This is a genomic window from Nitrospirota bacterium (assembly GCA_016180645.1).
Taxonomy (GTDB): Bacteria; JACPQY01; JACPQY01; order JACPQY01; family JACPQY01; genus JACPAV01.
In genome coordinates this window covers 57381-158397 of sequence record JACPAV010000011.1, presented here as the reverse complement: position 1 = coordinate 158397, position 101017 = coordinate 57381, and the positions used below count along the sequence as shown (strand labels likewise).

The window sequence follows — 101017 nt, the reverse complement described above, 5'->3', positions numbered from 1 at the left end:
GGACCGGATGGAGTGGGAACTTCCGGCGGAGGCGATGTATTTGGAGTTTGAGAAGTTGCCCTACGGGCGGGAGGTGTTCAAAGTGGGGGAGGCGGATGCTGAGCGGTTGACCTCGCAGGTGAAGGCGATCCTGGAGGTGTTGGAGGAAGCACCGAGTCCCTCTCCCGCCCCGGACCGGGCCGGCGATCTCGCCCCAAGGCGGGCGCTCTCGTGCGAAGCCGACGACCCGTGCGAGGCCGATCAATCCCAATGCGAAAACCGCGTGGCGTGCCTCCAGAAGACGTGGAAGACGACTCCGCCGCCGTGTTTGGGGCCGAGGATGAAGGAATGTTTCAAGAATACCGATGCGAGCCGATTCGCCTGCGTGAAAAATGATGGGGACGACAATTGCCGACGAGGAAACGGCGGATACACGGACGCCCAGACCAAGCAGAGCGTGGTCTGTGCAGACAACGCGGGTACCCCGGCTGGCCGCAGCCTAGAAATCACGACTCTGCACGAGCGTGTTCACCAATGTGATCCGACTCCACCAAATTTCACACCACTTGACGGACTTTCGGCAGATCAACGAGCAGACAGTTGCGAAAGCATCTGTTTTCAGGAATGTGGCGGAGACAACCCTGACCCTGAAGTGTGTGGACAGCCGAAGCCCCCCGATGTGCCAATCACACCAAGCCAATGCGAATTCTAGTTCTTCTCGGGTTGTTGTGGTTCTGTGGATCTGCCCACGCGATTGATGGGCCAGTGATCGCCGCGCTGGGTACGCCGTCCCCGGTCCGGCCGGAAGGCAAACCCTGGGAAGTTGATTTCGTGACGAGCAACCACGATACAATAGATCTGCTTGTCCCAAGGCCCAATATTGGCGATCTATTTCGTATGGCGGTAGGACCGTTCCAGATTACCGACTCGCAAGGCAAGCGAATTGAGCCGTATTTCTTCGGACAAGTTCGGTATAGAAAAACCTCAGACTTCACGCTCCTGAAGCCGGGAGATTCGCGAGTGCAGACTGAGGTCATCAGGGAAGGCGATTTCTACGTGGGGCCTCAAACGCATAACGTTCCGTGCCGCAACACCGAACATTGCATGGAGGTAGGGCTACTTAGAGTGCCTCCGGACACCTATCGACTTCGCTGGCCGCATGGGAACAAAGAGAATCCTTTTAAGACTGTCGACGATCGCGCGAAGGTCTGGATCGGAGAGGTGTGGTCGAACACGCTGATCATCCAGACCACCGAGAAAGAGCCGGTGAAGGTGGGGCTGGACGTCGATCCGGATACGCTGAACTTCAAGTCGGAGGGCAAGTGGATTACGGCCTATCTCTCCGCGCCGCAGAATGCCGGCCTGCTCGCGACGACGACGAAATTCCAGGGGACCGTTGTGGCCGACAGGGTGGAGTGGCAGGCGGAGGGCGGTGGGCGATGGGCGGTGAAGATCCCCCGCTCGCTCGTGATCGACCTCCTCAAGGGCATCCGCGGCTGGGAACTGGACGGCCTCATGAAAGTCTTCGTCTCCGCCGAAGCCGGTCAGACGATGTATTGGGGCGACGACAAAATCCGCATCCTCGAAGATCCGGGCAAAGGTCCTGCCTCTCTACCCACGACTCAACCCCAAGGCCCTCCCACCGTCCCTCCTCAAGACAGGAAGAAATCCCCGCGAAGATAGGGCGGGCCGCTTCTTCAGACCCTGTGCCCGTCAGTCAGGGTGGAACGAACGTAGAATAGACAGGGATTCCTTCGATCGAGCGGTTATGTGATGACATCCACGAGGTTCGAATACGCCGCAAGCGCCCGGTCTGCGGTCAAGAAGCGAGCGGGCTCGTGCAGGCTCTGAGCCAAGAGGAGGCGATCGAAGGGGTCGCGATGGTGGAGCGGGAGTCGTCTGATCTCCGCTGAATGCGCCGAGGTCACGGGAAGCTCGCTGAAGCCCATGCGGACGGCGGCTGCGGTGATCTCCTCCAGATCCACAGGCAATTGAATCCGGCCCACTTGGAGTTTGATCGCCAGTTCCCAGATGCTGGCGGCCGAGAACAGCACCTCGCTGTCAGGCGATTCGATATGGTCGCGGTGTGATTTCGGGATCCTGCCGGGCTCCGCCACGGCCCACAGGAGCACGTGCGTGTCGACAAGGAGACGCATCAATCGCCCTCTTCGAAACCCTTGAGTATGTCGTCGGGCAAAGGAGTGTCGAAGTCATCGGGGACCGTGAAACGGCCGGCCAGGATTCCCAATCGACGGCGTTTCCTTGTCCGTTCGATCGGAACGAGGCGAGCCAGCGGCTTCCCCGCCTTGGCGATGACCACTTCCGTGCCGGCGCTCACCTTTTCAAGCAGTCTCGATAGATGTGTCTTGGCTTCATGAATGTTGACCATACGCATGGTTGCCTCCTGAATTAAACTAGGTCTAGTCTAGTCTAGGCCGGAGCCTGAGTCAATGCTCGCCCCTTGGCGAAGGGTCAGGCGGGGGGGCACTTGAGGAGGGCAACCGCAAAGGCGGAGGAGGCGCGGAGTTCGCCTTCGGGGCCGAGCCATTCGGGGCTCTTGGCCTTGACGTTGATATCCGTCCGTTTCATGGCGAGCGTTCGAGCCAGTGTCGATCGCATGGCGTTCAGCCGGGTGGCGAGACGAGGCAGTTGCAGCACAACGGTGGAATCCACCTGCTGAATCATCCAACCGCGCCGTTGGAGCTTGCTGCGAATTTCCTTCAGAAGGGTGAGGCTGGAGATGTTCTTGTACCTGGGATTGGAGGGTGGGAAGTGCCGGCCGAGATCCCCGAGTCCGGCCGCGCCGAGGAGGGCTTCTCCGACGGCATGGCAGAGGACGTCGGCATCCGAATGGCCGTCCAGCCCCAGTTTAGATCGAATCCGAACCCCGCCGAGAATGAGAGGTCGGCCTTCCACCAGCGGGTGGATGTCGTAGCCGAAGCCGATTCGGAAGCTTCCAGCCATCAGCGGTCAGCTCTTGGCTTCAGGAGGGTTTCGGCGACGACGAGGTCATGCGGGTGGGTGATTTTCAGATTGGGGGAGTCGTTCCACACGAGCGAAACTTGGTGGCCGATGCGGGCGACGAGCGATGCCTCATCCGAGCCAAGAAAGCGGTCTCGGCGGGCGGCCTCATGGGCCAATCTGAGGAGCGCCGCGTCGAACACCTGCGGCGTCTGGGTGGCCGCGATCTCCTTTCGATCCAAGACGCGTTGGAGGCGGGAACTCCGAGCCAGCACGAGCGTGTCGGTGGCTCGGGCGGCTACGACGGCGGCCTTTGAGCGCCGCGCGGTCTGAACGGCTTCCCGAGTAATTCGGGCGCGGATGAGCGGCCGGGCCACATCGTGCGTGATGATGAGCTGCGCCTGCCGGGCCGCGGCCTCCAGTCCGCGGCGGACCGATTCCTGCCGGGTGCGGCCACCGAGCACAAACTTTACGGGCACCCTCGCGCGATGGCCGACCATCCACGCCCGGGCGCGGCGATAGATCGAGGGATGGACGACGGCGACGATTTCCAGGGCTTCGGGGAGAGACGAAAAAGATTCGATGGCACGGACGAGAAGCGGGCGCCCGGCCAGGGAGACCCACCCTTTGGGCACGCCATGCGCCAGCCGTCGGCCCTCGCCCGCGGCGAGCAGGATGATCGATGTGTCGCGTCGCGAAGGGCGCTGTCGGGGCCTAGGCAACGGTCTTGTTCGTGATCGATTGGGCACGGCCCTTGAAGAGTTCGAGCATCTTCGGCAGGCGCACTTGGAGAAGCATATTGGTGATGGACTTCGGGATCAGGAGCGGGAGGGCCAGCTCCGCCATGTAGGTGACTTCGGTCTTGCTCCTGCCCATGGGCGTGAGATACCAGCCGCCGTTGTTCTCCTTGAAAAACGGGCTTTCGTGAAGTTTCCACTCGACGGATTTGTAGGGCTTCTCAATGAGTGAGATGGAGTAGTGGATCCGACGGAGCACGTCGATTTCGAATCCCACGATCGCGTGATTCTTCTTCCGTTCGAGGATGTCGATCTTCTTGACCTCCGGCAGAAACTCCGGATAACGGCCATAATCCACTATCACCTCGAAAAAGTGCTTCGAGGAGACATCGACGATGATGGATTGCTGCGCCTTGGCCATGGTGAATATGTCTCGATCGTGATCGGGTTGTTCAGATCCCTCCGTGCCCCGGTGGATTATCCCGGAGGAGGGCCGAATGTCAAATGGGAGATAGGAGATGGGAGACGCGACAGGGGCCGGGCGGGGTCAGGAAGTGAGAATGCGCGGGGTGATGAAGATGAGGAGCTCCGTCTGATCGTGCGACTTGACCATGTTCTTGAACAACCAGCCGATGATGGGGATCTGGGAGAGCAGGGGCACGCGCTCGGAAGAACGGGTGTCCACCGTTTCATACAAGCCCGCAATGACGGTTGTTTCGCCGTTCTTGAGAAGGACGTTGGTGTTGGCCGACTTGCTTGCCTGGCCGGGAACGTTGTCGATGGCCTTCCCGCTCAGCGTGCTTCGAGTGGCCGTGATTTTGAGTTCCACGTATCCCCCGGGAGAAATCAGCGGGAGGACGTTCAGGGTGATACCGGACGTGATCTCTGTGAGCGTGACAGGCGCGGACACCCCGCCGCTCCCCGTGCCTCCGCCCGTCCGCAGCCGGATGGTCTCTCCGCTCGTAATCGTGGCGTTCTCCTTGTTGAGCGTGGTGATCTTGGGGTGGGAGATGATCTTGGCCAGTCCATCGCTCTCCGCGACGAGGATCTGGGCATTCAGGGTGGCGAGGCTGCTGATTTGACCCACCGTGAAGCCGATGCCTTGCCGGCCCCCACCCGGCATGTCGACGAGGAAGTTCCCAAGCCCCGGACCCGCGGCGCCGCCAACGCCGGTCAGCACGTCGCCTCCCGCCCGGATCTGCGAACCCCACCGGATCCCGAGGTTTCGACTGAAAGAGGTGGAGAGCTCGACGAGCTTGGCCTCGATTTCCACTTGCGGGACGCGCGTGTCGATCTGGCGGAGGATCTCTTTTACGCGGTTCACGTTCTCGCGGGTATCGGTCAGAAGGAAGTGATTCGTGCGGCTGTTCACGTTCGCGCGTCCGTCCGGGGAGAGCAGGGAAGTGATCTGAGCGAGCATCTGGTTGGCATCGGAGTAGATAACGGGAATGACCTCCGTGACCAGTTGCTTCGGCGCGGCCTCGCCCTTGGGCGCGATCCGCATGATGGCGCCGTCGACCGTTCGGGCGAGGTCATAGGCGCCCAACAACGCTTCGAGGATGTCCTGAATGGGTACGTCCTTGAGATTGAGTGAGACCACACCCTTCACCTTCGGATCCAGAATCAAATTGACGCCCATCTCATCGGCCAGAGCCTGAAGGATGATTCGGAGGTCGGCATCCTGGCTGGAAAGAGTGAAGAGTTTCTCGCCGGGTGGCGGGGGGGGGGAGACTTCGATCGGCTGTGCCTCGGCGAGCCAAAGAAAAAGCAGGGCCACGCTTGCAGCCATCCATGCCGTGCGTTTCATCCCGCAGCCCTCCTTGGGACTGAAATGACCTATGAGGCCTCTTTCCGGACTCGTCCCAGGGATTTCTCCCGGAACCATTCGTCAATCAAATCGCGTTTGAATCTCCAGCGACCGGAAACCTTGAACGAGGGGATTTCGCCCAGGCGCGCCATCTTGTAGACCGTGTGCGATTCCATCTGGAGGTAATCGGCCACCTGCTTCACGGTCATGATCTCCGCCCGCAGGGGAGCGGGGGGGTCCCGGCGGACCATGGCAGACGGAGCCCCGGATTGCCCTTCGTCCTTCTTCACAGTAGTTAATTATACGGATGTGGCGCCAAGCTGTCAAGAAAGATCCTTCACTTCTTTTCATTTACCTTCACGTGAGAGCGGAGGAACCTATGAAAGTGCATGGATTCAAACCCGATTCAAAATGGTCGCTGAGGGCCGGCGGTCCTTGGAAAAGCAGCCTGAAAGGTCCCAAGCGGCCGTTCGATTGACGCTCTTCGCTTCCGTTGGTATTCTGAACGGAAGGAGTTCGGGTGATCGACCTCTCGCGATACCAGAACAAGATGTCCGAACGCTGCTTCCGCGTTCTCACGCGGGCGGTCGACGAATCCCAGCGGCGGCAGCATTTCTTCCTCGGCATCGAGCACCTCTTCCTCGCCCTTCTCGAAATCGAACACGATTTGTTCAAGGAGATGGCCGACGACGTCCGCCTCCCGCTGGACCTGGTGGACGAAGCCGTGCGGGCCCAGATGCACACGGCCAAGCAGTATCTCGGCGTGGGAATGCGGATTCCCAGCGATACGAAAATGGTTTTCAAGCACGCCTGGGAGGAGGCCCAGAAAAGGGGCCGGAATCTCATCCATTCAGCGGATCTCCTGGCTGCCATGTTCCGGGACGAGCATTCCCTCCCCGCCCGAATGCTGATGTCCTTCGGCGTCAGCCCCGATGAAGTCCAGGAGTGGCTCAAAACCAGGCATCGCGATCGAAGGTCCGGGGCTGAGCTGCGCCGAAGGAAGCACGACCTGCCTCCCCACCTGGCCATGTACGGCGTCAATCTGAATCAACTGGCCCTTCAGGGTCGCATTCCCCCGCTCGTGGGACGCGAAGCCGAGCTCCGGCAAATGGTGGAAATTCTCTGCCACCGGGAAAGGCAAAACTCCGTGATGCTCGTGGGCGATGCGGGAGTGGGCAAGACCGCCCTGGCCGAGGGGATGGCACGGAAGCTTGAGCTTGAACCGCAGACCATTCCCGAACGGCTCCGCGAGGCCCAGATCGTGAACCTTCAGATGAACACGCTTGTGGCGGGAACGGTCTTCCGCGGGATGTTCGAGGATCGGATGGAAAAAATCATCCGCGAGGTGCGCGAGCGGAAAGACATCATCCTGTTTGTCGATGAGGCGCACACGATGATCGGGGCGGGCACGGCGCTCGGCGTCACGTCGGACGCGGCCACCATCCTGCGCTCCGCCCTTGCGAGAGGAGAGGTTCAGATCGTTGGAGCGACCACGCTGGCCGAGTACAAAATGCACATCCAGGAGGATGAGGCGCTCACGCGACGATTCCGCATCGTCCACGTGGAGGAGCCTTCGCCGGAGCATGCGCGAACCATCCTGGCCGAGGCCGGCAAACGCTACGAGGAATATTATGGCGTCAATGTGTCCGACGCCGCGCTGAATGCGGCGATGGATCTCTCCCGGCGCTACATGCACCACCTCCGGCTGCCGGACAAGGCGATCGGATGGCTCAACACGGCGTGCGTGAAAGTGGAGTTCCACGGCCAGGAGAAAATCGTGCGCGCGGAGGACGTGGCGCGGGTGGTGGCGGAGGAGGCGAAGATTCCATATGCGATGATCGCTCGGGACGGCATCCCCCCCTTCGACGCGCTTCCGGAGGTTTTGGATCGTCGCATCGTGGGCCAGCGGGAGGCGAAGGATGCGGTCGTGCGGCGGCTGCGGCTGAACAAGGGTCCACTGAAGTTGGATGCCGCGCGACCGGACGGGGTTCTCCTCTTTCTGGGGCCCACCGGCGTGGGGAAAACGGAGATGGCGAAAGCGCTGGCCGAGTTCCTCTTCGGCGATGATCGGAAGATGGTGCGGATGGACATGTCGGAATTCTCGGACTCGACGCTTGGTGTGGACAAGCTCATCGGTATGCCACGGGGGATTGTGGGCAGCGAGCGCGGCGGGGTCTTGACGAGCGCCATCCGCGACCACCCCTTCACGATTGTGCTGCTCGACGAAATGGAAAAGGCCAATCGGTGGGTGCGCGATCTATTCCTGCAAGTCTTCGACGAGGGGTGGATGACGGACGGTCGCGGCCGGAAGGTCTACTTCAGCGATTCGACCATCATCATGACGTCGAACCTGGGCGCCGAGCACTTCAAGAGCCTCACGCGTCCCATGGGCTTCCTCCAGGAAGGGAAGGAGTTCGCGGCGATCCGATCGGATGTCATGGCGGAGCTGGAAAAAGCCTTCTCACCGGAGTTCATCAACCGGATCGATGAAGTGGTGGTCTTCACGCCGCTATCAGAAGGCGAGGTGCGGCAGATTGTAGAGCGTCATCTCGCGGCGTTGGACGCCCACCTGCGTGGCTTCGGCAAGAGCCTGAGTTACACGGAGGAGGCCGCCGCCGCCCTCGCCGCGAAGGGCTACAGCATCCAGTATGGCGCGCGCTTCCTGAAACGCGTGATCGACGAAACGGTCAAACTGCCCGTCATGGAACAGTGGGACCGCGCCTCGCATTTCATCCTCGACCTCCAATCCGGCGCCCTCCGCATCCACGGCTGCGCCGGGGCCTCATAACGGTTCATCTCGCGGTCCCGGAGCGGAGGGGGGGGCGAATCGAGCCGGAATCGGCGCCCTTTTCCGATGACTCTCGTCGTCGCGACCCTGCCGCCTGCCGGATGGGTCTCTATCCGTGGGAAACTCGCGGCGTGTACCCTGCAATCCGGGTGAATTGTCCTAATGAGCCGAACTGGACGAACGCGGGGGACCCCGAGTCCCATTCGATCCGCTCGAGACTGGGCACCGACGCCGACACGTAGGGAAACCTCAAGTCATAAACGTTGTAGAGGCTCGCGAAAAATCGGGAAAGATGAAGCGGACTGTCAAGGCTCGGATACTTCCCAAAGATTTCTCCCCTTCGCTTCCCCGATGAATCCACCATGACAAGCGTAACGGCTTCATACCGGGTGAAGTCATTTCGAACGAAGCGTCTTCCCGTCAAGCCCCGCAGCACATCATGGTATCGCGCTATGGCTGGGACCACCCGACCTTGCATATCGACGGAGACATCATTCTTACGGAACTTTCCCTCTCGATTCGCTTTCAGCAAGTGGAGGAACCCGTACACAAGACCGGGGTACATGATGTGGATGTTGGTCGAATCGCCTATGGCCTCCTCCATCCTGTTCGTCAGATTACGAAACGCGTTTCCCGTCCCCTTTATGGATACCGCCACTACGGGGCCGACGCCGCGTTTCGCAACTACCACATCGACTCTCTTGCTCTTCAAACCTCCTAACACGGTCTGCTCCCCATTCCCTTCGACGCTTTCATCGAATCGAATCCGCCTCCGTTTGCCGCGGTTGTCGACCGTGAGCGGGGGACGGGGGCTGACCTCGTCCGGCGCAAAGCCGCCCTCAAACACGAGGCGCAAGGCAACATACTTGTGAAATGGTTTGATGTGCTCCTGTGCCTGCGTCCCCACGACGGTGACGAATTCGGTGAGGGCCGATTTGACGTTTAGGAAACGCGATATCTCCTCAGGACGCATAATGCCTCCACTTCCTCATCAGGGAGGTGGCCTCGGCGATCGTATCAGCCTCACTTCTTGTCAATCTTAGTCCATTCATCGCGATCCGGACGTTCGCCGCTTCCCCCGGCTCGAGTTTCAGGAGGCCGCCTCCGAGCGGATGGCCCTCCAACTCGCAACTTAGCTGGCCGAGTGGCTCATTCCAAGCCCGCTGGACATCGCGCGCCGCCACACCTGGCTTGAATCTCACCGCATGAATGGAATTGGTGCAGGTGCAACCGGCGGGATTTCGGACCAGCAAGGGCTGGCTGTCACTCATGTACGACAGGAACGCATCGGGGGTCCGGACATCGGGAACAGCGTACCACGGGGCTCGATTCCGACATTTGTACGCCCGCTTGGCGTCTCTCGCCGCGGGGGTAGCTAGATAACGTCGCACGGAATCGGGGAGATCGTTCAGCTCAGCAAGGTCCAACAGAAGGACCGGTTCGTCCGTTGCGATCCAATTGGCTACCACGGCGCGATCAACCGTAGAGGAAGGAAGCTGTTGGGACTTTCGCACCGACACGCGGAGGACTCGGCGCGGAATCCCATGAGACCGCGCCTCGGAGGGTCGGAGGTGAAAGAAATCGTTGGCCCCAGTGACGTAACCAATGCCTGCGTGGGCCACCTCTGAGAATCTCACCACCGAGGGTCTGGCGATGAGATCGTCATAGAGATCAAGCTGGGTGTCTGTTAGGAGGTTGCGTCTCAGCTTCCAGCCGGATTCCCTCCAGGTTGAAAGTTCGATGCGCCTTGCGAATCTGGCCGGTTCCTGATCGGCCACAAATCTCTCAAGACAGTTCAGATGGATTCCCGTCGTCTCATCGCCGAAGCCTGAGCAGTACAGGAACCAGGCGTCCTCCGACAAGGCCGGAAACAGTTTCTCGCGAAAAGCCACAAGACGGACCTGCCCAAAATGCCCGCAAATCCATTCAATCAGAGGTTTCGCATATGTGGCGTGGCCGATCTCGGCCGGCACCACGAACGCCATCTTGCCCCCGGGCTTGAGCAGGCTCGCGGCAACTACCAGAAAGGGCGCCCAGGACGAAGAGAGACCGCTGAATTCGGCCCCTAAGAAGGACGCAAGTGAAAGCGCCTTTTCCCTGAGAACACCTGAAAAACTTTGATATCGAATGAAGGGAGGATTCCCGGCAGCGGCGTCGAACCTTTCCTTGGTCTGCGCGGCCCAATCGAAAAAGTCGCCTTCGTGCACGAGGGACCACGGCGCGCGCATTTTGGCCATCGCGGCTTTTTGTGGATCGATCTCGATGCCGACCGACTTGCGATGACAGGCGAGGAATTCTCCGTCCCCACACGATGGATCAAGCAAACGATCGCGTTTTCGCTGGGTGGCCCAGTGAACAAGAGTACGCGCCACGTCCGGCGGCGTGAAGAACTGTCCCAGCGTCTTCGTCTGGTTGTGGACGGACATCCCTGCCACGATTAATAGTTTCTCACCTCTGATTGTTCAAGTCCAATGGGCCGGAACTTGCAGATTGATTGAGTGGAGAGTACCAGCCTCCCCGACGCAATTCCCTCAGACCTTGCGAATCCCAGCGTCGTATGCCAAGAGATATGAATTGTTCTGCCAGAAACTCGTTCGTGAACAGCTGTACGATTGTTCCTGCTTGCTACTGACGGATCGCAGTACAGGTCCGATGGGCAGGTTCCGCGAACCATCGGCGGAGCTTCGATTCGAACGGTTTGTCGGGGCGCTCACGGGCCATGCCATCGGCTATCTCAAGTCACGCACGGGTAGGTGATCCAAGCGGCTCAAAATCCCGACCGCCCATCCAGCTCTCGGAAGCTTCTGATTCTTCCTGGCGCAGCCGCGTCCCACGAGTCACGAATCTCGCGGGGCGAATTGAGGCGACATGGGATTGGATTCCTGTTTTTCGGCATCGCCGGTGTGCTTGGACTGTGCGGCCGTGGAGCAGCACAGAGCAGGGCGTCCAGCGAGGAGGACAAGTTCAAATTCCCTGGGGTGGTGGTGGAGGCTGGCGAAGGCCCGACGATGAACGTTGTCGGGATGGGAGCCGGTTTCTACTACCCTTTGGTGGATGGCGGCTTTGCGCTTGAACCGTTTCTGAATGTCGGCGCTTGGACGTTCTTCATGCCGGGCTACACCGTCGGGTGGGGATTTCCGGTGTACACTCCGGGGCTTCGCGCGAGTGTGGGTGGCACGCACCGAATTTACCTGAGCTACGGGCAGGGTATCTACAATGGACCTCGTTGGTACGATGAAGATCACGGGCTGACGCTGCCTCTCGTTCCGGATGACGGTTACAACAAGCTCCCGAGGGATTGGGTGACCAATCTTGTCGCCATCGAGATCGGATATGAGCTGGTTTCCGATGTTGGCGTCAGAATTCGGGCAGGTCTGGGGGATTACGCCGGGAGTCATGCTCCCGGCTGGCTGCCCGTTCCGGCATTGACCGTCGGCTGCCCGTTCGGTCCAGGTCACTAGCCTGTGTCTGAGAAGCACCTCATTGCCGTGAGATTTCCTGGTAGGCGCACCCTTCAAGGGTGCGTCCTCGGACGCAGGCTGAAGCCTGCGGCTACCGGAGGAACCTTTCCAACCAGAGCCTAGCCGCGCAATGGAGGGGATGGGATAGTGGTCCAAGGAGTAGCGCGAAGTTTCTTGAGCCTCTCGACCCGGCGGCGTAACTCCTCTTCCGTGGGGATTTCAGGTGAGCGGCGAAAATCCCTCAAGAGGTAGGCCGAAAGCGACAAGTCGGCTGAAAACGCCCGGGACTTGAACTTTCGGCGGAGGCGGATCGGCACGTTGCGAATCCGTAGCGCCTGCGCCATCGGAGGAGCCTGACGCGCTCATCACCACATGTCAAGCCGAGATCGCGGTTCAGCGCGCCGCGGCGCCGCCCATTTCGCTCCGCTTCAAGGACGGCGATTGGAATCGTGATCCTGACTTGCGCCGGCCGGAGTGAAGAGGACGACGGTATTCGAGATGGGTTTCAACGTCTTCAGATAGTCGTAGATCGCGCCTAGGTCGGCCTCGGTCATGCCGCTGTATTCACTCCACGGCATGATGGTGTTGAATTCACCGTCCTTCACCGCAATGACCCGCCCGTTCGAGGGGTCGAATTCCTTGAAGCGCCCGATGAACCTCTCGCGACTCCACTGGCCGATGCCCGTTTCGGGATCGGGCGTGATGTTGGTGGGACGGACCCTCCCCCACGGAAGGACGAATTCACCTCCACCGGCGAATTCCTTGCCCGCAATCGGCGTACCTTTCTTCGTCGGCGTGTGGCAGTCCGAGCAGGCGGCAATGTTCACGAGATACCGTCCGAGCGCGACCGATTCCTTCGCGTCGGGCCGCGGTTGAGGCGCGGCCGGCCGGGGAAGGGTCTTCACCACATGGTTGAGAGGGAAGTCGAGCTGACGGGAAGGTACTTTGTTATCGATGGGCTTCAGGCTGCGGACGTAGACGATTATCGCATGGAGGTCCGACGCATCCATCGCGTTGTAGCGGGGGTAGGGCATGATCGGAAAGAGGGCTTCATTCGAGCGCGTCACTCCGCTGGTGATGGCCCGCGCGATCTCGCCATCCGACCATTTGCCCAAAGCGGCCGGCGTAATATTGGATGCGGGTATTGTTCCCGGCAAACCCATCTCTTTGCCAAAAACAAATCCGCCTTTCCCTTCCGTTCCAGGCACGACGGGGCCGGAATAACGATGGAAGTCCCGCTCCGAGTGGCAATCGATGCAGCCGGTCACATGGCGGGCAAGATACCGTCCTCGCTCAAGCTGATCTGGGGACGCCTGTACCTTGATCGCCGGCGGTGGACCGACGTTCGGGATGGTTGAGCGAAAGATGAGAGAACAGGATGCTGAAAGCAGCCCGAACGCCGCGATGGCAAGAGTGATTCTCTTCGTGTTCATGTATCCTCCCTTGGTTTCGAGCGGATAACGTCAAGTCCAACCGGCATCCTATCAACCGATGCTTGGCTGTCAAACAGATCAGTCTTCAATCATGAGGCCGCTCATGATTGATCTATTGATCTGATGGGAGAACTTATCTCAACTGTCTGGGGCGACGCTGTGGATCTGTTCCCCTCGGACGATGCGGACCGCCGCCTCGACCTTGGCGGGAGAAAGCCTGCCATCGAGCCAGCGCCGAAACGTGGCAAGTGAGAAATCGGGATGCTGGGCGAGCAATCCGAAATCCAGCCGGTCCTGGCGTTTTTTCCTCGTGGGGCGGGTCGGGCTGACGAGCGCAACGTACTTGAGCGCGGCCAGAGCTTCCGGGGAGGGCATCGTTGTATATTTCGCCGACCCCTCTACCTTCAGGACGGCTTCGAGGACCGGGTGAGACGAAGCCCGAATGACATCCACGTTCAGGATGCGCACGACGAAAGCCGATTTCTGCTTGTCCGCCGCGTAGGGAATCTTCTCGGTGCCGAGGAAAGCCTCCACGTTGGCGAAGATGCGGTCGTCCACGAGATAGTCGAGGTCGGCGGTCGGCCGGATCTCGACGTACTGTTGCATCGCGGTCGCGCCGACCATGAGCCGTTTGCCCTTGGTGACAAGCGAGAGAAGCCGCCGCCTGAGCGATTCCCAGTCTCTCGCATTGTCGTCTTCACGATTCGCCATGCCTTTGATCTTACGTGCGGTGTTACGAGGGGTCAACGTCGGCAGGAGCGAGTGCAGCTCCAGAGTGAGATCGGTTGCCGTTTGAATTCGTGCTGAAGTCCGTTCAAGATCCCCCCCCGTGGAAATGAAGAAAGCCGTTCTGGTCCTGCTGCTGCTGGGAACCCCGCACCCAGGACTCCGTACTCTCGCAGAGGCCGCTGAGGTCAATCTCTACCGGCGCGATGCCGTTGTGGAGGTCGTTCAAAAGGCGAGCGCGGCCGTGGTCAATATCAACACGGAAACGCGCACGCAGGAGCGGCAAGGCGCGCCATTCGGCTTCCAGGACCCGTTCTTCGACGAGTTCTTCAAGGACTTTTTCGACATGTACTCCCTCCCAAGAGAACGCGTGTACGAAAGCCTCGGCTCCGGCGCCATCATCGATCCCCAGGGCATCATTCTGACCAACGAGCACGTCGTCCGCCTGGCCACGAAGATCAAAGTCACTCTCGTGGATGGAAAGGAATACCTTGCCGAACCGGTAGGGGCGGACCCGGACACGGACATCGCGGTGCTCCGCGTGAAAACCGAGAGCGGAGCGATTCGATTGCCGACCCTCGGAATGGGTCGCTCCAACGATATCATGATCGGCGAAACCGTCATCGCCATCGGAAATCCCTTCGGGCTTTCCCACACCGTGACCGTGGGTGTGGTGAGCGCGCTCCACCGCTCGGTGAAGACCGGCGATCGCGTGTATCAGGATTTCGTTCAGACCGACGCCTCGATCAATCCCGGCAACTCCGGCGGGCCGCTTCTCAACATCCTCGGGCAAACGGTCGGCATCAACACGGCCATTGTGGCCAAGGCGCAGGGAATCGGATTCGCCATCCCGATCGATCGCGCGAACCGCATCATGAGCAACCTCCTCACCCAGGGGCAAGTGACGATCCCGTGGTACGGAGTCCGCGTGCAGGCGATCAACGACGAACTCTCGAACTACTTCGGTGTCTCCCGGGGCGTTGTTGTCACGAAGGTGGAAGCGGACAGCCCTGCGGATAAAGCGGGTCTCCGACGGCAGGACATCATCACGTCGCTCGAAGACAGTCCCGTGCAATACCGTGAGGACTTTTACTCGCTCCTTCGCGGATACCGAACCGGCGACACGATCCGGACGGAAATCTTTCGCGAGGGGACAAAGCGAGTCATCCCGGTGGTGGTGACGGTCTTCCCGAACGCGAGAGCGGAGGATTTGGGTTTCGAGATGTTGGGATTCAACGTGAAAGCAGGGCCGGGTCGGCGCGTTTCCATTTCGAAGGTCCGTCCGGGGAGCCCGGCCTATCAGACGGGAATCCGGGCGGGGGACATTCTCCTGCGATTGGATTCGCGCGTGTTGTATTCATTGGATGATTTTCGCGAAACGGTCTTGAATATGCGCGGTCAGGCGAGTATACTCGCCGAAATCCAAAGGGGTAATTTTATCTATCGAGTCGTGTTGGACATATGAAGCCTATGACCGAATACCTGCTTGTAGGGGAGCATCTTCAGATGCTCCCTCTTCGGGAGGGTCTGAAGACCCTCCCCTACGCATTAGGTGCTCTTTAGACTGCTGGAGTTCGATATATGATTGAAGTCGAAGGCCTGACGAAGCGATACGGCGAGATCGCCGCGGTTCAGAACGTGAGCTTCAAGATTGAGGCGGGCGAAATCGCCGGGTTCCTCGGTCCCAACGGAGCAGGAAAAACCACCACCATGCGAATCCTCTCCGCCTACCTCATGCCGAATGAAGGGAAAGCCAGCGTGGGAGGAATCGATGTACTCGCGCAGCCCCTCGAGGCGCGAAAGATCATCGGATACCTCCCCGAGACCCCTCCGCTATACGAGGACATGACCGTCCGCGCGTATCTCCTCTTCGTCGCCAAGATCAAGCGGATTGCGCGCAAAGATCGCGAGGAGCGGCTCCAATCCGTCATGTACAAAGTCGGGATCAAAGAAGTCGAGGAGCGCGTCATCGGAAACCTCTCGAAAGGGTACCGGCAGCGCGTCGGTCTCGCCCAAGCCCTCATTCACAATCCGAAAGTATTGATTCTGGACGAACCGACGATCGGACTTGATCCGGTCCAGATCCGGGAAATCCGGGCGCTGATCAAATCGCTGGCCGGCGACCACACGATCATCCTCTCCACCCACATCCTCCCGGAAGTGGCGATGACCTGCCAGAAGGTGATCATCATCGACAAGGGGAAGATCATCGTAAGCGACAGCCTCGACGGCCTACAGTCGAAGGTCCGTCAGTCGGAGGCGTTCGTGATTCAGGTGGACCGCCCGGTGGACGGGCTGGTGGACAAGATCCGGAAAGTAGCGAGCGTGGACGAGGTGGAAAAGAAGGATGAGACCACGCTGCTCGTGAAGAGCGGGCTGAACAAGGACGTGAGGAAAGATGTTTCCCGGCTGGTCTTTGACGCGGGTTGGGGGATCTTGGAACTCCGGCCGGTGAATATCACTCTGGAGGACGTGTTTGTGCGCCTAACGACGGAAGAAGGTCAGTCATGAAGAATGTGCTCCATATCGCCGGTCGGGAGATGCGGGCCTATTTCGCCTCGCCTCTGGCCTATGCCGTGAGCGGCGTGTTCATGCTGATTTCGGGCTACCTCTTCGCCGTCTCCCTGAAGTTCTTCCTCACATACTACTTCCTCGCCTCCCGCAACCCGCAAATGCTCGAACAGCTCAATATCAACGAAATGATCGTGCGCCCCCTCATGCACAATCTGAGCATCGTCATCCTCTTCATCATGCCGATTCTGACGATGCGGCTGGTCTCGGAAGAGAAGCGGCTCCAAACGATCGAATTGCTTCTGACGTCTCCCCTCACGACCTTTCAGATTGCGCTCGGGAAGTACCTCGGCGGTCTGGGACTCTTCACGGTGATGGTGCTCCTGACGGCTCCGTTCCCCTTGACCCTCCTCCTTTATGGGAGGCCCGATCCGGCCCCCATGGCGCTGGCGTATCTCGGCTTCTACCTGATTGGCGCGACTTTCCTTGCCGTCGGGCTGGTGGCCTCGTCGGTGACGAAGAACCAAATCATCGCGGCGCTGATCGGTTTCGGCTCGCTGCTTCTTCTCTGGCTTCTCAACTGGGCGGGCGAGGCGATCAGCGGGCCGATCGGTGAGGTGCTCAATCACCTTTCGATCTCCGAACATCTGGAAGACCTGACCAAAGGGGTCTTCGACACCAAGCACATCATTTATTTCATCACCATGATTTTCACGGGCATCGTCATTTCGCAGCAGGCGATCGACGCCCATCGCTGGAGGTAACGGCCGTGTTGCTGCGACTCAAGAAACTGATCCTTCCGCTGGCTGCCGGGCTGTTGATCGCTGCGGCCGTGGCCATGATCATGACGGACGAGTTCGGCACGGTGCCTACGGCCTTGGCCATCGCGGGTCTCGTGTCCCTCCTTGTCGCCCTCTTCGCGTACTTCGATCTCGTCAAGAACGTCTTGAGCGCCAAGGGCACTCGATACGCGGGTGGCGCAGGCTTCTTCCTCCTGATCGTCCTGGGCGTGATGGTGGCGATCAACTACATCGGGGTGAAACGAAGCTGGCGCGTGGACCTCACGGAAACGAAGCTGTACAGCCTGACCGACAAGACGGTGAAGCTCGTAGGCGGCCTCAAGCGGGATATCAAAGTCACGGCGTTTTTCCAGGAGGGAACTCCGGAGCGGAAGAAGGCCGAGGACCTGCTCACCGAATACGAGCACGCCGCCCAGGGCAGGTTCACGGTGGAATTCGTCGACCCCTACAAACGGCCGGCCAGCGCCAAGGAATACGGCGTCACGGTCCTCGGCACGATCGTGCTCCAGAGCCAGGGCAATCAGACGAAAATGGAGGAGACCAACGAGGAGAGTCTGACGAACGCTGTGGTCAAGGTCACATCCGATTCGACGCCCGTCATCTATTTCACCAAGGGCCACGGCGAGAAGGATCCCGACGATGCCGAAGAAAACGGATATTCGCAGGTCAAGAAAGCCCTGGAGGACGAGAACTATCAGGTGCGGCCGCTCGCGCTCGCGCAGCAGGAGAAGGTTCCGGCGGACGCCGCCGTGGTCATCGTGTCCGGCCCCCGACTCAAGTATTTCGACGAGGAGCAGAAGCGGCTCGGACAGTACGCGCAAGCCGGCGGGCGGCTCCTGATGATGCTGGATCCCGATTCCGGCGGTTGGAAAGACTGGCTCAAAGATTGGGGCGTCGAGCTGCGGGATGAGGTCATCATCGATCCGCTCGCGAAATTGCTGGGCGCGGACTACACCATCCCGCTCGTTTCCCAGTACGGCGACCACGAAATCACGAAGAACTTCAAGTACGCCACGCTGTTTCCCACGAGTCGTCCCGTGAAGCCGCAGGCCACTCCGCCGTCGGGCGTGTCGATCGTCAAGCTCGCCGAGACGACCCCGCAGAGCTGGGCGGAAACCAACATGTCCAAACCCAAGCTGGATGCGGGCGACGAGAAGGGGCCGCTCCCGGTGATTCTGGTGGTCACGAAAGCGGTTGAAGGCGGCGCATCGGTGACCGAGAAGAAGGAAGGCGCCGAGGCCCACGCGGCCGAGGAAGAGAACAAGCGGGAGACTCGCCTCGTGGTGGTTGGGGATTCCGATTTCGGATCGAACGCCTACGTGAACCTATCCGCCAACCTCAATCTCATGCTCAACATGGTCAACTGGCTCGCCCGCCGCGAGGCGCTCATCTCCATCCGGGATAAGACCCCCGGATTCCGGTCGGTGAGCCTGACTTCGGTTCAAATGCGGAATGTGGCCCTGTTGACCATGCTCCTGATTCCGGGCGCCCTGTTCCTCACCGGCGCCTATGTCTTCTGGCGCCGCCGCCACCAGTAGTCTTTAGTCTCTGCCACGATCCCCGGTTAACGAACTGGATCTTCAGGCAAATTCGGGAAGCGTCGACTTCACGTATAGTTCGTAAGTTATTGTAAGTACGAGACTATTTCTTGATCACTGGCTTGACTCACCTTGGGGGTGGAGGCTACCTTGGAGATGACCTGACTGATCTGAACCGACTGCTGGTAGCCGCAGGCTTTAGCCTGCGTAAGGCGCGCAGCCTGAAGGCTGCGGCGACCGAGATCAGAAAGCACGAAACGGACGGTCCGGCGGGATGCCGGACGCCCTCTCAACCTTGGGCGCCGGACATGGAAGTCCGGGATAACGATGAAAGTGAGGTGTGCCGTGGAACTGGCGCTTGTTTTGGTCGGCGTTTTTGTCGCCCGGTTCTTGGTGAGCTTCCTGTCCGATGCGCAGACGATCTATATCCTCGCGCGGAGGACGAAGCCGGCCAGTCTGCTGGCTGGGCTGGAAGAACTCCTGACGTGGGCCACCATCGGGTTCGTGGTTCATTCCGAGCAGTGGGGGTTTCTTCAGCGTAGCCGCTGCAACGCTCGGGTATGTTAGCGCAACGGCTCTGGTGACGAAGCTCGATATCAAGAAATGGGGCGCCGGAAAGAACGACTTGCCCCAATGACGGCAATTCGCCATCATCCCGCCCATGGAAAAAGGGAGGGGTCCACTCTCGGGGATTCGCGTCCTCGATCTGACGCAGACCGTCGCCGGCCCGTTCGGGAGCATGATCCTGGGCGACCTGGGCGCCGAAGTCATCAAGATCGAGCATCCGAACAGCCCTGACATCGCCCGATCCACCCCGCCGCATTTCATCAAAGGCGAGAGCATTTATTTTTTCAGCCTGAACCGGAACAAAAAGAGCCTCGCCCTCGATCTCAAACATCCGGATGGACGCAAAGTTTTTGAGGATCTGGTCAAAAAGAGCGACGTGGTCTTCCACAATTTTCGCCCCGGCACGATGGAGCGGCTCGGGATAGGATACGGCCGCCTCCGCCGCATCCATCCGCGCCTCGTGTTCTGCGCATTGACCGGCTATGGGCTGACCGGCCCCTGGAGTTCCAAACCGGGCTACGACTACGTCATCCAGGCGATGTCCGGGATGATGAGCATCACAGGCGAACCGGGGGGACCGCCCGTCAAGACGGGTATCTCGATGGTGGACCATGTGGGCGGTCTCTACTCCGCGCTCGGCGTGGTGGCCGCGCTCTGGCGGCGGCAGGCGACAGGCCGTGGCGATCTCGTCGACGTGGGGCTCCTGGATACTCAGATGTCACTCTTCACATATCTGGCGGCCTACTACCTTAACGCCGGCGAGAAGCCGGGACGTGTCGCGGGCTCCGGGCACCCCCACATCATCCCCGTTCAGAATTTTCGGGCGAAGGATGGCACCCTGGTCGTCATGGCGATGAACGACCGGTTCTGGAGGAATCTATGCAAGGGGATTGGGAAACCGGAGTGGGGCGATGATCCGCGGTTCAACACGATGGCGGCGCGCTACCGACATCGTCGCACGCTTCTACCCGCTCTCAAGGCGATTCTTGTGAAACGAACCGTTGCCGATTGGGTGAAACGGCTGGAGAAGTGCGACGTCGTATGCGGTCCCGTCTCCACGATGGACCGCGCCTTCGATCATCCGCAGGTCAAGTCCCGTGGCACGGTAGTGACTCTCCATCATCCGACCGCCGGGCGGATCCGCGCGGTAGGGAGCGCCGTAAAATTCACCCAGGCCTCATTGCCGACCTCGCCGCCGCCTCGGTTAGGCGAACATACCCGGGATATTCTCCGTAAGGTCCTGGGATACACGCTGCCGAAAATCTCCGCGTTGGCCGGGTCAGGAGTCGTTCGAACACTTGAAAAAAGCGGCGTGGCTGAGTATTAGGTCATGCTCCTGAATTGAAACACAGCATCCTGGTTCACCACGTCCGAGCCGGCGCGATGATTGCGGCGGTCCTCCTCTCCGCCTGCGACCGGTCGAAGAAGCCTTTCGAGTTGGCTGCTCAACTGGAAGAGCAGGGGAAATTTCAAGAGGCCCTCGATCATTACCAGCTCGCCGTTTCTGCCGGATCCGGAAAATTCGTTATCCCGTCGCGGGCAGGATTGCTCCGGATGCAGGATGTCCTGGCGGTGATCGGGATCGACAAGGCGGTACAGTCCGCCCACTGGGAAGAGGTGATGGACGGCATGGAGAAGCTACGATCAGGCGGTCTTGATTATGGGACCGTATCCGAGTCGGCAAAGGGTGAACGCTCGCGCGCCGTTCTGAAACGGATCGGTCCGCAGCCGTTTCCCAAGCGGAAATCGGATGCGCGTTTGGCGGCCGCTGAGATGGTGGGACACATCGCAACGGGATTGGAGCATCGCCAGAAAGGTCGCCACCTGAATGCCTACATGGAACTCCACCGCGCCTTTCAGATCGGAGAGGATTTGGGAATGGGATTGGGGGAGGAACCCGATCGGCGCTACCGGGATTTGGAATCCTCGGTGGGGCAATTGTACTGGTCCTTGGAGGATATGAAGGAGCTCCTCGCCGCCGGGGAGGTCGAGAAGGCGTACGTCTCTGCGATGGAGTTGAAGACGGAAGGGCTGCCTTCCGACGCGATGAAGCAGGCCGAAAGCCTCATCTCGGAAATCCAATCGGCGAAGACTCGACTCGACACGCTGGCCTCTATCCGCGCGGGGGAATACTTCGCGCTGACGGCGGGAAAAGTCATCTACCAGGATATCAGGCAGGATGCGTCTCAAATGAAGGTGACCCGGATGAAGGTGCTCGGCACGGAAGTGCGAGGGAAAGATCGGCTCTGGACGGTGGAGACGGAGGAATCCCTCAGAATCTACGGTCAACCCCTGAAGGGCCGGACCAGCGTGTCCGTGCGCGCATTGAAACAGGATGGAATGCTGCTCCTCGATTACGGTCGGAAAAGCAGGACACAGGACCCTGTGACCGGGAAGTGGTCGGCGTGGAACGGCGGACCGTACAAGACTCCGAAGTCCTTCGAAATCGTGCTGTCGGGTACGAGCATCCTCCAAGTGGAGCAGAAGAGTTACCCGAAGGCCATCAAGCTCACCTTTTCAGGTGAGGGAGAGCCGCCTCTGCACAACGGTTGGTACGTGTCCGGCGAAGGGCTTGTCAAGCGCGAAGACTGATCACTCCTCCTCCAGAATCGCCATCTCCTCATCATCCAACCCCAAGTGGTGTCCGATCTCGTGCAGCACAGTGATTCGGATTTCCTCCACGATAAGCCGCTCATCCTCGCCGCTCTCCTGAAGGATGCTGTCCCGGTAGATGAAGATTCGGGCCGGGAAGAGCGGCGGTTCGGTCGCGCTCTGCTGCGTGAGCGGATCTCCCACGTAGAGGCCCAACAGGGTGTCCGCGTCCGGCTGCCCATCGGCTTCGGCGCCCGGGGCGGCCTTGACCGTGACTTGGACATTCCTCACGTGAGTCTGGAATTGTTCGGGTAGCTCCCCCAGAGCCTTTTCCACCAACTCTCGAAAGCGCGATGGGGTCATCGCTTTGGCGTATCGCGATATGCCCGGATTGACAAGCGGGGAAGCGGCAGGTATTTTGGAGGAATGCGGACAAATCTGCGAAGGCGCATGGCTGGGTGGGTGGCCGTCCTGTTTGTCCTCGGTCAGATCTCCGCCCTGGCCCATGGGGCCTTCACGCAACACCGAATCTGCCCCCGCCACGGCGAGGTCGTTCACCAAGATCCCTCGGTCGCCGCGTCCCTGCCTTCCGCCCATGGGTGGGCAGGGGACGCCGAAGAGCGCAGGGATGTGGCCGGCCATAATCATGGATGTGTGTTTCTCGCCTCGGCCCGAAGTCTGGTCGGTACGGCATCCCAAGTTCGAATGCTCTCGGTGCCCGAGAGCCAGGTTGCGGATCGGAGCGTTGTGGCCCGCCCGGTCCTCCGCACCGTCGATCTGATCCTCCTCGCCCCCAAGCAGTCTCCTCCTCGCGCCTAGCTCCTCCGGCCTACAGGGGCCGAACAATCCGTCATCCTTAGGGCTCCAGCCCGAGGAAACTGATTCTTGCCATTGGAGGAACTGTTTTATGAGAGTTGTTTTCATTTCGCTGATCGGGCTTGCGTTTCTTGCGGGCCCGCTGGTTGCGTGGTCGCAATCCACGTCGCCCCAATCGAGCGGCGCAGCACTGCAATCGTCAAACATTCTGAATCCGAATATCAGCGCCATCGGATGGTTCCAGGCCGAAGCGGGGCAAAGGGAAACGGAGGCGGGAGAAGACAAGACCCCGCGGTTCCAATTCAAGGAAGCGGAATTGGCCTTCCAGTCGGTCGTCGACCCCTTCGCCCGGGCTGACTTCTTCGTAGCGGTGGAAGGCGAGGGAGGCGTCGATCTCGAAGAGGGATATCTCACGTGGTTTGCGCTCCCTGCGGATCTGTCGCTCAAGCTCGGGAAGTTCAAGGCGGACTTCGGGAAATTCAATCGTACTCACAGGCCGGAAACCGCCTTTGCCGACCGCCCCCTTGCGCAGGAACGGTACTTGGGCGATGAGGGCCTCGCGAGCATCGGTGGAGCACTCTCGTGGCACGTTCCCAATCCATGGTGGCTCATCAACCTGGATGCCGAAGCGATGAATATGCCCGACACGGAGGAAACCCCGGCCTTCGGTGCCGCAGGCCGGAATGACCTGCTTTACGTCGGCCGTCTCAGCAGCTACCACGACCTGACCGAAGCGTTGAACGCCAATGTTGGAGCCAGCGTCGCCCTTGGGACGGCGGGCCCGGTCGCGGACGAGGCGACGGGCGAATCATTCACACCTGGAAACCGACTCTACGGGGTGGACTTGACGATGCGGTGGAAGAATCCGCGTCGGGCGATTTACGGCTCCTGGTTCTGGCAAACAGAAGCTTTCTTGAACAACCGCGAGCGGGCGGCCGATTCCGCGTTGGCGACTGCCGGCCTGTTCTCGCACCTCGAATACCAGTTCGCGCGGCGCTGGCGCACCGGTGCCCGGTACGACTGGTCCGAGTCGCCGACGGACAGATCGGATCGTGTGACCGGCGGTCTTGCTTACCTCACATTTGCGACTTCCGAATTCTGCCGGATAAGTTTGCAAGGCAAGCAAGTGTGGAAGGAAGGTGGGGCGGAAGACACCCTCGGCCTTCTCAAGGTCACTTTCAATATCGGCCCGCACGGCGCCGATCCGTTCTAAGGAGGTTTATCATGACTATTCGAACAATGTTTCTGTCCGTCGCGCTCTTGTCCGCAATTCCTTCACTCGCTCTCGCCAAGGTCCAGGTGGTGACCACTACCGAAGACCTCTCCGCGTTGGCCCGCGAAGTCGGTGGCGATTGGGTGGATGCCACCCCCATCGCGCGAGGCTACCAGGATCCCCATTTTGTGGAGGCCAAGCCCAGCTACCTGCTGAAACTCAAGAGGGCCGATCTGTACATCCAGGTGGGACTCGAACTCGAAGTGGGGTGGGCCACGTCCCTGCTCACCAACGCGAGGAATCCGAGAATCCTCCCTGGCAACATGGGTTTCATGGATGCCTCCGAAGGCTGCAACATCACGCAAAGGCCGGAGGGACGCGTCGATCGCTCGCTCGGCGACGTGCATCCGCTCGGCAATCCCCACTACTGGCTTGATCCCGGCAATGGCCGGATCATCGCGAGGAGTATCGCTCAGAGGCTTGCCGCGTTGGATCGTGATCATGCGAAGGACTACGTGGCCAACTTCGCGCGATTTGAGGTGAAACTTGCAGGCAAAGAGAAGGAGTGGGACACCCTTCTGGCTCCCTACAAAGGAGTCAAGGTCGTCACCTATCATAACTCCTGGCCGAACTTTGCCGGGCGTTTCGGTCTCAACGTGGTGAACTACATCGAGCCCAAGCCGGGGATTCCACCTTCGCCGGCGCATATTCATGACCTGATCGAGCAGGTGCGATCGGAGGCGATCCCCTTGGTGCTGGTGGAACCTTACTTCGATCCGAAACTTCCCGAGAAAGTCGCGCGTGAAGGAGGCGCAACTTTCGTGGTGTTTCCTCCGTCGGTTGGAGGAACGGAAGAAATCAAGACCTATTTCGATCTCTTCGACGCGCAGGTCCGGCGCCTAAGAGAAGCCTTGGAGAATCGGGGGTGATCCGATGATGGAAGTTGCGCAATTCCTGTTCTGGCCGTCGGTCGCGTGCCTCGTCATCACCGGGATCCACGCCTATTTGGGACTCCACGTGGTGGAGCGAGGCGTCATTTTCGTGGATCTTTCCCTGGCGCAAGTGGCTGCCCTGGGCGCGACCATCGCCTTGCTGTGCGGCTTCGAGCTGCACGGCCAGGCCGCCTACCTCTTCTCGCTGGGATTCACCCTGTTGGGAGCGGCGCTCTTTGCCCTGACGAGGGCAAGGAACGGGCGAATTCCCCAGGAAGCGATCATCGGGATCGTGTATGCCATGGGCGCCGCGACTGCGATCTTGATCATGGACAGGCTTCCGGAGGGCGCGGAACACATCAAACACCTGTTGGTGGGGAATCTCCTGGCCGTGACCCCCACCGAAGTAATCAAGCTCGCCGCACTCTACTCCGTGATCGGGGTGTTGCATTGGCTGTGGCGAAAACCATTCCTGGCCATTTCCACGGAGTCGGATGGTGAGGTGAGGCGCAGGTACAATGTGCGAATGTGGGATTTCCTGTTCTACGCGACATTCGGCGTGATGGTAACGTCCTCCGTGGCCATCGCGGGGGTCCTTTTGGTGTTCTCATACTTGATCGTTCCATCGGTCGCGGCAATTCTCTTTTCGGAATCGATCGGGCACCGCTTGGCCATTGGATGGGCGATGGGAACCGTCGTGAGCCTGCTGGGGATGTGGGGGTCCTACCGGTTCGACACCCCCACCGGGGCCACGGTGGTGTGCACGTTCGGAGCCGCGCTCGTTGTGTTGGCTGTGATCCGGCAGTTGACCGCACGCAAGGGCAACATGGCACACCCCTCGCACGGGAGCTGATTCTCCGATATAGTCAGCGGCCAAATGGCCAAAGAACGAGTCTACGTCTCCGGCGCGACCGGCTTCATCGGGTCCCACACGATGAGGGTGCTGACCGAGCGGGGCTACCGTGTCCGGATCTCGCGCCGGAAAAGCTCCAAGATCGAGAATCTTGCCGCTCACCAGAACGGCGTTGAAATCCTCGATGGAGATCTGGGCGATCTGGCTTTCGCCAAGGAGTGTGTCAAAGGATGCGACGGTGTGATCCACCTGGCCGGGTGGGTGAGGATGAGCGTGGATCCCAAGCTCGAACAGGAAGTGATCCGGTCGAATTATCAGACCACCCGGAACGTGTTCGAGGCCTGCCGGGCCGCTGGGACCCCGAGAGTTGTTTTCCTCGGCTCGATCTTCGGTTTCGGGCGGGGTGAAGGACGCGAGGCCGCGGACGAAACCGTCCAATTCAATCTTGAAGATCTGGCGCGGAAGGTTCCTTACGTGCGGGCCAAGAAGCAGTGCGAAGAGGCGAGGGACGAGTTCGTCGGGAAGGGCGTGCCGGTGGTCACCGTGTATCCCAATTTTTGCTTTGGAGAAGGCGATGTGTATCTCTCTTCGTCGCGCGCCATCGTCCCCTATTTGAAGGGGCAGATGAGCGTGTACCTGGACGGCGGGATCAACGTGCAGGGCGTGGATGACGCGGGCGCATCCCTGGTCCTCGGCCTGGAAAAGGGCAAGGCCGGAGAAAAATATCTCTCGGGCGGGGAGAACCTGGAATATCGTGAGATGTACCGGATCCTGGAGAGCGCGACGGGTATCAAGGCTCCTCGTCGAGCCGTGAATCCCGCCTTGCTGAACATCTTCTATCGACTTCCGCGCGCGGCACTGGTACCCGTGGAACGATTTCTGTACAGCCGGCTCAAACTCGAAATGGGTATGGTCCTGATCGCGGCGAAGCGGTACTGGTACTACTCCGACGCGAAAATCCGTCGAGATCTCGGTTACGTTTCTCAGCCCGCCCCCGTGGTGCTGGGCAAAGCCGCCCGCTGGCTCCAATCCCATCTTCGCCTCTCCGTGTCCTGATTGCCCCTTTACTCTTCACTCATCACCCTTCACTATTCACGCTTCAGCAAGGACGGAGGATGCAGGGGCTCTGGTGGCCCTCCCGGTCTTCAAAACCGGTGCGCTTCACTAAACGGGGCGGGTGGGTTCGATTCCCATCATCCTCCGCCATTTCCGTGGATAAAAGGTGACAGTATACTCTATTCACGCGCATTAGAGTATACTGTCACCTGTTATGCTCCGCACGTACTGAGCGCCGTCGAAGCATAGGCGGGACCCAAAGGGTGACAACTGGAAAACCTGGGGCGTTTCGTCTATAAGAGTTGCTAACGAATGATCACGCTGGCCAGAACGTGTGTGCTGTCCCTTCTTGCAGCGGCCTTGGCCTTCACCGATTCCGAACCGTATCCCTACCCGTACCCGTTCAAGAGCCCTCTCGATCTGGGTCGGTGCGTATCGCCCGGGGAAATCCTGGCCCTGGCGCCCGCGGGATTCGAGGTCCTGGATGTAGGCGTGGAAGGGGGCTGGGTCAGTACCGAACGAGGTCGTGATGGACGAAGGCGCGCGCTCGTGGGCTTCGACATGGAAGCTCCGGAGGGGCCTCGGCCATACCGGCTCTCCTACGCCATCCACGGCCGCCCCCACACCTTTTCCGGCGAGGTGACGGTGTGTCATGCCGTTCGATCCTGGGAGGGATTCGGACGACGACGAGGGAACAGGGACCCACGGGTCATCGAGCGGGTGCGGCGCGAAAAGGCTCAGATGAATCGGATTTTCTGGACGGTTCGTCCAGGTTTTCAATGGTCGGTCCCTTTTGCTTCGCCGGTGGAAGGCGAATTGAAAGTGACGAGCCGATTTGCGGCGCGTCGGTTTGCGGGGGGGGACGCCCTCATGCCGCACACAGGTGTAGATCTGCGCGCGAGGTCCGGGACTCCAATCAACGCGGTGAGCGAGGGGACCGTGGCCTTGGTGGATCGGTTCCTGCTCGAGGGCAATGTGGTGATTCTGGACCATGGCGGAGGATTGCACTCGCTGTATGCCCACCTCTCCCGGGTCGACGTGAAAGAGGGGCAGGCGGTGACACGCGGACAAGCCCTCGGTCTTGCCGGACGTACAGGTCATGCCCGCGGAGCACACCTCCACATGGGCGTGCGGCTCATGGGTGCGCGGATCGATCCGATGTCCCTACTTCGATTGGGCGGCTTGGAAGCGGCCGAAGACTCCGGTCCGGCGGCGGAAGGGATGTTTGCGGACCTTCATCTCTACCGACGCCGACTGTAGTTCCTCCTGTGCGATGGGAGCAAGGGCCCGCTTGCACGGGATGAAACGTTTCTGGATCTCCACCACGCTTCTCTGGGCCATCCTCATCATCCAGGCCCCGCCGGCGCTGAGCGACGATATCGGGCTGGTGTTCGCGCACGATCCGGCCGCGCCGCCCGCCCTGGCGGCCAATGCCCTGCTCCTCGTGGAACAGGGGGTCAAACGCGAGGGTCTGTCGGTTTCCCGAATCGATCCGGTCGCACTCCAGCCGACCGCGCCGGCCGATTCCCCTCCCGTTCCGGAATGGATCGAGAAGGCCTGGCTGGCCTACAAATACTTCAATTTCGACGAGGCGACGACCCATCTCGATCATGCCGAGGAGGCGCTCCTGAGCTGGGGCGACTCCCCGGAGGCGTTGAGAAAGGCCCTGTTCGACATCAAGGTATTTCAGGCCATGTTGTCTCTTGTCCGGCAGGATCGGGTGGGGGCCTCCAAACTTTTGCGGAAGGCGGCGGACCTCGGCACGGCGGCATGGATCGATCCACTGAGGTTTCCACCGGGAGTGAGCACGCTCTTCAATGCCGTGGCACAGGAGATCGAGCGCGAGGCGACCGTCCCCGTGCACGTGGTGTCCGAGCCGGGGTCGGCCACCGTGATCATCGACGGGAAGCCGATGGGCGAAACTCCGTTGACGGTTCCGCTGCGCTCGGGGCTGACCTACCTGTTTCAACTCGAGAGGGATGACACGCGCCCATTCGTTCAGCGCATCTCGCTGCCGCTCCCGGAGAACACACTGAAGGCCTACCTCACGCCGCGTCAAGGCTCCGAAATGGTGGCTTCAACGGTTAAAGAGTTTTTTTCCCAACCCACCGTGTCGGCCGTTCCCTTTCAGCGGGTGGCCGGCCTCTTGGGCGTGAACACGGTATGCATGGCGAAGGTTGAATCGAGCGGGGAGCATTGGAGGCTGGCGTGGGCCCTTTATCGGGAGGGGAAGGGAATCGCCATCGGTGATCCGATCGAACTTTCAGGAGCGGACGACCAGGAAGAATTCGGAAAGAACAACCCGGAATTGGAGCGCGTGGTCCAACGGATACTCCAGTGGCATCGCGGTGAAAAACCGCCGCTCGCCTTCGCCTCCATCATCCGGAAAAAGTGGTTCTGGCCGACGGTCGTGGGCGTGGCCCTGACGGGTGCCGCGACCCCCTTCGTGGTGGATGCGTTTCGTCAGGAAGTGGTGACGATCCGGGTGGAGAAGTAGTCGATCAAGCGTTCGGCATTCAGCGCTCAGTCGTCCGCTGCAGAGAAGGCCGGTTCCTGGCTGAGAGCTGACCGCTGACAGCTGATGGCTTGTCCCGCTCGGCGGGGCTCTATTTTAGATTCAGTTTCTTCACCATCCGCTCAAGATACTTCCGGTCGATGCCGGCCGATCGCGCGGATTCCGAGACATTGTAGCCCTTTTCAGAAAGGAGCTGGGAGAGATACCGGCGTTCGAATTGCACGAGAACTTCATGTTTGGCTTCTTTGAAGGGGACGGAGAGGTCCACTTCTCCAGCGGGCGCCTCTTCGCGCGGTGTAAGGGCTTCCCGGGGATCTGAAAAAACAAGCATCTTCTGAACGGTGTTCCGGAGCTCCCTCACATTGCCGGGCCAACTGTACGATTGGAAGAGGGGAACGGCTTCGGGAGGTAGCCGGTAGTCGGGAGGGGCGTTGAACTCCTTGAGGAACTTGTCGATAAGTACGGGAACATCCTCGCGCCGCTCCCGGAGCGGAGGCATCGTGATACGAATGGTGTTCAGCCGATAGAAAAGATCCTTCCGGAATCGATTCTTCTCGACTTCCTCCTCCAGGTTCTTGTTCGTGGCGGCGATGAAACGGACGTCCACGTGTGCCATCGTGGTGGAACCGACTTTCTTCACCTCGCGCTGTTCCAGGGCGCGGAGGAGCTTGGGTTGGAGTTCCAGATCCAGTTCGCCGATCTCATCGAGAAACAGTGTTCCCCGGTGCGCCTGCTCGACGGCGCCGATTTTGTCGGAGTGTGCCCCCGTAAAGGAGCCTCGAACGTGGCCGAACAATTCGCTCTCGGCCAGGTTTTTGGGCACGGAGCCGCCGTCGAAGACCACGAAAGGACCGGATTTGCGGGGGCCGGATTGATGAATGGCGCGGGCCGCGAGGTCTTTTCCGGTGCCCGTTTCGCCCTCGATGAGCACCGTTACATCCTTCCCGGCTACTTTCTCCAACAAGGCGAAGCTTCGGCGGAGAAGGACGCTGATCCCGACCAGTTCGCCGAAAACGGTCTTCTCGCTGATGTCGACCTCAACGCGGTCTTTGAGCGGCTCAAAGGTGAAGTGAGTGGCGCCGATGGTCAGCGTCGAATGGGCAGGGACATAGGCCTCGTTGACCTGTACGCCATTGACGAACGTGCCGTTGGTGCTCCCGAGGTCCCGCACGAGAAATCCCTTGGGATCGAGCCGGATCTCCGCGTGGTGGCGCGAGATCGTGTCGTCGGCCAGCACGAGTTGGTTGTCCGGCGCCGAGCCGATGCGGATCTGATCCCGATCGGATACAAATTTCCGTCCTTTCTCGGGGCCCTTCAGAATGCGGAAGAGGAGTTTTCGGTAGACCAGCTTGGTGGGCTTCTCCCCGAGGTAGATGAGCTTGGTGACGGTGTCCGGGGTGAGGTCCATGGAGCGAATCAGCGGTTCAGTTGGAGATCGACGACCAGGTTCTGGGTCTCGCCCTCGCGGATGTCCACCTTGAGGGACTTCTTCATCGGGGTGTACGGATTGCTCAACTGGATTTCATGACGGCCGGCTGCGAGCTTGTAGTGGATCAAAGGAGTGGTCGCGTCCACCGGCCTCCCGTCGATGGTGACGTTGGCCCATGGGGTGGAGCTAAGATTCAGGAATCCATGGGCCGCGGGCTCGGCCTGCGTGTGGAGGCTGGTGCCCACTGCCGCGGGGACGGTCTTGGATCCGGCTGAGGAAGCGGTCGCCGGTGTGGTTGAGTCGGGTGCCAGAGAGGGCGGGTGGGGAGCGCTCGGCTCGGCAGCGGCCGAGGGCGACTTCTGGGGAGCCACGACCACCGTCTGGATTTCCTGCTCGCGAAACAACCGTAGCGCGGCCACGGCCGTGGAGATCCCCAGCAGGGCGCCCGCGGCCACGAAGACAGGCGTCCGCCAGGGGCGTGGGGAAGGCGACTCGGCACCCGGAATCACCTTGGTCTGTTTCTCCTCGGTTTCCTCTTGCTCATCATCTTTCGATCCGGTTTGGGCTTGGGCCGGGAACAACTCGCTGACAACGGCGCCCAGCCGGCGTTCCCACCGCTCCGATCCGAAGCGATGGAGGAACCGTCTCAACTCGTCCTCCAACCCGGCTGCCGAGGCGTATCGCTCCTCGGGGTTGGCCTCCAGCGCCTTGCTGACGATGGGGAGGAGTCCTTCCGGAATCCCGCTTTCCTTGAAGTTCGGAAGATCCGCGCGGCGAGCCTTCTCGAGAATCTTCATCTCGTTTTCATCGGAGAAGCACTTTCGACCGCAAAGCAATTCGTAGAAAACGAGCCCAAGGGAGTAGAGATCCGAACGGTGGTCGATGTCCTCGCCACGCGCCTGCTCGGGCGACATGTAGCTCCATTTACCCTTAAGGATATGTACGGAAGTCTGTGGATTGACGGCTATTTTCGCAATTCCAAAATCGCCGAGTTTGGCCTCTCCTTCGCAGGAGATGTAGATGTTGGAGGGACTCACATCGCGATGGATGATATTCAGGCGGCGGCCCATGCGGTCCTGCTTCGTGTGGGCGTACTCCAATGCGGCAGCGATCTCGGCGACGATGAACACCGCCAACGGCTCCGGGATGCGGTTTCGCAAATGACCCAGGGCACGGAGCACTTGGCCGAGGTCCTTGCCCTCGACGTAGTCCATGACGAGATAGTGGTAGCCGTCCGCTTCCCCTTGGTCGAAAACCGAGACAATGTTCTTGTGGGAGAGGGAAAAGGCGACTTTGACTTCGTGAAGGAACATGTTGCGAAGTTGGTCGTCGTCGGCCCACTGCGGCAGGATCTTCTTGACGGCCACGATCTTCTCGGCGCCGCGGTCGGTGCGGAGGCGAGCCTTGTAGACTTCGGCCATGCCGCCGAATCCGATCCGTTCGAGAATCTCGTACCGACCGATGGCGGTTTGCTGGGCAGAGCGCGAACGCCCGGGTCTCCTCCCGACCGATTGCATGGCTGAGGGTTTGAAGTCTAACATGCGGGGTCGGTGCGCGCAATGAAGATGGATGAAAAACGCGAAATTCGTGTCGTGACGCAGGGTGTGCCTTGGAGAATCGTGGGCCGGGTCTCGGCGTGGTTCGTGCCGGGCCGGGTGGCGGTCACGATGGGTCGAAAGGTGTTCGCCTACGTGTTGCCTCTGCCGGAAAAGGTGCTTGAACACGAACGTGTGCACATATTGCAGTTTGAGCGGGAGGGGTTCAAGATGTGGCCGAAGTACATGTGGTTTTTCGTTCGCAACTGGCTCCGGTTCCGCGATCGCCGCACGGCATATCTTGAGAACCCGTACGAGGTGGAAGCCCGTGGCGAAATCCGCACCGTTTGAGTCGGCCCCCGTGTTCGCGACCTGCCTGATCGTCCTCACCCTCCTCCTGGGCGAGGAGGCGGCCTACGCGGATGAGAAAGCCGCCCAGGGAGCACCCAGTTCCGTCCGGCCGAAGGAGAAGGCGTGGCTCCTCGTCCAGAAAAGCCAATTCGAGGAGCAGGTGTTCAAGATCGAGCTCTATCTGCAAGCCGACCGGATCCGCGTGAACATGTCCGGCGAGCCTTCGCCGACCGACGGCACGCTCCGAGTGGACAAAACCGAGATCTGGAATCTTCGGGAAGGGCGAATCTCGAATGTCGACCACGTCCGGAAAACGGCGTACTTCACACCGCTCACGGAAGACCGGGACCAGATTATCGGTGAGTTCGGCGGTCGGAATGAAGGCCTGAGCCTGCGTCCCCTGGGGACGAAGCGAAAAGTTTCCACTTATGCGTGCTCGGAATACGAGGTGGTTGTTTCGGGTGAGGCATTCGGCAAAGTCTGCTACTCGAAGGATCTTCCGAAGCCCCTGCTCAAACTCTACCGGGCGGTGGGCGAGAGAATTGAAAAGGCGCGGGGGCCGAGTGTGATCACGCAGGTGGACCTCCGTACGGAGGGCTTTCTGATGTCCTATGTGGATGAAGAGAATGCGGTGACCGAGATCACGAGCATCCAAGAGATCCCAATCGGGACCGAGATCTTTGAGGTGCCACCGGACTACCGGGATACTTCCGCCGAGCGCTCCCGGCCTGTTCCCCCGTCTCCGGAAGAAGAGGGGCTGCCGGCGGGAGAGTAGGCAGGCCGCTCCTGCTTCGACGGCGCTCAGCATGAGCGGAAAATGCCGCTCACCCGAGCCTGTCGAAGGGTGGACGGGCCGACGGGCCCCGTTCTTCAGTGGGGGCAGGAGGGGTCGGCGGTCTGGAATCCGTCGATGAGCGGCGCCTCGGCCAACGGAATGGGATCGCACCCATGATCGGTCCCACAGATGAAATCGAACGACTGCGCCTTCACGTGGCAGTCGAAACAATTTCCTCCAAACCGATTGATCGTTTCCCGGGCGCCGCGGGTCTGGATCGTCTTGCCCACCGGGTTGCCTTCGGTGTCGATCTTGGGATCGAGGAAGAAGAATTCCCAGTCGTTTGCCTCGGGGGCGAAGCCGCGGCCGCGTTTGACCATCGCCTCCACGGGTACGAGTTGGATGATCGTGCCGACGGGAAAGGGCCCTTTCTTGTCTCCGCGGGCGACGGCCAAGGCCTCCGCCTGCATTCCAAGCCGGTTGATGATGCGGAACTTTCCGACCCTATCCCAATTCAACATGCAATCGAAATCTGCATCCTGAGCGATGTACTCCACGACGGGGGTTGCGGGCGTCGATTCGGTGCCACACGTTCCCATGCTGAGGCTAGCAGCGGTGAAGGCCCAGAAGTGGACCGGGAAGGTCTTCATTGTCACTGGCGGTCATCGTGCCCGATTCGCTCCGTGGCGTCAACGCGCACAGGGGTCGAGGGGGGGGTGATCCGGGTCACAATCTCAAGTTAGTCGTGAAGATTCCGATGACAAATTCAAAAGGGGACGGTATCCTGATGTCTATGGGGGAAGTGAAAGGGAAAGTGAGTCCATGATCGGAGGCCCGGGGTCATCCATCGCGCTGTCGGCCATGTCGAGCCTAATGCGCCAGTTGTCCGTGACCTCCAACAATATCGCCAATATGAATACCTCCGGGTTCAGCCGGTCGAGAGTGGATCTGCGTGAAATGCCGAGCAACCTTGGGGTGGATGTGGGGCGCGTGGCCGCGGAGATCGGTGGAGGCGCGATCGAGTCGACGGGGATTCCCACGCATATGGCGCTGGCCGGCAATGGGTTTTTCGCGGTCCGCGAATCCGGGAGCGGGCTTTCGTACACCCGCTCGGGGTCGTTCCATTTCAATCGGGATGGCTTCCTTGTGGATTCAGGCGGGAGGCGTGTTCAGGGATTCCAGGTTAATTCGGGTAGCGGGGCGCTCCAGGGGGCGGCCGGAGACATCCAATTGCCATCGGCGGCGGGCAGTGTTCGAGCGACCACCAAAATCGAGTTTTCGGCCAATCTCGATTCCAACTCAGAAATCAAGGCCGCATTCGACGTGAACGATGCGCCGAACACGGCCAATTTCTCCACGTCGGCCACGGTGGTCGATTCGCTGGGGAATCCCCATGCCGTGGAAATGCATTTCCGGAAGGCCGGGACTGACACGGTGACGGACCCGACGACGGGAGTATCCTCGCAGGTGGCTCGATGGGAATGGTATGGCGTGACCTCTGAGAGCGGTACGCCCACGGTGCAGGCCAACGGAACGCTGAGATTTACGAACGACGGACGCCTCTACGATTCGAATACCGCGGATTCGACCTTTGTGTTCTCGGGAGCGAAGAGCCAGGACGTCAGTTTCTCATTTGGAAACCCCGTGTCCAGTGGAGGAACAGGAACGGTTGGCGCCACCCAGTACGCCGCGGACAGCGTGGTGAATGGGATCAGTGGCGATGGATCGGGATACGGCGCCGTGATGGGAACCAGGGTGGATACGAGTGGAACCGTGTTTGCGCTTTACGCCAACGGCCAGTCGTCGCCCGTTGCGCGTGTGGCCGTGGCGACCTTTGCAAGTCCGACGGGACTCAGCCCGCTCGGTGAAAATCTCTTTGCCGCGACCCCGGAGTCCGGTCAGGCGCTGCTTGGAACTCCGGGTACGCGAGGCGCCGGTTCGATTTATTCCGGTGCGTTGGAAACTTCAAACGTCGATCTCTCGACGGAACTCGTTCAGATGCTTCGCACTCAGGGCGGCTACCGCGCCAACCTCCGCCTCCTCACCGTCAACGACTCCCTCACCCAGGAAATCATCAACCTCCGCCGGTAGCGGAGAGCACAATCAGTGTGGGGAAAAGAGGTACAGGGGCTCGGCCGCACGTCGTCGGGGCGGTTCCTCATGACTGTCTACATCCACGTAGCGCCGGGCAGGGCCAAGGTGATCACGGCACGCGACATGTCTGAGAGGCAAAGGCGGCTCTACAACAAAAACCGGAGGAAGAAATGAAGGAAAAAGATATCGTTCGGGGCCCGAAGCAGATGCCTCGGTTCCGGTCCGTTGAAGAAGAGAGCGATTTCTGGGATGAGCACGATCCCCTTGATTACGGCACGTGGCGACGGGTTTCCCTCAGCGAGGTCCTGAGAGACTTCAGAGAGAAATCCGGAGAGCGTTTTCCGGTGACGTTGCGGCTGGACAAGACGCTCATCCGGCATCTCAAGAAGGCCGCCCGGCAGGCGGGAACCAAGTATCAAACGCTAGCCCGGGAAATTCTGTGGCAAAGCCTGCGCCGGGGCTGAAGCGCCGTCCGGGGAGCTTCTCGGAAAAGTAGAGTGTCCCCTTTTCTGGATTCGCTTTCCCGAAAGGCGTATCCTCGGTCCATGAGGATCGATTCGGGGGAATTAGACAGATGACACCTGATGCACCCCGAAGGCACCAGCCCAAAGCCAACCCATTCAACTGGTTGGTCGGATTGTGTCTTCTGCTTGGCTGTGGCTCAGGACACGAAAACGTGATCGCCGAGGTGGAGCCGTAGTATCTCATTGCCGAAGACAGCACTTCAGGAGCACGCGCTTGCAAGGCTGCCACGGGAGATGAGGATACCGGCGTGCGTGGTGGAGAACGGGGAGGAGTCAGGGATGGTTTCTCGCGTGCGAGCACGATCCACCGCATGACACAGGAGGAGCTCGAGGAGGAGATTCGACGACAGGAAGCCTGCGATCAGGGATTGGAAACGATCCGAAAAGAAATCGTCCTTTCCCAGGAGGTGTCCTGTGCCGAAGATGCCGATTGAGTGACGGTGGGCGATCCTTGCTTATGCCCCCATGGAACACGTCGCTCGGAGTTGGTCCGAATTGAAGGATGGGAAAAGGGATGGAGGGAGAGCGGCTGTGAATGCCACGAAATCGCCAGTTGTGCCTCGCTCCCCGGGAAAGAGATATGTGAGAGCGCACGATGCACTTTTGCACCCGCGCCCTTGGATTGGCCCGGCATGTTGACCGCATCGCCCTTGAACGCCACGTCAGTTGCTCTTGAATGGCGAAATCGCGAGGGGGTGACCCACAAGACCGGCGTGGAGCGGCGGGAAGTGGGTTCCGATTTTGCGGAGATCGCGCTTCTCGATCCAGGCACCAACAAGCACGAGGACTCCGGACTGAGAGCAAACACGCGCTACACGTATCGCGTTTACTACGCCAATCGTGGAGGGCGATCTGAACCGAGCAATGAAGCTTCGGCGGTAACCCACCCTCCAGGAGGTGCAGCGAAATAGGATTTCGGCGGAAAAGTAGAATGTCCCCTATTCAGTTCAGTCCGGCTTTGAGTTCGCGGAGGGCCTTCATGCAGGTGGGCTCGCGGGGCTGGATCTTGAGGGCTTCCTCAAATTCCTTGATGGCGCGGAGGATCATGCCCTTCGCCGCGAAGAGGCGCCCGAGATTCATGTAGGGGAAATGTTTCGGGTCGTAGCGCGGCGCGAGTTTCGCTTTTTCAAACCACTCAATGGCCTCGTCGTTCTTGCCCTTGTGAACTAGGTAGGATCCGATGTCGTTGTAAGGATTCCCAAACGTCGGATCGACTTCGATGGCTCTCTTGCATTCCTCAATCGCCTCGTCCACGCGGTTCTGAAAGCTGTAGGCCCATCCCCTGAAGGTGTACGCCTCGGCCGTGGCATGAATCTCGATGGATCGGGTGTAGAGCTCGATGGCCTTCTCGATGTTACCCTCCATCTGGGCGCGTAAACCCTCATTCCAGAGCTCCAAGGCCCGTTTCTTTTCCAGATCGTCGTCCATCGTCAGCCTCGGAAGATGTTTTAAGCCGCCATCGCGGCCCGCGCAACCCGATCGCTTTGCTCGAAGAGCTTCGCGGGCAGATGGAAGGGTGGCTGGGAGAGAACGGTCAGACTATCGGTCACGTAGGCCGGCCTTCGCATTCCCACGAGAACGCACGAGACTCCCGGCATGGAAGTGAGGGCGCGAATCGCTTTTTGAGAGAGGGTCGAAGAGGTTTTGGTCTCGGGATCGAGATCCTCCAGCTCCTGGGTGATGCGCACGGAGCGGACTTGCGCGCGGCTGGAATAGAGCTGAGAGATGGCTTCGGTCAGATCGCCCAGAGCGCGTCCGTACCGACGTGCCCACTCGCGCCAGCCCGCATGGCCCCGGGTGGCCTGATCGAGGTACCCCGCCAACTGCGAAAACCGCGGCCAGACCATCGATTCGGCCACGTGCGTCCAGTGCTCCAAGTTCTCGAAGGAAGCATAGTGGTCCTTCAGCTCGCCGGCGAGGGAGAAGGCTGTCGACGCCCGCTCGTCGATGCCCATCGCGGCGACCTGGGGCCATACCGTGGCGGAAAACTCCTGCTCCAACGCAACGACGGACTGGAGAGCCTTCTGAATTCGATTTTGAGTGAGCGCCTCGTCCTCCGTCGGGAAATCCGCGAGACGAATCATGGCGTTTCCCGTGATTGCGTTCAGCGGGCGGTTGATCAAGACCCCGATGCCGTTCTCACGGGCAAGTTCCAGAACGCTCACCGTGCCTGAGCGTTGATTCTTGCGGGTCCATCCGCCAGATTCAAACAGATTCATGGGCAGTTGCAGCGCGGTGAAATGCGAGGAGGGGCCCATTTCGCCGGCGGCCTTGAGGATGTCTTCCAGGGAGGTGGCTTCCGGATCATCCGCCGCGGAAGGGAATGTGTTGGAAGAAATCCCGTAGCCGGAGATGCGACCCGCCCGCGCCTGTTGATCGAGCCATTCGAATGCCTGCCGAATCCGCCGATAGTACTCCTTTCGGAGCGTCGCGATCGAATCGGGCTGCTTTTTCCGCGCGTAACCCAGATAGTATTCGGGATTGTGGAGCAGGTAGACGTCGATGCAGTCCAGACCGAGCCGCGCCAGCGAACGTTGAAGTTGATCCTCCAGGAAATCCGGATGGAGACAATGCCAGCAGCCATCCATGTAGGGAACGACTTCCGGGAAGGGCCTGCCGGCCTTCTCGCGTTCTTCCGCCACGCGCAGGTTTTCTCCCTGCATGTAGCCGACTTTGGAAACGACGACGACCTGTTCCCGCTTGAGCTTGTCTTTTGAGATCAACTCCTGGAGTACGTGACCGATGAGCGTCTCACTGCCGCCGTCGGTGTAATTGCTGGAGGTATCGATGAGGTTGGAACCTCGCAAGAGAGCGGCGGAGAGGGCTTCGGCGTGAGTTTCGTCCGATGGATGGATGCGGTATCCCCCAAATCCCACCGGCCCGGTGGTCAGACCGGTCTTGCCGAAGGAACGAAACCCATTCCCCGTGGCCGTGTGTGTGCGCGCATACGCGGCGGTGCCTTCTTCGGTGGCGTGCCCCCGAATCATTCCACAACGCTAACATGGCCACGGGGGGTCCACAAGACGAACGCGGATCGTTCCTTCCTGTCAGCGTCGTTCCAGCGTTTTTCAATCATGTTTTTGGGTCATCTATGGTAGACTGCCCGCCGCATGGGAGCCGGGAAGCATAGCCACATGCCATTCTGGTGTAGATTTGGAACCCTGACGACCGTCGTTCTCGCCTTGGTCGGGACCCACGTCGGTCCGGCGGCCGCCCAGGAGCCCCGAACAAAGAGCGTGGGGACGGCTCGTTTTCTGGGTATCGGATCCACTCTGATCGTCGGCGGCGGCGGGGCCGGTTTGTACTTTTTCGGAAAATCGCAAGACAACGCGAATGCCCAGGCTATGGGCACGGTGCTCGGCGCGGCGGGATTGGGGGTAGCGCCGTCCATGGGGCATGTCTACTGCGAGGAATACGAGCATGCGTTCTTATTCTCAATGTTCCGGTTCCTGGCGATGGGCGTGGCCGCGGGCGCCGCTGCGGGTGCGAAGGATGAAGACCGTTCGCTTAGGCCAGGGGAGTCCATGGCCATCCTGCTGGGGGGGGTTGGCTGGACCGCTCTGACGATCTATGATTGGTTCGATATTGACGACGCCGTGCGAAGGTACTCCGAGGGGCCGCCGGATCGGCGGGAGGAATACGGACTGCGCCTGGCGCCGTTGATGACGCGGGACACCTACGGCGCCGTCCTGCGAATCGAATTCTGAACCGCTTGGTCGACGGGATCACCATGAGCGGAAATAACCCGCTCACCCTGAGCCCGTCGAAGGGCGAGCGAGGCATCGGCTCAGCCGTGCGCAATGACTGGGGGCACCATCGTGGAGCATGAGAGGATCGTGATCGTCGGAGGCGGAATCGTCGGCCTCTCCCTCGGCTGGCAGCTCGCGCGTCGGGGCCGATCCGTTGAAATTCTCGAACGCGACCGGGCGGGTCGTGGCGCGAGTTGGGTGGCCGCCGGGATGCTGGCCCCGGGCGCAGAGGCGGGATTTGAAGAGGAAGACCTCCTGCGCCTCACCGAGGCAAGCCTCCGTTTGTACCCGCAGTGTATCCAGGAGTTGGAAGAGGATTCGGGAAGGAAGGTGGCGATGGATCGCAGCGGGAGCCTGATGATCGGTCTCAACCGCGATGATGTCGAACGGCTGCGGCGGTTGATGCGATTCCGCGAGAGGGTGGGACTGGCCGCAGAGTGGCTGGACGGAGCGGTGGCGCGCGAGCGGGAGCCGCTTCTATCTCCGCGGACCTGCGCCGCCGTGTGGATGCCGGGTGACGCCCAGGTCAATAACCGGGCGATGGTCGAGGCCTTGATCCGCGGCGTAAAGTCACGAGGGGGGAAAATTCATGAGGAGACTCCGGTCCGATCGATCTCGATCAGGAACGGTCGCGTGCGAGGGGTTCGCGCCGGCGAGGAAATGATGGAGGCGGAGACCGTTGTCGTGGCCGCAGGTTGCTGGTCGCGCGACATCGCGGGGATTCCCACGGCCATCGCGCCGGCCGTCCGCCCGGTTAAAGGTCAGATTCTCACACTCAGGATGTCCGACGCGTGCCGGCCCAAACATGCCGTCCGGGCACCGGACGTCTACCTGGCGCCGAAGGACGATGGCCGCCTGATGGTCGGTGCAACCAGTGAGGAGATGGGATTCGACACACTCCCCACGGCCGGGCCGATCATGAAACTGCTCCAACGGGCATGGGAGGCCATGCCCGCGATCTATGAGCTGCATCTGGAGGAGATTCAGGTCGGGCTGAGGCCGGGGAGCAGAGACCACGCGCCCTTGCTTGGCGGCACGGACGTACAGGGACTCTTTTATGCCACCGGTCATTACCGGCATGGGATCCTGCTCACTCCTATCACGGCTTACGCGATGAGCGAACTGCTGACGACCGGCCGCTGCCCGGATGTACTCCGGCCGTTCTCGCCGATGCGGTTCGCGAACCGCCGTCTGGATTCATGAGGGCGGGGTCATGGACGTTTCCGTGAACGGTGAGATGGTGTCGGTAGATGAGAATGCCGTCCTGTCGGATGTAATCCGGAATCTCCAACTCTCCCCCGAGCAATCGGGAACGGCCGTCGCCGTGAACGACGAAGTGATTCCGAAAGGGCGATGGGGTTCTCTGCGGATTCAAATGGGCGATCGGATCGAGATTGTCCGCCCCGTCCAGGGGGGCTAGGCGCATGGCTCCGGGGCAAGACATGGACAGGGGTGATACCCTGCATATCGCCGACCGCGACTTCCGGTCGCGATTGATTCTGGGGACGGCGCGATACCCCAGCCCTCGCGTCATGCTCGAAGCTCTGGAAGCGAGTGGAACGGAAATGGTGACCGTGGCGATTCGCCGCCTCAACCTGAAGGATTCCTCCGATGAAAGCGTGCTGAAACTCCTCGATCGATCCCGGTATTTCATCCTGCCGAATACGGCCGGTTGCTACACGGCGAAGGAAGCCGTCCTCACGGCGCAGCTCGCGAGGGAAGCACTCACCACCCACTGGGTGAAACTCGAGGTCATCGGGGACGACGAGACCTTATTCCCCGATGTGCCCGAGCTGCTGAAGGCGGCACAGACCCTTCTGGCCGAGGGTTTCGTTGTGCTTCCCTATTGCAACGACGATCCCATTACGTGCCGGAAGCTCGCGGACATGGGATGCGCGGCGGTGATGCCGTTGGGCGCTCCCATCGGTTCCGGCATGGGCATCCGCAATCCGTACAACCTTCAAATCATACGGGACCTGGTGAAAGTGCCGCTTATCGTGGATGCGGGTGTGGGGACGGCGTCCGATGTGGCCGTGGCGATGGAACTCGGAGCGGACGGCGTGCTTATGAATTCGGCAGTTGCGGGTGCCGAGCATCCCGTACAGATGGCGCGCGCGATGCGACTCGCCGCCGAGGCCGGGCGGCTCGCCTATCGGGCGGGTCGAATTCCCCGCCGACTCTACGCCACGGCTTCCAGCCCGCTGGAGGGCATGCTGGAGCCGAAGTCCGGAGGGTGATGGGTGCTAACGGCTGAATGCGGCGGAGCGGACGCGCACCTGCATGATCAGGTCTCCGAGGGCGAGGTTGAAATCGTAAAGATGCAGTCCGAGGCTGCCGAGGGATTGCGACGTGCTGAGGGGGTCCCCTCGGACGTCGATTGTGCCTGACCGTTCGCGAAGGCCGATAGCAAGATAGGCGTCGCCGTCCGGCTCTTTTCGGCAAGTAGCCGTGTAGCGGCCGGGCAGATGTTGGGCGGACTGGACGGCCGTGGGGCTCGCCCCCGGGGATGTGAACAACCCCATCAGGAAAGTCCCCTCGAGAATCCGCGCGTCATTCGAAGGCTGCGTCTTCCCGTTGCCGTCCATCACGACATCCGTCGGGCCGGCAGATTCGCTCGAGGGATTCACGCACGAGACGACATCTCCCGCCGAATAGGAGCGATAAAGATAGCCCATGGACCCCAGAAGTTCATCGATGCTGCCCCCGATGGCCGTGCGGCGCGGAAACTCATACCCCTCTGGAAACGACCGGTAGTGAATGACGCAACCGGTTTGGTCCGAGGACGTGCACAACGGGATGTCCGAAAATGATCCCCCGACGAATTGACCGGTCGGTGTGAAGACATTGAAGCCGATGGGCAGCGCGAGGAGAAGTTTTGTCCTCAGTTTGTTGTCCGCACCGTCGAAATAGAGGTGGAGGAGGTAGGAAGTCATTTGCGCCCCCTGCGAGTGGCCCATGAGGACCATCGGTCGGCCGTTGTTCCAGTGGTCGAGGTAGTACTCGAAGGCCGTGGCCACGTCCATGAACGCTTTCCGGAAGATACGTTCGCCCTCCGCATTGGTGAGGGCGTAGCTGGCGATGGTGGCCTGCCGGTAGTACGGGGCGAACACGCGGCAGACTTCCGAGAATCGTCCTGCCTGGGTTTGTACCGTGAGCTCGGGGAGACGTACTTCCGACAAATCGTCGTGATTGCCCGTCGTGAAACTCCAATCCACTGTGGGATAGATGTAGAAGCAATCGATGGGTGCCGAAGGGTCCGGCGCCGCCGGTTGATGGGTCGTGGATCCATCGGCTTCGATTCGGGTGTCCGTGTAGTTCACATCGCACACATCGTCCTTCCGGTCCGCCGTGCACGCCCATTTCGCGGGATCGGAATAATCGAGCGGAGTCTCTCCTAGATCCTCGGCCAGTTTCCGGGCGAGTCCGGGCGAGAATGAGGAGTCGGTTCCTCCGCTGCATGACATCACTGCGACGGCGAGCAGCATCGCGAGCCATTTGGGGTCAATGCTGAATGTTGACATTCTCCAGTCTGGGTTTGTCAACATTCAGCATTGACCCGGTGCGGCGGGTGCGTCATGCGGCTTGGAAGGTTTCCAGAAGCTGCCCGGCGGAGCCGCCGGTGATGAGAAGCACGACAAGGACGAGCGTGATGATGAGTAGGACGAACGGAGCCACCACGCCTCCGAGCCCGAGGGAGACGAGGGACTGGCCCGTGGAGAATTGATGCGCCTCGCGCACGGCGATCGTCGCGAGAAGGGTCGTATAGAAAAGATAGGCCCCATATCCGAAGAAGGGAAGAATTCCGAGGAGCAGTAGGGGCTGGGTGGCGCTGGTGTAGGTCAGGGCGATCACGGTCTGGACAAACGTTCCCTTTCCTCCAAGGAGGCGGGCCGTGGGATGAATGAAGGTCATCGCAAGCCCGAGATAGAAGAGGGGAACGGTGATCGGCGAGAGCAGGATCGAGCCGCCGTGATACAGATAGGCGCCGAGCTTGAGGAAGGAGTCCGAATCAGCCGTTTGGAGCATCTGCCGAAGAAACGAGAAGCGGCTTAGGCCGTCTTGTTCCAGCATGGCCAATGAACTCTTCCACCGAAGGAGCGAGACGGGGAAGGAGAGCAGAGACCCGGCGGCATTCAAGACAATCCCAAAGACCAGCGCCTGCTTGATGGAGGTGCGGCTCCGCAGGTCCCGGAAGAACACGCGCGGCGAGAAGAGGGCGCCGGCCCAGTCCTCCCAGGTTCGGCGAACGAAGGACGATCCCTTTGGCCCGGAGGGGTCGATCGGAGCGGGCGAGTCCCACGGGGGCGGCGCGTGGACCCCCTGACCATTCTGATCGCCGTCCCTGCCGCTCAGCAGAAGGGAGGGGGTGCCCGCATCAGGCGCGGCGGGAAAGGTGTCCACTCAGGTGGTCGACGCGGGCGCGGCGGGTCCGGCGTTCGTCGCCTCGCCCATGAGGGAGCGGACCTCGTTGGTCACGTGCATGGAGCAGAAGGACGGCCCGCACATGGAGCAGAACTCCGCTGTTTTGAAGGCTTCGTGCGGGAGCGTCTCATCGTGCATTTTGCGTGCCCGATCGGGATCCAGCGAAAGTGCGAACTGTTTTTCCCAGTCGAATTCGAATCGCGCCTTGGAGATTTCGTCATCCCGCTTCCTCGCCCCTTTTCGGCCGCGGGCGACGTCCGCCGCGTGAGCCGCAATCTTGTACGCGATCACGCCCTGCCGAACGTCCTCCACGTCCGGTAGCCCAAGGTGTTCCTTTGGAGTGACGTAGCAGAGGAGGGCGGCGCCGGCGTATCCGGCCATCGTTGCGCCGATGGCCGAGGTGATGTGATCGTATCCAGGCGCAATGTCGGTGACGAGTGGGCCGAGAACGTAGAACGGCGCCTCGTGACAGAGCTTCTGCTCCATCTCGACGTTCATGGCCACCTTGTCGAACGGGATATGGCCGGGACCTTCGATCATGACCTGCACGTCGTGTTCCCATGCCTTCAGGGTGAGTTCTCCGAGTGTGCCAAGTTCGGCGAATTGGGCCTCGTCGTTTGCGTCCGCCAGGCAACCGGGACGCAGGCCGTCGCCGAGCGAAAAGGACACATCATATTGTTTCATGATCTCGCAGAGCGCCTCGAAGTGGGTGTAGAAGGGATTCTCCTTGTCGTGCATCATCATCCACTGGGCCATGAGCGCGCCGCCGCGGCTGACGATGCCGGTGATGCGATGCTGGGTGAGTGGGAGATACTTCCGCAGGACGCCGGCATGAATGGTGAAATAGTCCACGCCCTGCTTCGCCTGATGCTCGATCATGCCGATGAGATCGTCTTCCGTGAGGTCTTCGAGTCGGCCACGCGCGTTGGCGATGGACTGGTAGATCGGCACGGTTCCGACGGGCACGGGGCTTTCGGCAACGATCGCCTTGCGAATCCCGTCGATGTCGCCGCCGGTGCTGAGGTCCATCACGGTGTCCGAACCGAGGTGCACGGCCGTGTGGAGTTTCTCGATCTCCTGTCCCACGTCGGACGTGATGGCCGAGTTGCCGATGTTGGCGTTGATCTTGGTGGAGGCCGCGATGCCGATCCCGATCGGTCGGAGCTTGCGGGCAAGGTGATTCACATTGGCGGGGATGATCATCCGGCCCCGCGCCACCTCGGAGCGGACCAACTCGGTGTCCAGTCCCTCGTGCTCGGCGACGAATTTCATCTCGGGAGTCATCTCCCCCTTGCGGGCAGAGTGCATTTGCGTACGATTGCCGTTGGCGGTCACGTTTGCTTTCATGGCGAATCCTCCTGGCCCAAGGCCATGGTTCATCGCGCGGGGGGAGTTCTAGTGGCGTCGGCGCTTACCTTCGCAGGCATGACCCTGATCAGGCTTCCGGAGTCTCGTTCTCAGCTCGCCGGTTTTCTGTTCCGACAGGCACCCCCAGCGCTCTATGGGCCCATGATACGGCGGGAGTCGGGATTGTCAACCTTTTCGCGGGCTGAAGCCCGCGGCTACCGGAATGGAGGCGCGCTGCCTGCGGTAGGCGCACCCTTTATGGGTGCGTCTTTCTTCCCAAACCAAACGATCGTAGAACCCGCCCGGCAATGAGATCGGGCACGGACGATGGGAGGAGCCACCGGAGAAATGCCTCGGTCTTGGCATCCAGCCCCACGGTGTAGCGGAGGCGGGTGGAGCGGGCCTCCACTACGCGAGCGATCCGATCGGCCACACGCTGGGGGTCGCCGCCCAGCTTCTCCACACGCTCGTAAACCTTCATAAGCACTTTTTCGGTGACGGCCTTGTAAGGACTGGTCGGACTCTCGGCGTGCCTGGCCATGCGGCGATTGGAAGTGAAAATGTCCGTTTTGAAGGTGCCCGGCTCTACCAACACGACCTCCACGCCGAAGGGCTTCAGTTCGTAACGGAGCGATTCGCTCAGCCCCTCCAGCGCGAACTTGCTCGCGCTGTAGGCGGTCATGCCGGGCAGAGGAACGCGCCCGCCGATGCTGGTGACGTTGATGATTCGCCCGTAACCCTGCTTGCGCATGATGGGGGCCACTTCGCGAATCAAGGCCACCGCGCCGAAGAAATTGGTCTCCATCACATCCCGCAGATCGGCTTCGTCCATGTCCTCGAAAAAGCCGCCGAGGCCGATTCCGGCATTGTTGATGACCACGTCCAGCCGATGCACCCGGCCGAGGATATCGTGCACGGCGCGATGAATGGAATCGTTTCGCGTTACGTCGAGGGGAACGAGGGTCAGTGGAGGGGCGTTCTCTTCAATCTTGATCCCCGCCTGGGTGGCGGCGTCCCGGAGCGCCTCAGCCTTGGATGGATTGCGCATCGAAGCGAAGACCCAGTGTCCGCGCCGCGCCAACGCAATGGCGGCAAGCAGTCCGAACCCGCTGGAGGTGCCCGTGACGAGAACGACCTTCCCGATTTTCTTTCTGGCGGCTTTGGGCATCTCCATCGGATAGTCCGGAGAAGGGTGGTGTGTCAAGGAGAAAGAGTGTCATTTCTGACATGCACGAGGCGGGACTTGGGCCGACCTGCGGACAATGTGTTGATAACGCATAAGATCCCGTGCGTCGAATCCGATGTTGGTCCTTGACTTGCTTCCCCTCGATTGTTAGAAAGGAGCCAAGCATGCGTATCGCATCGTTTCGACTGATTACATCGGCAGGTTTGGGGGCCGCGGTCAGTATTCTCACTCCGTTCGTGGCATGGGGCGCCATCAGCAAGGGCCCGTATCTCCAATCGGTGAATTCCTCGTCCGTTGTGGTGGTGGTTGAATCGGGGGCGTCCTCGGCCACCGTGAATTACGGCCTCGATACTTTGTATGGAAAATCAGCGACCGCTTCGGATGTGAGCAACAATGATGTCATCGAAGTGGGCCTTGCGGGCTTGGCTCCATCGAGTTTGTACCACTACAAGGTCACCACGTCCTCGGGCGATGCGAGCAGCGATCTTACCTTCTTCACGGCGCCGGCTTCCGGCGAATCGTTCTCCTTCGTCGTCTACGGCGACAACCGCAAGGGAACGATTTTCGAGTCGGGCGGCTCGAACTCCGATCATCAGAAGGTGGTCGACGCGATCGTCGGGCAGTCGCCAGACTTTCTTGTGAACTCGGCTGATTTCGTGGCCACCGGAACGTCCTCGGGCGATTGGCAGAACTTTTTCGACATCGAGCGGACGCTGATCGGCAAATCGCCTCTGTTTCCGACGATGGGGAACCACGACACGGGGTCCCTCTACGGCAAGTTCTTCGTGACGCCCACCGCAGCGTCCGGGACGGAAGATTGGTACTCTTTCAACTACGGAAACGCTCATTTTGTTTCGGTGAATACGGAGCAGAATTTCGCCTCCGGCGGCAGCCAGTACGCTTTTCTCAACAATGATCTGGCCGCCAGCGCGGGGAAGGGTCCGTTGTTCGTTTTCTTCCACAAGCCACCGTTCAGTTCGGGGTACCACGGTGAGGACAGCGGCGTGAAACAGGACCTCGTGCCGCTCTTCCAGAAACATGGCGTGGACCTGGTATTCAACGGCCACGATCACAACTATGAGCGCACGAAATCGATCAACGGTGTGACCTACGTAGTCAGCGGGGGCGGCGGCGCGCCGCTTCGGGACGTGGGCTTATGTTCTTACAGTGTTACTTCAAGAAAGACGCTTAACCACTTATATGTTCAGGTATCTGGGAATGTTGTTACGGCGAAGGCCTACCAACCGGACGGCACGACCATCGATTCCTTCAGCGTGGACGCAACATCCAACGACGGCATGTTTAACTCCGGAGATCCTCTCCCCGCCTGCGGCTCCGGCGGCGGCGGGGGTGGCGGAGGATGCACGCAAGTCGGCTTTGGATCGACCGGCGGCTCGATGGCGGGCTCCATGGTGGGATTGATCCTCTTGGCCGGGTTCCTGGCACGCCGCCGGATCGGGTAGCATCTCCATCCGTTTCTCGAAAATTTCCGGCCGAGCGCTGTTTTCCGTCCCATCCCTGATTCTGGGAAGCTTTGCGGCCCTTTTCGTTTCTTGCAGCAACTCGGAACCCACCATCACCCCTGAACCACCCGCGGCTCAGTCTTTCTCATTCCTCTCAACGGAAACCGCCGCACCTCTGGTTCTGAAAAACGAAGCGGGCGCGGCGCATTCGGTTACGGCTGCCGATCGCAGTTTCGATACAGGAGTAATGGAAGCCGGGCAGTCCGTGTCGATTCCTTCTCCGCCTCCCGGCGAGTATCCCGTATTCTGCACCGTGCATTGGGACGCCGCGGATGAACAGGGCATGGTTTGGATTCGCCAATCCCTCGCGGCCGATGCCGCGCGGAGAAATGTCGAGGAAGGATTCACCCTGATCGAGGGCGATCCTACCTCGGCCGTGCGGGCCTTCCAAACGGCTCTATCATCGGATGCACTGGACTTCGTGGAAACGGAGAGGGAGAAGGCGAGAGCCGGGATCGCCATCGCGAGGATCTCCACTGCCTTTGCTCTGGCTGAGCCGATCCTGTCAGCCCCAAGGAGGCAGGGGAGCGCGGGAATCCGATCCATCGCCGAGAACCTGGTCGCGGGCCTGATGGACGCAAGAAGGCGCCTGTTCGGATTGAAAGAGATCGACTCGCTCCAATTTCATGTGCCGAAACTCCAGCTCCAGTTAGGGGATGCGGGCGATTTGGTGTTCGATCTCTCCGGCGACTACCAGGCGCTGGAGGTGCGATTTCTTTCGGCCATCGTGGGTCTTCTCGACGGTGTCGTCCAAATGGTCATGGCTCACAATCTGGACGTGCCGCTGGATCCGGCTTTTCTGGATGCCCTTTCGGCCGTGAGCTTCCAGGAACCGGGCGACATCGCGAAAGTCCGCGGGCTGGGCGCCGTGCTGGAGCGGAATCCGCAACTCCTGACGCTGGAAACCCCCGTGCGATTCGCTTCGGCGCGACGGATTTGGATTCAGGCGATGGACGCGCTTCTCGGAGCGGATGGACGGGTCTTCGTGGATGGCCTGAACGCGGGACTCACGACGGTTTCGGATCCGCCGCGTCCGATCGCGGTGATCGACGTCAATGCCAGCGGCCGCGTTGACGAAGGCGACCTCCTCAAACTCCCCGGTGTGGGGAATATACGATTGTCCGCCGAACTCCTGGGAAACATGAACGCACTGCCGATGTTCTTGGAAAAAGTGCGCGCATCGATCCAGGGGGAACCTCTGACGCGCGTCACGATGGCAGACCTCAACATTCCCCTGGCCTTCATGGGACTCAACCCACTCACGGACTTCATGGCGGTCGATCTGGGCGCTCTTTTTCGCAAGCCCGTGTCCGCACGGGACCTGCTCCCCGTCCGGTACGAGTCGAAGGGGTCGATCGTCCTGGCGGTGGAAGGGGAGATTGCGGAAAGCAACGAGATCCTGGCGACCATCCGGGTGACGCCGGAATTCTTCGAATCTTTGAAAGTGGGGGATGCGCCGCATTTCCAGGGCTTGGAAGTGGACGGCGTACGATACGAACTCCCCGCTGACGGGATCTCACCCTCCTCGGGCGATCCATCCGAACTCGTGCCGTACTACGCCTTCCGCGATCCGACGTTCGGCGGGATGTTATTCATCGCCCCGGGTTCATTCGGCTCCGTCTTCGGCGAAATCGTTTCCATCTGCGAAGTTGACGCCGAGGGCTTCTGCCCGGCCAGCCTCGGTCCCCTCAACGCCATCCTCGCCTACTTCGACGCCATCGCGGATTTGTGACCCGTGACCGCCGCTTGAGGGGGAGGCAATGGAGGTCGGCCCAGACGATTGCGCGATTGGGCTCTGTTTGAAAACTGCCCGTGCATGGCTTCGCCTGCGGAGCCTGAAGGCTCCGCTACAGAGGAAATCGCGAACATCCGTAGCGGGCCCTTTAGGGTCCGCGATACGTTTTCAAACAGAACCTAGCGCGGCTCGACGAACCCGCGCAGTTTCAGGCAGACGGCACGAATCATACCCGAAGGAGGTCGCCGCCGTTCATGCTACCTGACCCCGGCTGACCAGCGATGTTGACTGAAAAGAACGACCCCGGCCGACCCCGGCCGCGGCGGACGCGCGCGCGACTACTTGGGCGAGGGAAGCTGCTTCCGGGCGCGGCGGCGCTTCAATCCGTCATCGACCGATGACCAGGAGAGAATTCAGGGGAACGACCATTTCTTTCCCAACACCCGGTTGGGGATGACGACGACGTCTCAGTCGGGTTCCTGAACGAGAGCGGCCGCGGGAAGAGAAAGCCCCACCAACAAGGGAAGAATCGCGAGCAGAGTGAAGGCGATTCCGTCGAGCCGGACCAGATAGATCGCGAACCCGAGGAAGGGGAGGCCCAAAGCGGCCCGGACCACGCGCCCGATCGGCGTCAAGTACCAGCGCCGGAGCGAATCGGGCGTAGCTCAGCCCCCCATGGGCCGCGACAGCCGGGTCAGAACCTTCTCGTACAGCTCGCGGGTGAAGAACTTGTCGCGAATCAGCGCTTCCGGGACTGAATTCTTCGTCAGCTTGATCATTTCGTCCCGTGCTTCCTTGGTGGGGATCACGATTCCAATCCCTTTCTTCCGCATGCCGAAGAGGGCTTTTTCGTCGTCCTCGCGAGCCACCTGAATGATGGAAGGTTGATACTTCGCGTTGACCTGAAGGATGATGTCCCGGTACTCCTTCGGGAGGGCATCGAAGGGTTTCTTCGCAATGACCACCACCCCAGGTTCATAACGCAGATCGACTTTGAACACATACTTGACCTGCGTGTACCACTGAAGGGCGACACACGCGAGAGGCGTGGTCGTGATGAAATTCACCAGCCCGGTTTGAAGGCCTGAGAGAACCTCCGGCACCGGCAGAGGCGTGGGATTGATGTCCATCGCTTTCCAGGTTTCGTAGTGGACCTTGGCGCCGGCCCATACCCACGGCTTCTGCCGGCGAATGTCCGCAAGGTTCGTCACTTTCTCCTTCGAGTAGGCTTGGATGAACCCGGCTTGATCGATCAGACTGAGCAGGATGAACCCGCGCTCCAGAAACAGCTTGCCGAGTTCTTCCTTCATGAACGCCCTCACCTGATCGACCTCTTGGAGTGAATTGAACAGGAAGGGAAGTTCGAGGATCGAAACTTCCGGGGCGATTTCCTCCGCGCCCAGAACGGTGAATCCCCCGCCGTCCAACTGTCCGATTCTCATTTTTCGAACCATGTCCTTTTCGTCACCGAGCACGCCGCCTGCGTACATCTGAAACTTCATCTTCCCGCTGGTCAACTGGTTGATTTCATTGAACGAATCTGCCACAACGCGTTCCCACGTCGAGCCCTTCGGGGCGAGGGTGCCGACTTTCAACACGTATGAGCCTTGGGGTTGGGCCGAGGCCGAAGAAGCGAGCAGCATCAGTGCAAAGCAGGTGGAATATTTCGGAATTCGGAGCATAGCGAGGTATCTTAGGAAGTTCTGCCTGTTTGTCAACATCTCTTTTCGAGGCCGATTTTTTCCGTACGACATTTGACACACTGCGGCATGCGTGTTATGCGCCCTACGGGATATGAAGACGACGGCACCGAAAGAAACGCAGGAGGAAGAGGCAAGGATCATCAAGCGATATCCCAATCGCAAGCTCTACGACACGTCGAGAAGCAAGTACATCAAGCTGGACGAAATTGCGGACCTCATTCGCGAAGGGCAGGAGATCCGGATCATCGACAACGATACCGACGAAGACCTGACGTCCGTCATCCTCACTCAAGTGATCTATGAGGAGCAGAAAAAGAAGAAGAGCTTGCTGCCCATCCAACCTCTCAGGGGCCTGATCCAGTCCTTCGCGCACACCAAAGTGGGCGAGCGGTTCCAGGAGAGCACGGCGCGGTTCAGGGAGTTGCTGGAGGAATATCTGACGCCCAGCGGCCAGCTCCTGTTTCCCGGTCGGGAGGAGTTGGAGAAACACATCGAGAAGCTGATCAAGCGGGGTCAGATCACCTCCGAGGACGGCAGGCGATTCATCCAGGGAGTCCTCAAGGTGTCCCGCCGGAGCGTGGATGAAATTCAAAAGCGCATCGACGTCAGCATGAAGAACGCCCTCGCCCGCCTCAATATCCCCACGAAGAGAGACGTCGAAGCCCTGCGCCGACGGGTCGACGAGCTCATCCGTCGGTTGGACCATAGACGCCGGAAGTATTGACGTTGGATCGCGGCGAGGAGCGTCCCTCGCCTTCCTGGTACCCGCTGGGGGGCTTGGCGGTTCTGCTGATCTCATCGGCGGTTCTCCGACTGCCTTTCTGGGCCGATCGGCTGTTCCATTTGGATTCTTTGGGATATGCGGGGTGCACGGGCTGCCCGGGACCGGGAGTTGCGCACCCGCCGGGGTTCATCGGCTATTGTACGTTGACATCCATCGCCCATTGCCTGACCGGAAAGCGGATATTTTCCATGGTGCTGGTTTCCTTCCTTTCCACGATGGGATCCATCGCCCTCTGTTGGCGGCTCGCCCGGAGCGTCGGGATGGATTGGAAACGGGCCTTCCTCTCGACGGCTGCCTACTCGCTCAGTATCAACACTCTCTACTATAGCACCGTCGGTCTCAGCTACGCCGTGGAGGGATTTTTTGCCACCGCGGTTGGCTTCCTCGCGTTCCGTACGCTCCGGAAACGGACCTGGCGTGACGCCGTCGCCCTGACCGCGGCATGGGGTCTCGGCGGCGCTATTCGTCCCACGACGACGGTCTTTCTCGCCCCTTTGTGGCTGTACTGCTGCCTGCACGTCCGACCTCGATGGAGGGTTCTGGGGGTGAACGGTATTTTGGCCGCGGCCCTGATCGCCCCATGGGTCTACGGCAACCACCACTTCCTCATGAAACATGGAGGGGGGCAGTCATTTGAATTTCAGGCGGGACTGGCCGGCAACTATGATCCGGCCACTCTTCTCAAGATCGTCCCCGGCCCATACGCGAATGTGAAGGGGATGGGTTATCACTGGCCCTTCATTGAGGTGGCGGTGTATGTGGATGATCGGCTGGGTACGCACCTTTTCCCGCGTCGTGAGAGGTGGGCGGATCCGTCGCTGAGGCACGCCCTTCGAATCGCGGCCTATCAAATTCTCAAGGTTGGTTTCTACGCGGGGGTCTCCGCTCCGGTGCTCCTCCCCTTCCTTTTCATGCTGTTCACGCGCATTCCTGTCAGCCGCAGGTCGAGCGCAACGCCGGCCCGACCCGACGAACCGCTCCGCCGGGGAGGAGATTGGACGAAGCCGGTCTTCTACATCTTGTGGTTCACTCCTGCATTACTGTTCTTCGTTGTGGGGCACATGGGGTCGTTCGGGTACCTCCAAGTCTTTCTCTCCGGACTGATCGTTGCCTGCTACGAATATACATGGACAAGGCCGAACGGGAATGGATATTCTCTTCGTCTGGCGACCGTCTCGAAAGTTCTTGCCATCGTTTTGCCGCTCGGTGGGGGAGCCTTTTTCCTCCTCGGGCGACCGCTTCAGAGTCAATCCAATGCGGCAACTCTGGCGACGGTGGCTTTGTTTCAATACACGGGACCCGCCATCCTGATGCGCTACAATGTCTCTCGCGCCGACCTGATCGTTGAACGCATGCAGGGCGGGAAGCCGTGGTGGCGCACCGAACTGCCTCATAGGACCTTCGACGAGTAGGATTTCTAGCCCCACCAGACCGATTTTCTTTTCTTCACAAGTCCGTTGATCATCTCCTGAAGTCGGTCCCGAATATCTTCTTTGTAGAGATTGACCTTCAAGTCTTCGTCCGGCGCCCCGAGGACGTTGGATGGAAGAAGGATCGGTTCACCGAACTCAATGGTCCACTTGGTGGGGAAGGGGACGAGCCCTCCGGTCGGCCCCAGCAACGGGGTCAGAAACAGCATGTTCGGCGTGATGGGGAAGTAGGGGATGCCGATGATCCGCGCGAGGAGGTCGGATTTGGCGATCATGGGCATGCTTTCCTCGGCGCCGACGACCGCCACGGGGATCAAAGGCGCCCGTGTGCGGAGCGCCAGGCGAATGAATCCGCCCCGGCCGAACCGCTGAAGGTGATACCGCTCGCGATAAAGCTTGCCGATGCCTTTGACTCCCTCGGGGAAGACGGCCACGAGCTGATCGTTGCGGAGCAGGCGTTCGGCGTTTTCCTGGCACGCGCGGACGGTGCCGCCTTTCGTCATCATGGGCGAGAGGATCGGGTAGTTGCTGAACATGTCCTCCGCCAGGAATCTCGGAATGCGCCCGCTGGGATGGTCGAACATGACGGCGGCGCACACCATCATCCCGTCGTAGGGCAGGACCCCCGAATGGTTTCCGACGAGAAGCCCCCGACCCTCGGAAGGAACATGCTCAAGCCCTTTGACGTCCACGCGGAAATATTTCCGGTAGAAGAATTCGACGATGGGTTTGACGAAATCGAAGAACACGGGGTCGAGTCCGTACTCGTCCACCTGCTCCGACCGGAGAATCATGCGCAGGCGGTAGAACGATTGAAGGGCACGGTCGATCAGGGATAGATCGGGACGAGTCTTGGTGGGTTCTGCCGGTTCGCCGGTACGAGTTGCCGGGCGCTCATCCCTGGGAAGGGAGGCTGGCCGCTGCGGGCCCGGCGCTGGGATGTGACCCTGACCGTCCGACGAAACAAATTTCCGGAGCACCGCAAGATCGCTCTCCAACTCCTCCAAGGACTGCATCCCTCCTTTGGCCCAGGAAGGTGGCCGATCGATCTTCTTCTGGATACGGTTGAGGGTCTCATCGAGTTTTGAACGGAACTGCCGGCTTCGTGCCTGGAGCCGGGCATCGAGCAGGGTGTCGATCTCGCGGGCGGAGAGAGCGGTGCGCTTGGTCACGGCTTGAGAGGAACGCCGAGGAAATTGGCGAGGAGTTTCTTTCCTTCCGTGGTCAGTATCGATTCGGGATGGAATTGGACGCCTTCCAAGGGTGAATCCTTGTGGCGGACCCCCATAATTTCCTTATCTTCGCTCCGGGCGGTTACGGTCAGGCATTCCGGCAACGAAGCTTCTTCGATGACGAGGGAGTGATACCGGGTGGCTTCGAACGGATTCGGGAGGGCTCTGAACAGAGATTTTCCGTCGTGACTGATCTTGGAGGTCTTGCCGTGCATGATCTTTTTCGCCTGGACGATCCGGCCTCCGAATGCGGCCCCGATGCTTTGGTGCCCGAGACACACGCCCAGGATGGGAATCTGTTCGTGGAAAGTCCGAATCAGTTCCACCGAGATCCCCGCCTCTTTCGGAGTGCAAGGACCGGGCGAAATGACGATCTTTTCAGGGGCTTTTTTCTTTATTTGGTCGAGCGTAATCTTGTCGTTGCGGTGGACTTCGACCTTCGCCCCCAGTTCCTCCACGTATTGAACGAGGTTGTAGGTGAACGAATCGTAGTTGTCGATGACCAGGATCACCGGATCTCCTCTCCTTCAGGGACCAAGCCCCGGGCGGCCAGGTCAAAAGCACGTTTCAGGCCACGTTTCAGGCCAAGCGCCTTGTTCTCGGTTTCCACGTACTCACGATCGGGAACGGAGTCCACGACGATGCCCGCCCCGGCCTGCACATAAAACCGGCCTCTCCGGTGGAGGATGCTGCGAATCGTGATGCACATGTCCATATTCCCGCCGAATCCGAAATACCCGACACTGCCGGCGTAGAAGCCCCGACGCGTGGGCTCCAGTTCTTCGATAATTTCCATCGCCCGCACCTTCGGCGCGCCGGTCAGCGTCCCCGCGGGGAAACAGGACGAGAACACGTCGAAGGCATCCAGGCCGGATTGAAGCCGCCCCACGACGTTGGAGACGAGGTGCATCACCGTGGAGTAGCGTTCGACGAACATGAGATCCGTGACCTTTACGCTTCCCTCGACGGCGACCCGCCCGATATCGTTGCGGCCGAGGTCCACGAGCATGATATGTTCGGCCATTTCCTTCGGGTCTTTGCGCAGCTCTTGCTCCAGGTTCTTATCCTCTTCCGGGGTCCTACCTCGGGGGCGTGTTCCGGCGATGGGACGTGTGATCAGTTTCCGGTCTTCGAGTCGAACGAGGATTTCCGGGGACGAGCCGATCAGTCGGAGATCGCCGAAATTGAGATAGAACATGTACGGGGATGGATTGGTAAACCGCAAGGCGCGGTACAGCGTGAACGGGTCGAGCCGCGAGTGGTACTCCAGTCTTCGGGAAACGGCCACTTGAATGGCGTCCCCGCGAATCAGGTAGTTGCGCGCGGACTCCACGATGTTTTCGAACCGGGACCGTTCCATGTTGGGGGTGGGCGGACGCAGGGGGATTTTAGGCAGCGCAGGTGGGCGATGAGCCATCTGGAGCCTTCGCTTCATCGCCCTGAGCGTGCGGACGGCCTGTTCATACACTCGCCGGGGATTCGATCCCTTCCCCTTCCGTGCGTTGACCAGCAGGGTCAGGGTATGGTGGTTGCGGTCGAAGATGACCATCGGTCCTCCGACAAAGAAGCAGGCATCAGGAAGGTGGAGGTCATCCTTGGCGCGCGCAGGCAGCCGTTCGATGAACCTCACGACGTCGTAGGAGAAAAAGCCGACGGCGCCGCCGCTGAATCGCGGCAATTCCGGAGCAGGAGCCTGACGATAATCGTTCATGATCCCGCGGAGCGCTTCAAGGGGGTGGCCGGTCCCTTTTCGAGTGGATCCGTTGCGGTGGATCTCGAACCGGTTTCCCCGGCTTCGAAACACGGTTTCGGGGTCCAGGCCGATGAAGCTGTATCGCCCCCACTGTTCCGGTCCCTCCACGCTTTCTAGGAGATAACCGGGACGGTTGCCGACGATCTTCCGATAGGCGGTCAATGGAGTCTCGTCGTCCGCCAGGATGACCTCCCGGACGGGGATGACGGAGTACGTTTCCGCCAGATGCATGAATTCCTTCAGGTCAGGTTTCATGAGGGTGAGAATGGATCAGGGAACCGAGCCGTCCTCGGCGGTCGTCATGGGGCGCGGGATCGGATTGTGGAGCGCCTCCACTCTTGCCGCTTCCTTGTTCCGAGTAAGGTCCCGGAGGCGGCAGAAGGCGCATACTTCCGCGGGAGTGGGCGCCCCGCCCCGCTCCGCTTCGCTCCGGCCCCCTTCGGGGACGGTGGATGGAGATTCATTCGGACCGGCACCGGGACGGCGAACGGATTCTACATGGGGATCTGCCCCGCCCCCTCCGCTCCGCTCCGGGGACGGCGAGTGGAATCGCGATGGGGTCATTGCGCCGCATTCCTTGCAAGGGCGCATCTCCGGTTTGGGGGCGGTCGGGAGACGATCCTTGGCTTTGAGGAAATTCGCCAGGAAGGTCCGCTTCATCCCGGGAGAATCGTGTTCGAGCCGGTTGATCACGTCTTTCATGTGCAGCGAAGTGGCGCCGGCCGCAAAAGGGCACTCGTCGTACACGTAAGGGATCCCCTCCACGCGGGCGTATAGCGCCGTTTCCTTCTCGGAGAAGAAGCAGAAGGGTTTCACTTTGCGCGCGAAGCCCTCCGCGGCCGGAAGGACAGGGTGTTGGCGTGATAGATAGTCCATATCCCATCGCAGGGTATTCGAGAAAAGCGTTGCCACCTCATCGTCGAGGTTGTGTCCCGTGGCCATGACGGCGAATCCGCCCTCGATGGCGACGCTGTTCATGTAGTGGCGTTTGATGGTTCCGCAGGGTGAACAGGGCGGGCGACGCGCGGCCCGGCGAATTTCCGGGATGCCGAAGCCGAGCGTTTCCTGGAGGTCGACGACGTGGAGCTTCCTCCCGATCCGGTCTGCATAGGCTTGGGCGAACGTCAGGGAGTCCTCCGAGTAGGGTGGGGGGGGGGGTGCTCCCTCGTCGCGGTGATCGGATTGGATCCTCAGGTGAATGTAGAACCCGTCTGTTTCGTATCCGAGTTTTAGAAGAGCGTGCCAGAGGCCGAGGCTGTCCTTGCCGCCGGAGACGGCAACGAGGACCCGATCCTGCCGCGTGAACATTTTCAGCCGTTCGATCGTCCGCTGTGTATGTTTTTCGAACCATGCGGGATAGCACGTTTTGCACAATCGCAGACGATAGGCTGGGAGGTGAACGATGGCCTTTTGTCCGCACGGGGTACATCTCATTTTCGTTTGTCCCTGGCTTTCGAGCGCATGGCCTCGATCTTTCCCTCATCCGCAAAGCTGAAATGGCGGTTCCCGCCGATGATCACATGATCCAAAACGCACAGGTTGAGGATTTCACCGGCCCACACCATTTCCTGGGTCACGCGTTCGTCCTCTGCGCTGGGCGCAGGATCTCCGGAAGGATGGTTGTGGATGAGAATCAGAGCCGCGGCGCCCCGGCGGAGTGCGCGCTCCACAATCTCGCGGGCGAACACGCTGCTCCGGTTGACGGTTCCCCTGCTGAGGCGCTCCTGGGCCAGCACATGATTACGTGAATTGAGAAAGAGCACGTCGAGCACTTCTTTCTTTAGGTCCCGCAGCTTGGGAGAAACAAGTTGAAAAACGTCCCCGGAGCCGCGGATGTACAATTCGTCCGGCTTCGGAGCATGGGCCGCCCGGCGGCCGATTTCCAGCGCGGCGAGAATCTGGGCAATTTTTGCCGGCCCCAAGCCCTTCACACCTTGGTAGTCGGCGGCATCGGAGCGGGCAAGCACGGCCCATCCGCCCACGTCCTTGAGGACCTGCCGGGCGAGGTCCACCGCGCTGAGGCCTTTCACTCCCGTGCGGAGCAGAATGGCCAGCAGTTCGGCATCGTTCAGAGAATCCGGTCCCATTTGAATCAGCTTTTCCCTCGGCTGATCGCTATCGGGCCAATCTTTTATGGGGATTCTATAGGAAACGCGGGCCCCATCGGGGATGGGGCCGGGAACGGAGTTGGAACGAGGCAGGCTTGCCGGATCCGCTCCACCAGAAATGGCGCGGATAATTTCGACTTCGTCTTCGGGGCGGAGGAACTCGTCTTCCGTGACGATTTCGCCATTCTTGGCGACCAGAACGACTTCCGGGAGGAGATTCATCTTTTTCAAAAGCTGCCCGGTGGTCATGGAGCCCTCGAATTCCAGGACCTTGTGGTTGAACGTCACCCGGATCATGTGGGCTCGACCGCCTCTGGCGATTCCTCTCCGGCCGGCACCTCGGGGACGGGCTCCGCTCGACGTTCATTGATCTTCCTGGCGAAGGTCAGGAATGCCGTGTGCCCGATCATCCGCTCGAACGGCCGAGTTCTTCCTTCCCGGGCCAGAATGATCCGCGTAAGTATTTCGATCGTCTCGAGGAAGATGAACCCGCCTCGACCCAACGCGATAGCGGTCTTCTCCACCTGATTGTACGTGGGGGACAGGCTCACCCAGCGTCCGCCGCCCCGAAGGGCGGTCCAGACAGGTTCGACCACTTCCCACGGTTCAGGCACATCCACCATGGCCGCATCCAGATCCGATTCGTCGTACCGGTCCGGGATCGAGGCCGTCTTGAACTGGATCGTGTGGGTGAGATTGAGCCACCGCGTATTGCGAAGGGCCTTCTCGATCCTGTCTTCGCGACGATCATAGGCGTAGACCTTTCCGGTATCCCCCACGGCATTCGCCAGCGCCATGGTGAGAGCGCCCGAGCCGAATCCCACCTCCAAAACGCGATATCCTTTCAGGACACCGGCCTTGAGGATGATGAGGGCCGCCTCCTTGGGATAGATGATCTGGGTCTGCCGCTGGATTTTCATCATCATGTCTTCGAGTGTCGGTTCCAGGAGAATGACGGTGTTCCCGAGGTGGGTGCGAATGGAGTCTCCGAAGGGGTGGCCGATGGCATCGTCCATCGAGATCATCCCCTTGTGGGTGTGAAGCTTGTCCCCGGGATGGACCGTTTTCAGATACGTTCGGCGCGCATCCAGATAGAACAAAACCGCCGTGCCCTCACTGATTTGCATCGGGGCATTGTAGACCCCTTCGGCTAAGAGTTGAAGGGTGTGGGGGGTGGATCAGCTCAAATGGCGGCGGAAGGCCACGAACCCGAGCGAGAGGAGCAACAGCGCGAGTGAGCCGGTACCGTCCGAGGCCGCCACCATCGTGCAGCCGCCGCCGCCCGTATCGCCGCCACCGCCCCCACCGCCGCCGGTGGAGGATTCGGCCTTGAGGTCGTCGAGATAGCGATTGAAGGTGTAGGTCAGGAATCCGGGATCGTTCTCATTGGGAATCGTGTACCAGAGCTGCGCGACGTAAGCGGCATCGATGAGCCAGTCGCCCGAGTTCACTCCGTCTTTTCCACCCCATCCCCAACCGGGATGGCCGCCGCCGCCGTACGTATCGCCGCCGAAATCCTTCCCGATGGGCTTGCCGATTGCGCCCAGGCGGACGCCGCTGTACTGAACGGCTTTGTCAAAGGGGTTGCCGTTCCCGGCATCGTGGCGTCGAAGCCAAAGATCGGCAAGTTCATCGATCAAGTCGTAGGCGACGTCGGAATCATTCGCGCTGGAGGGAACTTCCGCCTTGCCCTTGAAGCGATAGACCACGCCGTCTCCGCCCGGGAAATCGGCGCATCGGCTGTCGCAGGGGAACGGGCCGTGTCCGTGCGCTTCCACGTAGATGCGGGGGTGGGAGCCGTTTTCATAACTGACGTCGGTGTCGAGACTTTTTTTGCCGCCGGTAACGGGGCTCCCTGAAGGCTTGTGGGAAGAAACGGAGCCGTGCGCCTGAGTCTCCATCACTTGGAGCGTCCCATATGCGCTGCCGTCTTTCGCGATGATCAGCCGGATCTGCTCGCCGTCGTTCTCGTGGCACTCGGTGAAAAGCCCGGTGCAGATTTGTTCCCAGTCGCGGGGATGGAAGAACGAGTAGATGATGTAGTAGTGAGTTTGGCTCTCCACCACGCTGAAGTAGATGTAACCGGGGTTGCTGACGTTCGGCTGGTTCTCCCAGTTGTCGTAGGCGTTGTAGTTGCCGTCGAAATTGAAATGGGTGATGAAATCCTGGCTGATGTTGCTGTCTTTGGTCGCCGTGTCTTGGAAGACGACGGGGGACCAGTGACCGGCCAAATCATAGTAGTCAGTGGCAAAGGAAGAATTGGCCAAGATCGCGAGTATGCCGATTGCCAGAACCGAAGAAAGTACTATTTTGCTGGTCGTTGTCATGCCGTGACTATTCGCAACGAGGAGGCCATCACCAAGTCTTTTGTTAGTTGAAATTGCAGTGTTTTTCAAGCGGATCCGCCCGATCCGTGGCGCCGTTTCTGAGATTTCCGGAATCGGCGTAACTCCTCTACACTTCGGCAAAAAAAAGTGTCAATTTTGATACTTCCTTGGCATGTGACCACCATTATCGAATCGACTGGGGGCAGGGGCGAAGTTCGGCCTCTTCGAGCGGGATCACGACCTCTCCTCGACCCGCGTCCGCGATACGATTTCCCGAAGGATCGCAGACAGCCCCCCAATGGGAAGGATAGGTGATCCGCCAAAGATCGGTGGATGGATGGTCCAAGTGGTAATCAAGGGTAACGGCATTCTTTCCCCATTGGATTGAAAGCACGGCGCTCCGATAGCTCCACTCCTTCAGTGGAAGGCTGGGACGGATATGGATCCCTTCGGCCAGCGGTTGAATTCCGACGAGATCGTCCAGCGCCATGAGTGGGCCGCTGTGAACATTCATGTTGGCCGCGGGAAAATCCGCCATGGAGGTGGCGATGTGCACGAATGTTTCACCCGGACGTTCGGCATAGGACGCATTGTAACTGTCCGGTCCGGTCCAGATCCCATACCAGATATTCGGGTAGGTGATCTCGTGCTGATGGAGCGAGCCTTCAAGGAATGATTTCCAAGCTCGAAGCGGGTCGATTGATGTGTACGCCAGGGCGAGGAGGCCGTTCAGCGCGGCCCACGTGCCACCGTTGACGTCCCACCCCGGTTTGAGCAGCTCACCGGCGACTTCGGCGGGTGGGAATACGTTCCGGGCGCCGAGAGGCTCATCGCGATCGAGCTGTTCGTCCAGAGCCTGAGTGAGCGTCGCGCGTTGAACTTCATCGCCTAGCCCCGCCCACAAGGCAAACAGGTTGCTCTCGAGGAAAATCCGATCCGCCCCAAGGACACTTCCATCGCCAAAGCTTCCGCGGACATACCAACGCCCGCTCCACGCGGATCGGGCTGCCGTGCGCATGGATTCGAGCCAGCTTTGGGCAACGATGGCCACCACCGGATTCCACTGGCCCACAAGTTCGATGGACCTGGGAAGCACGGCGAGCGCCATGGCTGTGTTGAAAAACGATTCTCCTTTCGCGCGGGTCAGGATGGGATCTTTGCTGAACAGAATGATGCCATCCGACCAATCGCCGGTTCCCACCCGGATCCATCCGTTGGGCCCGGTTTGCGTGACGTTCATGAGATGGCTGAACGCGAGCTCGATACGGTGGCGCACGGTGGACTCTCCCTTATCCGCGAACGGGACAATCTCGTCCAGGAATCCGAAATCGCGCGTTTCCAGAACGTACCGCGCGAGGCCCCAGAGGAGAAAGATATCGAGATCGGTGCTCTCGTCGCGAATTCCCGCGTCCGTCAGGTTTCCGAAACCGAACGAGCCGTAGGTGATGTGGCCGTCCGATTGGGTGAAGCGCATCGCCACGCGCAGATTGCCGCGGGCGAGATCCGGTCGCGTGGGGATCAGGGCCAGGGCATGAAGCACGTAGTCCCGCACGGCGCCGCTGAGTCCCTGGAGGTAGAGATAGGCCGAGCCCTGATCGACGAAGGTTTCGTGGAACGCGCCATCGTAGGCCGCTGAAGCTGCAATCTGGCCGCTGTGCCACTGTATCTCCCGTGTCAGCCACGATGGGACTTCGGGTCCCCGAAACTCGACGATATCTCTCGGGCCGCGTGGTCCTTTCGAGGGAGCGGGCTCCGTGCCGCCCGCAGGGGTGACCTCCAGGCGAAAGCGGAGAGTGAGCGGTCTTGAACCTGATGGGGTCGGTACGTTCAGAGAGATGACCAGCGGCGGTTTCAGTTCAAAGGATTCGATGTCGGCATCGAGCGAACGAAGGGTAAGCTGCCTTGGGTAGGATCCAAAATCGGCAGGCGGTTTGGTGGCCTCGGACTCCAAGGCATCGATATCCACACGAACCTCGCGGCGGTCCACCTGCCTCGTGTTGAACCGGTATCGGTTGTTCCACCGGAGTCGCGAATCCTCTACGGATCGGGTGATGCTCCCGCCGATCAGCAGCGCGGCGAGGAGCGGCTGCGGTGTCAGATCCCAGACATCGGTCCACGTGCCCTGCCGGTTGGGCGTTTGTTCGATTCGAACTTCTTTCTCGGCCGCCAACTCGACTCCGGCTGGGAAGTGGAGCGATTGCGTGACGTGGAGGCCGTCGGAATTCGACTCAAACGACACGGAGCGGTGGGTGAAGACGGCGGCGCCGGGCTTCGGTTCGGCGTCCCGCCGTGCGATGCGAGCTCCTGTCGAGTCGGTCCATGTCCCCCAGCCTGAGCCGGGCCGGCCCCGATCCGGATTCGGGTGGCCCAGCCACATGGGGCCGCCCGTCCTAAGGAAGAAACCAACCCGGCCGCGTGTGTCGGCGAAAGCCGACCATGCGTCGTTACCGAACAGTTGAAGAGGCACGGAAGCCTCTCCTTGGGTTGTAATCTGGGGGCTGACCACGGGTCCTACGTAATGGAAACGCGGTTCGCCACCCGCCTCGAACCATTGGCCGTACACGGTTCCATCGGGATTCTTCTCGGCCCTGGAGGCACAGTGCGCCATGGAGATGCACGTGGCGACGGCAGCAGCGCGGAGGAAAAATCTCCGTGGACGGCGCTTGCGACCGGAGGGGGGCAGAGAAGGCACGGCGGTATCCTACAGGATGTCGACTCGGTTTTCAGGAGACGCGCATTTCCGACCTCCGGGGTTTCTTGACAACGGGAGTGCTTTCCGGTTTCCTATAGGAATGACCGCTTCGGAGGGGTAGGCGCATGGCAAGAACCGCAAGCAAGAAGTCCAAGGCCGGCAAGAAATCCGGATCGCGGTCCCGGAAGCGGAGAGTCTCAAGAAAGACGGCGTCGGCGGTTCCCTCCGGACTCCAAGCCGGCCAGCCGGCTCCCGATTTTCGCCTGGCGAGCGACAACGGCCATGAAATCGGCCTCTCCGACCTCAAAGGAAGAAAGGTCGTTCTTTATTTTTATCCGAAGGACAATACTCCCGGCTGTACCATTGAGGCGTGCTCCTTCCGGGACGGACACGCCGAATTGGAAAAGCGGGGTGCCGTGGTGGTAGGGATGAGTGCCGATTCCGTGGACACGCACCGAAACTTCAAGCAGAAATATCATTTGAATTTCTCTCTCCTCAGCGATCCCGAGAAGAAAGTCCTCGAGGCCTACGGCGTGTGGAAGGAAAAGTCGCTCTACGGCCGGACGTTCATGGGCATTGTCCGATCCACCTTCATCATTGATCGGAACGGCACTATCGCGAAGATCTTCCCGCAGGTGAAAGTTCACGGCCACTTCGAGGAAGTGCTGGCCTCCCTGTAGCGGATCCTGTGGCGTTTCGTTCTCTCAGGCTGGAGCAGGACAAGGGTGTCGCAGAAGTCATCCTGACGGGTCCCGGGAAAGGAAACGCGATGGGCCCCGACTTCTGGAAGGAGCTGCCACAAGTCTTCGAGGAATTCGATCGCGATCCGGCCGTCCGGGTGGTGATCGTGCGAGGGGACGGCGGCCACTTCAGCTACGGATTGGACTTGAAAGCGATGATGGGGGAATTGGGGGCGCATTTTGCCGGGGACAATCTGGCGGCCTCGCGGACGCGATTCCTGGACCTCATCCTGGAGATGCAGAGATCCGTCAGCCGCGTAGCCGAGTGCCGGAAGCCTGTGATTGCGGCGGTGAGCGGCTGGTGCGTGGGGGGCGGTCTTGATCTGATTGCGGCCTGCGATGTCCGGCTGTGTTCGTCGGATGCCAAGTTCAGTCTCCGGGAAGCCCGGATGGCGATGGTGGCGGATATCGGAAGCCTTCAGCGACTTCCACGGATCATCGGAGAGGGGAACACCAGGGAACTCGCGTTGACGGCCAAGGACATCGATGCGAGCCGCGCGAGTGGGATGGGCCTGGTGAGTGAAGTGTTCGAGACGCCCGAGAAGCTGCTCGAGGGCGCGCGCGAGATGGCCGGTGGGATCGCCGCCAATCCGCCGCTGGTGGTTCAGGGGGTCAAGCGCGTGATGAACGAGTGCGCTGGAAAGTCCGTCGAGGAAGGTTTGCGCTACGTGGCCGTCTGGAACGCGGCTTTCCTGCAATCGCAGGATTTCGGGGAGGCCGTGGCTGCTTTCATGGAACGGCGCCCGCCACTGTTCAAGGGCGAATAGCCGTCCTTTCACCATCCATCCAATTCGAAGGAGGAATTCCCATGTCGAATATCTTCAGAGAGCAACTATTCAAGAACAAAGTCGTCCTGATCACAGGAGGCGGAAGTGGGATCGGCCTTCGGATTGCCGAGCGGTTTGCGGAGCAAGGGGCGAAGGTCGCCCTGGTGGGACGGAGGCAGGAGCGTTTGGACCAGGCGTGCGCGGCGATCAAGGCGAGAAAGGGGACAGCGATGGGAGCGGCGGCGGACGTCCGCCAGTACCCCGCCATGGAGGAATCCATCAAGAAGGTTCGTGATGCATTCGGCGAGATAGATGCCGTTGTCTGTGGCGCCGCCGGAAACTTTCCCGCGCCCGCGCTGGGGATTTCCTCCAATGGGTTCAAGACGGTGGTGGACATCGACCTGCTGGGCACGTTCAATACGTGTCGGGCCGTGTTCGAGCACCTGCGCAAACCGGGCGCGTCCGTGGTCGCCATTTCCGCCACCCACGCTTTCATGCCGGTTCCCCTCCAGGCCCATGTTTGTGCCGCCAAGGCCGGAATCGACCTCACGATCAAGGTTCTGGCCCTCGAATGGGGTCCGGCCGGAGTTCGGCTCAACTGTGTTTCGCCTGGACCTGTCGACGACACGGAAGGAATGAAGCGGCTGACGCCCACGGAGGAATCCAAGCAGAAGTTGGCGGCGAGCATTCCGCTGAGGCGCTATGCCACCAAAGACGAAATTGCCGATCTGGCCCTCTTCCTCTCGTCCGAGGCGGCGGCGTATATCACCGGCGCCGTTCTCGTGTGCGATGGGGGCCAGAGCCTGGTCGGATCGGGCTCGTTTGCGGCCCTGATGGGGGGGTGATGACTTTGGCGCACCACCCTCCGCTCCGCTTCGGGTACGGCGAATGGAACGGCTATGGGATCATGGCGCAGCGCGTCAATTTCAGCTTGACAGGGCGGCCGGCATTTTTTACTATGATAGAAGACTCTCTACTATGGTAGAAACTCAAATATCGGGAGGGAAGTCCAAAGCCTTGAAGGGGGAATACCCATGAGCACCGAAACCAGCGCCGCGCCGGGCCCATTCGGCGACCTGCTTCCGTCGCTTTTCGATTTCGCGGAACCCCATCGAACGGTGGAGAAGATGTTCCGGGAGTATTGTCAGAAGGAGATCGAGCCGCACAACGCGGAGATGGACGACGGGAAGATCCTTCCGTTCGAACTCATCCGGAAACTGGCGAACACCTTCGGCATTCCGGAGATGGTGAAAGCCGGCTTCGAGAAAAAGCTGAAAGAGAAGAACGGAAAGATGGATTCCGCGTTCGGCGGCGGCGACCCTTACATCGGGGCCATCTTCGGCAAGGAGCTCTCCCGCGTGAATCCCGGTTTCACGATGACGTTGGGGGCGTCGATCGGTCTGTGCGGCGGATCCATCATGGCGAAGGGAACGCCGGAGCAGAAACGAAAGTACGGCCTGCCGGTCATGACCTTCGAAAAGATTGGATGCTGGGGGATGACGGAGCCGGATTCGGGATCGGACGCCTACGCCCTCAAGACCAGCGCGGTGCCGGATGGCGATCACTACATCCTCAACGGATCCAAGACCTTCATCACAAACGCGCCCTACGCGGACATCTTTGTGATCTACGCGAAGATGGACCGCGGCAAGGAGATGAAGAAGGACAAACGGCTGATCTTTCCGTTCGTGATGGAAAAAGACATCGCGGGCCTTACGGTGAGCAAGCCCATGCACAAAATGGGGATGAAAGCCTCGCCGACGGGCGATGTTTTTCTGGATAACGTGCGGGTGCCCAAGGATCAACTCCTGGGAGGGGAAGAAACGTCCGCCCGCGAACAGTCGAAGGACGTCTTCGCAGGCGAACGGGAAGGGACGCCCACGATGGCCCTCGGGATCATCGAGCGGTGTCTCGAGGACAGCATCAAATACGCGATCAACCGGAAGCAGTGGGGAAAACCCATTATCGAATTCCAGCTCATCCAGGAAAAGATCGCGAAGATGTACGTGCACTACGAAAATGTGAAGAATCTCCTCTTCAAGCAAATCTGGCTCAAGATGAACAAGAGGAAGGGTTGGAAGGAAGCCTGCGCCGCAAAGTACTATGCCAGTGCCGCCTGCGTGGAGGTGGCGATGGAGGCGGTGCAGCTCATGGGAGGCAACGGATACATGAGGGAGTATCACGTGGAACTGCTGGCGCGCGATGCGAAGCTCCTCCAGATCGGCGGAGGGACGAGCGAAATCCAGCTCCTGAACGTGGTGAAGGACCTGGCTCGCGAGTACGGGTACGAGGTGACCATCGACGGCTCGGCGCCTCGTAAAGAGGACGCCTGATCCGGACCGGACGGGCCTGAGAGAAGGCAAAGTTGGAGACGCTACTCGTTTCGCAGGCGGACGGCGTTCGTACCCTCACGATCAACCGTCCGGAAAAACGAAACTCCATCTCCCCGCAGGTCATCAAGGATCTCCACCTGGCGTTTCGGGAGGCCGACCAGGATCAGGCCACGATTGTCGTCGTCCTGACCGGAGCGGGCGACAAGGCCTTCTGCGCGGGGGCCGACCTCATGGGCGGGGGCGCCCAGGCGGAGGACACGGGTCCTTTGGCGCGCTTCGAGGGCAGCCGGCAGTTCGCGGACCTCTTCCGCGTGATGGCCGGACTGGGGAAACCGATTGTGGGGCGTGTCAATGGTCACGCCCTGGCCGGCGGCCTCGGACTCATGCTGGGATGCGATCTGATCATCGCGGCCGATACGGCGGAGTTTGGAACCCCGGAGATCAATATCGGCCTGTTTCCTTACGTGATCATGGCAACGATTGCCCGGAACGTTCCTCGAAAAGCCTGCCTCGAGTTGCTGTTGACGGGCGACCGCATCAACGCCCAGGAAGCCCACCGCATCGGGCTGATCAATCGGGTCGTTCCAAAAGCGGAATTGGACCAGGCGGTGAACGAACTCACCGGGAAATTGAAGAGCAAAAGTCCGGCGATCCTCCGGCTTGGCCGCCGCGCGTTCTACACAATGAGCGAAATGCATCTTTCCGAGGCGCTCGAGTATCTGAATGGTGTGCTCACCGTGAATGGACTGACGGAAGACATGATCGAAGGCGTCATGGCGTTTTTCCAGAAACGTCCACCGCAGTGGAAAGGGCGGTAGCCCCGACTTCCGTTTCTCCGGCCGCTCAAAGCGCCCCGTCTCCATCTTCGACGAACATTTTCCGGCTGGCCGTTGTCCTTGCGTTCCTATGCTCTTGCGAGGATGTCTCACCCCGATCCAATCGATACGTTACGGACGGTCCATGGCTCCGCGATCGGGACGACCGCGTCATTCTTCTGAGGGGAATCAATCTCAGCGACGAGCATAAGAGGCCGGATTCGTCCGGATCGTTCTTCCCCTCATGGCTTTCGCCTGCAACCTTCCGGGAAATCTCTGGCTGGGGCATGAATTCCGTTCGGCTGCTCATCGTCTGGGAGGCGGTGGAACCCCGCCGCGGCGAATACGACACGGCCTACCTCGATCGACTGGAGCAGCTCATCGACTGGGCGGACCAGGCCGGGTTGTACGTCATCGTCGACATGCACCAGGATGTGTATGCCCGACGGTTCGGCGGCGACGGCGCGCCGGAATGGGCGATCCTGGACGAGGGTCTGGCGTATTCGCCTTCCTCCGAATGGTATCTGAACTATGCCCAACCGGCGGTGCAGCGTGCCTTCGACAACTTCTGGAGGAACACGGAGGGAATTCAGGATCGGTACCGGGAAGCCTGGCGCGGGGTTGTCCAACGGGCCAAACATCATTCCAACGTGATCGGATACGACCTCATGAATGAACCGTTCCCGGGATCCTTGTTTCTCGATCTTTCAAGATTCGACCGGCAATTCTTTCAGCCGTTCACGGCCGCTCTGGCCGAAGCGATTCACGCGGAGGACCCCGAAGGAATCGTCTTCTTTGAGCCGAACGCGATGCGGACGAACGTGCTGGGTGCCGACGGTTTCCCCACGGCGATGGAACCGCCGGGAGGCCCCGGATTCATGTTCGCCCCGCATTTCTATGATCCTGTCGTCACGGCGAAGACGGCCTACGACGGTGACACGGCCCGCTTGCGGCGCGGCGTCGCGGCGCTGGTCACCGAATCGAATCGGCTGGGTGTGCCGCTGTGGGTCGGAGAGTGGAGCGGTGTGTGGACGGCGGACTATGAAACGGCGCGTGGGGGAGAATTCCTGGAGCAGATGCTCGCGCTGTTCGATGAATATAAGGCCGGGTGGTCGATTTGGAACTACTCGAGCATTCCCGAGGACTTCATTTCGCTACGTGACGGCACCGCTGGGGCTTGGGCACGGCGGATGATCGAAAGGCCGTACCCGGCGGCATCGGCTGGACCGATCGTCCACCTGTCGTACGATTCGCCATCTCGACGGTTTGACATGAAAGTTGAGGATGACGGTGGGGGCGAGACGGTGGTGCGTGTTCCGGCTTCGTGGTCGCCGATCGTCGACGCAGGTGGAAAAAGCTTCGATTGGAGCTCGGACTCGGCGCGGATCTCCATCCGCTCAAGAAAGGGAGACAGGGTGAGCCTGTCGATTGTCAATGAGTCCGCGCGATAGGGCGCCGGGCAGGGAACCTTCCATCCGCCGGCCTTGCAGAGATTGAGGGACTAGGCGATCCTCCACCTAGAGGCTGAATGTCATTCGATTCGACCGACTCGAAGAACATCATTCTGAACCACTTGACGTCGCTTGGGGTGAAGAGAAGGCTCCCCATCAAGCAACCGTCCTGGGACCCTGCTCACGCACGCGAGCTTGGAGTGAAGGCATCGAAGGCCCTCGGCCGTCGGGTCACCCCCAATCTGGCGATCCTCGATTCCGCGACGGGCCGTTGCCACGTTTTCGAATGGGCATTGAAATGGCGGACCGGGAAAGAAGCGGCCGAGGAAGTTCGGGCCATGCTGGAGAATGGGGGTGCCGGCCGCGAGGTGCACCTCTACTTCACCATGCCGGCCAAGAAGGATTTTTCGGCCACCCAGGGACAGATCGAAGCTGTGTGGACGCTGACGACTCTTCCCGGAGTGCAGTGGCTGGCGCTGGACTGGCCCGATCAGGTGAAGGCGATCCGCCCCGAACTGGTTCGGCTCATGGTCGGAACCGCCGAACACATGCCGGAGATCAACTTGGACGCGGTCCTTGATGCGGAAGAGGAAGCAGTTTCCGAGTCGCCCCATGAGGACGAAGCGGCGGCCCGACCGAAATCATGGCGGGACCTCGCGAAGCGCCCGCTGTTCTGGGTCCTCGTCCTCGCGTTCCTGATGCAGCTTCTACGCCTGCTCCGGTAGATCTTCAGGCTTTCGAGAGGAAGTTTTCCGCGCGGCCAGCCGCAGCCGTGAACCCCGCGATTCGATCTTCAGTAGAAAGTGACATACAGTCAGTTGTGATGAACGTCACAATTCTATTCGCCGGCTCAAGTGTCTCACTTGACGCCAGAATGAGAATCCAATAGATTACAAGCATGTCAAGGGGTGTGGGCGATTCCACAAGGCAGGCGATGACTCCCAAGAGACGGTTTGGTTGGTCTTTCCTTCTTGTCATTTCACTCCTGAGTTCTTCGTGCTACCGGAAGGTAGAACACATTCCTGGGAATCGTGTTCCCGGGGATTCCGTGCCGGTGGATGTGTCGCTTCCCCTATCGCCCGAAGTTGCCGCGGCGCTGAGCGGAATCTCGGAAGCGGATGATCTTGTGGCGGATGTCTATGTCAACGGAGCCTTGGTCGCTGAGGGTGTCCGCGGGGGCGTTCGTGGAGGCGTGCGGGGTCAATCCGAGTCCGGAATCAGGGGCGGAGTTCGCGGCGGCGTTAGAGGAGGCGTCCGGGGCGCCTTCAGGCGGCAGGAAGGAGGCGAAGGCGGCGCGGCGCCGGAAGCAGTTGAGGAAGATCCCAATGAAATCGTTTTCAACTACGAAACTTCCTTTTTCCTTCCCGACGACGCCGTGTTTGACGGCGAGAACGGCATCAAGACGGTCGTTCGTCCGGAAAGCATTCCCGATCTTCCGCTCATCGAAACGGAAGTGGGCGTGGAGATGTCCGTGCCTGAAGAGGACTTGCCGTCCGAGGAGGCGCCCGCCGCCGGGCAGGCGCTACGCAGGCTCACGGGCAATCTCGGAAACGCCGGAGGGATCGGCCTTTCCGGCGGTGGTTCCGGCTCGGCGGAGAGCGCGTCCGGCAGCACAAGCGCTGCTTTTGAGGGATCGGGGCAGTCAGGGTCGGTCTCCGACGGCGGCTCAGGATCAGTGGGCCAGGCCTTATGCCTCGGACCTCCCACGGCTCCCGGAAGTGCACCACCCCCAAGGGACTCCACCTGCGGGAATAGCGTCTGTGAGAGTTCAGCCAAGAATCCTCCCGAGAACAAGAGTTGTTGCCCTCAAGATTGCTACACGTGCGGCAATCGGGTCTGCGAAAGCGGAATAACCCCCCCCGAAACGGTTCAATCCTGTCCCCAGGACTGCACGTGCGGAAACAACAAGTGCGAGACGACAAAGGGAGAAAACAGCACCGTCTGTCCCGCCGACTGCTTCACGTGCGGCGATGGCGTCTGCGACAGCGGCAAGACTCCACCGGAAAAATCCAACAATTGCCCCTTTGATTGCCCGAAATCCACGGTCGACGCCACTAGGGTCTTGAGCTCGAAGGCGACGAAGGCCACAGCCGAAAAGGCCGCCATTTCCGTCAAGCCCAAGGCGATCGCCAAGCACGAGGTCGTGTTGCCCGACCGGGATGGCGACGGGATGGCGACGCTCACGGAAGTGGCCGTACAACTGAGAACCGCCAAACTCGAGAACAAGAAGGTCGCACTCGGGGAAGCGGCCTCGGTTGCCGGGAATCCCGAGGGAAAACCATCGCAAGAGCAGGTCCGGGTTACCTACGAATCAATGCAGAAAGATTTGTTTACACAAACCATACGTGACCTCCGGAAGGCAGGGGTGGACCCGTCCACCACGAAGATCGACGAGATCTCTACGAAAGTACCTCACGCCTACTCACCGGAAACCACGGTTGCCGCGGAGTGTCAATCCGTTTCCGGAACCGGACTGTGCGTTATGAGCGCCTCTCCAGCCTCTTTTTCATTCAAGTGCGTCCGGCCGGGAGAGACCGTGCAAGGTGAGACCGAAACCGTTGTCATTCCGAATTGCACCTACACGTGCGCCCTGGACAGCGCAACTCCGGCCGCATGCCCGAATCCCTTTGCCCTTGCGCTGGAGCCATCGCAGTACGGCCGGCGCACGTTGGTTGTCGCAGCCATATCGCCTGCCGGATTGGCCGACCGCTCTCCGGCACGGTACGAGTTCTTCAGCAATATGGGCGACGCAACACCGCCGATGCCGAAGATATTTCGTTCGGTACCACCCGAAAGGATCACATACACGAGCACCGACAGCTTCGGGACGAGTTCGACCTATGACATATACACCAATGTGACAACATTTGTGGCGGCATTCTCGGCTATGGATCCTGGTGCTCCCGACGGGCTTGACCTCTTTTTCTATTGTTCCTTGGATGATGGCCAAGCTACCTTGTGCGGCACTTCTTCGATCCAGAACGGTGTAGCACTGGCCCAGAAATCCTACAGTGGTCTAAGCGAGGGAAGGCATTCTCTGGTGGTGCAAGCTCAGGATATCGCGGGCAACAGGAGCTCCTGGCGCGTCTTCAAGAGCGGCACGCAACCACTTGATTCCAATTCGGTGGCATTCAGCCAATTCAATATTAATACGATCGGTTGGGTCGTAGACCTAACGCCTCCGCCCGCGGATTACTTCACAATTATATACGGCCCGGCGAACGTATTCAGCTATTCCAATTCCTCCTCGGCCACGCTTAGGTTTGACACCTCAGTAAGATGGATGGTGGCCGAGTTCGATACCTACGAATGCGAGTTGGATGGAGGAGGATTCTCGCCCTGCACAACCTACATACCCCAAGAATACCAGACGCTCGGCTCGTCGCCTCTTTATGCCGGCCTGTCGGAAGGGCAGCACACTTTCAAGGTGAGAATAAGGGACCTTGCTGGAAACGTGGGCCCACCGCGAACCTATACGTGGAAAGTGGACCTTACGGTGCCCGACACGAGTGTCAATTCCGGTCCCCTAGCCCTCACGAACTCGAATTCGGTGTCGTTCATTTTTGCCTCCTCAGATGCGCAGACTGATAGCCTATTCTGTGGGAACTACAACCCTGGCTTTGAGTGCGAGATCGACGGGCAAGGCTATTCACGCTGCACGAACCACACCGAGACGTATAGATCGGGTACTATTTATCCTGATTACTGCTCCCAAAACTACCGCGATCTCGCGGAAGGTTCGCATACCTTGAAGGTTAGAGCCAAAGACCTTGCGGATAACCTGGACCCGACTCCAGCCGTATATGTCTGGACTGTAGATCGGACCCCGCCGGGAATCAGCGTCACCTCGAAACCGCCGGACCCCAGTACCGTCGCAAGCGCCTCTTTTGGATTTACTTCCCTGGATCCTGCGGCCTCATTTGAGTGTGAGCTGGACGTCGGCGGATTCTCCTCGTGCGTCTCGTCCAAATCCTACACTTCGCTTGCGAATGGTTCACACACATTCAAAGTCCGCGCGAGGGACGGCGCCGGCAACGTGTCCACCCCGACGGCCTACACATGGGTAATCGACACGACCATACCCACCGCCCCGGACGGGACGAAAATCACAGTCAATCAGAATGTGCCGGGGACGAACGACACGGTGTCGGGGAACGCGGCGACCGTGGGGAACGCGGCGACCGTTAAGATCTGGGCGGACGGCCTTCTCACATCACTCATCATCTCCGGCACGGCCGCGGCCGACGGAAGTTTCACCGCGCTCTCGATTGGGAATAATCTCTACGGAACGGTCTACATCACCCAGACAAATGCGTCTGGGACGCAGAGTGGAGCCACCACCAAGACGAACGATATCGGCGCGCCCTCCGTCGGTGCGGTCACACCCGCCAATGCCGCCACCGCCACGCACGTGGACGGCACGTTCGACCTCTCGGCGACCGGCACGGATGCGGGCACCATTTCCAGTTGCCAGTACTGCAAGTCGACGGACGGGACGTGCGACACCGAATGGACGGCAGCCACATTCTCCGTTGGAACATGCTCGACGACGGGAACCACGTGTGCGGATGGCGCGAGCCTCACGCTGAATATTCGTATTACCGATTCCGCGGGCAACACAGGGACAGGCGCCGGAGTTTCCCGAACGTGCGATGCAGCCGTGCCGACCGGCGGCTCCGTGAGCATCACGGACGGGTACTATACCGCGGCGAGCGTGTCGGTCACATTTGCCAACGGCACGGACGCCGGCTCGGCGATCGCCCAGCGTCTCCTACAACGCAAATCGGCGACGCTTGCAGGAGGCGTGTGTGGGGCATACGGCGCATTCTCGACGATTGCCACCGACCCCGGCGCGTCGCCACAGAACGATACCGGCGTCGCCGACGGCAATTGCTATCAGTACCAGTACGTTGTGACGGACAACGTGGGCAACTCCGTACCTTATTCCTCAGCCAATACCGCCAAGGTTGAAACGACTCTCCCGACCGGTGGAACGGTCAACGACGGCACGGGGGCGGACATTGCCATTCAAACCTCCGCCACGGTCATGGACGCGAATTGGAGCGGATTCAACGACTCCAACAGCGGGATCGCCGGCTACGACTACAATATCAGCACGGCAACGAGCTGCACGGGGAACACGGTGGCCACGGCCAACATAGGCAACGTCACGTCCAAGAACTCGACGGGCTTGAGCCTCACAAACAGCGTAACCTACTACAACTGCGTTCGAGCGGTCGATAATGCGGGAAACGTGGGAGCTTGGGTTGCATCCAACGGCGTGACCATCAACACCGACACGACTCCTCCCACATTTGGCGGGCTCACCTCCGCGACGTCGACATCCGCCACCAACGTAAACCTTTCATGGGCGGCGGCGACGGACAACGTCAGCGCGAGCGGCGCGATCGTGTACCAGATCTGTCGGAACGCCACGGCGGGGACGTGTCAAACAAGTTTCAGCCCGACGTTCACGACCTCGGCGGGAGCTACAACCTACGGCGACGGATCACTCACCCAGGGATCAAAAGTCTACTACGTCGTCCGCGCCAAAGACGAAGCGCTGAACGTTGACACCAACACCGTCGAAAAATCCGCCCTCACTTGGTCCACCACCGGCTTCGCTCATGCTGTTTCCGCCGGGTATTCTCATACTTGCGTTCTGGCCTCGGACGGAACCGTCAAGTGTTGGGGGCGTAACCTTGAAGGTGCGCTGGGGGACGGGACAACGGGTAATAAGACAACGCCGGTAGCCGTCTCCACGCTCACGAGCGCCGCTGCACTTGGTGGTGGGCTGTATCACACATGCGTGCTCCTCGCAGATGGAACGGTGAGATGCTGGGGATTCAACCCCGATGGCAGACTCGGGGATGGGACGACGGTGGATAAGTCGACACCCGTAGCTGTTTCCAGTCTCACCGGCGTCGTGGCGGTCAATGGAACATATCACACCTGTGCTGTGGGCTCGGATGGAACGGTCAAATGCTGGGGTTCCAATAGTGAAGGGGTTCTTGGCGACGGGACCTCGACCCAGAGGACAACGCCTGTGGCCGTTTCCACGCTCACCGGAGCGGTCGCGATCAGCGCAGGATACGCTCACACCTGTGCGTTGATTTCAGACGGAACCGTGCAGTGTTGGGGGAAGAATAATACCGGCCAGCTCGGCGACGGCACAACCGTGGGCAAATCGATCCCCGTGGCCGTTTCTTCGCTCACCGGTGTGGTCGTGGTCGCGGGGGGGGGCGAGCCAGGGGTTGGGGGTCACACCTGCGCTCTCCTCTCGGACGGCACGCTCAAGTGCTGGGGGTACAACGCCTCGGGCCAACTCGGAGACGGAACGACTGCAAACAAGACAACCCCTGTGGCCGTTTCCTCCCTCACAAACTCCGTGGCCGTCATTGTAGGAGGCAACGATACGTGCGGTCTCCTCTCGGACGGCACGCTCAAATGCTGGGGGTACAACGCCTCGGGCCAACTCGGGGACGGAACGACCACAAACAAGACGAACCCGGTGACCGTTTCTTCGCTCAGCGATTTGGTGGCAGCCACAGGAGGGAACGACCACACCTGCGCGCTCGCCTCCAACGGGACAGTCAAATGCTGGGGATTGAATAGTAGCGGACAGCTTGGAGACGGGACGACCGCAAGCAAGACCACTCCTGTTTCGGTCTCCATGCCCGCCGGCCCAATGGGCGTCAAGCTCCCCCGCCTCCACGAAGGCACCGCCTCCGGCGCCCCCGCCCGCCCCTTCCGCGAAGGTATTTTTGCGGGTGGGTTTCATACCTGCGCTGTGATTTCGGATGGAACGGCAAGATGTTGGGGAAACAACAGCAAGGGCGAACTTGGAGATGGATCAACGGTTACCCGAATCACGCCCACCGCAGTCTCGACGCTCAGTGGCGTAGTCACGATTACGGGAGGCTACGAATTCAGTTGTGCGTTGCGGTCGGACGGGACGGCACGATGCTGGGGCGATAACGCCGCCAAGCAGATCGGAGACGCAACAACTGTAAATCGATCCATCCCCACGGCTGTTTCGTCCCTCAGTAGCGCCATAACCATGACCTTGGGCATGAGTCACGCGTGTGCCCTCCTTTCGGCCGGAACGGTCAAGTGCTGGGGCTGGAACTTGAACGGCCAACTGGGCGATGGGTCCACGATCGACAAGGCCCCTCCTACGACGGTGACAAGCTTGAGCGACGCAGTCGCGATCAACGCCAGTTCCTACCACACGTGCGCCCTCCTTTCGGATGGCTCCGGAAAATGCTGGGGCAAGAACAGCTATGGTCAGGTCGGCGACGGCACCACGCTTCAGCGCCTCACCCCCGTAACCGTATCCTCGCTTACGAACGCCGTGGCGATTACGGCGGGCGGCAACGGCCACGCCTGCGCACTCATCACGGACGGCTCTATGAGATGTTGGGGAGACAACAGTTCCGGCCAACTGGGCGACGGAACAACGACCAACCGTTCCCTTCCTATCGTTGTGACATCCCTGACGGGCGCCGTGGCGGCATCCGGCGGGAGCAGCCACGTTTGTGCTCTTCTTTCCGACGGCACGGCCAAATGCTGGGGATATAATGGTTTCGGAACGATTGGCGATGGGACAACCCTGAACCGCTTGACTCCCGTCTCGGTCACGTCTTTGTCGAGTGCCGTATCGATGGCCGGAGGAAACTCTCACACCTGCGCCCTTCTAACCGACGGCACGGCCAAATGCTGGGGAAACAATAACAGCGGCGTCCTCGGTGACGGCACCACCACCTACCGCCTCACCCCCGTTCCGGTGATCAATTTGCCTTGAGATCGACTCTTCGGTAGCCGCACCCTTTACGGGTGCGGCTTCGGACGCAGGCTAAAGCCTGCGCCTACCCGGGAACTACGGAACTCTCGGTAGCCGCACCCTCCGCGTAGTCGGCGACAGCATCCTGCCGTCGCGCCATTTCTCCGGGTACGGCCCGTCCTGGGCCGCACCCTCCGTGGCTGGCTCCCGTCGGCACCTTGCCCTCGCGCCTCTCCTAGCGTAGTATCATCTCATGCCCAAGAAAGGGAATGGTCTCGATCTGGCGAACGACTATCTTCGGCAGATTCTCGATCTGACCGGCAAACAAGTCGAGAAGCTGGACTCGGTGGCCCGGGAGCTTGCGGGCGTCAAGCAGGAAGTTGCGGGCGTCAAGCAGGAAGTTGCTTCGGTCAAGCAGGAAGTTGCGGGCGTCAAGCAGGAAGTTGCGGGCGTCAAACGAGAGCTGGTCATCATGAAGGCACAACAGGAGGAACATTCCGCCATCCTTCGAAAGCTTGCAACCTTCATCGCGGAAGATCGGGAAAAGCAGAACCGGGAAATCCAAGAGATCAAGCGCCGCGTTGAGCTTCTGGAACAGAAAGCGGCCTGAGGAGTGCGACCTCGGGCTCACTCACCCGTTTGACAAAAATCTCTCCACGCGGCCCGGCGTGAGGGGGAGGAACTTTCCTCGGCCGCGCGCGATGAGGCGACCCTCGGAATCGGTGATCTCGCCCTCCGCCGTGTGGGTCTTGTCCTTCTCCCCCGTGTAGCGGCCTCTGACCAAATAGGTTCCTTCCAGTTTCATGGCGGAAAGGAACTGAACCTCCATGGCCACCGTGGCTACGAGGGCATCGATCTTCACGGCCGCAGCAGAGGTGATGACCTCGTCCAGTACCGAGGCGATGATCCCACCATGGACGACGGCCGTGAAACCCCGGTGTTGCGGTTTCGGGGTGAACTCGGCGATGAGGCCGTCGCTGTCGTGATACGGCTTGAGTCCGAGGCCGGCTGGGTTCTCCGTGCCGCAGCCGAAGCAGCCCTTGGTGATATGAACGTACCGGCGCTCCCCCTCGGATCCCTTTTCCATCAGGCCACGATACGGCGCTTGACCCCTTGGGTCAAATTGTTTCGGAGGCTTGACAGGTCAACGACGAAGTAGTAAGTGGTACTTCCAACATGCTGCAAGAGGAGCGGCTCAAGATGAGCGAGATCGCCCGACGGGCCGCCGTCGCGCCGAGCACCATCAAATTCTACATGCAGCAGGGGCTGCTCCCGAAGCCCGTCAAGACAAGCCGGAACATGGCCTACTACGAGCGCAGCACGGTGGAGCGCGTGAAGCTCATCAAGGAACTTCAGGGGAAGGCCTTCCTGCCTCTTCACGTCGTGCGCAGGATCATGAAGAACACGCCTGACCTCAACGACATTCGCGCGTATTTCCATATTTTCCGGGGACCGGTGGCGGGCACCCGTTTCGAACCGGTGGAGGAGCAGAAACTCCTTGAGGAGGGACACCTTTCTTCGGAGGAGATCAAACGTCTTGCGCGGATCGGCGTGGTGGAGCCGGAGGCGCGGGATGGGAAGCGTTACTACGATGCCGACGACGCGGCGATCGTGCGGTTGCTGGTGAAAATGCGGAAGGCGGGCTTCAATCCGGAGCGAGGCTTCAAAGTGGAACAACTGCGCATGTACAAGGAAGCGCTCGAACCTCTGGCGCGGAGGGAGGTCGAGTTGGCCGTGCGGGGAGTCGTGGGCAAGATGAAGGTGGAGGATCTGATCGCCGTGGCGGGGGAGATCATGAGCAGCGCCAACGAACTCATCGGCGTCATGCATCGGAAGATCGTGCGGAAGATGTTGCGGTCGATCCGGAAGGAAATGGAGAAGATGGGTCAGGAGAACGCGAAGGAGGAACGACATGGCCGGTAGGGGCAAGCGCGCGCGGAAGGCCGCCGTGGCGGGCGTCGGCATGAGCGCGATCGCCAAACATTTCAAGCGGCCCTACAAGAACGAAATCGAAGCCGTGGTGTTCGAGGCCCTGGACGACGCGGGGCTCAAGCTGACCGACGTGGATGGCATGGTGTTTACCCCGCCCGGCATCGCCGGGCTCAGCCACGCCATGCACGCCCATCACATGGGCCACTTCTTCGGCCGGCCGCTCAAAGTGGAGACGATGATCGAGAATGGCGGGGCGACGGCGGCCCAAGCGTTCCGTCACGCGATCTACGAGGTGAGGGCGGGACGCTGCGAGGTGTGCGTGGCCTGCGCCATCGATATCCGGATGGAACCCTCGATGGACGGCAGCATGGATATGGCCCAGTTCCTGATGTCGACGGTCACCTCGCTTTTTTCCGTGTACGGACCCTACGACGGATTGTATGGCTTGGGGGCGCCCATCCCGTACTATGCGATGTCCGCCCAGAGGGACATGCACGAAACGGGCGTCACCCGCGAGCAGCTTAACTGGGTACCGGCGCTGCTGCGCGAGAATGCGATTCGTATCCCCAAGGCGATGTTTCATGACCCGGTGAAACCCGAGGACGTGCCGGCATCCCCCATGATCTGCCCGCCGCTGACCCTCCTTGATTGCTCAGCGTTCGCTTCCGGAGCGGCGGCCGCCGTGGTGGTAGCCCCCCACGTGGCGCAAAGGTTGAAGAAGAGACCCGTCTGGGTTGTGGGCATGGGCGAGTGGCACGATCCTTCATCGTTCTTCTCCACCACGAAGCCCATTTCGACTTTTGAAAGCATCCGGCGGGCGGGCCGCGAAGCGTTCGAGCAGTCGAGAGTGAAACCCAAGGACATGGACGTGGCCGAAATATACGGCGTGTTCTCTGCTACGGAATTGATTATTCTTGAGGATATGGGATTTTTCCCGCGAGGCAAGGCGTGGAAGGCATTTGCCGACGGTTCGATCGGGCCGGACGGGAAGGGAGTGTGGGTGGACCCCTCGGGGTCGCGCCTTTCACTCGGTCATCCCGCCGCAGCCACCCCGATGATGGAGGTCTGGGGTGCGACCAAGGCCTTGCGCGGCGAATTGCAAACGACGAGAAAGGATATGGACCTAGCCCTCGTTCACGCAGAACATGGGATGCTGAACGGCTCATCGGTTTTTATTCTGGAAGGAGGGCGGTAGACGTGGACAACCCTCGCGACATCATCGCCAATTTGGGAAAGCTGGGACTCGATCACTACGGGGACGAGGCGACTCACACGTTCTTCGACCATCTCAGAGCACGGGAATTCAAATCCACGCGCTGCAAGAAGTGCGCTGCTCTTCACTATCCTCCGCGCAATTTCTGCCCGGCGTGCGGCCATCGCGAGACGGAATGGGTGGATCTTCCCAGGAAGGCCAAACTTTACGCCTTTTCACAGCAGGATCGGGCCTTGCGGTTCATGAAACCGGACGTCCTGGGTCTAGTGGAGATTGAGGGACTGGGCCACATCCTCTCAAAGGTCGACGCGCCGATCGAAAGTCTCTCCATCGGGCAGGATCTTGAACTCGATTTCATCGAGATCGAGGGCGGAATCGTCCTGCACCAATTCAAACCGACCCGGACCGCCTGATGCTCAACTGGGTGCCGGGCCTCCTAGCTGAAATGGCGAAAAGGCGGCCGAATCAGGAGGCCATCAGCGTCCTGGGGAAGTGGAGCGTCACCTTCCGCGAAATGGAAATCGATTCTAGTCATCTGGCGAATGTTCTGATTCAGCGGGGACTTCGGAAATCGGATCGAGTGGGAGTCTGTTTCACCAATCCCGAGGCGCCGTGGCACGGGGTGAGTTACTTTGGAGTGCAGAAAGCGGGAGGAGTGGTCGTGCCCCTGAATGCCCGGCTGACCCCGCGGGAAATGAACGAGTTGGTCGAACACAGCGGGGCCCGATTCATTTTGGCAGGCGAGTCGGCGCGGGAGGTCCTGCGACCCTTCGGCGAGAGGGTTCTCTATCTGGAAGCGATCCGCAAGGACTTTGGCGCCGCATCCGCGGATCAGCCGCGGGTGAGTGTGGCCGAAACGGATCCCGCCGAACTGATCTACACATCGGGAACGACCGGTACTCCCAAAGGTGTTTTGGCGTCGCATGCGAACATCGTGGGGAAAGTGAGCCCGGCCTTCGAGATGCTTTATGGAGGGAGAACGTTCCTGAATCCGCTTCCCATCCATACCTTCGCGGGGGCAGCCTACCTCGTGTTCTGCGTAAGGGCCGGCATGCACAATATCGTGATGGAGAAGTTTGATCCGCACACCTACGTCGACCAACTGGAGAAGGGTGGTGTGACGACCTGTTATGCCGTATCGCCCATGTGGCTGAAAATCCTCAAGGAGGTGCCGGACCTGGACCGGCGGGATTTCTCACACATGTTTTCGGTCAGCTTTGGCGCCGCGGCCATGCCACCCTGGGCGGTCACGCGAATCGGCGAACTGTTCCCCAATGCGATGATTTTCAACATCTACGGGCTGACCGAGGCGGGCGGCGCCGCATGCATGCTTCTTCCGGGCGACCACCGCGTGAAGCCCAACTCCGTGGGGAAGCCGGTGGGCGAGTGCGAGGTGCGTATCGTCGATGACTCCGGTCGCGACCGGCCGCCGGGACAACCGGGCGAAATCCTGATGCGGATGCCGGGGGTCAAGACACGGGAGTATTTCAAGGATCGCGAGGCCACCTCGCGCGTGTGGGATGGCGAGGGATGGACGCACACGGGGGACGTAGGCTACTTGGATGCGGACGGCTACCTGTTTCTGGTGGATCGAATCAAAGACATCATCATCCAAGGCGGCAATAACGTGTCGACGATGGAAGTGGAAGGTATTCTGTTGGAACATCCCTCCGTTCGCGAGGCGGCCGTCATCGGTCTGGCCCACGATACACTGGGCGAAATGGTCACGGCTTTTGTGGCGGTCAAGGGCGGGAAGCCCGTGTCCGAGGATGAACTCCGATCTCATCTGAAGGACCGACTGGCTGCCTACAAGTTGCCGAAAAGGGTTGTCTTCGTTTCCGAGCTTCCCCGCAATCCGATGGGGAAGGTGCTGAAGAAGGAGCTGAGACAACGATATCAGGGGTTCGAGAAATCCATGGGAGGTTCATCATGATTCGTTCCGGACTGTTTTATCTGTTCGAAACACTCGGTCAGATTTCCGTGAACAAGGCCTACCGGCTGGCGGTGGATGAGGCGGTCTACGGCGAGCAGCTGGGATTCGATGCGATCTGTCCCGCCGAACATCATTTCGGCGAGCACTACGGCATCATGCCGCAAGTTGAACTGTACCTATCGTGGGTGGCCGCCCGCACACAAAAGATCCTCCTGTGGCCGATGGTTATCGTCGCTCCCCTGGCCGACCCGATCCGGCTGGCGGAGAACGTGGCCATGCTCGACCAGTATTCCGAGGGCCGGATGGTCTTCTCCGTGGGTTCCGGATATCGCGGCTACGAATTCACGGGCTGGGGGCGCGACATCAAGAACAACGCGAAGATGATGCGGGAGGCGATCGACGTGTGCGTTCAGGCGTGGACCCAGGAGAAGGTGGATTTCGAGGGTGAGTTCTTCAAGATCCACGATCTCCACATCTGTCCGCAGACTTTCCAGAAGCCGCATCCTCCGGTCTACGTCACCACCACCCGGGACGAACAGATCGTTTGGGCGGCGGAGCGAGGCTACGGAATTGTGCCGGGAGCCGGGTTCACTCCGTATGAGATCAGTCACTGCTACGACATCCATGCGGACGTCGCCAAGAAGGCGGGGCGCAACGGATCGCTCACGACGAAGCCCTTCTTCAAATGGATCTACGTGGATGAAGACGACAAGCGGGCGAAGGCGGTCGCCCAGGACTATTTCATCAAGACCGTGATGGCGTTCGCCCACGGAGGCGACTACCTGTTCAAGACCATCAGCAAGAAAATCCAGGACACGTGGCCTTCGGACAAACCGTTGGACCAGTACGGCATGGAGGACATGGACTTCGACAAAATGACGGATATTTCCCGGACGCCGCTGGCGTACGGTGATCCGAAGCGGGTCATCGACATGCTCAAGCCGTGCGTGGAGACCGGGGTTAATTTCTTTATCGGCGGGTTCAACATGGGCGTCATGCCTTCCGAGCAGGTCAAGAGATCCATGAAACTCTATGCCGAGAAGGTGATGCCGTATCTGTGACGCAAGGAGCCGGGTGTAAGGCGAAAGAAGGAGGTTGAACCGCAATGAATTTCACTCAGTCGGATGAGCAGAAGATGGTGGTTGAGTCGGCTGCGAGATTTGGCGCGAGTCTGCGCGCCCGACTTAGGGAGACGGAAAAAAGCGGAGTCAGCCCGGATCTCGTGCGCCAGTACGAGGGTTTGGGGTTTCTTGGGCTTGCGTGGCCGGAGAAGCTGGGTGGTTCCCACATGGGATGGTTGACCAAGATGATGGCCCTTGAAGAAATTGCGTGGGGGGATGCCGCGGCTGGGCTGGCTCTGGATCGGGTTTCGTGGATCTGTGCCTCCGCTCTGGACTTGGGTGAGCCGGCAGAGCGAATCCTTGCCCGCGCTTCGAAACAGGGAGATGGTTTTGTACCTTCCACGTATGTGGACCTCGATGAGCGGCTGAACCTGGGGCAAGAAACGGTTTCAGGTGTCATTCCATATCTTCCCGCAAACCGTTGCGATGCGCTCTTCCTCATCCAGGGTGATCGGCTTGTCCTGCTGGCGACGGGCGTCAAGTTGGAACCCACCGTTCCCGGGGCCTTGGACGCCCTCGGCTCTTCGCGGGCGGAGATCCAGGGACGTGCGGAATGGGTGATGAATCTTCAGCCGGCCGCTTCACTGAAGCTGGTCGGACTGTGGCGGTTGCACGTCGCGGCCATGCTGCTCGGACTATCCCGGGCGGCCTACGAGTACGCCCGTCAGTATTGCCTTGATCGCATCGCGTTCGGAAAGAAAGTGGCGCACCACCAGGCCGTAGCGTTCACGCTGTCGGACATGGCCATTGCCGTAGAAGGTGCGAGACTCTTGGTCCATGAGGCGGCATTGAATGTGGACCGGGGTGCCGATTCGACCTTCGAGTTGCACTCGGCCTACCTCCAGGCCGCCGAGTGCGCGCTGTTCGTGTCGAACTACGCCGTTCAGTTCCTGGCCAGCGCGGGGTACGTGCGGGACCATCCGGTCGAGAAATGGATGCGGGAGGCGCGGGCGCTCACGCTTCTGCTTGGCGGAATCGACGGGGCGCAGGCCGACGCGGACCGGGCTCTCGCTCTCCAGATTCAGGCGGCATGATTATGCAATCGCTGGAGATTCCCCCCAAACTTCAGAACTTCGTCGAAATGACCCGCTGGCTCGGGAAGGAGCATCTTCGTCCGCTGGGAATCGCGGCGGATCGTCAGGGGCATCCGCATCCACCCGACCACCCGTTCTACAAGATGATCGCGGAAATGGGCTTCATGGCTAGGCGGCTCGACGAGGAAACGCCTGTTGACGATCGCTCGAAGGAAGGAAAAGAGCGCTGGGCCATCCGGACCGCCGTATTGAGCGCGGAGGAGGGCTCGTTTTGGGATCGAGGGATGGCGGTTTCGCTGCCGGGTCCGGGCCTTGGAGGACCTCCGATTCTGCAGATCGGGACGCCCGAGCAGAAGGAACGGTTTCTGGGAATCTTTCGCGACAAGTCGAAGCCCCGCTGGGGGGCGTTCGGCATGACCGAGCCGGGGGCCGGCTCCGATGTGGCCCGAATCGCCACGCGATGCGAGAAGAAGGGCGAGGGTTGGGTTCTGAACGGCGAGAAGTCTTTTTGCTCGAACTCGCCGCGGGCCGACTGGGTGGTCGTCTATGCGACCGTGGATCGAACTCAGGGCCGTGCGGGACATCGGGCGTTTGTGTTGGAGAAGGGGACGCCCGGTTTCAGCACGCCGAAATTGGAGAAGAAGATGGGGCTGGTGTCGTATGAGACGGCCACTTTCTCGCTCTCCGACTGCCGGATCCCGGGGGAGAACCTCCTGGGAGGCGAGGCGGCCTACCAAGGAAATGCAGGATTCGTCTCGGCCATGAAGTCGTTCGATATGTCCCGGCCCATCATCGCCGCCATGGCCGTAGGCATCGGGCGAGCGGCCTACGAGTACGCGCGAGATTTTGTGAAACAGAACTACATGACCGGAAGGCCGATTCCACGTTACCACCGCGTGTTGGACCGGTTGGCGACGATGAAACGCAGAATTGAAGTGGCCAAGCTCATGTGCTGGAAGGCGGCTTGGATGGCGGATCTGCGGGAGCCCAACACGCTCATGGCCTCGATGGCCAAGGCCTATTCGGCGCCCGTGTGTCTTGAGGCCTGCACGTTCGCTCTGGAAATCGTTGGCGAAGCCGGCGTTTCGAAGGACTATCTGGCGGAAAAGCTTTTCCGCGATGCCAAGGCCATGGATATCGTGGAAGGGACGGGACAGATCCAGCGGATCGTCATCGCGCGGCGGCTGGTGGACTATCCCAAAGCCGAACAAGGCGGCTGACGAGGATTTCAGATTTGAGATTTGAGATCTGAAATGCCGAAGCTCCGGGTCAACGGCGTTGAAATTCACTATCGGGAGCGTGGGAGCGGTTCGCCGATTTTGTTCGGCCATTCTCTGACCCTGGACGGTTCCATGTACGATGAGGCCACCACCCGGCTGTCGAAACAATTCCGGACGATCCAGGTGGATTTCCGCGGCCATGGCGAATCGGAAAAGGTGGATGCAGACTATTCGCTCGAAGACATCACGGTTGACCTCTCCACGCTGATCACCCGTCTGGGATTGAAGTCCGTTCACTATGTCGGCCTTTCCATGGGAGGCATGGTGGGCATGCGGCTGGCCCTCGCGCATCCGGGGCTGATTCGGGCGCTCGTCTTGCTGGATACCTCCGCAGAAGCGGAAGAGAAACGGGAGGAGTTCGAGCAGTGGGCCGAAATGACGAAGGACATGGAGCCGAACGAACAGCAAGTCCAAGCGGTGCTTCACTTGATGGTTTCGCCGGAATTCGGCTCGAAGCCGTCCCCGATTCTGGAAACACTGAAGTCAAGACTTCTGTCGAATCATGTGCGTGGCGTCTATCGAGCTTCGCTGGCCGTCATTCGACGAACCGACATCCTTTCGCAGCTCGGCCGAATTCGGAAGCCCGCTCTCGTCATGGTAGGCGATCGGGACATTGCCACTCCCCCACGCCATGCCGAGGCGATCCATCGTGCCATTCCGGGCTCGGAGATGGTGCAAGTGCCGGGGTCCGGCCACCTGTCCATCCTGGAACAGCCCGCGATCGTCCTCCCCAAGATCGAGGCGTTTCTCGATAAGAACCGAAAAGAATTGAATCATGGAATCATGTAGCGATGCGATCATGTGGTCGTGGAATCATCAAGCGGTTGCAACATCGGGGAATTCTTGATTCAAATGACCACATGAATCCATGAATCCATGATGACATTGCGAATTGGAGGATTGTTCCATGCCTGATTTGCCCAAGAAAGCGAAAGCGGCCGTCCTGGCGAAACCCGGGCAGCCGATTGAAATCCGCGAATTCCCCCTCACGCCTCCGGGACGGGATTTCCTGCTCGTGAAAATTCGTCGTGGGAACATTTGCGGTTCCGATCTGCACATGTTTCGCGGGGACGCTTTCGGAGGTATGGACCTTCCGTTCAGTTTCGTCATGGGCCACGAGATGATGGGTGAAGTTGCGGCCATGGGCGAGGGACGGGAGCGCGATTTTCGGGGAGAGAGTCTGAAGGTTGGCGATCCGGTCACGTTTACGTATTTCCGCGGTTGTGGGACCTGCACGGTGTGTGCCCGGGGACAGGAGCACGCGTGTGTGTACAGCCTGATCTCCGTCGTGTCGGATTGTTCTGAAGCACCGCATTTCTTCGGCGGCTTCGGCGAGTACTACTACGTTCGGCCGGGGCAGAAAGTCTTCAAGGTTCCCGATGGCACTCCGGACTACCTGGTGGCCGGTTGCAATTGCGCTCTCGCACAGGTCATCCACGGGCTGACCGCCGTCCGTGTCGGCTACGGCGATCAGGTCGTGATTCAGGGGGCGGGCGGACTCGGCCTTTTCGCCACCGCCGTGGCGAAGCGCATGGGAGCCGGGAAGGTGATCGTGATCGACGGCGTCAAAGTCCGTCTCGATCTGGCCAAGGAATTCGGTGCGGATGAAGTGGTGGACATGCAGGAGGTTCCCGAAGCGAAACTGAGGACGTCCATGGTCAAGGGCCTCACGAACGGCGGCCCTGATGTCTGTGTGGAGGTCGTGGGCCGACCGGAGGCGGTGAACGAAGGGATCCGCATGCTCCAACGAGGGGGGCGGTACCTGATCATGGGAAGCATTTCGCCGCGACTCACGTTCAAGGCCGATCCTTCCATCTGGGTGGGCGAAAACCTTACGCTGTACGGCGTCTCACTCTACGACCCCATGGCGCTCTACCATGCCCTGGAGTTTGTGCGGAAGGAGAAAGACCGCCTGCCCATGAAGAAGATGTTTGCCCAGACCTTCCCCTTGGAAAAGATCAATGATGCGATGGCCGCGGCCGATGCGCTGACGAACCAGAAGACCAACGCTCTTCGAATTCAACTGACCATGGGGGGCAACTGACCCATGTTGGAGGGGCACCGGAAGGCGCTGGCCGAACTGAGTTTCCCACGGCCTCTTCAGCACTACATCAACGGGCAGTTCCGGGCTGAAGCGAAGAAGACGCTGCCGGCCATCGATCCATCCACCCTGGAAGAAATCGCGCGGATTCCACAGGCGACCGACGCAGAGATCGAGGAGGCGGTCCGGGCCTCGCGCCAGGCCCAGCAGGAGTGGCGGGCTGCGTCTCCCGGCCGCCGCAGGAAGACCATGGAGTCGCTCGTCCAAGCTCTCCGGAAGCGGGAAAACGTTTCACCCAGAATTGAAGCTCTCGACGTGGGAATGCCCACGGTCGTCTCAAAACAGTTTTCTTCGAAGGCGATGATCCGCCACATCGAGTACTACAGTGAGTGGGCGGACAAGGTGGATGGGCACGTGATTCCTTCAGCCGGGTCCGGCGAGGCCTTGAACATGGTGGTATACGAGCCGGTCGGCGTGGTGGTGGCGATTATTCCATGGAACACTCCGTTTCTCTTTCTTGGATCGAAGACCGGGCCGGCCTTGGCCGCGGGCTGCTCGGTGATTGTCAAGCCGTCGGAGATGGCGAGCCTTCCGGCCCAGATTTTCGCGGAGGCCATTCACGAAGCGGGGCTCCCGGCGGGTCTCGTACAGATTCTTTACGGAGATGGTGAAGTTGGGAAAAGACTGTGTATGCATCCGGACGTAAACAAGATTGCTTTTACCGGGGGGACATCCAAGGGCAGGGAGATCATGGCGCAGGCCAGCGGAACGCTGAAACGGGTCTCGCTGGAGCTTGGCGGGAAATCGCCACACATCCTGTTCGAGGATGCGGATGTATCCCGGGCCACGATGATGGCGACGTACGGAATGTTCTCGCTTACCGGGCAGGCGTGTGCCGCGGGATCGCGTCTCTTTGTCCACCGGTCGATTGCAGAAGGATTCATGCAGGGCCTTGTGACCTTCTCTCAAACCCTCCAGATGGGCGATCCGCTGGAGGGCGGCACGATGCTTGGACCGCTGATCTCCAAGCCCCATCTTGAGCGTGTCGACGCGTTCGTCCAGGAAGCCAAGGCGAGTGGAGCAAAAGTCCTGTGCGGTGGGAAGCGGGCGTCGATCGGGAACGGGAATTTCTACGAGCCGACGATCCTGACGGATGTGGATCCGGCCTCCAAGTGCGTGCGAGAAGAAATCTTCGGGCCCGTCATGTGCGTTTTCCAGTTTGAGTCCGAGGAAGAGGTTGTAGCCAGGGCGAACGACACGGTTTATGGCCTCGTCGCCGGGTTCTGGACCAAGGATGTGTCGCGAGCTCTCCGAGTTGCAGCGAAGCTTCAGGCGGGCACCGTGTGGGTCAATGCCTACGGCACGCTGCCCATTCAGGCCCCCTTCGGCGGATTCAAGCAAAGCGGATTTGGTCGGGACGGAGGGCGCGAAGGCATCATGGAGTACCTTCAGCCAAAGAACGTTTACATCCAGATATGAATTCCAGGTCATTGCGAGCCTTGCGAAGCAATCTCAGGGATTGCCGCGGCCCCGCCTTCAGGCGGGTTGCTTCGCAATGACAGACTCTTCGCCCCCAACCAAAGGTCGCCCGGGGCGGATCACGGCGGTCCGGGATCTCAGCGAACGTGCGCGGATGGTATCGGTGGAGGTTGATGAAGGCACTTTTGAGTTCGACGCCGGTCAGCACGTGAAGTTGGGACTTCGGTCCAGCGACAGCAGCTTGTCGGGCCCCTATTCGATCGCGAGTCCGCCACTCGGAGGAAGATCGTTTGACGTGCTGATGAATCTGGTCGCTCACCAGAAGAGCAGTTCGTATGAAGCATTCAAACCCGGCGTGGAAATCGCCATTGACGGACCCAAGGGTCGCTTTCTGTTTCGCCCCCCCTCCGGACGCCGGGCGGTGTTCATCGCCGGGGGGACCGGGGTCGCGCCGCTGAGATCGATGATTCTGGATGTGACGCGTAAAGGGATTGATCAACCGATCTTGCTCGTCTTGGCCGCACGTCGGGCCGACCATCTCTATTTCGTCAGCGACTGGGAGCGTCTCGAGTCGTCGGTGAAAAACTTCCGATACCTTCCGATCCTCTCGGAGCCTGATGGGAACTGGTCTGGGCTGTGGGGGCTGCCCACGGACCACTTGGCCGACATCACTGAGTGTGAGCCGGCGGACTACTACGTGTGCGGTCCCCCTGAGATGGTGAAGATTCTGCGGAGCCGGCTTGAAGCGAGTGGAGTCGATCCGGCGCGCCTCTTCACCGAAGGATAGCATTGATTGGCATGTCTGATCCCGCGTGCGTGGAGACAATAATAGTATACTGTCACCTGTTATAAGGGCTCAGCCTACGGGACAACGGGGAGGTAGAAGGTGCGTCCTGCATCCGTGCCGAGGGCGACGAGTTTGGCGCCGCCCACGTTTCGGAGGCCGGTTGTTGATGTCACGAGCCCCGGCGTGTTGTCACCGAGATCGAAGGGGTAGCCTTGCGCGGCCCCGACCTGTGTTCCCGGTTCGGTTGCATCGCAGTTCGGACCGGGGGTGCCGCACGATGGATCGTACAGCATCTCGACCGCGAAGACCTTGCCACTTTCGGAGACGACGTAGAGCGTTCCGTTATCCATGAGGGTTTCCCTCATTTTCCGGCCGGGGTCGAGCGAGACGGGGAAGGCGTCTGTGACGCCGTCGTTCTTCCGGCAGGCTCCTCCGGCGGCGGGACATCCTGTTCCGGTGGACTGGCACACACAGTAGAGTTTGCCGCCGTCGTCTACGAAGTAAACTTCATCCATGGTAGACGGCCAATTCGCTTTCACGCCGCGGGCGACCGCGGAGAGGCCTACCGGTGAGTAGGGGAATCCGGAGAGGTCTGCGTACGGATCGGTGGAGACGACGGGTGGGTCCGGGCAGGCGGATGTGGACTCTGTATTATTGATGATGTGCAGGGCGAGGGTGCCGGACGCAGTTCCGAAGAACAACTTGCCGAACGAGCCGGTCATCCAGCCTTCCACGGAACTCTCTCCTGCGAGGTTGCGCCAACACCCGGCGTTGTTGATGTCCACATCGATCCGGAGGATCTCCTTGTCCTTGCAGTTGCCGCCGATGTGCATGAACTTGCTTGACGGCCAGCTTCCCTTGATGGCCGGCGTGCCCTTTAGGGTGGTTGCGCTGGCAGGGAACGCCGGATCGTAGGCGCAGCCGGTGACCCTCACGATTCGGTCTGGCTTGCCGTCCCCCCCTTGGTCCGCGTCGTAGCTGGTGGGGTTGATTTCGTACGCCAAGGCGAACTGCTTGGTGTTGGGAGTGGTGGCGTTTGTGCAGTCGTTGTCCCGGGCGCCGAAGTAGACGAGCTTGTCGTCCACGACAGGCTCCGTGACGATTTCGCGTCCGTTCCCGCCCGCACATTCGTCCGCGATTTGGACGGGGAAACCGTTGACGGCGGAACCGGAGAAGACCCCGCCCGTGTTCTGGAACTTGAAGACCCAACCATTGGCGGTCGTCACGTACACATAGTTGTTCGCGCCTTCGTACGTCCAGTACGGCGCGCTGACGATGCTGCCGCATGCGGAGCCGCCGCAGTCCGCGTTGAGGAGGTCTTTGGTATCGAGTATCGTCGCGGTGGAATTGAGCAGGTAAATTCGAGGGACGCCCGCGTTGGCGCCGCCGACGTATGTTCCGACATAGGTCCCGCCTTGGTCCGTGGCGCTGGCGGGGAAGCCGGAGACGGGCCCGCCGATCGCGTTGTTGATGTGGGTGATGAACCAGTCGGCGCTGACGAGCCGGGTGGCCGCCGGCCCTGTGTTCCCGGCGACATCGGTGGTGCGAACTGAGATTCGACACTTGTCTTTTCCCCGATCCCGGCAATTGGAGGCTGAACCGACCGTGATGGACGGGGTGGCGGCATCGCATGATCGGGCGGCATAGGCTTGGGTGACCACCCAACCTCCGTTGTTGCTTTCGACCTGGTATTCGCAGGCGGATGGACCCGACTGGACGGCGCCCGCGTCTGCGTCATCCACGGTGCCTGTGAAGGACGTTCTGAACCAATCGGATGTGGAGGGAGCCGCATAGGTCGGCGCGTTCGGGTTGGTCTGGTCGATTCCAAACGGGCCGTAGGCCAGTTGGCCGCCTTTGAGGCCGCCGTTGTATGAAATCAGATGGAGGTACCACCCGGCGTTCTCGGTAACCGCCTGGGTTGCGGTCGTTCCCGTCTTGTCACACGCGCCCCCGGGGCAGAAGAGAGCGGTGTCCGACCACTTCGATCCAGCATTGACGGTGGCTTCGGATTCGGACGCGTTCGCGGACCAAACATACTTGTAGTAATGCAGGGCGCCTTTCGAGTAGGCGCAGTTGGAAGTGCACCCACGGTCGTTTCGCCATCTCAATGTGCCGTCATTCTGCCAAGTCGTGCAGTTGGCGGTGTCTGCATTATTCCGGCACTGCACGAGGGGGCGGGGTGGGAAGGTGGTGAGGTAGCCGGAGTCAAGCCTCCACGTGCCGCCATCGGAGGCTTGGAGGATCGTGGAGGATTGGAGCACGGCGGAGTGCAATCGATAGGAGCTGCCGTCGGATGCATGGTAGGGGCCCGACGCACTCATTACCGCGCCCGCTCCACCGGCCTTTTGAGACCATTCGAGTTGATCGGCGAGCGCGGGCTGATGAAACCGAAGGAGCATCCCGAGGATTCCAACTGAGCCGGCGAGCGTTCGGACCAGGGCGTGTGGGATGGCCATCATTGTCTCCGCGAGGTGTAGGTGTTCCACCAGGCGGCCCACTTCTTCTGATCCTGGCCGAAGTCCTGGCCGCGCGAAATACGGTTGAGCGCCTCTTCGACGTTGTAGCGAACCGATTCGTCCATGTCTCCAAGCGCATCGAGGAGCGCCGGAACGGCAACGTCCACGCCTTGGTACCCGATCATCCCGGCCGCGATGCGGCGCTCCTCCGCGGAGCCGGACTTCATGAGCTGTTTTAGGAACTCGACGGCCTGAGGATCGGGCTTCTTGCTGAGTCCGCTGATTATGCCCATGCGCGCCTTGAAGCCGATCGATGAGTCCTTGGCTTTTTCAATCATCGTCTCAGCCGGGACAAGCCCCTTCAAGTACAGATTCCCCAAGGTCTCCCCTGCGCGCGCGGCAACGGAAACACTGGAATCGCTGAGCGCGAGGGTGAGCATCTCAACGGCTTCGGGACCCGGTTCGGTTGCGATATCTTCAATAACCGACAGACGAACGCCAGGAACGGCGTCATTCAGAGCCTTCTTCGGCTCTATCTGAATCCTTGGCATTGAGGGTGCGGGGGTCTCGAGTTTCTCCTGAGCTGCGTCCACGGGAGGAACCGGAGCCTCCGTTTGAGCTGCCGGCCCTTCCGGAACAGGGAGCGCTTCCCCAAACGCGATGCTCGAAGGCGACACCACGGGAGAAATTCCCTCGGCCGCTTGGTGGTTTCCATCTTTGCAAGCCATGACAAGACACCCCAACCCAAGGCACCATCGGCCCGAGACGGCCGCTGCCAAAAACTTCCCGGCAGACACGGTATACCTACTCAAGATTGATACAGCATCGCGCGCAACGGTCGGTATCGTTGCAATCGCCGTCTTCACCGTCAATGTCCACCGTGTTTGTATCGCTATTGACGTACGCGCACTGGTTATCGTCCGACTGATCCGACATGTAGTCTTGAGCCCAGCCGCCGCCGATGGTCGTTGTTTGCTGCATGGCTTGCCGGATCTCACCATTGGTGCAGAGATGGGAGCCGTTCTGGCCGCGTGTCTTGCAGTAGTTCGCGGCTCCACTAAGGGATTTGCTGCAAGATTCCGAATCTTCCACACACAATGTATTTCCCCGATTGACCCAACCGGAGGGGCAGGCCGACCGCGTGAGGTAGCTGGTGATGTTGACGGACCCTTGGACGTTGAGGTAATCCCAGACTTTGACCTCGCGCCCCCAGCCCGAGTTGCCGGTGATGTTGTTTCCGACGATCATGAGGGCCTTGTAGCCGCTGTTGTCGGCGACGATGTGGCCGTACGTGGTCCCACCGTCATCCCAGTTGGCCGCGCCCAGTCGGAGGCCGCCTGCCCCGCCGGTGATGTCGGTGGTGTCGTCGATTCTTACGCGGCCCCCGTTGGGGGTGTCGTCGTTCTGAATATAATTGCGGGCCATCAGGGCGTTTTGAACGTAGACGGTGCCGCTGTTGAAGTAGGCGCCGCCGGGGGCGACGAAATACGAGGACGCCGAGATGTAGGGGTTGGCGGCGGAAAAGCGGAGGTTGCCTGAAGCGTCCGACACCCCCGTGATGGAGACGTAGCCCGGCGTGGTGATCGTGCTTGTGGTATCGAGCGGTCCACCGACGGTAACGCCGTCCGCATCATTGAGGCTCAGTTTGGCCGAGGCGGTGTCGTTCGCGATGCCGGACCGGGCGTACACCTGTCCGGTGGCGTACTGTGTGCCGCTCACCCAGAGCTGCCCCAAGGCCACATCGTGATACGCCGTTCCGGCTCCGTTGTACACGTAGATCCAATTGTTGGCCGCGCCGGCGTTGCACATTCGCCAGGTGTTTCCTTGAGTGCCGGCCGTACCGGTGGTGCCGCCGCCCCCCACGCAGTTGTTCGAGGCGATGTACCCCGTGGCCGTGATGGCTTGCGTTTCGCACACGGTGTCCGCGCTGCACGCGAGGGCGTCGGCGACGGTGCCGTCCGTCATGGCCACCTGTTTCCATGCCGTGGACGCACTGTTGTTGGTTTTTCGGAAATAGAGGTTTTGGTCGAAGAAGCTCCCGGAGAATTGCATGCCGTAGTTGTTGGCGGTGTTGCTGTGCCGCACGTCCAGCAGGTGCCACCAAGAGGCCGCCCCGGACGGCCAATCTGCCGCCGGGGCCGGCGCCGAGGTCTGGTAGAAACCGCTCTTGCCGCCCATCGCGCCTGCGTCGTCCCGCGTTTGGGTTCGCGTCTGCGAATCCCCCCATCCGACTTCGTTGGAGTAGACGGTAGCCCACCGGTTGGAGCTCCCGCCCAAGTCCCGGGTGTTGTCCGTATACGGGAACAGGTTTCCGTCCACGCCCACCTGCTTGTTGAAATAGAACTGCGTCCGGTCGGTCTGGAAGTGCGACCAGCTTGTGTTTTGAGGGCCGATGTCGACATAACCCGAGTCCGTCTGGATGCGAACCGAGTTGCCCGCGCCCTCCACGATCCTCGTATTGGCGTCCACGATTTGAACCGCGGTCGTTTCGCACGTGGCATCGGTGTTGCACGAATCGGAGTTGATCGCATTGGCGGCGTACGGGGCGGTGGTCAGTCGATCACAGGGGTTGAAAACAGGATTCGCGCCCACTTTGACTTGAAGGTAGTAATCTTGGTCGAAGGCTATCGACAACGCAGTCCCCTTGGCCTGCACTGAGTCGTAACCCAGAATCGTACTGAACAAGCCGTTGGTCACGGTCACTTGCGGCCAGTTGCCCGCCGCGCCATCGTGGGTCTCAGGCCCCCAGACGAGATTGCCGGCCGTATCCCCTGTGCAATCCGCGGAGGTGGAGTAGATCTTGAATCGGACAGTGTAAGGATTGTCCGTAATCGGCTGGCCGTTCGCGTCGGTGATGCGGCCTTGGTAGGAGAGGAGTTTGGTCGGGGCGGCGACGGCGAAACTCACTCGTAAAAAAACAAGAACTGCGACCAACGCACTTACCGCACCTACGGTGGAAGCGCTCGGCCTCCTGCCTCGCCGGGGCCCGTGGGTACCGCACCTTGCCTGGCGGGCAAGAATGTGATGTAGATCACAATTATGCATAGTCCTTCCCTGCGGCTTCAAATCGCAACGTCCGTGCCATCTCGGACTGGAGGAGTGGGTATCGCATCGATATCACTAATCAATCATAACATAGATTGGGAGATGGCTCTCAATGTGATTGGTTGCCGCGTTGAATAGTGACTGATGTCAGTATTTTCGTCCCCCGGCTTGTGGTGCTCTTGGGCGCTGCCAAAGTTGCTTTCTGCTGTCGCATCGCCGGGGGTTTCGGTATGATCGGCGGCACATTGATGAGGGTGGCGGGCAGATCAATTTGCAGAGTCGGGATCGTTTTTGCACTGTTCATTGCCGGCTGTCTTTCGAATTCTGTCCCGTCCGATTGGTCGGCGCCCGGAACGCAAATTACGGTTCGACCCCATTGCCCGCCGGACAAAAATACGGGTGTTCCCCGCGTTTGGGTGGGTGGAGTGCCCACCGTGGTTTCCAAATGGGACGCCGAGCAGGTGGTCTTCGTCGTGCCGGCGGATTTTGAACCCGGTCTCCCGCAGCCGGTGAGGCTCATCTGGGGGGCCTGCGAGCCTGGCATACTGACTGTCACGCCTGGTTTAGGTGGGACCGGTTCGGGCTCGTCGCAGGGTCCTCTGTACGTTCACGTTTCAGGCGCCGGACGAAGAGCGACAGCCCTGCGGAACGCGAAGGTGTACATCGACGGCCGGATGCTCGGCCGTACCGGACGCCGCGGGGTGCTCAAGGTTGCGGACGTGGCGCCCGGCCCTCATCGAATTACGGTTCAACGAGACGGATTTGAAAGTGTCACTTTTCTTGCGATCGAAGGGAGACGGGTCCATGCCGCCCTTCGTCCGGCCGGTGAGGAGGCGGCTCGGGAGGTTCCCAAGACGACGGTTCGTGTGATCGTGGATGGAGCGTGCGAGGGAGGAGAAGGGGCGGTCCGTTGGTCTTTCACCGATCCGGTGGACCGTTCACAGGACACCCGGGAAGTTCCGTTTTCGCTCAAAGGGGGTGACTCCAAACTGGGGGAGAAGCCTGAGATTCTGATCCAGAACGCTCCAGCTTTCGCAGGTGGAGCCGCCGCAATTCTCATGAAATGTTCCGAGCAAGAGATTCGCGGCGGAACCGCCATCCGCAATCGTTCGGAGGATTCCACCCTGACCGTCAGACTCGATCCGCTTCGATTCTTTTCCGCACCCGTCGAGGCCGGTGGAAAAGGTGTTGATGGAAAGGAGGACTCCCGATCCAACGACATTACCTTCTCCGTCTCGGTCCAATTGGCCCGCGAGGAGATCCCTGTGGCCGTTGGCCATGGGCCAAAGGCGAGATTGACCGTCCCGGTCCTTCCCTCGGTGACTTCGTACACTCTCATGGCCCACTATCAGGATGCGACTGGGGAAGTGGTTCTCCGCGCCCCGGGAGTCACCGCGGAGATCTTGGCGTCCGGGTCGTCCCTCCAACTGCCGCGGATCCCGGATGCAAGGAGAGCGGGGCCGGATGATCAAGAAAAGGGTGTCCTCCTGGCCTGGGACGTGGTTCCGGGCGCCGATCTCTATCTCATCACCGTGTCTCGCGCGGAGAAGCAGAAGCTGTTTCCTCATTGGACGCTCTGGGTTCCCGCGGGCTTGCCCACCGCCTCACAGGCGGGCGTGTGGATCCCCTTTGGGGAAGCTCCGATTTCGCCCGAACGGGCGGGAATTCGCATCACGGCCTACAGCTCGCTTGGATTTTCTCCACAGTTTTTCACTGAGGGTTCCTTGATGGACCGGATGACCATGGCGACACAAGCGCCGACCGTTGTTCTGGATCCCGGCCAGACTGTTGGATCGATTCCACCGGCGCCGGAAAAGGGGAAGGGCGGCGCGACACCGCCCGGCGGTTCGGCAGGACTGAGTGGGATTTGGGTGGCTTCCTGGGAAGGCGGCCCGCCTCTATCCACATGGATTCCGGCGCTGGGCATCCTCGACGAGGGAGGTCAGATGCGTGGATTGAATCTGGGTCCCGTATTTGGCGACATGCAGGTGACGAGGAAGGACAACTCGGTGGTTGTGTCGGGCGTTCGGAATTGGGGTGGCGGATCGAAGACTGCGTTCCGGATGACCGGGGAAGTGGTGGAATCTGAGGGTGGATCACGGCTCATGAGGGGTCAAGCTGCGTACGAGGAGCGCGCGGCGGATGGGAGCGTGAGTCGGCAGGGGACCTCGGGGGTGAATTTCAATCAGGTGGGCGCCGATCCCGCGAGCTACGTTGTGCAGCGGTGGAATTTCAAAGGGGCAGGATCCAAGTCTGAATGGGCGGCCCGGGTCATCTTCAAGCCGGACGGTGGATTCTTTGCCGGCGGCTGGGAGCCTTCCGGGGGGTGCGGCGCGCGGCCCTGCTCGGCGGTCATCCAATTGTGGGAGAGAGCGGAGAGCGACGGTTTGCGGATTCGGGTGCTGGACGATTCGGACCGGAACTGCGCCATGACGATGGACTTTTCCGGGAACATTCGAGCGGGGAAGCGGGGGATGACCGGGAAGTATTCGAAAGTATCATGCCATGGGGTGCAGAAAGGCGGTTTTTCCGCGGAGCTGAAATAGGGCAAGCTCCACGCCCCGGCTTTGCCGAGGTTGTAGATCAAATCAGGCTGGGAAAGTTCGAGGTGCGGGTTGTGGGGGAGCCGACGTTCCAATAGTAGCGGAATCCGTCGAGCAGGCCGATGCCGGAAAACCGTTTTTCATGGATCATGGCGGCCAGAAGCGCGGGCCGCGCGAGGAGTGGAGGAAAGTGGGGGGCGATTCGTTCCAGAAGAGGAATCCATCTATCGACCGTCGGTGGCCATGCGATTGGAGGTACGCCGAGAGTTCCGTAAGTGCCAGAGACTCGTTCAGGCCGGAATCCTGGAGAAACAGCACATTCATGGGTTGCGGCTAAGGGCGGATTTCAAGGTAGCATCGAACGCGGGGCCCCATCAAATTCGCTCATTGGATTCTCTCGAAGAATATGTCTACAATGCCGCCCACATATGAAAGCTTTGGTCACGGGTGCCTCGGGTTTCATGGGCACCCACATGGTGGAGATTCTCCGCGAGAACAAATTCGAAGTTCGGGCAACGGATCTTCCTTCCGCCTTGGAGAAAGACGATCGTGTTCGTGGTCGGTTCCCCAGCGTCATCCGAAAGGCGGGCGTGGAAGTGGTCGGAGCCGATCTCACTCGCAAGGACACGCTCAAGGGGCTCACCGGCGGAATCGACGTCGTGTTTCATATCGCCGCCATCTTCGACTACACGGCGCCCTATGAGGCCTTGCACCGGGTAAACGTAGAAGGCACTCGGAACCTCCTGGACACCCTCCTCGAAAACGGCAGCGTCAAGCGATTCATGAACTGGGGCGCGGGTGGGTCGTACGATTTGAAGAGTCTGAGTGGAAAACCGATCAAGGAGGACGATCCGAAAGTCCCCTCGAACAACTATCTCAAAACGAAATGGATGCAGGAGGAGCTTGTGCACTCCTATTACGAAAAGCACAAGCTGGCCTGTACGTCGATCCGACCCACCACCGTGTACGGCCCGCGCGCGGTGTACGGCGGGGGGATGTTCCTGATGCAGCCGGCCAAGATGAAGCGCGTTCAGATCCCGCGAAATTTCACCTTCCGAATTCCATTTATTCATGTCCGGGATGTCTGCCGCTCGGCCTTTTTTCTGTCTCAAAGGCCGGAAGCGGTCAACCAAGCCTACAACACGACGGACCCGAACCCGATGCCCACGCTCGAGTATTTCCGGCACGTAGCCGAAGTGATGGGACACAAATTCAGCGCCCTACCCCCCATCCCCGTGGGGGTCGTGAAGACACTCGGCATCTTGGCGGCGAACATTACGGGTTTCTTCGCCAAGCATGTGACTCACACACGGCCTCCCATCGAGCGGGATCCCCTGGAATACCTTGGGCTGGACGTGGTGTACGACATCCGGAAATTACAGGCCCTCGGTTTTCAATTCGAGTATCCCGATGCGCACCAAGGCATTCGCGATACGCTCCTGTGGTACAAGGAGCAAGGCTGGATTTGAGCCGGAAACGGCTGGGGTCCGCCAGAGCAGCCAAGAAACCCCGGTCCACCACACCCACGGTTCCAGATGCTCTGCCCGGACTTCAGCCCGGGGCTTTCAGCGGAATTCGAATCCTCGATCTGAGTCAGTTCCTATCCGGTCCGCGCGCGACCCAACTCCTTGCCGATCTGGGCGCCGAGGTCATCAAGATCGAACCGCCCCAGGGGGAAGCCCTGCGCCTGATGTCGATGATGATCCCTGGCGTGGAGAAGACGCTCTCCATCGTTCATCGCAATAAAAAGGGCCTCACGCTCAATTTGAAGAATGAAAAGGGGAAGGATCTTTTCAAGAAGTTGATCCGCAAATCGGATGCCCTGGTGGAGAATTTCACACCCGGCACGATGGACAAGCTGGAGCTGGGATACGGGGTGCTCTCGAAGCTTCAGCCGAAATTGATCTACCTCGCCATTTCAGGGTTCGGCCGATCCGGTCCTTTGCAGAGCTATCCGGCGTTCGACCTCATTGCCCAGGCTTCCGGTGGGATCATGGCGGCGTTGGAGCAGCCGGGTGTGCCTCCGAAAGTGATGTTCGGTGATCTTGTCGCCGGGGCGTATGGGGCGCTCGGTCTGGCATCGGCCCTCTTTGCGCGGGAGCGGACGGGCGTGGGGCAACTGGTCGATCTCTCCATGCAGGATGTGATGTACATCCACAACTACCGCGCGCTCACGCGACGGACGATGGAAGACATGCGTGAGGCGGTCGATTCGTTCCTCGGGAAGACCACGGTGGACCAGCTGCTTTCCGATGAAAATCGCAGGATGGTTTTTTGGAA

The 101017-nt window shown here is 60.3% G+C and carries 91 protein-coding genes, 1 tRNA gene and 1 riboswitch (1 of these 93 running past the window's edge); of the genes, 57 read left to right on the top strand and 35 right to left on the bottom strand.

The genetic code is table 11. From position 1 onward, the window contains the following. On the top strand, nt 1–691 hold a 691-nt coding region (locus HYT87_08900), incomplete at its 5' end, for a hypothetical protein (GenBank protein ID MBI2059874.1). A 185-nt stretch (nt 692–876) separates the two neighbouring features. Continuing rightward, a complete protein-coding gene (locus HYT87_08895) occupies nt 877–1662 on the top strand; it encodes a hypothetical protein (protein ID MBI2059873.1) in 786 nt (261 codons plus the stop codon). 83 nt (nt 1663–1745) lie between these two features. Here HYT87_08895 and HYT87_08890 read toward each other — a convergent pair whose 3' ends face one another. The 7 genes from HYT87_08890 to HYT87_08860 form a co-directional block, all read right to left on the bottom strand. Next, nucleotides 1746–2135 (bottom strand): type II toxin-antitoxin system VapC family toxin, encoded by a 390-nt coding sequence (locus HYT87_08890; protein MBI2059872.1) that lies wholly within the window; start codon nt 2133–2135, stop codon nt 1746–1748. Then, nucleotides 2135–2374: a type II toxin-antitoxin system Phd/YefM family antitoxin gene (locus HYT87_08885; protein ID MBI2059871.1), complete on the bottom strand. Its 240-nt coding sequence runs from the start codon at nt 2372–2374 to the stop codon at nt 2135–2137. Before HYT87_08885 ends, HYT87_08890 begins: the two co-directional genes overlap by 1 nt. A gap of 77 nt (nt 2375–2451) precedes the next feature. Then, nucleotides 2452–2943 carry a 2-C-methyl-D-erythritol 2,4-cyclodiphosphate synthase gene (locus HYT87_08880; protein ID MBI2059870.1) on the bottom strand — a complete coding sequence of 164 codons (492 nt, stop codon included), beginning with the start codon at nt 2941–2943 and terminating at the stop codon, nt 2452–2454. Next, on the bottom strand, nt 2943–3662 hold the full coding sequence (gene ispD, locus HYT87_08875) for a 2-C-methyl-D-erythritol 4-phosphate cytidylyltransferase (GenBank protein ID MBI2059869.1): 720 nt from the start codon (nt 3660–3662) through the stop codon (nt 2943–2945). Before ispD ends, HYT87_08880 begins: the two co-directional genes overlap by 1 nt. After that, nucleotides 3655–4098: an SRPBCC family protein gene (locus HYT87_08870; protein ID MBI2059868.1), complete on the bottom strand. Its 444-nt coding sequence runs from the start codon at nt 4096–4098 to the stop codon at nt 3655–3657. Before HYT87_08870 ends, ispD begins: the two co-directional genes overlap by 8 nt. A 126-nt stretch (nt 4099–4224) precedes the next feature. After that, complete coding sequence (locus HYT87_08865; protein ID MBI2059867.1) at nt 4225–5484, bottom strand: hypothetical protein; 1260 nt, start codon at nt 5482–5484, stop codon at nt 4225–4227. 29 nt (nt 5485–5513) lie between these two features. Beyond that, on the bottom strand, nt 5514–5735 hold the full coding sequence (locus HYT87_08860; protein MBI2059866.1) for a helix-turn-helix domain-containing protein: 222 nt from the start codon (nt 5733–5735) through the stop codon (nt 5514–5516). Between the two features lie 269 nt (nt 5736–6004). Here HYT87_08860 and HYT87_08855 point away from each other — a divergent pair, with 269 nt between their 5' ends. Next, complete coding sequence (locus tag HYT87_08855; protein ID MBI2059865.1) at nt 6005–8272, top strand: ATP-dependent Clp protease ATP-binding subunit; 2268 nt, start codon at nt 6005–6007, stop codon at nt 8270–8272. Nucleotides 8273–8381: 109 nt separating this feature from the next. Here the strand turns inward: HYT87_08855 and HYT87_08850 are convergent, their stop codons facing one another. After that, nucleotides 8382–9245 carry a hypothetical protein gene (locus HYT87_08850; protein ID MBI2059864.1) on the bottom strand — a complete coding sequence of 288 codons (864 nt, stop codon included), beginning with the start codon at nt 9243–9245 and terminating at the stop codon, nt 8382–8384. Next, nucleotides 9235–10698 (bottom strand): SAM-dependent DNA methyltransferase, encoded by a 1464-nt coding sequence (locus tag HYT87_08845; GenBank protein MBI2059863.1) that lies wholly within the window; start codon nt 10696–10698, stop codon nt 9235–9237. The genes HYT87_08850 and HYT87_08845 overlap by 11 nt, the downstream gene beginning before the upstream one ends. Between HYT87_08845 and HYT87_08840 the strand changes: the two genes are divergently transcribed. Both HYT87_08840 and HYT87_08835 read left to right on the top strand, forming a co-directional pair. After that, complete coding sequence (locus HYT87_08840; GenBank protein MBI2059862.1) at nt 10655–11029, top strand: hypothetical protein; 375 nt, start codon at nt 10655–10657, stop codon at nt 11027–11029. The genes HYT87_08845 and HYT87_08840 overlap by 44 nt on opposite strands. A gap of 251 nt (nt 11030–11280) precedes the next feature. After that, nucleotides 11281–11733, top strand: coding sequence for a hypothetical protein (locus tag HYT87_08835; protein MBI2059861.1), 453 nt, complete (start codon nt 11281–11283; stop codon nt 11731–11733). A gap of 428 nt (nt 11734–12161) precedes the next feature. On the opposite strand, the gene HYT87_08830 is transcribed toward HYT87_08835, so the two are convergent. Both HYT87_08830 and HYT87_08825 read right to left on the bottom strand, forming a co-directional pair. After that, complete coding sequence (locus HYT87_08830) at nt 12162–13166, bottom strand: cytochrome c (protein ID MBI2059860.1); 1005 nt, start codon at nt 13164–13166, stop codon at nt 12162–12164. A 138-nt stretch (nt 13167–13304) separates the two neighbouring features. Then, the gene (locus HYT87_08825) at nt 13305–13877 is read right to left on the bottom strand and encodes a hypothetical protein (protein ID MBI2059859.1); all 573 of its coding nucleotides are present in this window, start codon (nt 13875–13877) and stop codon (nt 13305–13307) included. Nucleotides 13878–14001: 124 nt separating this feature from the next. On the opposite strand from HYT87_08825, the gene HYT87_08820 reads away from it, so the two are divergent. From HYT87_08820 to HYT87_08790, 7 genes are all read left to right on the top strand, one after another. Next, nucleotides 14002–15357, top strand: a complete 1356-nt coding sequence (locus HYT87_08820) for a trypsin-like peptidase domain-containing protein (GenBank protein MBI2059858.1) — start codon at nt 14002–14004, stop codon at nt 15355–15357. A 116-nt stretch (nt 15358–15473) separates the two neighbouring features. Beyond that, complete coding sequence (locus HYT87_08815; GenBank protein MBI2059857.1) at nt 15474–16403, top strand: ATP-binding cassette domain-containing protein; 930 nt, start codon at nt 15474–15476, stop codon at nt 16401–16403. Further along, nucleotides 16400–17167, top strand: a complete 768-nt coding sequence (locus tag HYT87_08810; GenBank protein ID MBI2059856.1) for an ABC transporter permease subunit — start codon at nt 16400–16402, stop codon at nt 17165–17167. Before HYT87_08815 ends, HYT87_08810 begins: the two co-directional genes overlap by 4 nt. Nucleotides 17168–17172: 5 nt before the next feature. Next, on the top strand, nt 17173–18741 hold the full coding sequence (locus tag HYT87_08805; protein ID MBI2059855.1) for a GldG family protein: 1569 nt from the start codon (nt 17173–17175) through the stop codon (nt 18739–18741). 327 nt (nt 18742–19068) lie between these two features. After that, nucleotides 19069–19308, top strand: coding sequence for a hypothetical protein (locus HYT87_08800; GenBank protein ID MBI2059854.1), 240 nt, complete (start codon nt 19069–19071; stop codon nt 19306–19308). A 94-nt stretch (nt 19309–19402) separates the two neighbouring features. After that, the gene (locus tag HYT87_08795; GenBank protein MBI2059853.1) at nt 19403–20635 is read left to right on the top strand and encodes a CoA transferase; all 1233 of its coding nucleotides are present in this window, start codon (nt 19403–19405) and stop codon (nt 20633–20635) included. A gap of 14 nt (nt 20636–20649) precedes the next feature. Further along, nucleotides 20650–21900 carry a hypothetical protein gene (locus HYT87_08790; protein MBI2059852.1) on the top strand — a complete coding sequence of 417 codons (1251 nt, stop codon included), beginning with the start codon at nt 20650–20652 and terminating at the stop codon, nt 21898–21900. Here HYT87_08790 and HYT87_08785 read toward each other — a convergent pair whose 3' ends face one another. Further along, the gene (locus tag HYT87_08785) at nt 21901–22263 is read right to left on the bottom strand and encodes a metallopeptidase family protein (GenBank protein ID MBI2059851.1); all 363 of its coding nucleotides are present in this window, start codon (nt 22261–22263) and stop codon (nt 21901–21903) included. It lies immediately after the preceding gene. A gap of 63 nt (nt 22264–22326) precedes the next feature. Between HYT87_08785 and HYT87_08780 the strand changes: the two genes are divergently transcribed. The 8 genes from HYT87_08780 to HYT87_08745 all read left to right on the top strand — a co-directional run bounded on the left by HYT87_08780 (nt 22327) and on the right by HYT87_08745 (nt 29267). Continuing rightward, on the top strand, nt 22327–22719 hold the full coding sequence (locus HYT87_08780; GenBank protein ID MBI2059850.1) for a hypothetical protein: 393 nt from the start codon (nt 22327–22329) through the stop codon (nt 22717–22719). Between the two features lie 88 nt (nt 22720–22807). Next, complete coding sequence (locus HYT87_08775) at nt 22808–23929, top strand: hypothetical protein (protein ID MBI2059849.1); 1122 nt, start codon at nt 22808–22810, stop codon at nt 23927–23929. 11 nt (nt 23930–23940) lie between these two features. Next, nucleotides 23941–24858: a zinc ABC transporter substrate-binding protein gene (locus tag HYT87_08770; protein MBI2059848.1), complete on the top strand. Its 918-nt coding sequence runs from the start codon at nt 23941–23943 to the stop codon at nt 24856–24858. 7 nt (nt 24859–24865) lie between these two features. After that, nucleotides 24866–25714: a metal ABC transporter permease gene (locus HYT87_08765; protein ID MBI2059847.1), complete on the top strand. Its 849-nt coding sequence runs from the start codon at nt 24866–24868 to the stop codon at nt 25712–25714. Between the two features lie 24 nt (nt 25715–25738). Beyond that, the gene (locus HYT87_08760; protein ID MBI2059846.1) at nt 25739–26770 is read left to right on the top strand and encodes an NAD-dependent epimerase/dehydratase family protein; all 1032 of its coding nucleotides are present in this window, start codon (nt 25739–25741) and stop codon (nt 26768–26770) included. A gap of 54 nt (nt 26771–26824) precedes the next feature. Next, a tRNA-Sec gene (locus HYT87_08755) sits at nt 26825–26920 on the top strand. Nucleotides 26921–27082: 162 nt separating this feature from the next. Then, complete coding sequence (locus HYT87_08750; protein MBI2059845.1) at nt 27083–28030, top strand: M23 family metallopeptidase; 948 nt, start codon at nt 27083–27085, stop codon at nt 28028–28030. 40 nt (nt 28031–28070) lie between these two features. Then, nucleotides 28071–29267 carry a PEGA domain-containing protein gene (locus HYT87_08745; GenBank protein MBI2059844.1) on the top strand — a complete coding sequence of 399 codons (1197 nt, stop codon included), beginning with the start codon at nt 28071–28073 and terminating at the stop codon, nt 29265–29267. A gap of 109 nt (nt 29268–29376) precedes the next feature. Here HYT87_08745 and HYT87_08740 read toward each other — a convergent pair whose 3' ends face one another. Next, a complete protein-coding gene (locus HYT87_08740; protein ID MBI2059843.1) occupies nt 29377–30693 on the bottom strand; it encodes a sigma 54-interacting transcriptional regulator in 1317 nt (438 codons plus the stop codon). Between the two features lie 8 nt (nt 30694–30701). Then, nucleotides 30702–32231 (bottom strand): protein kinase, encoded by a 1530-nt coding sequence (locus HYT87_08735; GenBank protein MBI2059842.1) that lies wholly within the window; start codon nt 32229–32231, stop codon nt 30702–30704. Nucleotides 32232–32279: 48 nt separating this feature from the next. Here HYT87_08735 and HYT87_08730 point away from each other — a divergent pair, with 48 nt between their 5' ends. Both HYT87_08730 and HYT87_08725 read left to right on the top strand, forming a co-directional pair. Then, nucleotides 32280–32600, top strand: a complete 321-nt coding sequence (locus tag HYT87_08730) for a hypothetical protein (GenBank protein MBI2059841.1) — start codon at nt 32280–32282, stop codon at nt 32598–32600. Further along, the gene (locus tag HYT87_08725; protein ID MBI2059840.1) at nt 32578–33375 is read left to right on the top strand and encodes a DUF4412 domain-containing protein; all 798 of its coding nucleotides are present in this window, start codon (nt 32578–32580) and stop codon (nt 33373–33375) included. The genes HYT87_08730 and HYT87_08725 overlap by 23 nt, the downstream gene beginning before the upstream one ends. Before the next feature lie 95 nt (nt 33376–33470). On the opposite strand, the gene HYT87_08720 is transcribed toward HYT87_08725, so the two are convergent. Beyond that, nucleotides 33471–34025: a hypothetical protein gene (locus tag HYT87_08720; GenBank protein ID MBI2059839.1), complete on the bottom strand. Its 555-nt coding sequence runs from the start codon at nt 34023–34025 to the stop codon at nt 33471–33473. Between the two features lie 172 nt (nt 34026–34197). Between HYT87_08720 and HYT87_08715 the strand changes: the two genes are divergently transcribed. The 4 genes from HYT87_08715 (at nt 34198) to HYT87_08700 (ending at nt 36904) form a co-directional block, all read left to right on the top strand. Further along, the gene (locus tag HYT87_08715; GenBank protein ID MBI2059838.1) at nt 34198–35466 is read left to right on the top strand and encodes a flagellar hook protein FlgE; all 1269 of its coding nucleotides are present in this window, start codon (nt 34198–34200) and stop codon (nt 35464–35466) included. Between the two features lie 173 nt (nt 35467–35639). Continuing rightward, on the top strand, nt 35640–35933 hold the full coding sequence (locus tag HYT87_08710) for a hypothetical protein (protein MBI2059837.1): 294 nt from the start codon (nt 35640–35642) through the stop codon (nt 35931–35933). A 308-nt stretch (nt 35934–36241) separates the two neighbouring features. Next, on the top strand, nt 36242–36427 hold the full coding sequence (locus HYT87_08705) for a hypothetical protein (protein ID MBI2059836.1): 186 nt from the start codon (nt 36242–36244) through the stop codon (nt 36425–36427). A 198-nt stretch (nt 36428–36625) separates the two neighbouring features. Next, nucleotides 36626–36904: a fibronectin type III domain-containing protein gene (locus HYT87_08700; GenBank protein ID MBI2059835.1), complete on the top strand. Its 279-nt coding sequence runs from the start codon at nt 36626–36628 to the stop codon at nt 36902–36904. A 31-nt stretch (nt 36905–36935) separates the two neighbouring features. Here the strand turns inward: HYT87_08700 and HYT87_08695 are convergent, their stop codons facing one another. Both HYT87_08695 and HYT87_08690 read right to left on the bottom strand, forming a co-directional pair. Next, nucleotides 36936–37421 (bottom strand): tetratricopeptide repeat protein, encoded by a 486-nt coding sequence (locus tag HYT87_08695; protein MBI2059834.1) that lies wholly within the window; start codon nt 37419–37421, stop codon nt 36936–36938. A 20-nt stretch (nt 37422–37441) separates the two neighbouring features. Next, nucleotides 37442–38980: an aldo/keto reductase gene (locus HYT87_08690; protein MBI2059833.1), complete on the bottom strand. Its 1539-nt coding sequence runs from the start codon at nt 38978–38980 to the stop codon at nt 37442–37444. 147 nt (nt 38981–39127) lie between these two features. On the opposite strand from HYT87_08690, the gene HYT87_08685 reads away from it, so the two are divergent. The 4 genes from HYT87_08685 to HYT87_08670 all read left to right on the top strand — a co-directional run bounded on the left by HYT87_08685 (nt 39128) and on the right by HYT87_08670 (nt 41979). After that, nucleotides 39128–39700 (top strand): hypothetical protein, encoded by a 573-nt coding sequence (locus tag HYT87_08685; protein MBI2059832.1) that lies wholly within the window; start codon nt 39128–39130, stop codon nt 39698–39700. Between the two features lie 93 nt (nt 39701–39793). Then, a complete protein-coding gene (thiO, locus tag HYT87_08680; GenBank protein MBI2059831.1) occupies nt 39794–40945 on the top strand; it encodes a glycine oxidase ThiO in 1152 nt (383 codons plus the stop codon). 10 nt (nt 40946–40955) lie between these two features. Further along, on the top strand, nt 40956–41162 hold the full coding sequence (gene thiS, locus HYT87_08675) for a sulfur carrier protein ThiS (GenBank protein MBI2059830.1): 207 nt from the start codon (nt 40956–40958) through the stop codon (nt 41160–41162). 22 nt (nt 41163–41184) lie between these two features. After that, nucleotides 41185–41979 carry a thiazole synthase gene (locus HYT87_08670; protein ID MBI2059829.1) on the top strand — a complete coding sequence of 265 codons (795 nt, stop codon included), beginning with the start codon at nt 41185–41187 and terminating at the stop codon, nt 41977–41979. Between the two features lie 6 nt (nt 41980–41985). Here HYT87_08670 and HYT87_08665 read toward each other — a convergent pair whose 3' ends face one another. The 4 genes from HYT87_08665 to HYT87_08650 all read right to left on the bottom strand — a co-directional run bounded on the left by HYT87_08665 (nt 41986) and on the right by HYT87_08650 (nt 46679). Further along, nucleotides 41986–43263, bottom strand: coding sequence for a DUF3089 domain-containing protein (locus HYT87_08665; protein MBI2059828.1), 1278 nt, complete (start codon nt 43261–43263; stop codon nt 41986–41988). Between the two features lie 52 nt (nt 43264–43315). Continuing rightward, entirely contained in the window at nt 43316–44143 is an 828-nt protein-coding gene (locus HYT87_08660; GenBank protein MBI2059827.1) for a YIP1 family protein, read from the bottom strand. Continuing rightward, a complete protein-coding gene (thiC, locus tag HYT87_08655; GenBank protein ID MBI2059826.1) occupies nt 44144–45544 on the bottom strand; it encodes a phosphomethylpyrimidine synthase ThiC in 1401 nt (466 codons plus the stop codon). Between the two features lie 15 nt (nt 45545–45559). Next, nucleotides 45560–45667, bottom strand: a riboswitch (TPP riboswitch). 100 nt (nt 45668–45767) lie between these two features. Further along, nucleotides 45768–46679 carry an SDR family oxidoreductase gene (locus tag HYT87_08650; GenBank protein MBI2059825.1) on the bottom strand — a complete coding sequence of 304 codons (912 nt, stop codon included), beginning with the start codon at nt 46677–46679 and terminating at the stop codon, nt 45768–45770. Between the two features lie 182 nt (nt 46680–46861). Here HYT87_08650 and HYT87_08645 point away from each other — a divergent pair, with 182 nt between their 5' ends. Both HYT87_08645 and HYT87_08640 read left to right on the top strand, forming a co-directional pair. Further along, complete coding sequence (locus HYT87_08645; protein ID MBI2059824.1) at nt 46862–48160, top strand: metallophosphoesterase; 1299 nt, start codon at nt 46862–46864, stop codon at nt 48158–48160. Nucleotides 48161–48407: 247 nt separating this feature from the next. Beyond that, entirely contained in the window at nt 48408–49952 is a 1545-nt protein-coding gene (locus tag HYT87_08640) for a hypothetical protein (GenBank protein ID MBI2059823.1), read from the top strand. A 470-nt stretch (nt 49953–50422) separates the two neighbouring features. Here HYT87_08640 and HYT87_08635 read toward each other — a convergent pair whose 3' ends face one another. Further along, a complete protein-coding gene (locus HYT87_08635; GenBank protein ID MBI2059822.1) occupies nt 50423–50572 on the bottom strand; it encodes a hypothetical protein in 150 nt (49 codons plus the stop codon). A 48-nt stretch (nt 50573–50620) separates the two neighbouring features. Then, nucleotides 50621–51637: a TRAP transporter substrate-binding protein DctP gene (dctP, locus tag HYT87_08630; GenBank protein MBI2059821.1), complete on the bottom strand. Its 1017-nt coding sequence runs from the start codon at nt 51635–51637 to the stop codon at nt 50621–50623. 112 nt (nt 51638–51749) lie between these two features. Here dctP and HYT87_08625 point away from each other — a divergent pair, with 112 nt between their 5' ends. Together HYT87_08625 and HYT87_08620 are read left to right on the top strand one after the other, a co-directional pair. Next, a complete protein-coding gene (locus HYT87_08625) occupies nt 51750–52382 on the top strand; it encodes a phasin family protein (GenBank protein ID MBI2059820.1) in 633 nt (210 codons plus the stop codon). Then, nucleotides 52379–53854 carry a glycosyltransferase family 39 protein gene (locus HYT87_08620; protein ID MBI2059819.1) on the top strand — a complete coding sequence of 492 codons (1476 nt, stop codon included), beginning with the start codon at nt 52379–52381 and terminating at the stop codon, nt 53852–53854. The genes HYT87_08625 and HYT87_08620 overlap by 4 nt, the downstream gene beginning before the upstream one ends. Nucleotides 53855–53859: 5 nt before the next feature. On the opposite strand, the gene HYT87_08615 is transcribed toward HYT87_08620, so the two are convergent. The 8 genes from HYT87_08615 to HYT87_08580 all read right to left on the bottom strand — a co-directional run bounded on the left by HYT87_08615 (nt 53860) and on the right by HYT87_08580 (nt 63984). Beyond that, entirely contained in the window at nt 53860–55044 is a 1185-nt protein-coding gene (locus HYT87_08615) for an acyltransferase family protein (protein MBI2059818.1), read from the bottom strand. Beyond that, nucleotides 55041–55616: an aminodeoxychorismate/anthranilate synthase component II gene (locus HYT87_08610; protein MBI2059817.1), complete on the bottom strand. Its 576-nt coding sequence runs from the start codon at nt 55614–55616 to the stop codon at nt 55041–55043. The genes HYT87_08615 and HYT87_08610 overlap by 4 nt, the downstream gene beginning before the upstream one ends. Beyond that, on the bottom strand, nt 55613–57112 hold the full coding sequence (gene trpE / locus HYT87_08605) for an anthranilate synthase component I (GenBank protein ID MBI2059816.1): 1500 nt from the start codon (nt 57110–57112) through the stop codon (nt 55613–55615). The genes HYT87_08610 and trpE overlap by 4 nt, the downstream gene beginning before the upstream one ends. Nucleotides 57113–57127: 15 nt before the next feature. After that, nucleotides 57128–58291, bottom strand: a complete 1164-nt coding sequence (locus HYT87_08600; GenBank protein MBI2059815.1) for an adenine nucleotide alpha hydrolase family protein — start codon at nt 58289–58291, stop codon at nt 57128–57130. Then, nucleotides 58288–59187: a DNA repair protein RadC gene (gene radC, locus HYT87_08595; GenBank protein ID MBI2059814.1), complete on the bottom strand. Its 900-nt coding sequence runs from the start codon at nt 59185–59187 to the stop codon at nt 58288–58290. The genes HYT87_08600 and radC overlap by 4 nt, the downstream gene beginning before the upstream one ends. A 71-nt stretch (nt 59188–59258) precedes the next feature. After that, entirely contained in the window at nt 59259–60092 is an 834-nt protein-coding gene (locus tag HYT87_08590; GenBank protein MBI2059813.1) for a tRNA (adenine-N1)-methyltransferase, read from the bottom strand. A gap of 51 nt (nt 60093–60143) precedes the next feature. After that, entirely contained in the window at nt 60144–61232 is a 1089-nt protein-coding gene (locus HYT87_08585) for a hypothetical protein (GenBank protein ID MBI2059812.1), read from the bottom strand. A gap of 244 nt (nt 61233–61476) precedes the next feature. Beyond that, complete coding sequence (locus tag HYT87_08580) at nt 61477–63984, bottom strand: hypothetical protein (GenBank protein ID MBI2059811.1); 2508 nt, start codon at nt 63982–63984, stop codon at nt 61477–61479. Nucleotides 63985–64109: 125 nt separating this feature from the next. On the opposite strand from HYT87_08580, the gene bcp reads away from it, so the two are divergent. From bcp to HYT87_08535, 9 genes are all read left to right on the top strand, one after another. Next, nucleotides 64110–64664 carry a thioredoxin-dependent thiol peroxidase gene (gene bcp / locus HYT87_08575; protein ID MBI2059810.1) on the top strand — a complete coding sequence of 185 codons (555 nt, stop codon included), beginning with the start codon at nt 64110–64112 and terminating at the stop codon, nt 64662–64664. An 8-nt stretch (nt 64665–64672) separates the two neighbouring features. After that, nucleotides 64673–65491 carry a crotonase/enoyl-CoA hydratase family protein gene (locus HYT87_08570; GenBank protein ID MBI2059809.1) on the top strand — a complete coding sequence of 273 codons (819 nt, stop codon included), beginning with the start codon at nt 64673–64675 and terminating at the stop codon, nt 65489–65491. 41 nt (nt 65492–65532) lie between these two features. Then, nucleotides 65533–66336, top strand: a complete 804-nt coding sequence (locus HYT87_08565) for an SDR family oxidoreductase (protein ID MBI2059808.1) — start codon at nt 65533–65535, stop codon at nt 66334–66336. 189 nt (nt 66337–66525) lie between these two features. Continuing rightward, on the top strand, nt 66526–67824 hold the full coding sequence (locus HYT87_08560) for an acyl-CoA dehydrogenase family protein (GenBank protein MBI2059807.1): 1299 nt from the start codon (nt 66526–66528) through the stop codon (nt 67822–67824). Nucleotides 67825–67856: 32 nt separating this feature from the next. Beyond that, entirely contained in the window at nt 67857–68642 is a 786-nt protein-coding gene (locus HYT87_08555) for an enoyl-CoA hydratase/isomerase family protein (protein MBI2059806.1), read from the top strand. 284 nt (nt 68643–68926) lie between these two features. Continuing rightward, nucleotides 68927–70090 (top strand): cellulase family glycosylhydrolase, encoded by a 1164-nt coding sequence (locus HYT87_08550; GenBank protein ID MBI2059805.1) that lies wholly within the window; start codon nt 68927–68929, stop codon nt 70088–70090. 77 nt (nt 70091–70167) lie between these two features. Then, nucleotides 70168–70815 (top strand): hypothetical protein, encoded by a 648-nt coding sequence (locus tag HYT87_08545; GenBank protein MBI2059804.1) that lies wholly within the window; start codon nt 70168–70170, stop codon nt 70813–70815. A gap of 173 nt (nt 70816–70988) precedes the next feature. Beyond that, a complete protein-coding gene (locus HYT87_08540; protein ID MBI2059803.1) occupies nt 70989–77894 on the top strand; it encodes a hypothetical protein in 6906 nt (2301 codons plus the stop codon). A gap of 232 nt (nt 77895–78126) precedes the next feature. After that, complete coding sequence (locus HYT87_08535; protein MBI2059802.1) at nt 78127–78483, top strand: hypothetical protein; 357 nt, start codon at nt 78127–78129, stop codon at nt 78481–78483. A gap of 21 nt (nt 78484–78504) precedes the next feature. On the opposite strand, the gene HYT87_08530 is transcribed toward HYT87_08535, so the two are convergent. Then, on the bottom strand, nt 78505–78960 hold the full coding sequence (locus HYT87_08530) for a PaaI family thioesterase (GenBank protein ID MBI2059801.1): 456 nt from the start codon (nt 78958–78960) through the stop codon (nt 78505–78507). An 89-nt stretch (nt 78961–79049) separates the two neighbouring features. Here HYT87_08530 and HYT87_08525 point away from each other — a divergent pair, with 89 nt between their 5' ends. The 11 genes from HYT87_08525 to HYT87_08475 all read left to right on the top strand — a co-directional run bounded on the left by HYT87_08525 (nt 79050) and on the right by HYT87_08475 (nt 90693). Beyond that, nucleotides 79050–79796 (top strand): MerR family transcriptional regulator, encoded by a 747-nt coding sequence (locus HYT87_08525; GenBank protein ID MBI2059800.1) that lies wholly within the window; start codon nt 79050–79052, stop codon nt 79794–79796. Further along, nucleotides 79786–81000 (top strand): thiolase family protein, encoded by a 1215-nt coding sequence (locus HYT87_08520; GenBank protein MBI2059799.1) that lies wholly within the window; start codon nt 79786–79788, stop codon nt 80998–81000. Before HYT87_08525 ends, HYT87_08520 begins: the two co-directional genes overlap by 11 nt. A gap of 2 nt (nt 81001–81002) precedes the next feature. Next, nucleotides 81003–81431 (top strand): OB-fold domain-containing protein, encoded by a 429-nt coding sequence (locus HYT87_08515; protein ID MBI2059798.1) that lies wholly within the window; start codon nt 81003–81005, stop codon nt 81429–81431. A gap of 32 nt (nt 81432–81463) precedes the next feature. Further along, nucleotides 81464–82951 (top strand): acyl--CoA ligase, encoded by a 1488-nt coding sequence (locus tag HYT87_08510; protein ID MBI2059797.1) that lies wholly within the window; start codon nt 81464–81466, stop codon nt 82949–82951. Next, nucleotides 82948–84012: an LLM class flavin-dependent oxidoreductase gene (locus HYT87_08505; protein ID MBI2059796.1), complete on the top strand. Its 1065-nt coding sequence runs from the start codon at nt 82948–82950 to the stop codon at nt 84010–84012. The genes HYT87_08510 and HYT87_08505 overlap by 4 nt, the downstream gene beginning before the upstream one ends. A gap of 44 nt (nt 84013–84056) precedes the next feature. Next, nucleotides 84057–85106, top strand: coding sequence for an acyl-CoA dehydrogenase family protein (locus HYT87_08500; protein ID MBI2059795.1), 1050 nt, complete (start codon nt 84057–84059; stop codon nt 85104–85106). Between the two features lie 2 nt (nt 85107–85108). Continuing rightward, complete coding sequence (locus HYT87_08495; protein MBI2059794.1) at nt 85109–86326, top strand: acyl-CoA/acyl-ACP dehydrogenase; 1218 nt, start codon at nt 85109–85111, stop codon at nt 86324–86326. A gap of 33 nt (nt 86327–86359) precedes the next feature. Beyond that, nucleotides 86360–87175: an alpha/beta fold hydrolase gene (locus tag HYT87_08490; GenBank protein MBI2059793.1), complete on the top strand. Its 816-nt coding sequence runs from the start codon at nt 86360–86362 to the stop codon at nt 87173–87175. A 118-nt stretch (nt 87176–87293) separates the two neighbouring features. Beyond that, nucleotides 87294–88430 (top strand): zinc-binding dehydrogenase, encoded by a 1137-nt coding sequence (locus HYT87_08485; GenBank protein ID MBI2059792.1) that lies wholly within the window; start codon nt 87294–87296, stop codon nt 88428–88430. 3 nt (nt 88431–88433) lie between these two features. Beyond that, entirely contained in the window at nt 88434–89906 is a 1473-nt protein-coding gene (locus HYT87_08480) for an aldehyde dehydrogenase (protein MBI2059791.1), read from the top strand. Between the two features lie 154 nt (nt 89907–90060). After that, nucleotides 90061–90693 (top strand): FAD-dependent oxidoreductase, encoded by a 633-nt coding sequence (locus HYT87_08475; protein MBI2059790.1) that lies wholly within the window; start codon nt 90061–90063, stop codon nt 90691–90693. 74 nt (nt 90694–90767) lie between these two features. On the opposite strand, the gene HYT87_08470 is transcribed toward HYT87_08475, so the two are convergent. The 3 genes from HYT87_08470 to HYT87_08460 all read right to left on the bottom strand — a co-directional run bounded on the left by HYT87_08470 (nt 90768) and on the right by HYT87_08460 (nt 96056). Next, entirely contained in the window at nt 90768–93149 is a 2382-nt protein-coding gene (locus HYT87_08470) for a hypothetical protein (GenBank protein MBI2059789.1), read from the bottom strand. Next, nucleotides 93149–93877 (bottom strand): HEAT repeat domain-containing protein, encoded by a 729-nt coding sequence (locus tag HYT87_08465; protein MBI2059788.1) that lies wholly within the window; start codon nt 93875–93877, stop codon nt 93149–93151. Before HYT87_08465 ends, HYT87_08470 begins: the two co-directional genes overlap by 1 nt. A 76-nt stretch (nt 93878–93953) precedes the next feature. Beyond that, nucleotides 93954–96056, bottom strand: a complete 2103-nt coding sequence (locus HYT87_08460; protein ID MBI2059787.1) for a hypothetical protein — start codon at nt 96054–96056, stop codon at nt 93954–93956. A gap of 563 nt (nt 96057–96619) precedes the next feature. Between HYT87_08460 and HYT87_08455 the strand changes: the two genes are divergently transcribed. The 3 genes from HYT87_08455 to HYT87_08445 all read left to right on the top strand — a co-directional run. Further along, on the top strand, nt 96620–98740 hold the full coding sequence (locus HYT87_08455; protein MBI2059786.1) for a PEGA domain-containing protein: 2121 nt from the start codon (nt 96620–96622) through the stop codon (nt 98738–98740). A 425-nt stretch (nt 98741–99165) separates the two neighbouring features. Beyond that, nucleotides 99166–100206 (top strand): NAD(P)-dependent oxidoreductase, encoded by a 1041-nt coding sequence (locus tag HYT87_08450; GenBank protein ID MBI2059785.1) that lies wholly within the window; start codon nt 99166–99168, stop codon nt 100204–100206. Then, nucleotides 100203–101017, top strand: the 5' portion of a protein-coding gene (locus HYT87_08445) for a CoA transferase (GenBank protein MBI2059784.1). The gene runs 481 nt beyond the window's last position; only the first 815 of its 1296 coding nucleotides appear in the window; its start codon is at nt 100203–100205; the stop codon falls past the right edge of the window. Before HYT87_08450 ends, HYT87_08445 begins: the two co-directional genes overlap by 4 nt.

What these genes read in the sequence shown, in the direction of transcription:
- HYT87_08895 (MBI2059873.1), top strand. Translation starts at nt 877, where the DNA reads ATGGCGGTAGGACCGTTCCAGATTACCGACTCGCAAGGCAAGCGAATT.
- HYT87_08890 (MBI2059872.1), bottom strand. Translation starts at nt 2,135, where the DNA reads ATGCGTCTCCTTGTCGACACGCACGTGCTCCTGTGGGCCGTGGCGGAG.
- HYT87_08885 (MBI2059871.1), bottom strand. Translation starts at nt 2,374, where the DNA reads ATGCGTATGGTCAACATTCATGAAGCCAAGACACATCTATCGAGACTG.
- HYT87_08880 (MBI2059870.1), bottom strand. Translation starts at nt 2,943, where the DNA reads ATGGCTGGAAGCTTCCGAATCGGCTTCGGCTACGACATCCACCCGCTG.
- HYT87_08870 (MBI2059868.1), bottom strand. Translation starts at nt 4,098, where the DNA reads ATGGCCAAGGCGCAGCAATCCATCATCGTCGATGTCTCCTCGAAGCAC.
- HYT87_08865 (MBI2059867.1), bottom strand. Translation starts at nt 5,484, where the DNA reads ATGAAACGCACGGCATGGATGGCTGCAAGCGTGGCCCTGCTTTTTCTT.
- HYT87_08860 (MBI2059866.1), bottom strand. Translation starts at nt 5,735, where the DNA reads ATGGTCCGCCGGGACCCCCCCGCTCCCCTGCGGGCGGAGATCATGACC.
- HYT87_08850 (MBI2059864.1), bottom strand. Translation starts at nt 9,245, where the DNA reads ATGCGTCCTGAGGAGATATCGCGTTTCCTAAACGTCAAATCGGCCCTC.
- HYT87_08845 (MBI2059863.1), bottom strand. Translation starts at nt 10,698, where the DNA reads ATGTCCGTCCACAACCAGACGAAGACGCTGGGACAGTTCTTCACGCCG.
- HYT87_08835 (MBI2059861.1), top strand. Translation starts at nt 11,281, where the DNA reads ATGAACGTTGTCGGGATGGGAGCCGGTTTCTACTACCCTTTGGTGGAT.
- HYT87_08830 (MBI2059860.1), bottom strand. Translation starts at nt 13,166, where the DNA reads ATGAACACGAAGAGAATCACTCTTGCCATCGCGGCGTTCGGGCTGCTT.
- HYT87_08825 (MBI2059859.1), bottom strand. Translation starts at nt 13,877, where the DNA reads ATGGCGAATCGTGAAGACGACAATGCGAGAGACTGGGAATCGCTCAGG.
- HYT87_08820 (MBI2059858.1), top strand. Translation starts at nt 14,002, where the DNA reads ATGAAGAAAGCCGTTCTGGTCCTGCTGCTGCTGGGAACCCCGCACCCA.
- HYT87_08815 (MBI2059857.1), top strand. Translation starts at nt 15,474, where the DNA reads ATGATTGAAGTCGAAGGCCTGACGAAGCGATACGGCGAGATCGCCGCG.
- HYT87_08810 (MBI2059856.1), top strand. Translation starts at nt 16,400, where the DNA reads ATGAAGAATGTGCTCCATATCGCCGGTCGGGAGATGCGGGCCTATTTC.
- HYT87_08800 (MBI2059854.1), top strand. Translation starts at nt 19,069, where the DNA reads ATGAAAGTGAGGTGTGCCGTGGAACTGGCGCTTGTTTTGGTCGGCGTT.
- HYT87_08795 (MBI2059853.1), top strand. Translation starts at nt 19,403, where the DNA reads ATGGAAAAAGGGAGGGGTCCACTCTCGGGGATTCGCGTCCTCGATCTG.
- HYT87_08785 (MBI2059851.1), bottom strand. Translation starts at nt 22,263, where the DNA reads ATGACCCCATCGCGCTTTCGAGAGTTGGTGGAAAAGGCTCTGGGGGAG.
- HYT87_08780 (MBI2059850.1), top strand. Translation starts at nt 22,327, where the DNA reads ATGCGGACAAATCTGCGAAGGCGCATGGCTGGGTGGGTGGCCGTCCTG.
- HYT87_08775 (MBI2059849.1), top strand. Translation starts at nt 22,808, where the DNA reads ATGAGAGTTGTTTTCATTTCGCTGATCGGGCTTGCGTTTCTTGCGGGC.
- HYT87_08770 (MBI2059848.1), top strand. Translation starts at nt 23,941, where the DNA reads ATGACTATTCGAACAATGTTTCTGTCCGTCGCGCTCTTGTCCGCAATT.
- HYT87_08765 (MBI2059847.1), top strand. Translation starts at nt 24,866, where the DNA reads ATGGAAGTTGCGCAATTCCTGTTCTGGCCGTCGGTCGCGTGCCTCGTC.
- HYT87_08760 (MBI2059846.1), top strand. Translation starts at nt 25,739, where the DNA reads ATGGCCAAAGAACGAGTCTACGTCTCCGGCGCGACCGGCTTCATCGGG.
- HYT87_08750 (MBI2059845.1), top strand. Translation starts at nt 27,083, where the DNA reads ATGATCACGCTGGCCAGAACGTGTGTGCTGTCCCTTCTTGCAGCGGCC.
- HYT87_08745 (MBI2059844.1), top strand. Translation starts at nt 28,071, where the DNA reads ATGAAACGTTTCTGGATCTCCACCACGCTTCTCTGGGCCATCCTCATC.
- HYT87_08740 (MBI2059843.1), bottom strand. Translation starts at nt 30,693, where the DNA reads ATGGACCTCACCCCGGACACCGTCACCAAGCTCATCTACCTCGGGGAG.
- HYT87_08735 (MBI2059842.1), bottom strand. Translation starts at nt 32,231, where the DNA reads ATGCAATCGGTCGGGAGGAGACCCGGGCGTTCGCGCTCTGCCCAGCAA.
- HYT87_08730 (MBI2059841.1), top strand. Translation starts at nt 32,280, where the DNA reads ATGGATGAAAAACGCGAAATTCGTGTCGTGACGCAGGGTGTGCCTTGG.
- HYT87_08720 (MBI2059839.1), bottom strand. Translation starts at nt 34,025, where the DNA reads ATGAAGACCTTCCCGGTCCACTTCTGGGCCTTCACCGCTGCTAGCCTC.
- HYT87_08715 (MBI2059838.1), top strand. Translation starts at nt 34,198, where the DNA reads ATGATCGGAGGCCCGGGGTCATCCATCGCGCTGTCGGCCATGTCGAGC.
- HYT87_08710 (MBI2059837.1), top strand. Translation starts at nt 35,640, where the DNA reads ATGAAGGAAAAAGATATCGTTCGGGGCCCGAAGCAGATGCCTCGGTTC.
- HYT87_08700 (MBI2059835.1), top strand. Translation starts at nt 36,626, where the DNA reads ATGTTGACCGCATCGCCCTTGAACGCCACGTCAGTTGCTCTTGAATGG.
- HYT87_08695 (MBI2059834.1), bottom strand. Translation starts at nt 37,421, where the DNA reads ATGGACGACGATCTGGAAAAGAAACGGGCCTTGGAGCTCTGGAATGAG.
- HYT87_08690 (MBI2059833.1), bottom strand. Translation starts at nt 38,980, where the DNA reads ATGATTCGGGGGCACGCCACCGAAGAAGGCACCGCCGCGTATGCGCGC.
- HYT87_08685 (MBI2059832.1), top strand. Translation starts at nt 39,128, where the DNA reads ATGCCATTCTGGTGTAGATTTGGAACCCTGACGACCGTCGTTCTCGCC.
- thiO (MBI2059831.1), top strand. Translation starts at nt 39,794, where the DNA reads ATGACTGGGGGCACCATCGTGGAGCATGAGAGGATCGTGATCGTCGGA.
- thiS (MBI2059830.1), top strand. Translation starts at nt 40,956, where the DNA reads ATGGACGTTTCCGTGAACGGTGAGATGGTGTCGGTAGATGAGAATGCC.
- HYT87_08670 (MBI2059829.1), top strand. Translation starts at nt 41,185, where the DNA reads ATGGACAGGGGTGATACCCTGCATATCGCCGACCGCGACTTCCGGTCG.
- HYT87_08665 (MBI2059828.1), bottom strand. Translation starts at nt 43,263, where the DNA reads ATGTCAACATTCAGCATTGACCCCAAATGGCTCGCGATGCTGCTCGCC.
- thiC (MBI2059826.1), bottom strand. Translation starts at nt 45,544, where the DNA reads ATGAACCATGGCCTTGGGCCAGGAGGATTCGCCATGAAAGCAAACGTG.
- HYT87_08650 (MBI2059825.1), bottom strand. Translation starts at nt 46,679, where the DNA reads ATGCCCAAAGCCGCCAGAAAGAAAATCGGGAAGGTCGTTCTCGTCACG.
- HYT87_08645 (MBI2059824.1), top strand. Translation starts at nt 46,862, where the DNA reads ATGCGTATCGCATCGTTTCGACTGATTACATCGGCAGGTTTGGGGGCC.
- HYT87_08640 (MBI2059823.1), top strand. Translation starts at nt 48,408, where the DNA reads ATGGAAGCCGGGCAGTCCGTGTCGATTCCTTCTCCGCCTCCCGGCGAG.
- dctP (MBI2059821.1), bottom strand. Translation starts at nt 51,637, where the DNA reads ATGCTCCGAATTCCGAAATATTCCACCTGCTTTGCACTGATGCTGCTC.
- HYT87_08625 (MBI2059820.1), top strand. Translation starts at nt 51,750, where the DNA reads ATGAAGACGACGGCACCGAAAGAAACGCAGGAGGAAGAGGCAAGGATC.
- trpE (MBI2059816.1), bottom strand. Translation starts at nt 57,112, where the DNA reads ATGAAACCTGACCTGAAGGAATTCATGCATCTGGCGGAAACGTACTCC.
- HYT87_08600 (MBI2059815.1), bottom strand. Translation starts at nt 58,291, where the DNA reads ATGAGATGTACCCCGTGCGGACAAAAGGCCATCGTTCACCTCCCAGCC.
- radC (MBI2059814.1), bottom strand. Translation starts at nt 59,187, where the DNA reads ATGAATCTCCTCCCGGAAGTCGTTCTGGTCGCCAAGAATGGCGAAATC.
- HYT87_08590 (MBI2059813.1), bottom strand. Translation starts at nt 60,092, where the DNA reads ATGCAAATCAGTGAGGGCACGGCGGTTTTGTTCTATCTGGATGCGCGC.
- bcp (MBI2059810.1), top strand. Translation starts at nt 64,110, where the DNA reads ATGGCAAGAACCGCAAGCAAGAAGTCCAAGGCCGGCAAGAAATCCGGA.
- HYT87_08565 (MBI2059808.1), top strand. Translation starts at nt 65,533, where the DNA reads ATGTCGAATATCTTCAGAGAGCAACTATTCAAGAACAAAGTCGTCCTG.
- HYT87_08560 (MBI2059807.1), top strand. Translation starts at nt 66,526, where the DNA reads ATGAGCACCGAAACCAGCGCCGCGCCGGGCCCATTCGGCGACCTGCTT.
- HYT87_08550 (MBI2059805.1), top strand. Translation starts at nt 68,927, where the DNA reads ATGAATTCCGTTCGGCTGCTCATCGTCTGGGAGGCGGTGGAACCCCGC.
- HYT87_08545 (MBI2059804.1), top strand. Translation starts at nt 70,168, where the DNA reads ATGTCATTCGATTCGACCGACTCGAAGAACATCATTCTGAACCACTTG.
- HYT87_08540 (MBI2059803.1), top strand. Translation starts at nt 70,989, where the DNA reads ATGTCAAGGGGTGTGGGCGATTCCACAAGGCAGGCGATGACTCCCAAG.
- HYT87_08535 (MBI2059802.1), top strand. Translation starts at nt 78,127, where the DNA reads ATGCCCAAGAAAGGGAATGGTCTCGATCTGGCGAACGACTATCTTCGG.
- HYT87_08530 (MBI2059801.1), bottom strand. Translation starts at nt 78,960, where the DNA reads ATGGAAAAGGGATCCGAGGGGGAGCGCCGGTACGTTCATATCACCAAG.
- HYT87_08525 (MBI2059800.1), top strand. Translation starts at nt 79,050, where the DNA reads ATGCTGCAAGAGGAGCGGCTCAAGATGAGCGAGATCGCCCGACGGGCC.
- HYT87_08520 (MBI2059799.1), top strand. Translation starts at nt 79,786, where the DNA reads ATGGCCGGTAGGGGCAAGCGCGCGCGGAAGGCCGCCGTGGCGGGCGTC.
- HYT87_08510 (MBI2059797.1), top strand. Translation starts at nt 81,464, where the DNA reads ATGGCGAAAAGGCGGCCGAATCAGGAGGCCATCAGCGTCCTGGGGAAG.
- HYT87_08505 (MBI2059796.1), top strand. Translation starts at nt 82,948, where the DNA reads ATGATTCGTTCCGGACTGTTTTATCTGTTCGAAACACTCGGTCAGATT.
- HYT87_08500 (MBI2059795.1), top strand. Translation starts at nt 84,057, where the DNA reads ATGAATTTCACTCAGTCGGATGAGCAGAAGATGGTGGTTGAGTCGGCT.
- HYT87_08495 (MBI2059794.1), top strand. Translation starts at nt 85,109, where the DNA reads ATGCAATCGCTGGAGATTCCCCCCAAACTTCAGAACTTCGTCGAAATG.
- HYT87_08490 (MBI2059793.1), top strand. Translation starts at nt 86,360, where the DNA reads ATGCCGAAGCTCCGGGTCAACGGCGTTGAAATTCACTATCGGGAGCGT.
- HYT87_08485 (MBI2059792.1), top strand. Translation starts at nt 87,294, where the DNA reads ATGCCTGATTTGCCCAAGAAAGCGAAAGCGGCCGTCCTGGCGAAACCC.
- HYT87_08480 (MBI2059791.1), top strand. Translation starts at nt 88,434, where the DNA reads ATGTTGGAGGGGCACCGGAAGGCGCTGGCCGAACTGAGTTTCCCACGG.
- HYT87_08475 (MBI2059790.1), top strand. Translation starts at nt 90,061, where the DNA reads ATGGTATCGGTGGAGGTTGATGAAGGCACTTTTGAGTTCGACGCCGGT.
- HYT87_08470 (MBI2059789.1), bottom strand. Translation starts at nt 93,149, where the DNA reads ATGGCCATCCCACACGCCCTGGTCCGAACGCTCGCCGGCTCAGTTGGA.
- HYT87_08465 (MBI2059788.1), bottom strand. Translation starts at nt 93,877, where the DNA reads ATGGCTTGCAAAGATGGAAACCACCAAGCGGCCGAGGGAATTTCTCCC.
- HYT87_08450 (MBI2059785.1), top strand. Translation starts at nt 99,166, where the DNA reads ATGAAAGCTTTGGTCACGGGTGCCTCGGGTTTCATGGGCACCCACATG.